We start from the raw sequence: 115343 nt of genomic DNA, 5'->3' as shown, positions 1-115343 counted from the left end.
GCGCGGGCGTGCTCGTCCAGGACGAAGGTGTTCCACGCGGCGAGCAACGGCCGGGGCAGGGCGGTCACCATGACCGTGTCGTCGATGTCGGAGATGATGCCGAAGCGCACCTCCGGGTCGAGGATGCGCACCGGCGCCTCGACCGGCTCGGCGTCGGGCATGCTCAGCCGCACCGAACCCCAACCGGGTGGCAGACCCGCCTCGACCACCGTGTCGACGAAGCCGCTCCGGTCGGCCCGCGCCTCGTGCACCACCCCGCCGGTCTCGATGGTCACGGTGACGTGCTTGGCCGGCAGGGTGGTGAAGCTGCGCCAGCCCCGGACCTTCTCCAGCCGGCCGCGCTGGCGGGTGTCCGGCCGCCCCAGCAACACCCGGCACATCACCCGTACCCAGCCGGGACCGCCGTAGCCCGTGTACGCGATGATGTTGGTCCGCCAGCCGGTTCGCCGCAGCCGGCGTTCCACCAGCGCATGCACGGCGTCCTCGATCCGCGCGGCCCGGTGCAGGTTCGGTATGGCCAGCTGGCCTGCGGGAGTCGGTGGCACGCCAGCAACCCTGCCACAGACCAGCCACCTCGGCCACGCGAGCTGAGCCGAACCGCCACGCCCGACGTCGCCGTCGTGACACACTCCGGTCGGGACGGCGACGGGGGCGAGGTCGTGCCACGAGCAGGGGCGGAACCAGGGCGACAGCGCGGGCGGTGGCGGCCACGGCTCGACCGGCCGGCGCTTGTCGCTCTGCTGCTCGGGATGCTCGGAGTCGGGTACCGGCTGGTGCTGGTGCTGACCACCGTGCCCGTCTCCAACAGCGACGAGGCGACCTTCGGGCTGGCCGCGCTGCACATCGCGCAGGGCCGCGAGCAGCCGATCTTCCTGTACGGCCAGCGGTACATGGGCACCCTGGAGTCGTACCTGGCCGCACCGCTGCTCGCGGTGACCGGGCCGAGCTGGCCGCTGCTGCGGTTGCCGGTGCTCGCGCTCTACGCGCTGTTCCTCTGGTTGATCCACCGGTTGACCCGGCGGATCTGCTCGCCGTGGTTCGCCACCGTCGTCGTCGGGTTGCTCGCGCTCGGCTCCGAGCGGGTCGTCCGGGACCAGGTGACCGCCGTCGGCGGGCGGCCGGAGGTCAAGGTGGCGGTGCTGGCGATGCTGCTGATCGTGGTGGCGCTGGCCCGAGGCACGGCACGGCACCGGGCGCTGGCCGTGGGCGGCTTCGGGCTGCTCGCCGGGGTGGCGCTCTGGTCGGACTGGCTGATCGTGCCGTACCTGGCGGTGGCCGGGCTGGCGTTGGCGTGGACGCTGCGCCGGGAACTGCTCGGCTGGTCGGGTCTGCTGTTGGTCGTCGGCTTCGCCGTCGGGCTCGCCCCGATGATCCGGGACAACCTGGTGGCCCCGCCCGGGCAGGACTCCCTGTCGGTGTTGCGTGGCGTCAGCGGCGAGAACGGGCCGGTGCCGCCGTGGTCGCAGCGGCTCGGCGGTGGGCTGTTGGAGGGGGTGCCGCTGGCCGCCGGGCTCTGCCCGGTCGACGGCTGCGCCCGGTGGCAGGCGTGGTTCGGCCTGCTCTACCCGCTGCTGCTGCTGGTGGCGGCGGCGCTCGCCGGGCTGGCGTACCGGCGGGCGAGCGGGCGCCACGACCGGGTCGGCCCGGTCGTGCACCTCGCGCTGCTCGCGGGCGCGGCGCTGACCCTGCTGGCGTACGTGCGCAGCCCGCTGGCGGCGACGGATCCGCTGGGCAACGCCCGCTACCTGTCGGTGCTGCAACTGTCGCTGCCGGCGGTGCTGTGGCCGTTGTGGGTGGCGGCGGTCGCCGCCCGACGGGGCACGGCCGGCGTGGCGGGCCGGGTGGCGGGTGCGGTGGCCACCGCCGTGCTGGCCGCGCTGGCCGCCGGTTCGCTTGTGGTGACCGTGCTCTTCGCCACCACCGGCGCGGCTCCCGGACGCACCGAGGAACGACAGGCCCGGGAGCTGGCCGACACGGTCCGCGCGGCCGGCCTGCGTGAGGTGTACGGCGAGTACTGGACCTGCAACCGGCTGATCTTCAACACCGACGAGGAGGTGGTCTGCGCGGTGGTCGACGGCAGTCTGCACCCCGGGCAGAACCGGTACCCGGCGTACTGGTGGCGGCTGGCGCGGGCGCAGCGGCCCGGGTACGTGCTGGCGGCCGACGCCCCGGCGGACCGGCGGCTGCGGGAACTGCTCGGCGACCGGGCCGGCGGGGCGCTGCTCGCCGAGATCGGTGGCTTCCGGGTGTACCACCCGCCGGAGCCGCTGCGACCGTGGCGTTAGAGTCACCCATGCTCATCCTGCTGCCGCCCTCGGAGGGCAAGGCCGAGGCCGGCTCGGGCCGCCGACTGGACCTGGACCGGCTCTCCCTGCCGGAGCTGAACCCACGGCGGGAGGAGGTGCTGTCCGCCCTGATCGCCCTCAGTGCCCGGCCTCCGGAGACGGCGCTGACCGCGCTCGGCCTCGGTGCCGGGCAGCACGGCGAGTTGCGACGCAATGCCCGGCTGCGGCAGGCCGCCACCGCACCCGCCGGCCGGATCTACACCGGCGTGCTCTACGAGGCCCTCGACCTGGCCAGCCTCCCTGCGACGGCGCAGCGGGCGGCCGGACGGCAGGTGCTGATCAGTTCCGGTCTGTGGGGCGCGGTACGGCTGACCGACCGGATCCCGCCGTACCGCTGCCCGATCGGTGCCCGGCTGCCGGGCGTCGGCGCCCTGCCGGCGCTGTGGCGGCAGGATCTGGGGGCCGCGCTGGCTGCGGCGGCCGGTCGCGGCCCGGTGCTGGATCTGCGTTCCGGGGCGTACGCGGCGGCCTGGACGCCGCGCGGCGAGCTGGCCGAGCGCACCCTCACCGTGCGGGTGCTGCATGAACGGGAGGTCGACGGCGTGCCGGTGCGCTCGGTGGTCAGCCACTTCAACAAGGCCACCAAGGGACGGTTGGTCCGGGACCTGTTGCTCGCCGGAGCCCGACCGCGTTCGGCGGCAGCGCTGGTGACGACGCTGCGGGACCTGAAGTACACGGTGTGCGAGCAGGCCACCGGGCCCGGCCGGCCACGTCAGGTCGACGTGATCGTTTCGGAGCTGTAACCAGACGCAAGATTTCCTCAAGGCTGGACCGGATCGGTACCACCGGTCGGTGTCGCGGGTCACCGTAAGAGAACCCCGACGCGACGAGGAGGCCCTCCGGTGGTTGCTGAACCGATCCTGCTCGACCGTTCCCGTCCGTCATCGGCCCTGCCGGCGTCCACCACACCGCCGTCGGCCCGGCCCCCGTCGGCACCGCCACCGCTGGACTGGACGACGCTTGCCGACGCCTTCGAGACGGCCTGCCTGCTGCGCTGCATGCCGCCGCCGGCGACCCCCGGGCACCGGCACGTCGGGCAGCAACCCGTCCGGCCGACGACCATCGAGTTCAACCGGGAGGAGGCGGCGCGGCGGACCCGGCAGCTGCTCGACCGTCTCGACATCCCGGTCCGGCACGAGGTGGCGGTCGGTGGGCTGCGCCGCCGGTACGAGCTGCACCGGCTGCAGGTCGGGCGGGAGCACCGGCCGACGTACGCGGCGATCGTGGAGAACGGCTGGCGGCGTGGCCGGCGGGAGCTGCTCGGTGGTCCGGTGCCGGGTGCCTCGACGGCGCGACGGCTGTGGCGCACCCGGTTGGCCGCCGCCGCCTGGCGGGCCGCGCTGCTGGCCGGTGGCCGGCATGTCCGGCGGCACATCCTCGGGGTGCGGATCACCGACCGGGAACTCGGCGCGGTGCTGGTACGCGGCGCCGCCCTGCTGGACGTGCCGGCGCTGCTGCGTCCGAGCACCGGCTGCTTCCTGGTCAGTGTGGCGCACGGTCGGGATCGGGACCGGATCCTGCGGTACGCGGCGGAGGAGGCGGTGCAGCGGCCGGTGGCCTGACCGGCGGCCGACCGACGGCCGCACCTGCTCCGCCCTCCCCGGGGTTGCGTCATCGGGGTCCGGCGGCGCACAGTGCTGCCCGTGACCCGTACCCGGTATCCCGCCCGAGCCCGGTGGCGCGGCGCCCGCGTGGCGGTGGCGTTGACCCTGCTGCTGGCTCTGCCCGGCCTCGGCGGCTGCCGCGACGACCCGGGTGAGCCGGTGGTCATCCGGATCGCCACCGGCAGCCCCACCGCCGTCTACCACGCCTTCGGCTCGTCGCTGGCGGCCATCCTCAACCGGGAACTGCCGCAGGTGCGGGCGGAGGTGCTGGTCACCGCGGCCTCCGCGGAGAACGTGGAACTGCTCAACGCCGGTGCGGCCGAACTCGGCTTCACCCAGGCCGACGTGTTGCAGGCCGACCCGGGTCCGGACCCGCCGGTGGTGGCGGTCGCCCGGGTCTACGACGACCTGCTGCACCTGGTCACCACCGCCGACAGCCCGGTGCGGACCCTGACCGACCTGCGCGGCCGGCGGGTCTCGGTGGGCGCGGCCGGCTCGGGGACCAAGATCACGGTGGATCGGCTGTTGACCGCCGCCGGCCTCGACGACGCACAGGTACGGCAGGAACGGCTCGGCCTGGACGATTCGGTGGCCGCGCTGCGCGCCGGCCGGATCGACGCCTTCTTTTTCTCCGGCGGGCTGCCGGTACGCGCGGTCGCCCAGTTCGCCCAGGACACCCCCACCCGCATCGTCGACCTCGGCGAGTGGACCGCACGGCTGCGCCGGGGCAACCCCGAGGTGTACGTGCCGCGGGACATTCCCCGCTCGGTGTACGGCGTCGATCCGGTCACCACCGTGGCCAACCCGAACTACCTGGTGGTGCGGGCCAACCTGCCGGAGTCGCTGGTACGCGACGTGACCCGGCTGCTGATGGAGCGCCGCTCCGAACTGGCCGCCGCGCACCCGGCGGCCGGCCGGATGAGTCCCCGCTCGGCCATCGCCACCTCACCGCTGCCCCTGCACCCCGGCGCCGTCGACTACTACCGGGCCAGCAAACCCTGACCGGGCGGATCAGGCGGAGCGCGCGGGGTCGCCGAGGCGGGGGAACGGTTCGGTGGAGAAGACCACCTCCACCGGCACCTCGAAGTGCCGGGCGATGCGCAGCGCCAGGTGCAGGCTCGGGCTGAACTCGCCGCGTTCCAGGTAGCCGATGGTCTGGTAGTGGACGCCCAACGCCTCGGCCAGCTGACGGCGGGAGATGCCCCGCTCGGCCCGGAGCATGGCGATGCGGTTGTGGACGTGCTCACTCATCTCGACGGCCCATCCTCAGGTCACCCGCTGCATGGCCTTCTCGCGGCGGGCCGCCACGCTGGACCCGGACTCCCGGCGGGCCATCCGACGCAGCACCACCGGTGCCAGCACCAGCCCGGCTACCGCCCAGCCGCCGAGCACCAGCAGGGTCTCCAGGTGTCGCCACGAATCGCCGAGCTCGACGGCGGCCATGGCCTCGGGCAGCAACGCCGACCGCATACCGAGACCGAGCCAGTAGATCGGGAAGACCTGCGCGACGGCCTGCAACCAGCCGGGCATCGCGGTGATCGGGTAGAAGATGCCCGATGTCGCGATGAGTCCCATCATCGGCAGCATGATCAGCCCCATGTTCCGGGGGTTGGACAGCAGCGAGCCGAAGACCGCGCCGACCGGCATGGTCGCCACCATGCCGACCAGCATCACCCAGGCCAGGGTCAGCCAGGCGCCGATGCTGTCCAGCGCGAGGACGTCGAAGAGGAAGAGGCCCGGTACGAGCAGCAGGGCGACGCTGACGAGCGTCATCCCCGAGACTAGGGTGATCTTGCTGATCAGGTAGCCGAACATGCCGTTCGGGGTGGCCTTGGCCCGCAGCAGGGTGCCGTCCTCACGTTCCACGGTGAGGATCGACGCCATGCTGACCAGCCCGCCGAACGCCACGGTCATGCCGAGCGTGCTGGGCAGCGTCTGCGCGCCGAGCGAAAACTCGGTGCCCGGCACCTTGGCGCCCCGCAGGAAGAACATCACCACCAGCAGGACGACCGTCGGGAAGAGGTATCCCCAGAGGGTCTCCGCGTTGGTGAAGCTCTGCCGCAGCTCGATCCGGCCCCGGGACAGACCGGCCCGGGCGGCCACGACCAGTGGACTCATCGAGCCACCTCCTCGAACGCACGGGTCGCGCCGTCGGCGCGGCCGGACTCGTGCTCGCGTACCAACGTCATGTAGGTGTCCTCCAGGCTGGCCCGGCGCACCTCAAGGTCGGCGATGTCCTCGCCGTGCTGGGCGAACAGCTCCCGGACGAAGCCGGTCGCGTCGGCGGTGGAGTGCACGAACCGTGCCCCGCCCTGGCTCCAGCGCACCTCGGCGTCGGCGGAGATGCGGCGGGACAACTCGTCGGCGGACCCGCTGGCGATGATGCGACCACCGGCCAGGATGAGGATCCGGTCGGCCAGCTTCTCCGCCTCGTCCAGATCGTGGGTGGTGAGCAGGATGGTGGTGTCGTCGATGTCGGTGAGCCGGTGCACCAGGTCGTGGAACTCGCGGCGGGCGGACGGGTCGAACCCGGCGGTCGGCTCGTCGAGGAAGAGCACCTCGGGCCGGCCGACGATGCCGATTGCCACGTCCACCCGGCGACGTTGGCCACCGGAGAGCTGACCGACCTTCTTGTGCGCGTGCTCGGCCAGCCCGACCACCTGGATCAGCTCGTCGATGTCCCACGGCCGGCTGATCCGCCCGGTCGAGTAGGGCGCGTAGTAGGAGCCGAGGTGCGTCAGCAACTCCCGCACCCGCCATCGGCCGTGGTCACGCCAGGACTGGAGCACCACGCCGAGTCGGGACCGCCACCGCTCGTCGCCGCGCGCCGGGTCGATCCCCAGCACCTCGACCCGGCCGCCGGAGCGCATCCGGAAGCCCTCCAGGATCTCGATCGTGGTCGTCTTGCCGGCGCCGTTCGGGCCCAGCAGGGCCAGCACCTCGCCGCGCCGCGCGCGGAACGACACACCGGTGAGCACGTCGGTCGAGCCGTACCGCATCCGCAGGTCGTGCACGTCCAGGGTGATGCCCCGGTCGGTCGGCGACCCGGTGCTGGTCGGGGTTTCCGCCCCGGCGCTGACAACCATGGACCACCACCTCCGTATAATCTGTGCGCTGAAAGATAGCACTCATACTACGGATCGGAGCAAACCTAGGCTGACCCGCCGGACAAGCCCCTGCTCAGGCCACTGCTGGTGCGGACGACGCCGGATCGGTGGGTGCCAGTGGACCGGCCGCGGAATCCGGGCCGGCGGGTTCGGCCGGCTCCGCCGGCTGCGGAAACCACAGCGCGGCGACCAGGCCACGCGGCGAGTTCGGGTGCATGGTGAGCCGGCCGTCGGAGGCGTCGACAAGCACGGCGGCGATGGTCAGGCCCAACCCGGCGCCGTCGACGTTCTGCACCTCCGGCGCCCGCCAGAACCGTTCGGTGGCCCGGCCGAGTTGGCTGCGGGTCATCCCCGGGCCGGTGTCGCGTACCTCAAGGGTCGTCCCACCGTCGCGGGCCGCGACGGTCACCGTCACCTCGCCGCCCGCGCCGCTGAACTTCACCGCGTTGTCGATAAGGGCATCGAGGGCCTGGTCGATGGCGGTCGGCACGGTACGGGCGTACACCGGGCCGGGACCGGCCGCCAGCCGCAGGGTGACCGACCGGTGGCGGGCCAGCGGCTCCCAGGCCGCGACCCGGGACTCGGCCGCAGCCGTCGCGTCGACGGTGACCCGCTGGTTCTCGCGGCGTTCCGCGCGGGCGAGGGTGAGCAACGCGTCCAGGAGCAGGGCGAGCAGGTCGGTCTCCTCCAACGCCAGTCGGTGCTCGGCGCGGCCCTGCTCGTCGGTGACGCTCGGCCCCAACTCCTCCACCCGCAGCCGCAGCGCGGTCAACGGATTGCGGAGCTGGTGGCTGGCGTGCGCGACGAACGCACGCTGCCGGTCCATCACGTCGGAGACGACGTCCGCCATGTGGTTGAAGCTCTTCGCCAGGCGGCGCAGTTCGGGCGGCCCCAGCCGGTGCTGCACGCGGGCGCCGCGGTCGCCCTCGGCGATCTCGTGGGTGACCGCGTCCAGCTCGGTGACCGGGCGCAGCACCCAGCCGGCCAGCCCGAACGCGGTGAGCACGCAGGCCAGCACGGCGAGCAGACCCAGCGCGGCGACGAGCGTCCACCAGGTGGCGACGGTACGCCGGACCCCGTCGGCCGGGGTGGCGGTGACCACCGCGCCGAGCACCTCGCCGCCGTCGTTGATCGGCACCGCCACCACGATCGGCCCGTCGACCCACGGCCAGACCGAGTCAGGCCCGCTCGCCTGCTGCCCGGACAGCGCGACGTCCAACGCCTCCCGGGTACCCGGGGCCGGTCGCCAGCTCGCCGAGGCCACCACCTCCCGACGGTCCCGGTCCACCACCGCCGCCCCGATGCCGTACAGCTCGTCGTAGCTGCCCAGCTCGTGGTCGAGTGGACCGGGCGCGCCGTCGCGCAACGCCGGCCCGGCCAGCGACGCGAAGCGGGTGGCGTCGGCGAGCCGGTCGGCGCGTACCCGGTCGGTCTCCCGGGTGGTGAGCGTCACCGCCAGCGGCGTACCCAGCGCCACCACCACCAGCACCATCAGCAGCAGATAGCTGATCACCAGCCGCCGTCGCACCCTGGGCTCCTCACTCGCCCCGGAGCCGGTAACCGACGCCTCGGACGGTCTCCACCAGACGCGGGTCGCCGAGCTTGCCGCGCAGCGAACCGACGTGCACCTCGACAGTGTGCCGATCGGTGAAGGTGGTGCCCCAGGCGTCGAGCAGGATCCGGTCGCGGGGCACCGCGACGCCGGGTTGCCGGGCCAGGGAGAGCAGGACGTCGAACTCCTTGCGGGTCAGCGACACCGGCCGCCCGGCCACCGCGACGGTGCGGGCCGCCACGTCGATGTAGACCGGCCCGACCTCGATCAGGTTGCGTTCCGGTGCCGCGTGCGAGGCCCGCCGCAGCACCGCCTCGATGCGAGCCTGGAGTTCCACCATCGAGAAGGGCTTGACCACGTAGTCGTCCGCGCCGAGCCGAAGGCCGAGCACCCGGTCGCGCTCCTCACCGCGCGCGGTCACCGCGATGATGCCGAGCTGGTTGCTGCGCCGTCGCAACTGCCGGCACAGGTCGGTCCCGTCGCCGTCGGGCAGGGTGAGATCGAGCAGCACCAGGTCACAGGGGGCGGCGGAGAGCGCGGCGGCGACGGTGGCGGCGTGCTCCACCTCGTACCCGCGTCGGGTCAGCGCCGACAACAGGGCGGCGGCCACCCGTCGGTCGTCCTCGACCAGCAGGATGCGCACCCGGCCTCCCCGTTCGGTCTGCTCAACTGCGCTAGATGGTGGCAGACGAGCGGCCGGGTGGACAGGCCCGGGTGCCTCGGGCGGCTCAGTCAGAGGCCGAAGGTCTCGTCGGAGGTGCCGTCGCGCACCCCGTCCACGAAGCCCTTGAATCCGGGGTCCTCGTGGCTGGCCGGCACGGTGGCGACGACCTCGCCGGTGGCCTCGGTGACCGCGTCGATCAACGGCGCGAAGTCGATCTCGGCGTCGGCGAGGGTGTCGTCGTCGGCCTCCGCCAGGTTGATCACGTGCTGCACGTCCTCCGACGGCGTGTCGGGATCGTCGGCCCAGTCGGCACCGGCGCGGTAGCACTCGTCGTAGAGCGCGCGCTGGCTGTCGGTCCAGTCCTCGTGGTAGCTCTCCATGCCCATCCCCTCGCCCGGCGGCCTGCCCTTCGAGCATGCCCGCCGGGGCGGCGGACCGGGCCGGTACCGGACAAAACCCGGGCTCAACGGCGCGGGGACCGGGGCACCCTTGCGGCGTCAGCGGCAGAGCCGGCCGACCTGCTCGGCGAACCGGTCCATCGGGTCGGCGTCGGTCGGGCCGAGCAGGTAGGTCTTCAGCTCCCGGCGGGCCGCGGTCATCGGGTCGTCGCCCGCCCGGGTGACCGCCACGATCTTCCCCAGTTCCCCGCAGTCGGCGGCCAGCAGGTACGCCGCCCGAGCGGTCGGGAAGGTGCGCCGGAACTCGTCCTCGGGCAGCCCGGCGGGGTTGGTCACCACGTACGGCCGTTGGCTCTGCACGAAGTCGGACACCACGCTGGACACGTCGCTGACCAGCAGGTCGGTCTGGTCGAAGCAGTCGAACAGCGCGGGCACCCGCCCGGTGACGACCCGGTGCGCCGGTCCGTCCAGGGTGCTCGCGTCGATCAGGCCACCGGCGGCCCGGATGCGCTGCACGATCCGCTCGTGCGCCGCCCGGACCCGCCCCGACCGGCTCCCGGTCAGCGGGTGCGGCTTGTAGATCAGTCGGACCTCCGGCCGGAGTGCCAGCAGTTCCGCGACGAGCTGCTCCCCCATCAGCAGCACCGAAGTGTGGAACGGGTCGTCGGCGAGCCAACCCTCCCAGGTGGGCGCGTAGAGCACGGTGAAGGGACGTTCGGCAGACCCGCCAGCGGTACGCAGGCCGGCCAGTTGCGGCCGACCGATCTCCACCACGTTCCCGTCGCGTACGCCGGTCCCGGCCCGGGCGAGGCGTTCCCGGCCGGCCGGCCCGGCGACCCAGACCTCGTCGTAGACCTTGCAGAACGGGTTGACGCTGGCGGCCTTGTCGCTGTCGCCGTGCCCGACGAAGACGTGCTTCATCCCGGGCTCCCGCAGCATGTGGATGTTCTCCCCGGCGTTGGCGGGATACAACGCCACCCGGACGCTTGTCTTGCCGAGATTCATGAAATCCGCACCGGGTGGGACGCAGACCACCGGCAGCCGGGTGTCGGCCAGCTCCGCCAGGGCCTCCCGGTTACGCAGGAAGACCACCGTCGGCCGGTCCAGCGCCTCGACCGGGGCGAGCCACATGTTCGCCTGGTAGACGTCCTTGCCCGGGCCGGCGAAGTAGAGCGCGACCTCCGGTCGGTGGCTGTCGAGCCACCGCTGCACCGCCGACAGGCGGGCGCCGTGCCCGGCGCCCCGGCCCCGCAGCCAGATCGACGCGACAGTTGCGCCCACCACCGCGGCCAGCCCGACGGCGATCACGCCGGCCAGGTGAACGGGTGTCACCGTGTCGGCCAGCGCCGCGGCCACCGCCGCTGGCACAAGCAACACGTTCACCCAGGGCAGCCGGTCCCCGCTGAGCACGGCGGCCCACCGGGGCAGCTGCGGCCCACCGAGCCGGCCCAGGTCGATGTTGCGCACCATCGAACCGCCGGGGCTGCGCCGGTCGATGATGCGCTCGAACGCTCCGGCGAAGACGGCGATCACCCACACCAGAGCGGGCAGCAGAAGCAGCAGGGTCAATGCGCCGCCGACCGGGGCCACCTGGGCGACGACCAGCAGCACGACCGACACGTCACGGGCCAGCTGCCGATAGCCCAGGCCGAGGCCGGCCTTCTCCATCAGGATCGCGGTGGCCGGCGACCACCGCTGCACGGCGACCTCGCCGAGCACCGCCGCCAGTGCGGCAACCACGAACCCGGCGACCTGGCCGAACGCGCCGCCGACGAGCAGGAGCAGGTACGCCCCCACCAGCAGGGCCCCACGCGCCGCCACACCGACGCGCCCAGTCAACATGCTCAACAAGGGACGGCTCTCCCTACCGCGATCGACGGCCGGCAGCCCCGGCGGCACCGAACGCCACGTCCCGGCGTCAGCGCAGCTGCGACCTTAACGCGAGACATCGACGCAGTGACGTCCGGGTGCCTACCCACGACGCAGGCAGGTGACGGCGTTCGGGTGAACGGGCGGATCGGCCTTCCGCCTGGCGAACGTGCTGTAGCCGAACCCTTCACCGGTCTGCCGGGCGTACCGGTTCTGGCTGTAGACGCAGATCGTGCCCACGTCCAACCGCTCCAGCGCGGCGCCCACCTCCTCGGCGGAGGGCCGCTGGGCGGCCGGGCCACCGTTGGCGAACCGGGTCAGCAACAAGCGGTCCTGGGAGAACTGCGAGTTGATGTCGTACTCGATCAGGAAGAAGTCACGCGGCAGGACCACCCGCGCCTCGGTGGTGAGCAACGGGATGGCCCGCATGATGCTCTCCGGGGCCAGCACCAGACCGTCCGGTCGGTCGAGGCCCACGACGAACCTCGCGATGGCCAGCTGCTTCGTGCGGATCTTCCAGGTCGGCCTGTCGTGCACCAGCACGCCGCTGCGCTCGTCCCACATCGGCACCGCGTAGCCGGCGAACGAGCCCACCATCGCGCCGGCCAGCACCACACCGGCCAGCGCCCGTACGGCAGGCAGCCGGGTCGGCAGCCAGACCGTGCACAGCAGACCGATCAGCGCCGGCAGGGCGAACAGCCACGACACCCGCCACAGCACCACGGAGATGCCGGTGAGCGCACTGAGCCACTCCAGTACGCCGGGCACCAGCAGCACGCTCAGGGTGACCGTACCGCCGGCCGCCAGCAGCGCCGGGCTGCGGCGGCGGGCCAGCAGCGGGCCGCACCACAGCGCGAGTCCGCCGATCACGCCGACGATGCCGATCTCGAACGTCCGGCGGTAGGTGTGCGCGGCGTCGTAGAAGTTGACGTCGGCGGCGGCCTCGTTGGCCGACCCGAGGATCAGCTGGCTGATCACCACCGCCCCGATCGGATAGGTAAGCGCGGCCGCGCCGACGGCGAGCGCCGACTTCCAGCGGCCCACCAGCAGCATCATCAGGGCCGCCCCGCCCACCAGCAGCGGCAGGACGATCGCCGCCGTGGTGGTGAGCCCGGTCGCGGTGATCGACAGCGCGGCGATCAGCAGCAGCACCTGCCGGGACCGGTCGTCGAACCAGCGGGTGAGATAGAGCCACATCAGCGGCACGACCGCCGAGACGAACATGCCCTTGCCCTGGTAGAGCCGGGGGAGGTGGAAGTTGCCCAAAGCGGCGTCCGGGCCGCAGACCAGGGCGAGGAAGGCGATGGCCACGGTGAAGGCGAGCACCGGACGTCGGGGCGCCCAGCGCTGCACCAGCCGCCAGAGCGCCAGCACGGCGAGCACCGCCAGGAGCGGCAGCAGCAGGTACCAGGTCGCCGACGCGGCGGAGATGCCGAGGAACCGGGCGAGCGCGCCGGCCAGCACCTCGATGCTGGCGATCGGAGGTTGGGAGGCCATCGCCGGCAGGACGTTCTCGCTGAACAGGAAGTCGTTGAGCGGAACGTTGTCGCGTTCCGCGACCCAGACCGATCGACCCACGTAGTAGATGTCGTCCGGGGTGTTGCGGGCCAGGAAGAGGGAGGCGGCAGCGGCCCCACCGGCGACCAGCAACGCGTACGCCGACTGCCAGGCGGTCGGCGCCGGCGGCCGGGTCGCCGGAGTGTCCCGCCAGGTCCGCCAGGTTCGCCGGGTAAGCAGCACCAGACCCGTGGCCGCCACGATCCCGGCCGAGGCCGGCACCCACCAGGACAGGTCTGCGCCGGCCGGCGTACCGGCCAGCCCGGCGGTGATCGCCGCGACGGTGCCGAAGACCAGGACCAGTGCCGTCCAGCTGCGCCGGACGACCGCTGCCCGGCCGGTGCGTCCCGCCGCCGGTTCGACGTCGGAGGCCGGACCCGCGCCTGCCACATCCGGCGCACCGCCCGCGGTGTCCGGCGCGCCGACGCGTCGGTGATGCCATCGGGTCAGCGCGATGAGCAGGAGCAACGCCAGGCTGGCCGCCAACCAGACCCGGAACGTCCACGACGGGGCGAGGCCGAGCGGGAGCGCGGCGTGGTACAGCAGCGTCCAGAGCGCGAACACCAGGACGGCGCCGTCGGTCAGTGCTGCGGGCAGCCCGGCGACGATCGTCCCGACCCGGCTCGCGGTGAGCCACGACCGGCCGGAAGCGGGAGCGGTCGGTTCGTCGATCGCCGCCGAGGGTGCGGCAGCCTGGTCGGTCATCGACACGGGGCGTCCTTGTCGTCGTACGGGCGGGTCCGGCTCGGCACGTTCGCGGCGCATGCTCGGCCGGTGCTGCGAGCGGATCGCAAAGCAGCGTAATCGGAGTCGGGCGCAGGCCCGGTCATCACACGGCCCGGTATGCTGCGCCGAGTTCCGCCAGACCGTGCACACCCGATGGGATCTGAAGGTTGACTGACAAGAACTCCCCCTCCGTCTTCGTCCATCCCACCGCCGACGTCGAGCAGGGGGCCAAGGTCGGCGACGGGACCAAGGTGTGGCATCTGGCCCACATCCGATCGTCGGCCCGGGTCGGTGCCGGCTGCGTCATCGGTCGTAACGTCTATGTCGACGCGGGCGTGACGATCGGCGACCTCGTGAAGATCCAGAACAATGTCTCCGTCTACCAGGGGGTGCTCCTGGAGGACGAGGTTTTCGTCGGCCCGTGCGCGGTCTTCACAAATGACTTCCGTCCCCGCGCCCAGAACCCGGACTGGAAGATCACTCCCACCGTGGTACGCAGGGGCGCCTCGATCGGCGCGAACGCCACCCTGGTCTGCGGCATCGAGGTCGGCGAGTACGCGATGATCGCCGCCGGTTCGGTGGTCACCCGGGACGTGGCGCCCTACCAACTGGTCGCGGGCAACCCGGCCCGGCCGAAGGGCTGGGTCGACGAGCGGGGCGAGGTCGTCTCGCGGGACCTGGACAACCCGCCCCGACGGGATCACTGACCCGGTTACGACCGGGGCCCGAGCGGTAGCCGCCGGGCCCCGGGATACGGCTCGTTCAGCCCCCGATGACCACCCGGCGGACGCCCGTCCACCGGGCCGCTTCGGTGACCCGTCGCCCGTCGACAAGCACCGTCACACCGGGCAGATCGGCGGGGCTGAGCGTCCGGTACTCGACGTGGTCGGCCTGGATGACGGCGGCGCTGACCGGCTCACCGTGGTAGCCCGGCAGGCCGTGCGCCACCAGTTCCTCGTTCGTGTACATCGGGTCGCTGACGTACGGCTTCGCGCCCCGCCGACGCAGCGCCTCCACCGTCGGGAAGACACCGGAGAAGGCGGTCTCCTTCACGCCGCCCCGGTAGGCGGCACCGAGCACCAGCACACCGACGTCGGTCAGGTCGCCGTACGCGGCGGCCAGCAGATCGACGGCGTACTCCGGCATGGCGACGTTGGCCTCCCGGGCCGAGCGCACCACGGTGGCCGCCGGGTCGTTCCACAGGTACATCCGCGGATAGACCGGGATGCAGTGTCCGCCGACCGCGATGCCCGGGGAGTGGATGTGGCTGTACGGCTGGGTGTTGCACGCCTCGATCACCTTGATGACGTCGACGCCCACCGTGTCGGCGAACCTGGCGAACTGGTTCGCCAGGCCGATGTTGACGTCCCGGTACGTCGTCTCGGCCAGCTTGGCCAGCTCGGACGCCTCGGCCGAGCCCAGGTCCCAGACGCCGTTCGGGCGGTTCAGGTCGGGCCGCTCGTCGAAGTCCAGCACCGCTTCGTAGAAGCGCACACCGTGCTCGCCGGACGCCTCGTCGATGCCGCCGACCAGCTTCGGGTACCGGCGCAGGTCGGCGAAGACCCGGCCGGTGAGCACCCGCTCCGGGCTGAAGACCAGGTGGAAGTCCGTACCGGCGGTGAGCCCGGAACCCGCCTCCAGCATGGGTGCCCACCGGCCCCGGGTGGTGCCAACCGGCAGGGTGGTCTCGTAGCTGACGAGGGTGCCCGGCCTGAGACCGGCGGCGATCGCCCGGGTGGCGTCGTCCATCCAGCCGAAGTCCGGCACGCCGTCGGCGTCGACGAAGAGCGGCACGACCACCACGACCGCCTCGGAGGCGGCCACCGCGGCGGTGGTGTCGGTGGTCGCCGACAGCAGGCCGGCGGCCACCACCTCCTTCAGCTTGACGTCCAGGTCCGTCTCGCCCGGAAACGGCACGGCCCCGTCGTTGACCAGCTCGACGACCCGCTCGGAGACGTCGGCGCCGACCACCCGGTGTCCCTTCGAGGCGAACTGCACGGCCAGCGGCAGGCCGATCTTCCCGAGGGCGACGACGCAGATGTTCATGGGACTACTTTCCTCTCGAGGGCCGCAGACGGGCCAGACGGGTGGCGGCGACCTGGCGGTACCGGACGCGCTTGAGCGTCAGGAGCACCTGATGTTTGCGGTCCGTGTTGGCGGTGACGCGGTGCAACCGGAGCCCGCGCCATATCGCCTGGCGCGGTGCGGTGAGCTGAGCCTTCGCCCGCAGCGGCACCGTGCTGAGCCCGCCGAACACGCTGAGCTTGGCGGCGGACTTCCACCGTTGGGCGCCCGCTGCGAGCAGCTGCTTGACCGGGAATTCCGCACGTAGCAGCGTACCGGCCCCGTCCGGGCGCAGCGAGACGGCGGCCGGCTGGTCACCGATGGTGACCCGCACCGCGTCGCCGGTGAGGTCGGCCAGGCGCGCCCAGGCGTTGTGCGCCGTGATCACGAGGGTCAGCCCACCTGCGGCGTCGCGGCCCCAGGCAAGGTCGGTCACGGTGGTCTTGACCGCCGACTTGGCGGCCCGGTCGGTGACGTCGTACCACTCGTCCGGGAAGCCCAGTTCCGGGTCGCGGAAGCCGACGTAGCCGGCGAAGCAGCGGTCGCCGTCGACAGTCAACGCGGGCAGCAGCTTCTCGCTCTGCTGACGGATCAACCCGCGTAGCTGCTCCAGGCTTCCGTGCCGGGCGACCATCAGGCGCAGGCGTACGTCGGGGGCGAGTTGGTCCCGGATGGCGTCGGTCAGGAAGCTCTCGGCCAGCCAGCGGATCCGCTGGTGGCTACGCTCCTGAACCGATGAGTCGAGGTCGAGGAAGTCGGCCCGCAGCAGCTTGGCCACCTCCCAGCTGAAGTGCCGCACCAGGACGGCGTCGCGCCGGGAACCGGGCTCGATCAGCCCGGCCACGAAATTGATCAGTTCCTCGGCGCAGCGCAGCCGCTCCTCGAACCGACTCGCGTAGGTGATGTTCTGCGCGTTGTCCCGTTTGACCGCGTAGTAGTAGACGTAGTCGGCGAGGACCGAGATCCGCCCGGCCCGTACGCACGCCTCCAGGGTGAAGGGCTGGTCGCTGCCCATCCGCATGTCCTCGCGGAACCGCAGCCCGTGCCGCTCGATCAGATCCCGCCGGAACAGCTTGGTGTTCGACATCGACCAGGGCAGCGCGCTGTCGAACAGGTCGACCTGTTCCTCTGTGCTGGCGTAAATGGCCTGGTGCACGTAGCGGTTGTTGGTGCCGACCATCCGGCCGAGCACCACGTCCGAACCCCACCGGTCGGCGGCGTCCACCAGCCGTTCCAGCGCCTCCGGGCCGAGGTAGTCGTCCGAGCCGATGAAGAAGACGTACCGCCCCTGCGCCACGTCCAAAGCCCGGTTGCTCGGCCCCGCCGGGCCACCCGAGTTGGGCTGGTGCAGCACGGTGACGGTGCCGGGGTAGCGCTTGGCGAAGCGGTCCAGTTCCTCACCGCTGCCGTCGGTCGAACCGTCGTCCACCGCGACCACTTCCAGCCGCTCCAGACCGATGCTCTGCCCGACCAGCGATTCGAGGCAGGTGGTCAGGTACGGCATGGTGTTGTAGACGGCGACAACGACTGTCACGTCCGGTGCGTTCACCAGGCCACTCCCACCGAGGTCGTCAGTTCCCATCGTTGCCCGTTTCCGTCGTCGCCGGTACCGCCCGCCCGTGGACCCGAGCGAGTGTACGGCAGGGTTCCGGCCCGGAACGCCGTGGCGGTCGGGGGTCCGTGACCTACCGCGCCGATTGCTAACCTCCATGCTGTTTGACGACCGATGGCAGTTTTCGCTCGGGTGTCAGGCCGCCCGGCCACCCGGCGAAGGAGCTGTCGGATCATCCCCTTTCGGCACGGACGGGATCATCCATTGCACCTCTCCCTACCGCACCCTGCGGCCCGGCTGAACCCTGCGGCACGGCTGATCAAAGGGTCGGACGCGGCGAGCGAGCGCCACCCGGCCCGGATCGGGGTTGATCGGGGGTGGTGACGGCGGAGCGCCAGCAGCAACCGGCGGCCGTGGCCGCACCGACGCGGCCGGGTCGGGTCCGGCGACTACGGGACGCCGCCCGGTACGCCCTGCCCGGGCTCGCCGCCTACGCGCTGATCCGCCTGGTCGGCGTGGTGGTCCTCGCCGTCTGGGCCGATCGCGTCGGCGTCTCACCGGGCCAGTCCCTGGCGAAGGCGGACGGGGTCTGGTATCTCGCGATCGCCCAGCACGGCTACGACGGGTACGAGAAGACGCAGTCCAACATGGCCTTCTTCCCGCTCTACCCCGGGCTGACCGCCGCGCTGGATCGGATCTCCCCGCTCAGCACCCGTGACGCGGGGCTGATCGTGGCCTGGCTGGCCGGCCTGGCCGCCGCCTGGGGGCTGTTCGCGATCGGCGCGTACCTGCACGACCGGCGCAGCGGCGTACTGCTCGCCGCACTCTGGGCGGCCGTGCCACACGCCGTCGTCGAGTCGATGGCGTACAGCGAAACCCTGTTCACCGCCCTCGCCGCCTGGACGCTCTACGCCCTGCTGCGCGGCCACTGGATCACCGCCGGCCTGCTCTGCCTCTTCGCCGGCCTGACCCGCCCGACCGCGTCCTCGTTGATACCGGTGGTGGGGCTGGCCGCGCTGGTGGCGATCATCCGACGTCGGGACGGCTGGCGTCCCTGGGTCGCCGCGCTGCTCGCCCCCGCCGGCTGGCTCGGCTACCTGGCCTGGGTGGGCAGCGAGGTCGGGCGCCCGGACGGCTGGTTCCACATCCAGTCCGCCGGCTGGGGCAGCACCTTCGACTTCGGCGTCTACACGGTGAGCCGGGGCCGCGAAGCGCTGGCGCAGACGGCCCCGCCGCAACTGTTCGTGGTGAGCCTGGTGGCCCTGCTGGCACTGATGTTCTTCGTACTGAGCGTGCTCGACCGGCAGCCGTGGCAACTGCTGATCTACAGCGGGCTGCTACTGGTCACCACGCTGGGCACGGCCGGCTACTACCAGTCCAAGGCCCGGTTCCTGCTGCCGGCCTTCCCGTTGCTGCTGCCGGCGGCCGTGGCGCTGGCCCGGGCCGGCTGGGCGCGGGCGACCACCGTGCTGGTGGCGGTGGTCGCCTTCTCCACCTACTTCGGTGGCTACCTGCTGCTGATCTGGCCGTGGTCGCCCTGACCCGGTGGCCGGGGCGCGGCGCTCATCGGGTGAACGGCCGCACGTCCCACAGCCAGACGTCGTCGATCCGCTGTCCCGGGCCGTAAAGAGCGTCGAGCACGGTCTTCAGCGCATCGTGCCGGCGAGCGCCCCGGTCGGGCAGCACCACCGCGTCAGCCCTCCAGTAGCGCGCGTCGGCGCGTGCCTGGGTGATCTCCGTAGGGCCGACCGTGGTGTCCCGCTTGCCCGTCGACACGGCGGTGAGCAGGGCCGCGGTGGGCTGTGGCACCACTCCCCAGCGGCCGGTGGTGTCGGTCGCGGAGACCGGTCCGAGAAAGTAGCCTTCCGGGACGGCGAAGCCGGTCAGCGCAGCCGAGCCCCAGTACACCGAGGTCATCCGGGTGACCGGCACCGGCACCAGAGTGCGGCCGGCCGCCACATGGTCGCGCCACGCCCCGCTAGTGACGAAGTCCGGCACCGGAGGCCGGCCACGGGCCGGCAGCGGCGTCGGCAGGATCGGCAGCAGCGCGACGGCCACCGCCACCGCACCGGCTACGCGGGCGAACCGGCCGAACGGCCGGCCCGGGCGGGTGGCGAGCCGGTCGGCGGCCATCGCCAGCAGTACCCCGAGCGCCACCGTGGTGATCAGCGCGAACCGGGCCACCACCACCGAGTCGAACGCCGGTAGGTGTTGCACGAGCGCGAACGGGGCCGGCACGTCGGTACGGCGGGTGCCGACGGTCCAGGTGGTGCCGATCGACAGCAGCGCCGACACCAGTCCGACGGCCCCGAGCACCAGCGCTACGGCCTCACGCCGCAGCCAGCACAACGCGCCGAGAGCGAGCAACAGCATCGGCCAGCCGTAGAAACTCGCCTGTTCCGTGGTGTTCGGCGCCCAGCCCACGGCGCTGGTCGGGCCTCCGGCGATGGACTCGGTGGCGAACCGGGCGAACGAGCCGAGCTTGAGGGCGTACACGTCGGGGGCACCGGGATGGCCGCTGCGGTGTTGCGGGCCGGCGAAGTACATCCAGAGCGGGTACACGGCCACGGCCGCCACCAGCATGGCGGTGATCGCCAGGCCCGGCAGCAGCGCCCGCCCGCGGCGCACCGCGTCCCGCGGCCGGACGGCGAGGTACGCCAAGACCAGCATCAGACAGCCGAGCGCGGTGAGGAAAAGGATCTCCAGGCTGACGAAGAACTGCGCGGTCACCAGCGCGCCCAGCACCAGACCGTCGCGGACCACGTGCTCGCCCCGGGAGAGCGCGACCAGCCGCCAGACGATGAACGGCACCAGCCACTGCGCCGTGATGTGCGGATGGCCGTTGCTGTGTGAGACAAGCGCCGGAGCGAATGCGCAGAACAGGCCGCCCAGGAAGGCCGCCGCCCGGGAGTTCACGACGTGTCGGGAGAGGACGTGGTACCAGGCGTAGCCGGTACCGGCCAGGTTCAGCGTGATGAACAGCAGGTAGGCGACCGGCGCACCGAAGAGCAGAGTGACCGGGCTGAGCACCAGCCCGGGCAGTTGCAGCCCGACGTTGGCCACCAGGTTGACCCCGTTCGGGGCGTTCTGCAACGTGGTGAAGAACGGATTCTCCAGGTGGCTGACCGCGTGTGCCGCGTACGCCAGCATCCACTCGTTGAAGCCCTGGTCGTCGGGGCGGCTGCCGAGCAGCCGGCCGTCGGGGTCGAGCCACCCTCGGCCGGTGACCCAGACTGCGCCGGCGAGAAACACCAGGGCGGCCAGCACGTCGACCGGCCAACGCCGGGCGGTGCTGCGTGCGACGCCGGCCGCCGGCCCGGCGAGCGGCGGCGGGGTGGCGGACGTGTCGCTTTCCGCCGGCTCGACGCGCGGCGTCAGAGCGGAAGCGTCGCTCTCCGCCGGCTCGGCGCTCCCGAGGGAGACGGGCTCGCGGTCGCGGGTGTCGGGAGTGGTCATGTTGAGGCGCAACCTTCCACGGCGACCGGGCCGGCCACCGGACGGATCGGACGGCGGCCGAGACGACGGACGCTCGGGCCGGCGTTATTGTAGGGTCAGCACCCTGTCCGCGACGGCCCTGCCCGGCGCCAGCAGAAACCGCGTCCCGCCGACCGACGAGGTACGGCGTGCCTCTGACGAAAGGTCCCTCCCGGCATGGTCCCGCTCCGCAGACGTCCTGCGGCTGCCGCCATCCGACCGGGTAGCGAGGAGGGGCCCTCCGGGTACCCGCGCGGAATCTTCCCACCTCCCCAGGAACGGAACAAATGATCAAGCGGCGACCTCTCTGGGACTCGTGGAAACGTTCCCGGACGCGCCGGTCCGGATCCCGACCGCACATGATCTATCTCGCGATCGGTTTCCCGCCGGCGGCCAAGAGCTCCACCTACCGGATGCGGGCGACGGCCAACCAGTTCGCCGCCGCGGGTTGGGACGTCACCGTCGTCACCATCGCGGACGAGGCGTGGGAGCGCGATTACGGCCTCGACCACACGCTGGTCGCCGGGGTGGATCCCCGCGTCCGGGTGGTGAAGCTGCCGCTGTTCCGGGAGGACCTGGAGACGGACGTCCGGGCGTACACCGAACGACGTGCGCTGGACCACAACGACTATCTGACCGAGCTGCGCGAACAGCACCTGAAGGTCTTCCCCGAGCCGGTGTTCGGCGGCTGGCGGCCCGCGTTGGAGGAGGCAGTGCTCCGGCTCCACCGCGAGCGACCTGCGGAGCTGCTGGTGGCCACCTGCGTCCCGTACGTGAACCTGGCCGCCACCTGGAAGTTGTGGGAGACCCACCGGGTTCCCTACGTGGTGGACTTCCGGGACGGCTGGTCCGTTGATGTGATCAACGGCGGGGAGGCGTTCCCCCGGGATTCGGTCTCCGGCCGGTGGGAGACGAAGCTGCTCACTGACGCCGTGGCGATCTGGAACGTCAACGAGCCGATCTCCCGCTGGTACCGGGAGCGCTATCCGGAGCTGGCCCACAAGATGCGGATCGTGCGCAACGGCTACGACGCGGCCAGCATCCCGGCCGAGTCGATTCCCGCCCCCGCCGACCGGCCGCTGGCCTTCGGCTACCTCGGGGCGCTGAATCTGCCGGTGCCGCTGCTCGAAGCGGTGCTGGAGGGGTGGCGGAAGGCCCGCGCGGCGGACCCGGCGCTCACCGACGCCACGTTCGAGGTGCGGGGTCACATCGGCTCCGGCTGGGCGCGGGGCGACAACCGCCACGCCGAGTTGCTCAAGGCTGCCGCCGCCGACGGGGTGGTGGTCGGCGGATCGGTGCCCAAGGCCGAGGTGGTGGACTTCTACTCCCGCTGGGACGTCGTCGTGCTGATGGTGACCGGCGGCAAGTACATGACCTCCGGCAAGGTCTACGAGTACATGGCCACCGGGCTTCCCGTGGTCTCGGCCCACGAGGCGGAGCACGACGCGTCCACCCTGCTGTCCACGTACCCGCTCTGGACCGGGGCGGTCGGGCTTGAGCCGGACGCGCTGGCCGATGCCTTCCGGCGGGCCGCCGACCTGGCCCGCAACGTCGACGTGACCGAACGGGACAAGGCGCGGGTCGATGCGCGACAGTACGCCCGTGAGGAGCAGCTCATCCCTGCTGTCCGGGAGGTCACCGAGTTGGTGCTGGGCGTCGGCGGGCCGGCCGGCACCGCGCCCGGTGCCGCTGCCGACGCTCCCGCTCTTGCCCGGGAAGGTGGGTCATGATCGAGGTCCTGGTAGTGCTGGGCGCCGTACCCGCCCGGGTGGCGGTGCTCACCGATGCGCTGACGCAGTTCCGGGCCCTGGGCGTCACCGTACGCATCGCCACCACCTTCGACCCGGTGGAGAAGATCCCGGCGGTGACCGAGCTGGCCGAGGTGCACCAGCTACCCACGGCAGCGCAGTTGGGGCCGCGGTTCGGCCGGATGCTCAAGCGGGCCAACCCGGCCCGGCGTCCGTGGCTGCGCGCCCAGCGTGACCCGTGGATCCGTCGGCACGCGAAGCGGGCCGACGTGCTGGTCGCCCTGGACGTCAAGGCCCTGCACACGGTCTGGCAGCTGGCGCAGCGGCACCGGCGGGCCGATGCGGTCCACGGCATCGCTCCGGCGTTGCAGGCGGTGCAGAGGCGGTCGGCCGACCCGGCGCGGTACCGCCGGCACCGGCTGAGCACCATCGGTCCCTCGCCCACGGCGCTGACCAGCACCACCCGCAGTCAGACCATCGACCTGGCGAAACGGGTTTTCGACCTGAGTACCGGCAAGAGGGCCATGCAGCTCGCCCCGGTGCGTTGGTTCTGGCATCAGGCGGTGACCGCTCCCGGTGTGCCGGAACGCCTGCGGGGCGTGGCCGCCCGGCGGGTGAACCGCAGCATGCGCCGGGCCGGGCACCGGGACAGCGCGAACCGGCTGGTGCTCGCCGCCCAGCGCCGGATGCGCAGCGTCGCGGCGAAGGGTCAGGTGCTCAGCCCGATGGTCGAGGCGGAGCTCAAAGAGGGCCAGTTGCCCGAGCACCTGAAGACGGTGGTCAAGGGACAGCTCCAGATGGCCGAAGGCCACCTGAAGAAGCGCCGGACGGGCCAGGCCGCGGAGCACGTGGTACGCGCCTTCGACCTGATGTTCCACCGGAACCTGCACTTCGACGGGCTCACCTCGCCGCTGGCCGCGGATCCGGCGGGTTTCCTCGCTCCGCTGCTGAAGAGCGAGGTCGGCAAGGCCCTGGCCACTCCGCAGGGCCGCCGTACGCCGGCGGAGTTCCCACCCGCCGACCGTCCACACCGGATGCTCTTCTTCACCGGGATCAACGACAACTTCATCGGGCCGATCCTCGATCGCTACGAGGCGACGCCCGGCGTGGAGGTCCGCCGGTTGAACCTGGTGGAGGAGTCGATCCGCCCGGTGCTCGGCAACGGGAGGATGCGTCTGACCCGGCACCGGCTCGCCGGCAGCTCCGAGCACGCCCGCAGGGTCCAGGAGGCCTGGGGCGCCGACGTCGCCTGGGCGGACACCATCTTCGTCGACTGGTGCAACCTGGCCGCGGCGATGCTCACCATGATCGATCCGGGGTCGGCCCGGGTGATCATCCGGTTGCACAGCTTCGAGGCGTTCACCTGGTGGCCGCACCTGACCGACTGGTCCCGGGTGGACGACCTCGTTTTCGTCTCCGAGCACCTGCGCGATCTGGCGCTGGCGGCGGTGCCCCGGCTTCGCGGGCCGCAGGGTCCGCGGACCCATGTGATCGCCAACGCCATGGACCTGCACCGGTACGTCCTGCCGAAGCCGTCGGCGGAGGCCCGCTTCATGCTCGGCCTGGTCGGGCTCAGTGCGGTGGCGAAGGACCCGCGCTGGGCGTTGGAGGTGCTCCGCGAGTTGCGCCGCCGCGACGACCGGTACCGGTTGAAGCTGATCGGTGACGAGTTGCGCACCTCGCTCGGCCCAGGGGTGGCGAGGTACGCGGAGGAGTTGGCCGCGGACCTGGCCGAGCTGGAGCCCACCGGTGCCGTGGTACGCACCGGCCGGACGGAGGACGTGCCGGGGGCCCTGACCGATGTCGGGGTCATCCTCAGCACCTCGGTACGGGAGAGCTTCCACTGCGGACTGGTCGAGGGTGCCGCCAGTGGTGCCGTGCCGGTGGTACGGGACTGGCCGTTCTTCGCCGGCCGGGCGCACGGTGCCCGCACCCTCTTCCCCAGTGACTGGGTGGTCTCCACTCCGGCGGAGGCGGCGCAGCGGATCCTGGACGTCACCGCGTCCGAGGAGACCTGGCGCGAGGCGGGCCGGGCGGCGGCCTCGCACGTGCTCGGCGAGTGGGACTGGTCCGTCACGCACAAGGACTTCGACCGGTTGGTGCTGGAGCCACCGGCGGCCACGCGCTGACGTACCGGCCAACCGTTTCCGGGGCCGTTCCGCGTCAGCGGAACGGCCCCGGTGTCGTCGGTCGGACCGGCTAGCGGGCGGCGGCGGTCTCCTCGTGGTGGCCCGGCGCCACCGCGACCACCGTGCCGTCGGTGGCCGACGCCAGCAGCCCCGCGGCGACCCGCACCGTACGCAACCCTTGCCGGAGGGTGACGATGTCGCTCTCCTTGCCCTCGACCGCGTCCCGGAAGCGCTCGTGTTCGACAAGCAGCGGCTCGCGCTTCGGAATGGCGTAGCGGACCATGTCGCCCTCGGCCACGCCGCGGAAGGCCCGCAGCGCCTCCCACTCGGTGCCGATCGCGCCGTTGGCGTAGAAGGTCAGGTCGGCGGTGAGCGTGTCGGCGACGAAGCATCCCCGGTCACCGGTGATGACTGTGGACCGCTCCTTGAGCGGGCTGAGCCAGTTGACCAGGTGGTTGACCATCGTGCCGTCGGAGAGCTGGCCGACGACCGCGACCATGTCCTCGTGCAGTCGGCCGCTGCGGGAGACCGTACGGGCCGACACCGAGACGTACTCCTGGCCGGTCACCCAGCTGGTCAGGTCGATGTCGTGGGTGGCCAGGTCCATCACCACGCCGACATCGGCGATCCGGTGCGGGAACGGGCCCTGCCGTCGGGTCACCACCTGGTAGACCTCGCCCAGCTCGCCCGCTTCCAGGCGGATGCGCAGGTTTTGCAGGGCGGGGTTGTACCGCTCGATGTGGCCGACCCCGGCCACCAGCCCACGGCTTTCGAACGCCTCGACGAGGCGGGTCGCGGCCTCGACGGACTGCGCGATCGGCTTTTCGATCAGCGCGGGCACCCCGTGTGCGGCGAGTTCGAGCCCGACCTGCTCGTGCAGCGCGGTCGGGCAGGCGACCACCGCGTAGTCGATGCCCAGGGCCAGCAGCTCGCCGAGATCGGGCAGCACCGGTGCCCGGAGCAGGCCGCTCTGGTCACCGGCCGGGTCGACGATCCCGACCAGCTCGACCCCGTCCAGACCGGAGAGTACGCGGGCGTGGTTGCGCCCCATCGCGCCGAGGCCGATCAGGCCGGCGCGCAGCTTGCCGCCCTGCCGCGCGCTCACCGGGCACCACCGGCGAGGTTGGCGGCTTCGACGATCCGCTCAAGGTCGTCGGGGCTCAGTGAGGGGTGCACCGGCAGCGAGATCACCTCGGCGGCGGCCCGCTCGGTCTCCGGCAGTTCCCAGGGGCCGGGCTGGCCGTCCTTGTCCAGGTACGGCTTGAGCCGGTGGATCGGGGTCGGGTAGTAGACGGCGTTGCCGATGCCCGACTCCTGCAGGCTCGCCTGGGCGGCGTCCCGGTCGCCCCGGACCCGGACGGTGTACTGGTGGTACACGTGCCGGGCGGCGTCCGCCACCGGCGGGGTGACCATGCCGGTGATGTTCGAGTCGAGGTACTTGGCGTTGGCCCGGCGTTGCTCGGTCCACTCGCCGAGCTGGGTCAACTGCACTCGGCCGATGGCCGCGGCCACGTCGGTCATCCGCATGTTGGCCCCGACGATCTCGTTCGCGTACCGCTGCTCCATGCCCTGGTTGCGCAGCAGCCGTAGGGTGCGGGCGAGCCCGGCGTCCGCGGTGCTGATCATGCCTCCCTCCAGGGAGTGCATGTTCTTGGTGGGGTAGAAGCTGAAGCAACCGGCGGTGCCGAACGCGCCGACCGGGGTGCCGTGCAGGCTGGCGCCGTGGGCCTGGGCGGCGTCCTCGACGACGGCCAGGCTGTGCCGCTGCGCGACCGCCATGATCCGGTCCATCGCGGCGGGGTGGCCGTACAGGTGGACCGGCATGATGGCGACGGTCCGCGTGGTGACCGCGGCGGCGACCGCCTCCGGGTCGAGACAGAAGCTACCCGGCTCGATGTCCACGAAGATCGGCTCGGCGCCGACCAGCCGCACCGCGTTGGCGCTGGCCGCGAAGGAGAACGATGGCACGATGACCTCGTCGCCCGGGCCGACGCCGAGCGCCAGCAGGGTCAACTGGAGGGCGGAGGTGCCGGAGTTGACGGCGACACAGTGTCGGTTGGCGACGAGTTCGCCGAACTCCTGCTCGAACGCGGCTACCTCAGGTCCCTGTACCACCATGCCGCTGCGCAACACCCTGACAGCCGCCTCGATCTCGGCTTCGCCGATGATCGGGCGGGCTGGCGGTATGAAGGCCGGGCGCTGCCCAGTCATGAAGAAGATCCCCTCCCGTTGCCGGACTGTTCGCAAGTTCGGGGTGCGATACTAGTCCGTTGGACACGGAAGATGAGAAAGCCGTTCACGGGGCGTCCGGCCGGCGTTCACGATTCGGTGGCGAACGCCACGCAGCTCAGGCCAGATCGTCCTCCGGCACGGCGCAGGCCACCCGCAGGGCAGCCACGGCAGCCCGCGCCATCCGGTCCAGTTCGGCTGGGTCCAGCGGCAACCGGGCGATGGCCATCCGCCAGTAGATCGGCCCGACGATCAGGTCGGCCGCGGTCCGCGGGTCGGCACCGCTGGGCAGCTCACCACGCTCCACCGCCCGCCCGATAACGATCTTGCCGATCCGGTCCTGGTAGTCCTTCAGCGCGCTCTGCAGGGTCCCGGCGATCTGCGGATTGCGCGCCGCCTCGGCGAGCAGGTCGGGGATGATCTGCGACGCCACCGGGTGACCCAGCGCACCGCTCACGACCAGCAGCAGCAGCCGGACGTCACCGTCGAGGGTTCCGGTGTCCAGCATCGGCAGCTTCCGGCTCGCGACGGCCGAGACCACGTCCAGCACCAGGTCGAGCTTCGAGTTCCAGCGGCGGTAGATCGCGGTCTTGCTGACCCCGGCCCGGCGGGCCACCGCCTCGATGGAGAGCCGGCCGTATCCGACCGCGGCGAGTTCCTGCATGAGGGCCCGACGGATGGCCGAGGTGATCTCACCCCGGAGCACCGCCGCACCGGCCGGCGCGCGCCTCTTCTCGGCCGTCACCTGGGACTCTTCTCGACTGTCACCGGCACAGCGTAGCGCAACGACGCTACGGTTGCGTCCCGACGTATTTCGGACTACTGTCCAGCCAGCGACCGCGGGCGGCGCTCCCGCACTGACCCACGCTAGATTCACTCATCGCGCGACATAACGCCGGCACGACAGATCGGAGCGCCCATCCCCATGGCCAACCTGCTGGCCGACCCCGACTCCGGCCTCACCCCAGCTCAGCTGGCCGCCCGACACGGGCTGCGGGTGGCCGGCGAGCGGCCCACGATCGGCGCCTACAGCGGCCAGCTGTGGCGCTACCGGCACTTCATCTCCGCGTACGCCCACGCCAAGCTGACCGCCTCGTTCAGCAACGCCCGGCTCGGGCAGCTGTGGCAGGTGCTCACCCCGCTGAGCAACGCCGCGGTCTACTTCCTGATCTTCGGTGTGGTGCTCGAACAGACCCGGGGCATGGACAACTTCATCGCCTACCTGACCACCGGGGTGTTCATCTTCAACTTCACCCAGGTCAGCCTGCAGCAGGGCACCCAGGCGATCAGCGGCAACCTCGGCCTGATCCGCGCTCTGCACTTCCCCCGGGCCTGCCTGCCGCTGGCCATCACCGCCACCCAGTTCCAGCAGCTGCTCGGCTCGATCGTGGTGCTGTTGGTCATCGTGGTCGCCACCGGTGAGCCGATCACCCTGTTGTGGCTGATGCTGGTGCCGGCGGTGCTGCTCCAGACGGTCTTCAACGCCGGGTTGACCATGGCGATGGCCCGGCTGGGCGCCAAGGCCACCGACCTGAAGCAGGTCATGCCGTTCATCCTGCGGGCCTGGATGTACGGCTCCGGCGTGCTCTACAGCGTCACCCTGTTCGCCGAGAACCTGCCCGGCTGGGCCACGGGCATCGTGCAGTTCAACCCGATGCTTGTCTACATCGAGCTGGCCCGCCTCTCCCTGCTGGAGAACACCCACCTGCTCAACGAATCGCTGCCGCTGACCTGGCTGATCGCGTTCGGTTGGGCGGCCGTCGCGGGGCTCGGCGGCTACTTCTACTTCTGGCGCGGCGAACAGGAGTACGGCCGTGGTTAACCTTGAAATGTCCAATGATGTGACGGTGACTCTTCCCCGAATCCAGGAGCGGATCCCCACCGTGGTGGTGGACGACGCGCACGTCGTCTACCGGGTGTACCGGGGTGCCGCCGGCAACACCAGCCCGGTGGCCGCCTTCAAGCGGCTGGTCACCCGCACCAACACGCCGAACGTCCGGGAGGTGCACGCGGTACGCGGGGTCTCGTTCACCGCGTACCGGGGCGAGGCCATCGGGCTGATCGGCACCAACGGCTCCGGCAAGTCGACCCTGTTGCGGGCCATCGCCGGACTGCTGCCGGTGGAGCGGGGGGCCGTCTACACCCAGGGGCAGCCTTCGCTGCTGGGCGTGAACGCCGCTCTGCTCAACGACCTGCCGGGCGAGCGCAACGTCACGATCGGCTGCCTGGCCATGGGCATGTCACCGGCCGACGTACGGCGCAAGCTCCCGGAGATCATCGAGTTCTCCGGGATCAACCAGCGGGGTGACTTCGCCTCACTGCCGATGCGCACCTACTCCTCCGGCATGTCGGCCCGGCTGCGCTTCTCCATCGCCGCCGCGAAGCAGCACGACGTGCTGCTGATCGACGAGGCCCTCGCCACCGGCGACAAAGCGTTCCGCAAGCGCAGCGAGCGGCGGGTGCGGGAGCTGCGGGAGAGCGCCGGCACGGTGTTCCTGGTCAGCCACCAGCTCTCTTCCGTACGGGACACCTGCGAACGCACCATCTGGCTGGAATCCGGCGAGATCCGGATGGACGGCCCGACTCGCGAGGTACTGGCGGCTTACGAGGCATTTACGAACGGCAAGTAGAGTCTGGGTGAACGAGCGGCGACGTCGCCGAGCGTGCCCAAGATCTTGGGCCGCGTTGTCCCGTTGGGACGACGCGGCCCGCGCGTTATGGTTCACTCCGTCGCCGCGTCGGCGGAACCTTCCGTTCACCTACCCACCACAGTCATGCACCCCCGAGAGCGAGGACCGGCAATGACGCAGGACCAGACCACCGATCCGGGTACCACGTCGGAGGACCGGACGCCGTGGCGACCCTCACGGACGGTGGCGGTGGTGCTGGCCGGCGGCACCGGCACCCGGCTGGGTCTGGGCATTCCCAAGCAGCTGCTCAAGATCGCCGGTAAGCCGATCATCGAGCACACGCTGGCCGTCTTCGAGGCCGCGCCCGAGATCGACGAGATCATCGTGCTGATGGCCACCGGGCACGTCGCCGAGGCGCAGAAGATCGTCGACAAGGCCGGCTTCCGCAAGGTCACCAAGGTCATCGAGGGCGGCGACACCCGCAACGACACCACCCGCGTCGCGCTGGACGCGGTCGGTGAGGGCGACTGCAACATCCTCTTCCACGACGCGGTGCGCCCGCTGCTCAGCGGCCGGATCGTCCGGGAGTGCGTGAACGCGCTGTGGACCTACTCGGCCGTGGACGTGGCCATCCCGTCGGCCGACACGATCATCCAGGTCGACGAGAACGAGTGCATCACCGACATCCCCGTGCGCGCCACGCTGCGCCGGGGCCAGACCCCACAGGCGTTCCGCTCCGGCACCATCCGGGAGGCGTACCGCCGGGCCGAGGGCGACCCCAACTTCGCCGCCACCGACGACTGCGGGGTGGTTCTGCGCTACCTGCCGGAGACCCCGATCAAGGTGATCGACGGCTCCGACGAGAACATCAAGGTCACCCACCCGGTCGACGTGCACCTGGCCGACAAGCTGTTCCAGCTGGCCGCCGCGAAGGTGCCGCGGCTGACCGACCACCGCGCGTACAGCGAGGAGGTCTCCGGCCGCACCATCGTCGTCTTCGGCGGCAGCTACGGCATCGGTCACGACCTGACCGAGCTGGCCCGCCGCTACGGTGCCCAGGTCTTCCCGTTCAGCCGTTCCAGCACCGGCACCCACGTGGAGCGCCCCGAGGACGTCGAGGCCGCGCTGCGGACCGCCTTCGAGGCCACCGGCCGGATCGACCACGTCGTGGTCACCGCCGGGATCCTGGAGAAGGGCGCGCTGGCCGAGATGGACCAGGACACCATCGACCGGGTGCTCCAGGTCAACTTCGTCGGCCCGGTCACCGTCGCCCGGCAGGCTCTGCCCTACCTCCAGCAGACCAAGGGCCAGCTGCTGCTCTACACCTCCAGCTCGTACACCCGGGGGCGGGCCGACTACGCGCTCTACTCGGCCACCAAGGCCGCTCTGGTCAACCTGACCCAGGCGCTCGCGGACGAGTGGGCGGAGTTCGGCGTACGGGTCAACGTCATCAACCCGGAGCGGACCGCCACCCCGATGCGGACGAAGGCGTTCGGCGCGGAACCGGAGCACACGCTGCTCGCCGCCGAGACCGTCGCCCAGTCGTCGCTGGACGTGCTGATCTCGGATCTCACCGGCCAGGTGATCGACGTCCGCCGGCCGCCGGGTGAGGCACCGGTCGCCGTCGCCGTACCCGCCCAGACCGACCGGGCGGCCAGCGCCGCCGCCGTCGGCTGACCCGTCCGACCACACGACCGCGAAAGCGACACCGAGATGCGTGGTGAGCTGGTCCGGAAGTTGACCGCACGGGGCCTGGCCACCGGTGGAGCGGTCCTGGCCTTCCTGGTGATCGCACTCACCGGAGCGACCGCCTGGGGGCTCTGCCTGGCCGTGGTGGCGCTCGCCGCCACGGTCTGGGAGCGCCGGGTGCGACCCGGTGCCGACAACGTCGCCGAGACGGCACTGATCGCGGCCGGGGTGCTGGTCGGCTACGCCCGCCAACTCGACGCCGGCTTCGACCCGGCCCTGGCCGCGACCGCCCTGGTCCTGCTGGGCCTGGTGCTGCTCACCGGTCCGCTGCGCCAGGCCGGAAACCTGGAGATCCGCGCCGCCAACCTTCCGGTACGCGCCTGGGTGCCACAGGTCGCGGCGGTGCTCGGCGACGCTGTGGCCGTACTGCTCGGTCTGCTGGCCCTGGCCGCGCTGGCGGGGCTGCCCGCGGCCTTGGCCCTGGCGGCGACGCTGCTGGTGGGCGGTGCCGCCGCGGCCGTCGCCCTCGACCTGGCCCGGCGCCGGTTCCGGCCGTCCCCGACCGGGTCGGCGGTGGCCCGGGCGCTGCGCCGGCACCAGCCCGAGTTCGTCCTGCACTTCTCCGCCCCGCCCGGCTCCGAGTACCAGGTCACCATGTGGCTGCCGTACCTGGAACGGATCGGCCGGCCCTTCGTGGTGATGGTGCGGGAGCCGGAGTTCCTGGCCACCATCGCGGCGGCCACCACCGCCCCGGTGGTCTACTGCCCCACCACCCGGAGCATGGACGAGGTGCTGGTGCCGAGCCTGCGGGCGGCGTTCTACGTCAACCACGGCGCGAAGAACAGTCACTGCATCAGGTTCACCCAGCTCACCCACGTGCAGTTGCATCACGGTGACAGCGACAAGGCGCCCAGCGCCAACCCGGTCTCGGCGATCTTCGACCGGATCTTCGTCGCCGGTGAGGCGGCCATCGACCGGTACGCACGGGCCGGGATCGACATCCCCGCCGAGAAGTTCGTGGTGGTCGGCCGTCCCCAGGTCGAGGCGATCGAGGTGCGTTCGCGGCCGACGCGGGGGCTGACGAATCCGACGGTGCTCTACACCCCCACCTGGACCGGGCACAACGCCGACGCCGACTACTGCTCGCTGCCGGTGGCGGAGCCCCTGCTCCGACGCCTGTTGGACCGGGGGGCCACGGTCATCCTGCGGGCCCACCCCTACACCGCGCAGAACCCGGCCTCGGCCCGGCAGTTGGCGCGGCTGCACGACCTGCTCGCCGCCGACCGGGCCCGCACCGGCCGGGCGCACCTCTACGGTGCCGCCGCGAGCAAGCTCACCCTGACCGACTGCGTCAACCGCGCGGACGTGCTGGTCTCCGACGTCTCCGGGGTGCTCTCCGACTGGCTCTACTCGGGCAAGCCGTACGCGGTGACCGACATGGGCACCGACGGCGACCGGTTCGTCGAACGCTTCCCGCTGGCCGCCGCCGGCTACGTGCTGCGCCGGGACATGGCCGACCTGGACGACGTGCTGACCGGGCTGCTCGACACCGACCCGCTCGCCGAGGCGCGCTGGGCCACCCGTACCCGCTACCTGGGCGACTTCCCCGCCGACTCGTACGCCGAGGTCTTCCTGGCCGCTGCCCGACGCGAACTGGACCCGGCCTGGACCGCACCGACGCAACGCACCGCGGTCGCCGCGCCCTCCCCCACCTGAGATCACGGGTGCGGCGCGGTCCGCCACCCGGTGCGGCGCGGTCCGCCAGCCCCCGGGCACCCGGTGAGGGTGGCCGGCGACGCCGACCACCCTCCTGAGGCGTAGGCCGCATCAGGTCACGGGCAGGGCTGCCAGGCGAGGTGGTACATCGTCTGGATGCTGCCGTCGGTCGAGTCCATCGTGAGGAAGTTCGTGTCCGTGGACCGGCCCCGGCTCAGGCGCAGCTCGGTGTTGATGTTGAGGTTGCGCAGCTCGCCGCAGGGGTGCCAGACCACGGAGGCGATCGGCACCTCGTCGGTCACCATCCAGTTGTCGTCGAGCGGGGCGGGGATCGGGTGGTTGCTGAAGGTGCTCTGCGTCATGCCCTGGAAGTAGTAGTTCGCCCGCGCCGAGGCGATGGCGCCCGGGTTGAGCAGCCCGTACCCGCGGTAGTCCACCTTGACGATCGCGAAGGTGTAACCGGCCGGAGCGTGGACCAGCACGTTGAGCTGGCAGTTCCGCCGCCCGTCGGTGACCGGGATGCCCGGCCCCGCCTGGACCAGGTAGTCGCTGTAGATGGTGGTGAAGGCGGTGTTGTCCGGGGAGACCGCGACATCGGCGGTGCCCGGCCGGCACCCCGAGCCCGCCATCGCGACAAGGTCGATGACGACCTTGTCGGTGGGCGGATCATCCATGACTCCCTTAGCGGACGCCGACGCCCCCACGGTCAACGATGAAGCGAGTAGCGCAAGCACCACGCCGCCCCGCGTCAGCAGTTTACGCATGAATCCTCCTCCGGTACAGGAAACGAACCCACATGCGGAACAAGCTACGTACAGACATAGATGACTGTCAACGTAATTTCAATTTGTCGACAACGGATGCCGAGCCGAATCTCATTCGGCTTAGTCCGGGGACTTTGCCGCGTCCCACAGGGTGGAGATCGCCCGAAACCTGGGCCCGCACCGCCAGTTGATCGGGCAGATACCCCTTACGCAGCAACAGTTATAGAGGTTGATCTCCGCGTCCGGCAATTCCGATCAAGCAAAGGATGGCATTGGATCACATAGACGTAGACTGATGCTTGCGACCCTCGCCCCCCATCGCTAGCATCCTCTCGCAGAACGCCAACCGAGTGCTACTCACCGCCACCCACAACGGGCCGGCACGCGAAGCGCCCCACGGCCGTTCGGCGAAGAAACACGCGTTGAATTCGGTGAACATCAACTGCATCCGAGAGGAACGGAATGACAAAGAACCTCGTCGGCGCGAGAAACGGGATCTTCGCCGTACTCGGCACGGTTCTCGCGTTGTCCCTGTCCGCACCGGCCCACGCCGCTCCATCCGCTGCCACCGCTGCACCGGACAGCGAGATCACCGTCGAGGTGGTGGCTGCCAACGGCTCCGGTTGCTCGCCCGGCACCGCGCGGGTGGTGGCCCATCCCGACAACACCGGCTTCCGGATCCGGTACTACGACTTCGTCGCGACCGCGGGCCGGGGCGTCGATGTCACCGACAGCCGGAAGAACTGCCAGCTCGGTGTGCTCGTCACCGTGCCGGCCGGCTGGACCATCGCCGTAGCGGCCGCCGACTACCGGGGCCGGGCCCGGATCCCCACCGGCGCGACCGGTCGCCAGCGTACGACCTACTACTGGCAGGGCTCGTCCGAGACCAGCCGCACCGACGCGACCTTCTCCGGCCCCTACAACGGCTTCTGGGGCACCTCGGACGTCGCCCCCGTGCTGGTCTACACGCCCTGCGGGCAACAGCGGGTACTCAACGTCAACACCGAGTTGAGAGTGGACCCGGGCACCGCCGGATCGAACGTCAGCATGTCCATGACGACGACCGAGGGCGACGTCGACACCCTCTTCAACCTCAAATGGGAACGGTGCTGACCCCCTGATCCGGCTTCGCCACGACGCCGAGCAGACCGGCGGCGGACGCAGGTGCGCGACGCGCCCCGCGCCCGCCGCCGGCTATGCCAGGGGAACCGCCTCGTCCACCCGGGCCGCACCCGCGACCTCGTGGACCTCGCGAATCGCTGCTGCCGGCAGTGCCGCGTAGACGTGCGGGAACGGCCCACCATTCGGGGCGTCCTCCCACCGCAGCGCACCACCGAGCAGGGACGCGTCGAGCGCGACGATGACAAGCTGCGGCTGGTCGCCGAAGACCCGTGCCGCCGTGGCGGCCAGTTGGGATCGCGACGAGCAGTGGATGTAGCCGCTGTCCCGGTCGAACGGTGAGCCGTCGAACCGGCCGGCGGCCCGGAACTCGGCCCATTCGCCCGGCAGCAGGATCTTGTAGATCAGCACGTCGCCATGCTGCCAGAGCGGCGGACGCGACAGGTCGGCCGTCAGTCGACGCGTACGGCGATCTGGAGGGTGTTCAGGTAGTGCTTGCGTACCGTCCCGGCCGGGCGCGCCGCGATCATCTCCCGGATCCCGTCGAACAGGGTCCGCCGCTGCCAGGGCGCGGCGGCAATATGACCGGAGTACGTGGAGAGCAGGGTCAGGTACTCCTCGGCGGTGTAGTCGCGGCTCCAGACGTAGCGGTGCACGGTCGGGTGGGCGAAGAAGCCGCTGCCCGCCATCGCCGCCACATCGGGGGCCGCGATCGCCTCGGGTGGTTTCGGGCCGCCCTGCCCGTCGCCCATGCCGACCTCGTCGTAGATCCGCTCGACCTGCCGGAAGAAGTCGTCGCCGTCCGGTGGTGACACGTGCTCGGTGGCGACGATCGCCAGGTGCCCGCCGGGACGCAGCAGTTCCGCGGCCCGACGGTAGGCGACAGCCGGGTCCAGCCAGTGCCACGAGGTCGCGGCGAAGACGAGATCGAACGGCACGCTTTCGTCAGCTTCCCACCGCTCGAAGGGCGACTCCACGACGCGCACGTCGCCGCGGCCGGCGAGTACGCGGCGCGCCACCGAGGCCAGTTCCCGTCCCGGTTCCAGGGTGACCACCTGCCAGCCGCGCGCCAGCAGACCACGGGTGGCCTGGCCGGTGCCCGTGCCGATCTCCAGCACCCTGGCCGGCCCGGTCACCAGGCCCGTCGTCGCGGCCAGGTCGTCGAACAACGGCTCCGGATAGCCCGGTCGGGCCTGCTCGTACAGCTCGGCGGCCGTGTCGAACGTGGTGGCCAGCCCCGCGTACGGCTCCTGCTCCCCCATGGTTCCCCCGCATCAGACGTCGAGGCCGATGTCACCCTGATCGTCGCATCGCCCCCACCCGCCGTTCCCACCCTCACCGCACCCACCATCAGGTCGCCGCCACGCCCACCGCCGCGTCACCCGCGCCGCCGCGCCAAGATCCGGGCAACTTCAGGGTTACTGCTGCCTCAGCCGGACTCGAAGCAGCAGCAACAGGGAAGTTGCCCGGATCTTGAACGCGACAGACCCTGCCGGAACGGCGCACTTGCTCTGCTTCACCTGGCGCGCAGGATCCGCGACGATCCGCAGGATCTCGTCCGGCGCGTACGCCACGCTCGCCGAGATCTTGGACAGGCCCTGTCCGCCGCTTGAACCCTGGCGATCGGGGTGGCAGCGGGGTTGCTAGGCGGGGCGGCAGCGGACCCAAGCTATGAAGCGGGTGAAGAGGGTGGCGGGGGCGGGGGCGTCGTGGGGGTTGAGGTGGTAGAGGTCGCGCATGGCGTCGTACATCAGGCCGGCGAGGTAGATGGACAGGCCGGGCAGGTTCCCGTCGTACTCGACGCGCAGCAGCAGCCGGGCCTGCCCGCAGGGCCAGGGTTGCCCGTCGGCGCGGCAGCACCACATCGGCCGTAACGGGGTGTGCGGCACCTCGCCGCCAGAGGCGTACGGACGCTGGGGCCGTGGACCCCGCTCGGGAGCGAACAGTCGGGTGGTGATCGCGCCCGAGCCGCCGGCGGTCACCACTGGCCTCCGTTGGCCCGCCACTGCTGCCCGGGGGTGAGCCAGCCGGGACGCCCCGGACGCGGCATCGGCAACGGCCGGGTCGGCTCCCGCATCCACTCCGGCAGGTGCGTGCCCCGCCGCCGCTGCGGCAGATCCGTCTCATGCCGACCGTGCGGTAGGTACGTCTCGTGCTGATCCTGCCGCCCTGGCGAGTGCTCCGGCAGCGACCGCCGCCCCGGCGAGTACACCGGCAGCAGCGTCGTCGGGCACAAATACCAGGCAACCCGGGTACGCACATCAACCTCCCAGTCAGCGATCGGAGGGGCCGCCCGGACGCGGGGGAAGGCGCACGGGCGGCCCCGGGACAGAACCGCCCCGTCCCCTGTGGATGGGAGCGGCCCCGTTGCGTGACAGTCTGGTGAGGACGGCACTACGGTCGGAAGGCATCGACGCTGGCCACGGTGGGGTCCGGGTGCCCCGATCCAGCGCTGGGCGGCCTCTTGGCGATCTTGACAGACCCGGTGGAGGGGACATGGAACGCGAGCAGCCTTCCGACCTGCATGAGTTGATCCGTACGCAGCTTCGCCGGCTGCGTACTGCCGCGGGCATGAACCAGGAGGAGTTCGGTAGGCGGACGAACTATTCGGCGTCCCTGGTGTCCGCTGTGGAGGTGGGCACCCGCCCGCTCGATCGGCCGTACGCCAAGCGGGCGGACGAGGTCCTGGAGACGGGGGGCATGTTCGAGGAGTTGCTGCGGACCGCCGAGGTGCTGCGCCAGCCCGCGTGGTTCCTGCCCTACCTGGAGGCGGAGCGGAACGCCCGGCAGCTCCGCTGTTACCAGCCGACGCTGGTGCCGGGCCTGCTCCAGACCGAGCGCTACGCCCGCGCGGTGATCCGGACCGACGCCGCGCTGACCGAGGCCGGGGTGGAGCGGCGGCTGGCCAACCGGATGGCCCGGCAGACGGTGCTGGAACAGGACGACCCGCCCCAGCTCATCGCGGTGATCGACGAGGTGGTGCTGCGGCGGGTCGACGAGGAGCTGAAGGAGGTGCTGGTCGAGCAGGTGCACCACCTCATGGCGCTGGCCACCCGGCCCAACATCAGCGTGCACCTGGTGCCCACCGGCGTCGGCATGCACATCGGACTGACCGGCCCCTTCATCCTGGCGAGGGGCGCGGACGGTGACTGGGTGGGTAATCTCGAAACTCAACTCGGCGGCGTCCTGGTCGACAAGGACGGCGACCTGAGTGACCTGCTGTCCCGGTGGGAGACGGTGCGCAACGAGGCACTGTCCGGCCGCCAGTCGATCGAGCGCATGAAGGATGTTGTGAAGCCATGGATCTGAACGGCGCGACCTGGCGCAAGTCCACCCGCAGCGGCGCCGGCGGTGGCGACTGCGTGGAGGTCGCCGACAACCTGCCCGGCATCGTGCTGGTCCGCGACACGAAGAACCGCGACGCCGCCACACTGGCCTTCACACCGGCCGCCTGGGCGAGCTTCGTCGGCCTGGCGAAGCAGCACCGCACGCACGCCTGACGAACCCCGAGCTACGTCGACCCGACAACCAGCATGACGTACCCGAAACGGAAGCCCTCGGCCAACGGGCCGAGGGCTTCCGGGTGCAGCGGGACGATGATCAGGCCGAGTAGCCCCGGGTGGCGGCCCAGTTGGCCAGGTCGATGGTGCTGAGCCAGTACGACGGGTACGACGCGTCCGCCGAGTCGGCGACCCTCACCAGCCGGCCGGAGTCCTTGTAGCCGACCACGGCGATGTAGTGGCCCCCGGGGAACGAGTGCCAGCGGCCGTCGGTGTCGGTGACGGAACCGGCGACGTTCACCACGACGCCCCGCCCGTCGGTGACGGCGGCGACGACGTCCGCCTGGAGCTGGTCCATCTGGGCCGGGGTGGCCGCACCGCCACGGATCATCGTGGTCTCGTACGGGTCGCCCTTGACGATGGCGTTGAGGACGCGGGTGGTGTCCTCGGCCGAGTTGGTGCCGGCGAACGTGGTGCCGAGCTGGCTGGCCAGGGCGTCCTGACTACGCGCGACACCGGCGGCGCTCAGCGCGTTACGCACTGCGGCGGGACCGCAGTAGTAGCCGTTGATCTGGGCCTGGTGGTCGTACTCCAGAACCTCTGAGGCCGGCGGCTTCGGTGCCGCCTTCTTGCTGGTTAGGTCCGGGTCCGCGGTGGCTTTCGGTGACGGCGAGGCGGCGGCGCTGGCCGGCGCGGCACTGGCCGGCGCGGCGCTGCTGGGTGCCGCGCTGCTCGGCGCGGCGGTCGTCGGCGCGGCCTCCGCCTGACTCGGCGCGACCACCGTGTCACTGCGCAGTTCGGCGGCGGCGGTCGTGGTCTGCGTGGGTGCCGGGGTGTTCCCGGTGCCGGCGAGGGCGGCTCCGGTGCCGGTGGCCAGTACGAGGGCCACGGCGGATCCGGCAACGAGCTGATAGGGGCGTTCACTGACCAGCCGGCGGAGCCGGCGGGAAAGGGTGTGCTTCACGGTTCCTCCACGGGCTGAGGGGAGAACGGCACACCGGCTCCGGCGGTCGGGTCGGCATCAGCGCGCCGACGACCGCCCGGGTGAGCGGGACGAGGCCGTTCGAGGGGTACGCCCGGAGAGACCCGGGCGGTGGCGATGACCGGGGTCAGCTCGCGGCGGTCGGGCCAGCGAGCACGGGCACCGCGGTGCCGTGGAGGCGGGGGAACAGGGGGATCACATCGGACTGCACGAGGGTTGGTACTCCTTCCGTCACCGCCGACCGGGTTAGCTGACGGATTCGGGCGGGAAGACGCCCTACCGCGGGCCGAGGCTCGCGGATTCACCCCAGTGGTGCAGTGGGTCCCCGGTTCGTGAGATCACGATTGAGCGGGTCGGTACGGCGTCGCTTCCTGCGATCGGTTACCGCACCGGACGCGCTGACACTACTGGCCGGTCACCTCGAAGCCAACCCACCCTGACCTGCTTAAACATGATCCGCTGCGGCAATTTTCGGGTATCGGAGAACTGGCGTCGCTCAATGGGACCGACGGCATTCCGGGCACCTTGAGGGAACAACCGGACGGCTGGTGGAAATCTCGACGGAGATTGCTGCGGTAATCGCCTCGCCTACGAACAGTGACCGAATTTCCGGCCCATGTGACCCAGCTCACGGAATTTCAGCCAAGCCGAGCCGGACGCCAGCGCGGGACAAGGTCGCGCCGGCCGGCGGTGACCCGACCGGAGACGGGCAGCCGGTTCGGTCGGAGTCGCTCAGCGGCCGCGTACGCCTCGGCGGAGAGGGCGCGGGCCGCCTCGGTGGCCAGTTCCGCCGCCCGCCACAGGTCCTGCTCCCGCTCGGCGGCCGATCGATAGGCGGCCAGGCGGTTGTCACGCACCACCCGAACGAGGACCACCTCCTGCTCGGCCGGATGCCGCCGGGGATCCCAGCCGGACCGGCCCGCCAGCACATCGCTGAGTTGACGGGCGGTCAGGTCGCCACGCCAGTGGGCGGCCATCGCGGCCCGGCGCAGCCAGCGCTCGCGGGCCGCGTACTCGGCCGGGGTCCGGGGGGTGCGCGGGGTCGGCAGTCCGACGACGCCGGCCAGCCGGCGGGCGGCGGCCTCCGCCTGGTCGTACGCGGCCCAGGCGCGGTCCAGTTCCGTCTGCGCCACCCGCCATGCCGTGCGGCGTCGCTCGGCGTTCTGCCCGGCACCGGCTGCCGCGACCGCCACCTCGCCCGCGTATCGGCGCAGGTCGACCTCTTCGGTCGCGGCGCGGAGCGCGTCCTCGTCGACGGGTTTCTCCACTGGCCCGGTCGGCTCCGGGCGGGCGACAAGCACGGTGAGTACGCCCAACGCCAGGACGAGCAGGACCGACCAGATGGCGGCGGCGCGTGGCACCTCGATCAGGAACTGGTAGAGAACTGTCTTCTCCATGTCGGCACCTCGGGAAATCGGTACGGCGACGGTGGCCGTGCCGGCAGCGGTTCGCGGATGGCGTTGCGGCGCGGTCGCGGCTCGTGCCGGTGCCCCTCGTGCTGGGGAGCACCGACGGCGCGGCTGGCGGCAACGGGTTGGCAGGGGCTCGGCGCGGGTGCGGCCCCGAGCGGTGCAGACGCGACGGAAGGTCGCCGGGGATCAGGCGGGCGGTGTCGCCGGGATCAGGCGTGTGGTGGGGCGCGGGCGGCCCGGACGCCCTCGACCGGGGCCGTAGGCCCCCGCGTGACGCCCGCAGCGACGCTGCCGAGCACCGTCAGCCCGGGCCGACCACAGGCCGGCGGCTGCGTCGCGGACACCCCGGTCGGGTCGGCGGCGGCCAGATCGAGAGTGGCGGACGGGTCGAGGGGTGCGGCCAAGTCCAAGGGCACGGCCAGGCCCGCGGACGCCGGTGCCACGGCGGGGTCGGCCAGCGGTGCCGGGGCGGCGGGCCGATCAGTGGGAGCCGGGTGGCCGGGCAGGGCCCAGGCGCCGAGGGTGAAGGCGGCGGCGACCGCGAGCCCGGTCAGCAGCCGCGTGGCCCAGCGCGCCAACCACCACAAGGGACGGGTGGGCGCGGCAGGAAGCACCCCGTCACGCTACCGCCACGACCGCCCCGGACGCACCAGCCACCGGGCGTGTCGAACCGCCCGGCGCGTCGCCGGGAACGTCGATACGCGCAGGTCAGGCTACCGTCAGCTCACTGTCCGTGATGGACGGTCGAGCCATGCTCGACGTCTCCGGCCGGGCCCGCACCGCCCCGGGACGCCCGCTGTCGGGGCAGCCCGTCCGCCGACGGGCCGGCCGATGCCTCGGAGCCCTCCGCGCCCGGCCGCCCGGATCGCACCGCGCCGCCCGGCGACTCGGTGCGCGCTGTGCCGCCCGGCGGGCCGGGTCGCGGCGGTCCGGACGGGGCCAGGCGACGCATCATCGGCTGTTCCACGTACCGGTGCAGCAGAGCGGCCAGCCCCAGGGTGAGCAGCAGGAATCCGATCACCGCGAGCGGACCCCACCAGCCGGGCAGGCCGGTGCCCCAGTCGCCGGTCAACCGCAGGATCGTCATGATCACGAAGACGTGCACCAGGTAGAACGCGAAAGAGACCTCGCCGAGCCAGACCATCGTGCGGGAGCGCAACGGCGAGCGCCGCCCGTGCACGTCCGCATCGGCCGCCGCGGCGATCACCAGGACGTACGCCGCCGCCAGCAGCGCCGCCCAGAACTCGGCCGGGATCCACTGGGAGGCCGCCACCCAGGTCAGGACGAAGATCAGGCTGGCCACGGGGAGCCCGGGCCCCCGCCAGCGGCCCCGCAGCATGAGTTCGGCCGCGGCCACGCCCATCCAGAACTCCAGCGAACGGACCAGCGGGAAGACCTGAGCGAACCACCAGCGATCCGACTCCGGCACCAGTGCCTGCCCGGGCCAGAGCGCCAGGATCAGCAGCGGCACCGCGATCACCACGGCCCACAGCAGCCACGGTCGGGCCCGCCGCACCGCCGGCAGCACCAGCGGCAGGCACAGGTAGAAGAACAGCTCGCAGGAGAGCGACCAGCTGACGTTGTTGACGCTGTAGAAGTGGCCGGGCCGGGGGTCCCAGGCCTGCACCAGCAGGAGGTTCTCCAGCGCCGCCACCGGGTTGATCGGATCGGCGAACCAGAGCATCGCCAGCATGGCCAGCGCCCACAGCACCAGATGGTTCGGATAGATCTTGGCGAACCGACGCCGCCAGAACCGGCGGCGGGAGGCACCGGGCCGCGCGGACCAGACCAGCACGAAGCCGCTGAGGATGAAGAAGAACTGCACCCCGGACAGACCCAGGGTGAAGATCTCGCCCACCACCGCCTGCGGGCCAGGCTCGGCGATGATGCGCATGGTGCCGGCATGGAAGCCGAAGACCAGCAGCGCGGCGATCCACCGCAGTCCGGTAAGCGACGGCAGGCGGTCGGCGTCCGTACGCTCGCTCGGGGCGGTCGCCGACGCCGCGAGGGTAGTGCTCGTCATGCCCACCTCCCGGTTCTCGACCACGTCACCCGCACGCCCATCTCCTCGTGGCCCGCCGGGCACCCTACCTCGGGTAGCTGGCAGACAACTGCCTGGCTCGGCCGTCTGCCGCACTCCGGAGCACCGCCCACCGCGGCATTCGTCCAGATCGATCACCGGCGACCCTTCAGACCACCAAGTGCCCCGCCGTTAACCTGACACTCATCGGCTGTTCGAAAACTTCACCGCGCCCGGCCACGTCAGGTTCCAGGTTCGTCAACCCGGGTGGCCGAAGGTTTCCGGGTGGTCACACCGCCGACGCCGACGCCGCTGCTGAGCATCGTCGTGCCGGTTTACGGCGTCGAGGCGTACCTGCGCCAGTGCCTGGACTCCATCCGCGCCGACGTCCCGGACGACGAGGCGGCGCAGGTCGAGGTGGTCGCCGTCGACGACGCCTCACCGGACCGCTGCGGTGAACTGCTGCGCGCGTACGCCGCCGAGCATCCCGGGGTGCGCGTCCTGCACCTGGACCGCAACGTCGGCCTCGGGCCGGCCCGCAACGCGGGCCTGGACGTGGCCACCGGCCGGTACGTCTGGTTCGTCGACAGCGACGACTGGCTGCCGGCCGGGACGATCCCGACCGTGTTGGACCGGCTCCGGGCGGACCGCCCCGACGTGATGATGGTCGACCACCTGCGGGTGCACGAGTGTGGGCGCGAGGAGGTGGACGCCAGCAGCCGGCTGCTGCGCGCGACCCCCGGCGTGGTGCGACTGGCCGACCGGCCGCATCTGCTGCGCGTGCAGCACACCGCCTGGAACAAGGTGGTACGCCGGGAGTTCATGGCCGAGTTGGGTCTGCGCTTCCACCCCGGCTGGTACGAGGACATCCCGTTCAGCCATCCGCTGCTGATCGGCGCGGAGCGGATCAGCGTGCTGGACCGGGTCTGCTATCTGTACCGTCAGGGTCGCCAGGGAGCGATCACCTCGACGCGCAGCGGCCGGCACTTCGACTCCTTCGAGCAGTACGACCGGCTCTTCGCCTGGCTGCGTGAACGGCATCCCGACGGGCGCTGGCACGCGGAACTGTTCGACCTGATGGTGAACCACTTCCTGGTGGTGGTGGGTAACGACGACCGGTTGCATCCGCACCTGCGCCGGGACTTCTTCCGCCGGGTCGCCGCGCACTACCGCACGTACCTGCCCCGCGGCGGCTACCCCCGGCCGGGCGGGGTGTCGGGGCTCAAGCACCGGCTGGTCGGCCGCGACAGCTACCTGGCGTACGCGGCGCTGCGGCGGGCCCATCGGCTCGCCGGCCGGCTACGCGGCAGCACCGGCGGGGATCCCGCGACGGGCGGGACGGACCCGGCACCGGGCAACCCGGCCCAGGACCGCACCTTGGTAAGCACGCACGGAAACGGATCGGAATGACGTTCAAGATCGGGTCGCATCTGGTCGGCACCGGAGAGCGCCCCTTCGTGGTGGCCGAGATGTCCGGCAACCACAACGGAGACCTGGACCGCGCGCTGTCCATCGTGGATGCCGTGGCGGCCAGCGGCGCGCACGCGCTGAAGCTCCAGACGTACCGACCGGACACCATCACCATCGACGTGGACACGCCGGACTTCCGCATCTCCGGCGGGCACGAGCTGTGGGGCGGGCAGAACCTCTACCGGCTCTACGAGAAGGCGCACACGCCGTACGAGTGGCACCGGCCGATCTTCGAGCGGGCCCGCTCCCTCGGGCTGACCGTCTTCTCCTCCCCGTTCGACTCCACCGCCGTGGAGTTGCTTGAGGAACTGGACGCTCCGGCGTACAAGATCGCTTCGTCGGAGCTGGTCGACCTGCCGCTGATCCGGCTGGTCGCGGCCACCGGCAAGCCGCTGGTCATCTCGACCGGGATGGCCACCCTGGCCGAGATCGACGCCGCCGTACGCACCGCCCGCGACGGTGGCGCGGGCGGGATCATCCTGCTGGCCTGCACCGCCTCCTACCCGGCGCCGCCGGCCGACAGCAACCTGCGCCGCATCCCGGTGCTGGCCGACGCGTTCGGCGTGCCGGTGGGCCTGTCCGACCACACCCCGGGCATCGGGGTGCCGGTCGCCTCGGTGGCGCTCGGCGCCTGCTTCATCGAGAAGCACGTCACCCTGGACCGGGCCGACGGCGGGGTGGACTCCGACTTCTCCCTGAACCCCACCGAGCTGGCCGCCCTGGTGGTCGAGTCGGAGCGAGCGTACGCGGCACTGGGCGGCACGGCGGTCGGGCCGACCCCGGCCGAGCAGGAGGGCCTGCGCTTCCGGCGCTCGCTGTACGTGGTGGCGGACGTGCGCGCCGGCGACGAGGTGACCGTGCACAACGTCCGCTCGATCCGACCGGCCGGTGGACTCCCCCCGGTGGAGATCGACCGGGTGCTGGGCCGCCGCTTCACCGCCGACGTGGCACGCGGCACCGCGCTCAGCTGGGACCTCATCTGAGGGTGCCGGTTTCCGCCGGAGGGGTATACCTCTGCGTATGACCTTGGTGGCGGTGGCGGCGGGCCTGGCGTTGATCGCCGTGGTGGTGGTCGACGTCTGGCTCACCGTGCTGCATCCGGACGCCGAGGGACCGATCGCCCGTACGGTCCGGCGGCTGGTCTGGCGAGCCTCGTCGCTGACCGCCGGCCGACGTCGTACGCCTCGCCGCACGCCGCTGGTCTGGGCGGGACCGATCCTGGTCACCGGCACGTTCCTCGCCTGGCTCGGGCCGCTGGCGCTCGGGGTCGCGCTCGTCGTCTGGCCGAGCCTGGACGGCTACCACCGGGTCGCCGGTTACGGGCCGGCCGGCTTCGTCGACGCCCTCTACTACGCCACCGGGCTGCTGACCGTACTCGGCTTCGGCGACATCACCCCGGACACCGGGGCGCAGAAGCTGTTCGCCGTGACCGCCGCCGCCCTCGGCTTCGGCTTCTTCGCCGCGTTGGCCACCTATCTCATCGAGCTGATCACCGGATTGGCGGTCCGCAACCGGTTCGCGCTTACCATCTACGACCAGGTGCGCGGCACCGACGGGGTGGGCCTGCTCGCCCGGAGCCTGACCGACGAGGGGGTCGACGCGGCCCGGGAGCGGTGCATGGCCTGGGCGGCGAGCCTGCGGGAGGTCGACGACACAGTTCGCCGGTATCCGCTGGTCGCCCTCACCTACCGGCCCCGCCGCCGGGACTACGACATCGAGCCCGCCCTGGAGCAGATGGCCGCCGTCACCCTCGCGGCGCTGCTGGCCGCCAGGTGCGAACCGTGGCGCGGCCTCCGACCCCGGGCGGAGGAACTGGCGTACGCCCTGCTCCGGCTCCAGGACACCATCACCAGTCGTTACCTGGGCCGTCACCTGCTTCCGGCGAGCAGCGAACCGGCAGCGGACGACGCGGATCCCGATGAGGTCCTACGGCGGCTGCACGCCCGGCTGGTCGACAAGCTGGGCCCGCAGTTCGATCAACCACCGGGTGGCGACGAGTTGGTCCACGAGTTGCTCGCCCAGTCGCTGCCATTCCTGGCGGCGCTGCGTGGCTGGTCGGTGCTCGGCGCCACCCGCGACGGCCAGCCGATCAAGGTCGACCGCCCGGACGAGGGGGCGCGGTCTTGACGCACGAAGCATGCTTCGTGAATAATGAAACGTAGTTCGAGGGGGAGTACCCGACGCAGTGCGCGCCACCGTCAGTACGGGCCCGGCCCATCCGGGCCCCGGTGACGCGGCCACCACACAGGTGGCCGGGGAGACCTTCGTCCGACAACGCCGGGCCCGGTGACGGGTCCGGCCGGACGAGAGGTCTCTCCGGTGTCTGTCTCCTGGTGGGTCTGGGCCCTGCTGATGCTGGCGATCGCCGCGATGCTGGCCATCGACCTGTTCCTGCACCGTGACAACCACGTCATCGGCTTCCGCGAGGCCGCGACCTGGTCCGGAATCTGGATCGCCGCTGGCCTGCTGTTCGGGGTGATCCTGTGGGCATGGCAGGGCGGCGACGTGGCCGGCACCTACTTCGCCGGCTATCTCATCGAGAAGGCGCTCTCCATCGACAACGTGTTCGTCTTCGCGATGATTTTCGCCTACTTCGGAGTTCCCGCCGCGTACCAGCACAAGGTCCTCTTCTGGGGAGTCATCGGTGCGCTGGTGTTCCGGTTCGTGTTCATCTTCGTCGGCGCGGAGCTGCTGGAGACGTTCTTCTGGACCGCGTACCTGTTCGGTGCGTTCCTCATCGTGACCGCCTACAAGATGGCGTTCCGGCACGACGAGCAGACCCCGCCGGACCGTAACCCCGTGGTCCGGCTGGTCCGCCGTCTCGTGCCGACCGATCCGGCCTACCACGGCGACAGGTTCTTCACCCGGGTCGACGGCCGGCGGGTCGCTACCCTGCTGTTCGTGGTCCTGATCGCGGTCGAGACCACCGACCTGATCTTCGCGATCGACTCGGTCGCGGCGATCCTGGCCATCACCACCAGCACGTTCATCGTGTGGACGGCGAACGCGTTCGCGATCCTCGGGCTGCGCAGCCTCTACTTCTGTCTCGCCGGCCTGCTGCGCCGCTTCGTGCACCTGCACTACGGCCTGGCGGTGCTGCTGGCCTTCGCCGGGGTCAAGCTCATCCTGTCCGAGACCCCGGTCGGCAAGCTCCCCATCCCGGTCACCCTGGGCGTCATCGTGGCGACGATCGCGGTGTCCATCGCCTGGAGCCTGCGCAGCACCAGCGCCCGCTCGGAAACGCCGGAGCCCGCACAACTTCCCTGATGGTGCGGTCTCAACCGGCGCCGGACACCGCAACATCCGGGAAGGTGCGCGAATCTGGGCCGACGCGGTCGACACGGTCGACGCGGTGGGTGGAGGTGGGGGTGAAGGCGACGGTGACGACCAGGTCGGTCAGCGGCAGGGTGCGCCACAGCCAGACGGTGCCGGACGGCACCTCCAGGCCGTGCCGATGCCACCAGGTGGCCACCGGTACGTCGGCGAGTTTCGCCAGACACTCGACGCGGGTCCACCGGCCCCAGAAGTCGGTGGACCCGAACCGACGGGCCAGCGCGGGAGGTAGCGCGGCGGCCCGCTCGGCGTCGATCGCGACCTGCCAGCCGGGCACCGGCGGGGCGTACCAGCCGACACAACGTCCGTCGCCGAGATGGCTGCGGGTGACGGCGGCACCCGAGTCGGCAGCCGATGCCACCCGCAGGTGTCGTGGTGCGGCGGCGAGCAGGGCGGAGACCCGTTGCCCCGCACCGTCGTGGGTGCGGGGCAACGGGTGCGGCGGATCAGATCGAGGCGGCACCGTCGACCACGATGACCTGGCCGTTGATGTTCGTCTGGTCGCGCAGCAGCAGCCGCACCACCGGCACCACCTCCGCCGGCTCGGTCAGCTGACCGGTCGGCGTACGGCGCACGATCTGATCAAGCTGGGTCTGGCCGAGTACCGCCGACATCTCCGAGGCGAAGAAGCCCGGCGCGACCGCGTTGACCAGCACCCGCCCGCCCAGTTCCCGGGCGAGCGAGCGGGTCGCCGCGTCCATCCCGCCCTTGGTGGCGGAGTACGCCACCAGGCCGGGAAAGCCGCGCTGCGCGCAGATCGAGGTGATGTTGACGATCCGCCCGCGTCGCCCTTGGGTGAGCATCCGCCGCACGGCCAGCCGGGTGAGCTGCAACGGCGCGGTCAGGTTGGTCTCGATGATCCGGGCGATGTCGGCATTGGCGGTGTGCACGTGCAGCGAGTCCTGCCCGACGGCCGCGTTGTTCACCACGCCGTCGATCGGGCCGAGCCGCTCCTCGGCCGCCCGGACGAACGCCTGCGCGGCGGCGAGGTCGGTCACGTCGACCGAGCCGACGTGCGCCCGCTCCGGATGGGCGTCGGCGAGCTTGGCCAGCTCGGGCGTGACGGTACGGGCGAAGGCGGCCACCTTCAGGCCCGATTCGAGCAGGTCGGTGACGATGGCGAGGCCGAGACCGCGGGAACCGCCGGAGACGAGCACCACGGAGCTGGGCGGTACGGGCTGGGCGGGGGTGGTGGGGTCAGACATCGCTCTTCAGGGTCTCCTTGACGGGAATCTCGGTAAGCACGCGGATCCGGCGCGGGACCGCGTACTCGGGCAGTTGGTCGGCGCACCAGCGCACCAGCGTCGCCTCATCCAGCCCGGCCTCGCCCAGCCCGGCCTCGGCCGGCGCGGTGGCGCTGCCGACCGGCACCACCTCGGCGACGACCATGTGGCCGAGCAGCGGGGCGCGTCTGCCGGTGACCCGGGCCCAGGCCACCTGCGGATGCGCGGTCAGCACGTCGCGGACCACGCCGGCGGAGACCTTGCTGCCACCGACGTTGATCTCGTCCGCGTCGAGTCGGCCGGTGATCAGCACCCGGTCACCGCTCACCTGCGCCCGGTCGCCGGTGCGGACGGGACCGTCCAGCCCGGCGCCGTGGTACGGCGAGGTGATCACCAGCTCTCCGTCGTGCACCCCGATGGTGGGGCGACCCGGCGCTGCCCGGTCCAGCCACTCCACCGGGAACCCGGCCCGCCCGTCGTGCACCACGATCGCCGCACCGACCTCGGAGGAGGCGTAGATCCAGGAGATCCGGGCGGCTGGGAACACCTCCCGGAGCCGGTCCAGGATGGTCTGGTCGACCGGTTCGCCGCCGAGGGTCAGCTGACGCAGCGGCACCCGGGCCAGCCCGGCCGGGTCGCGGTGCAGGGCCCGCCGCCAGAAGGTGGGGGTCCCGGAGGCGGCGTCCACACCGTGCTCGGCCGCCAGCGCCGGCCAGTCGTCGAGCTGATCGGGCTCCACCACCACCAGATGCTGGCCCGGCTGGGTCAGCGACAGCGTGACCACCTGCCACCAGGCGTACGTGCCGGGGGCGTACGGGCAGAGCCAGGTCCGCGCGGGCTGCTGCCCCCGGACGGTGGTCAGCGATTCGAGGGTGTGCCCCACCCGCTTGGGACGACCGGTGGAGCCGGAGGTCAGCAGCCACAGCCGGCCGGTCTCGGCAGCTCGCGAGCCCGTGTCCCCCGCCGGGTGGTCACCGCCCAGTTCCGTCACCGCGAACCCGGCGTCGCGCAGGTCGGCGCGCATCGCCGCGTCGACCCGGCTGGCCGTGCTGAGCAGCAGCTCGGTGCCGTGCACGGCGTGGTGCCGGGCGGCCGCGAGCGCGTGCCGGGCCGTGTGGGCCAGCGCGGCGGCTGGCCCCGGAAGGGTCAGCTCCGGCAGGTCACGCCAGGTGCGGGTGGCACCGTCGACGACGATCCGGTTGTCCATCCCCGCTGGGTGGGCGCGGGCCTGCGGGGCGGTCTCGACGCTCACTGCCGCTGCAACTCGACGAGGAAGTCCAGCACGTCGCCGACGGTGGCGATCCGGCGCAGCCCGGGCGCGTCGAAGTTCAGCTCCTCCCCCGTGGCGTCCTCGACGCGCAGCGCCAACTCGGAGAAGTCCAGCGATCGGAAGCCAACCTCGCGCAGATCGGCGGCGTCGTCGGCGGGCAGCGCTTTGCCCTGGTTCTTGAGAACCTCGCCCATGAGGTCGCGAATCTGCGCCCGACTCAATTCCTTCATGCGGCGGAGTGTACAGCCAGGTGAATCGTGATTAGGGTGCCCGGTGACCAGGTAAACGGAACGGAAAGCGAGCGGTACGTGTTGCGTGACGCCACCGAGGACGACGTTAACCTGATGTTGTCCTGGCGTAATCAGGAAGTCAACCGGCAGGTCAGCAAGACCAGTCACGTCATCACCGCCGAGGAGCACCGACGGTGGTGGTCGGCGGTCCGTCAGGACCCCTCCCGTCGGGTCCTGACCTACCTGCGCGACGGCGTGCCGAGCGGCGCGGTCACCTACTTCGACCTGCGGTTGTCCGGCCCGCGTACCGGCGGGTGGGGTTTCTACCTGGACGCCGAGGGGCTGGCCGAGCGGGGTGAGACGCTGCCCGCCTGGCTGGAGGTGATGCGGGAGGCGGTCGACCACGCCTTCGACGTGCTGGCGCTGGACCGCCTCGACGGTGAGGTGCTCGCCCACAACACGGTGGTACGCCAGATGAACCGTCGGCTCCGTTTTGTCGAGGGGCCCGGCCGCCAGGAAACCCACGACGGCCGGGAAATCACCGTGATACCCATTTCTCTGCAGCGCGCCAACCGTCGCGTTCGCTGATTTTTGGTTTTCCGTCCACGCATTGTTCACGTGGCCGACGAGTTACGTTGGCCGCCACTGCGGGAATCACCGACGCCGCCATCCGGCCCATTTCCGGTGCGGGTCGCCGCCCAGCCGGACAAAGCCGTACCGGGTGCCGTCCCAGTCGTCGGGTTCGCCGGGCGTCCAGCGGGCGAAGACCACCTCCGCGTCGGCCGGCGGCCGGTCGCGGAACCACGGCACCTCGGTCCAGGTGACCTGGTGGCTGAGGTTGAACCGGAGCTGGTATGGCACGCCGGTGGACGCGGCGACCCGCTCCGGCGGCCGGACTCCCAGGTCGGTCACGCCGGGCACGGGGGTGCCGGCCGCCGCCAGTGGGCGGATCAGTCGCTGCGTGATCACCTGCATGGTCGCCACGTTGACCACGACCAGCGTCGTGAGCACCACCCCCAGCAGGCGGGTACGCGCGGTCCGGTGGCGGGTCGCCAGCACGAGCACGAGCAGCAGGCAACCGGCGACCCCGATCGCGGAGCCGACAAGCGGGCGCAGCTGTCGCCACCCGCCGGTCAGGGCCATCAGGTCCGGCGCGCTGAACCCGCCCCAGCGCAGCGGTGCACCCTGGGCCGCGGCGTGGGCCAGTCGGAGATGGATCAGCGCGCCGCCCGCCGCCAGCAGCAGCACGGCGGCCCCGGCCCGGCGCAGCAGCGGTCGGTACGCGACACCGAACAGCAGCCCGATGCCGACAAGCATCCAGAACGGGGCGAACATCTGCACGTACCGGGCGTAGATGGCGTCCGGCACCCGGTCCGGAATACCGGCCAGCACCGCCTCCGCGCCGACGGCTACGCCGACGGTGGTCAACAGGGCCACCCCGAACGTCCATCGGGTGGCGGCACCGCCCCGGCGACACAGCCGGGTCACCGCCTCGGCGCCGGCCAGCCCGGCCAGCCCGAAGGTGACGACCGTCAGGTACCACACCTGCGTACCGACGGACGCCAGCACCTGCGACAGTCCTCGGACCGAGGTGACCGCGCGCCCGACGTTGCCACTGGCCGGGTTGCCGAGCAGCTGCACCGTCTCGCCGAGCAGCCGTACGCCCGCCTCATTGACCAGCACGGCGGCCACCACCGGCAGCACCGCCGCCAGCAGCGCGGCCGGGTCCAGCCGACGGCGGACGACCAGCGCCAGAGCCAGCAGCGCGAACCCGGCCACGATCACCACCCCGCGCGAGTGCACCAGATGTGCCGCCCCCACCAGGGTGCCGCACACCGCCGCGGCGACCGGTCCGGGCCGCTCGACCAGCCGGTGCACGGCGAGCAGCCAGGCCAGCAGCAGCGGACCGAGCACCGCGTCGGTCATCGCCACCGTGGCGTGGAAGGCCACCGCCGGCAACGTGGCCGCGCCGGCTGCCGCCGCCAGAGCCGGACCGGGTCGCAGTCCCATCAGCCGACGGCCGAGCAGGTACGCCAGCGGCAGGACCGTCGCGTTCAGCGCCGCGTTGATCACCCGTACCAGCAGGTAGGTGTCGACGAAGTCCCGGTCGAGGAGAAAGGCCGGCGCGATCAGCAGCGGGTAGCCGATCCGGCGCAGGGTCTCGTTCTCGCTGCTGAACCCGCCGGGACCGCCGGCCAGGGCGCGTGCGGTGTTGAGGTAGCTGTCCTCGTCGGTGTGCGCGAACGGCATGCTGGCGTGGCGGGCCAACCAGATCCGCCAGGCGGTGCCGAGCAGCCAGCCGCCGACCAGCAGCAGGGGCACCATCCAGCGTCGGCGGTTGGGCCACGCCGACCCACGCCGGTCCACCGGCCCGCCCGTGTCCCCGGCCCGGGTCGCCTCGGCCTCGACAGTCATCGTTTCCTCCCACGACGCGGCCGGGGCAGGCAGCCGCCAGCCGGACGCGCCACGGTTCCCGGTCGGTCGGGACGCTAACGGGCCGGTCGACGCCTGTCGGCGGGCACGCCGCGACGGCGGCAGGTGTTCGCCAACTGGGTGCTCGCCATTCATCGCCGCACGGCGCGCGGTTAACCGCAGGGCTCGGGCCCGTTAACCCACCGCGTCTAGCGTTCCCACCCGGCCGGCCGAGGCCGACCGCGAATCCGACACACACGGGAGCACCAGTTGAGCGAGCTGAACGGATCGTCCATCCTCGTCACCGGGGGAACGGGTTCCTTCGGCAGGACCTTCCTGCGGCACCTACTCGCCGAGACCGATCCGGCCCGGGTGGTGGTCTTCTCCCGTGATGAACTCAAGCAGTACGAGCTGCGCCAGCAGCTCGGCGACGACCCCCGGCTGCGCTGGTTCATCGGTGACATCCGGGACCGGCACCGGCTGACCCGGGCCATGCACGGCGTCGACCACGTCGTACACGCCGCCGCCCTCAAGCAGGTCGACACCGCGGAGTACAACCCGTCGGAGTTCATCGCCACCAACATCACCGGTTCGCAGCACGTCGTCGACGCCGCGATCGAGGCCGGTGTGAAGAAGGTGGTGGCCCTCTCCACCGACAAGGCGTCCAGCCCGATCAACCTGTACGGCGCGACCAAACTGGTCGGCGACAAGCTGTTCATCTCCGCCAACCACTACGCGGCACAGCACCCGACCCGCTTCGCGGTGGTGCGCTACGGCAACGTGGTCGGCAGCCGGGGCTCGGTGGTTCCGCTGTTCCGCCGGCTCGCCGCCGAAGGCAAGAGCCTGCCGATCACGGACAAGCGGATGACCCGCTTCTGGATCACCCTGGACCAGGCCGTGCAGTTCGTCATCGACTCGTTCGACCAGATGCAGGGCGGCGAGCTGTTCGTCCCCCGCATCCCCAGCATGCGCATCCTCGACCTGGTCGAGGCGGTCGCCCCGGAGGCCACCACCCACGAGATCGGCATCCGGCCGGGCGAGAAGCTGCACGAGGAGATGATCGCTCCGGACGACAGCCGGCGGACGCTCATCGCCAAGGACCGGTTCATCGTGCAGCCGACCATCGCCACCTGGGGTTACCAGCCGCCCGTCGGCTGTGAGCCGGTGGCGGACGGGTTCGCGTACCAGTCGGACTCCAACGACGAGTGGCTCACCGTGCCCCAGCTGCGTGAGATGCTCGGCATCGCGGCATGAGCGAGCACCGCGAGCGAATCATCAGGCTCAGCGCCGCCGTGCCTCATGGCGGCACGCAGCGCAGCGGAGTGCCGTCATGAGTACCTCCTTTCTGCCGTACGGACGCCAGTCGGTGACCGACGACGACGTGGCCGCCGTGGTCGCCGCCCTGCGCAGCGACTGGCTCACCACCGGCCCGGAGGTCGCCGCCTTCGAAGCGGACATCTCCGCGTGGGCCGGTGGTGCCGGGGTGGCCACGGTCTCCAACGGCACCGCCGCGCTGCACGTGGCGTACGCGGCGGCCGGCGTCGGCCCCGGCGACGAGGTGATCGTGCCGCCGATGACGTTCGTGGCCACCGCCAGCAGCGCGGTCGCGCTCGGCGCGCGGGTCGTCTTCGCCGATGTGGAGGAGGAGACGTTCACCCTCGATCCGGCAGCGGTGGCCGCGGCGACCACCGAACGGACGAAGGTCGTCGCGGCGGTGGACTACGCCGGTCACCCGGCCGACTACGACGCGCTGCGCACCGCGCTCGACGGCAGCGACGCGCTGCTGCTCGCCGACGCGGCCCACTCGATAGGCGCCGCCTACCGGGGCCGGCCGGTCGGATCACTCGCCGACCTGACCACGTTCTCGTTCTTCCCCACCAAGAACCTGACCACCGCCGAGGGCGGCGCGGTCGCCGCCACCGATCCGCGGCTACTGAAGCGGGCCCGCCGGTTCCGCAACATCGGGCTGGTCCGGGAGGCCGACGAGCTGCGGTGGCCGGACGAGGGCGGCTGGCACCAGGAGGTGCACGAGTTCGGCCTGAACTACCGGTTGCCGGACGTGTTGTGCGCGCTCGGCCGCAGCCAGTTGCGCCGGCTCGGTGACTTCCTCGCCCGCCGCGCCGAACTGGTGGCCCGCTACGACGCGGCTCTCGCCGAGCTGCCCGGCGTGCTCGTCCCCGGCCGGCGGGAGTGGGCGGCACCGGCCTGGCACCTGTACCCGATCCGGGTGCTCGACGGCCGCCGCCGCGAAATCTACGAGCGGATGCGTGCCGCCGGCATCGGCGTCCAGGTCAACTACATCCCCGCGCACTGGCACCCGGCCTTCGCCGACCTCGGCTACCGGCGCGGCAGTTGCCCCGTGTCGGAGGCCTTCTACGCCCAGCAGTTGTCGCTGCCGCTCTACCCTGGACTGCGCGACGCCGACCAGGACCGCGTCATCGACGCGTTGGCCGCGGCCCTGCGCGGTGCCTCGCTCCGGCCCGCCGCCTGAGGGAACGCCCGATGCACCACGCGAACCACTTCTACGGTCACGCCCACGTGCTGGCCCGCTACGCGGGGCTGGGTGACGGCCACCCGCCCCGGATCAACGGGTACGTCCAGCACGGCTGGAACATCGGCGACGGCCTGGCTCCCGGCCACCCGTACGCCGAGCGCACGCCGAGTCTGCTCTGGTCGGAGCAGACCCGGCGGCGGGCCTGGTCGGTCGGGCGGCGCAACGTCACGGTGATCGGGGCACCCTTCGTCTACCTGCTGGCCATGCGACCGGAGGAGGAATCACCGGCACCCCGGGAGGGCACCATCTGGTACCCGTTCCACGGCTGGGAGGGCCAGCACGTCAAGGGTGACCACAAGGAACTGATCGCCCGCATCCGGGACACCGAACCCGGCCCGGTCACGGTCTGCCTCTACTGGCACGAGCACCGGATGCGTCGGGTGCGCCGGCTCTACGAGAATGCCGGCTTCCGGGTCATCTGCCACGGCTACCGAGGACACTGGTGGAAGGACACCGACCCGCTGTTCCTGGACCGCCAGCTCGCCGAGCTGCGCCGGCACCGCCGGGTCGCGTCCAACCGGTTGACCAGCGCCATCTTCTACGGCATCGCGGCCGGTTGCGAACCGGCGGTGTACGGCGATCCGATGGTGCTTGCCGACGAGGACCCGACCTTCGGCGGCACCGCCCGCATCCGCCGGCAGTGGCCGCAGTTGCACGGCGAACAGGTGCACCTGCCGACCGCCGTCGCGATCGCCCACGCCGAGCTGGGCACCGACCACCGCCACCCGCCAGCCGCGCTGCGGGAGCTGCTGGGGTGGGCGTACCCGCAGGAGGAGACGACGTGACAACCGAGACGGCGTCAGCGGTGGCGCTGCCCGGCGGCGAGATGCTCGCCTGGTCCGACCGGACGGACGAGACCGGCGACGGCGCCCTCGCGGCGCTGGCCGCCCGCCTGGTGCCGGCCGGGGCCCGGGTGCTGCTGGCCGGGCCGCACGGTCCGGCGCTGCTCGACGCGCTGCCCCACGCCCGGATCACCTGCCTGCTGCGCGGCTACCCGGACGCGGCGGTGCTCGCCGACCGGGTGGACCGGGTGCTGGTGGCCGGCCCGCACGGCCTGCCCGCCGGCGAGGAGTACGACGTGGTGATCGCCGGTGCCGGGCTGGACGCGGTCGAGTCGGTCGAGGGTGAGCGGCTCGGCTGGGACGGGCTGCTGGCCCGCCTGGTGGCGGCGGTTCGCCCCGGTGGTGACCTGCTGCTGCGGCTGGACAACCCGCTCGGTGTGCACCGGCTGGTCGCCGCGCAGAGCTGGTACGCCGGCCGGGACGATGCCGAGTGGACCGTCGGTGGGGTGCTCGACGCCGCCCGTCCGGCCAATCTGGCGCAGGCACGCGAACGGTTGGCCGCCGCCGGGATGCGCACCGGCACCTGTTACGCCGGGTATCCGCGTCCCGACCTGACCACCGCGCTGCTGGCCGTCGACGAGCTGGCTCGGCGCACCACAAGTGGGTTGTTCGACGCGGTGCTGCACGCCGCCTGCACCGACGGGTACACCGGCCGGTTCGTCCTCGCCGATCCGGCCCGGCTGGCCGCCGACGCCCTGCACGCCGGGCGCGCCGCCGACCTGGCCCCGTCCTGGCTGGTCCTGGCCCGCCGACCGGCCGCCGAGCCGACCGACCCCGACGAGGAGCCGGTCGGCACCGCCCCCGACCCGGTCGACACCGGCGACGCGGCTCACCGGCTGCCCCGCCTCGACCGGTCGACGCACCCGTCAGCCGAGGTCGGCGGATCCGACCGGCTGCCGGTGGCGTTTGTCGCCGACGCGGCGGCGGGCGGCACCGTCGTGGAGGTGCGGGACGGGCCGCAGGGCTGGCACTGGCACCGCACCGGCATCGCCGTGGCCAACGCCTCGGCCGACGCCGGCCCGGATGCGGTCCACCGCGACCCGGATGGCCCCGAGGGGCCGGTGCCCGACGGGCGTCTGCTGCGCAGCCTGCTGCTCGACGGATGCCTGCGCCGCGACACCGCGCTGCTGCGCCGGCTGCTGCGTGGGTACGCCGGCTGGCTTGACGGCCAGGCCGAGCAGGGACAGCTCGCCGGGGCGGCGGCCCTGGCCGGGGTGGACAACGTGGTCGTCGATGGTGACCGCTGGGCGGTGCTCGACCGGGGCTGGCGGGCCGAGGCACCGTCACCGGTCGACGTGGTGCTGGCCCGGACGTTGTGGCGCTTCGCCGCCGACCTGCTCACCGGCGGGTACGCCCACCCGTGGACGTCCACGCTGGACGTTGCGGGGCTGACCGTGGTGCTCGGTGGGGTCGCCGGACGCGACTTCGACCGGGCCGTCGTCGAGGCCGCGACGCAACCGGCGGCGGCCACGGTCGCACCGGCCGACCCGCCGCCGGGCCCGCGCAGCTACCAGCAACTCCGCGAGGCGTGGTTACGCCAGCGGGAGGAGAACACCCGGCTGACGGCGCTGCTCAAGTGGACCGAGGACCTGCTCACCTCGCGGGAACGTGCGCTGCGTCGGGCCGAGGCGAAGATCAATCTGTTGAGCGGTTCGCTGAGCTACAAGGTCGGGCGCCTGGCCATCACGCCGGCCCGGATGGCCCGGCGCGGCGCCCGCGCCGCCAAGCGCCGGGCCCGCGCCGCCATCTCCTCGAAGCAGGGAGGACAGCAGTGACGGACCGGATCGTCGGCATCGTGCAGGCGCGGATGGGCTCGTCCCGGCTGCCCGGCAAGGTGCTCCGCCCGCTGGCCGGGCGCAGCGTACTCGGCCGGGTGGTCCGGGCCGCCCAGGACAGCGGCGTGCTGGCCGACCTGGTGGTGGCGACCAGCAGCGACAGCAGTGACGACGCGGTCGTCGCCGAGTGTGACCGGCTCGGCGTCGGCTGGCACCGGGGCCCCGTCGATGACGTGCTGACCCGCTTCGTCGGTGCCCTGGACGCCCACCCCGCCGACGCGGTCATGCGGTTCACCGCCGACTGTCCGCTGCTGGACCCGGAGATCGTCAGCCTGGTCGCCTCGGTGTACCGCGCCGTGCCGGGGCTGGACTACGCCAGCACGTCGATCGCCCGTACCCTCCCCCGAGGTCTGGACGTCGAGATCATCCGGGCGGACGCGCTGCGTACCGTCGACCGGCTCGCCACCGACCATCACCGGGTGCACGTGACCTCGTACGCGTACGCGCATCCGGAGCTGTTCCGGGTGCTCGGCGTGACCCTCACCCCGGACCGTTCGCAGCTGCGCCTCACCCTCGACACGGCCCGCGACTGGGATCTGGTCCGCGCGGTGGTCGAGCACTTCGGTGACGTCAGCGTGCCGCTGGCCAAGCTCGCCGACTGGCTCGACGGGCAACCGGCGCTGCGCGCGCTCAACGCCGACGTCCGGCAGAAGCGGTTGGAGGAGCGCTGAGCACGTTACGTGTCGGACTGCGTTGCGACGCCGGGCCGCTGCGCGGTGTCGGGCACCTGGTCCGTTGTCTCGCTCTCGGTGAGGAGTTCCAGGCCCGGGGCGCCACCGTCGAGGTCTTCGGCACCGTCGACGGCGTCGGTTGGGCGGCCGACCAGCTCACCGCCCGGGGTATCGCGTTGCGCCCCGGCCCGGACACCCCGGACGACCTGGTCGCCATGGCCCGCCGACACGACCTGGACGTGCTGGTTCTCGACTCGTACGAGCTGGATCCCGCCGGTGCGGGCGCGCTGCGGGCCGCCGGGGTGCTGACCCTGGCCATCGTCGACGGGGACACCCGGGGCCAGGACGCCGACCTCTATCTCGACCAGAACTTCGCCACCGACCTGGCGGTGCCGGCGGGCAGGCTGCTCGCCGGCAGCGGGTACGCCCTGCTGCGCGAGGGTGTCCTGGCCGCCCGGCCGGCGGCCCCGCGCCCGGCGGTGACGGTGGATCCCCCCTCGGTGCTGGCCTTCTTCGGCGGCACCGACGCGGCCGGCGCGGCGCCGGTGCTCACCGAGGTGCTGCTGTCGACCGGCCGGCCGATGGAACTCACAGTCGTCGTCGGTCGGCCCGAACTGGGCGAGCGGATAGCTGGGCTGACGCCGGGGCCCGGGCAGTCGCTGCTGCCGGTGCCACCCACCGGTACGCTGCCCGCGCTGATCGCCGCGGCGGATCTGGTGGTCAGCGCGGCCGGCACCTCCACCTGGGAACTGTGCTGCCTCGGTGCCCCGTCGGCGCTGGTCTGCGTGGTGGACAACCAGCGCGAGTCGTACCACCGGGTGGTGGCGGCGGGCCTGGCCGCCGGGCTCGGTGAGCTGCCCGTGCTGGCCGGCGACGCTCCGGCGACCCGGGCCGCCACGCGCACCCTGGCAGGGCTGCTCGACGACGGGGCCCGCCGGGCGGAGTTGTCCGCCCGCGCCTGGGCCGCCGTGGACGGGCGCGGACGGGAACGGGTGGTGGACGCGGTACTGGAGGCGCTACGACACGTCGCGGCTGGCGCCCCAGTGCAGTGACAGACCCCGCGCGGCACGGTCGGTGTTGATCTCCATCATGCTGCCGAGGATCGTCGCCCGGTCGGCGACGATGGCGAGGCCGTCCGACGTGTAGGTGGTCCGGTCGCTGATCAGCACGGCAGCGCCGGGAGCGTCGTCCAGGTGTGCCGCCGGCGCCCCGTCGAGGATGCCGGGCCGGATCGTCTCGGTGGCCCGGGCAACCGGGACACCCCGGGTGGCGAGCGCCTCGTACAGCGAGGTGGCGGTGAAGTCCACCTCGCGCAGACCGTCCGCGTGCGAGGCGCGTACCCAGGAGACCTGGTGCACGGCGCGACGGCCGGCGAACGCGCGGACCCGCTCCAGCCGCAGCCCCGAATCGGTCGCGTTGGCCCGCAGCGTGCCGGCGATCCGCGCGGGCAGGCGACGCACCGCGCGGCCGACGACGGCGGTACGCACCTCGTGGCCCTGCTCCCGCAGGTCGTCGGCGAAGCTGCGCAGCGAGCCGAGCCGGTACGCCAGGTGTGGCGGCGTGACGAAGGTGCCCCGGCCGGGTTGCTGCTCGATCAGCCCTTCGTCGCTGAGCTGCCGTAACGCCTGCCGGAGCGTCATCAGCGTGACGCCGTAGGCGGCGCTGAGGTCACGCTGGGAGGGCAGCGCCCCGCCGGGCGGATAGTCGCCGGATCGGATCTTGGCGGCGAGGTCCGCGGCGATGGTGCGGTACCGCGCCGCAGGCGCGTCCTGCCCGGTAGCCATGCCGCCGCCCCGCCTCCTATCCTCCGGCGTCCGCCGCCGTCCGTGCCGGCACGCCGTCCAGCGCCGCGCGCAGCGACCGGACGAATCCGGCGGTCGACGCCGGGTCCGCGCCGTCGAGCAGGCGTCGCATCAGCGCCGCGCCGACGATCACGCCGTCGGCGTCCCGCGCCGCGGCAGCCGCCTGCGCCGGTGTCGAGATACCGAATCCCAAGAATACGGGCCGGTCCGTGACGCCCCGCAGGCGCCGCGCCAGCCCGGCGGCCGAGGCGGCGAGCTGGTCGCGCTCGCCGGTGGTTCCCATCAGGGAGACGGCGTAGACGAAGCCGCGACTGCGTTCGGCGATGTCCCGCAGCCGCCGTGCCGGGGTGGCGGGCGAGGCCAGCAACGCGAGGTCGACGTTCGCGGCCCGCGCGGCCGCACCCGTCGATCCGGCCTCCTCCAGCGGCAGGTCGGGCACGATCAGGCCCTGGACGCCCGCATCGGCGAGGGCCCGGCAGAACCGGTCCGCGCCACGACGCAGGGCGAGGTTGGCGTACGTGCTGACGACGACCGGGACGTCGATCCGACTCCTCGACAGGTCGGCGAGGATGCCGGCGGTGGTGGCACCCCGGCAGAGCGCGACGTCGGACGCCTCCTGAATGGTGACGCCGTCGAGAGTGGGGTCGGAGAAGGGGATGCCGACCTCGATCGCGTCGGCCCCGGCGTCGGCGAGGGCGCGCAGGTGGTCGGTCCAGTCCGGAGTCACTCCCCCGGTGAGGTAGGGCATGAGCAGCTTGCGCCCGCGGTCCCGGCGCAGCCGCAGCCGGGTCTCCAGACTTGTCATTCCGCCTCCCCGTCACCCAGGTACGTCATCAGCGTCGCGATGTCCTTGTCGCCGCGCCCGGAGAGCGTGACGAGCACGCTGCTGCCGGTGGGGAGTTCGGTGGTGCCGGCGGCGCGGATGACCCAGGCGAGCGCGTGCGCCGACTCGATCGCCGGGACGATGCCCTCGGCGCGGGCCAGCCGGACCGCCGCCGCCAGCGCCTCCTCGTCGGTGGCGGTGACGTATTCGGCCCGACCGAGATCGCGCAGGTGGGCGTGCTCCGGCCCGACTCCGGGATAGTCCAGGCCCGCCGCCACGGAGCGCGCCTCGCGGATCTGACCCTGCTCGTCCTGAAGGAACAGCGACTGGAATCCGTGCAGCACGCCGATCTCACCCCGCGCCGCGCCGGCACCGCCCGCCGCCTCGACCCCCACCAGACGTGCCGAGGTGTCGACGAAGCCGGCGAAGGTGCCGGCGGCGTTGGAACCACCACCGACGCAGGCGACGACATGCTCCGGCGTGCCGGCCGGCAACTGCTCGGCGCACTGGTGTCGTGCCTCCTGGCCGATGACCGCCTGTAGCTGGCGAACCATCCACGGGTACGGGTGCGGACCGATCACCGAGCCGACGCAGTAGTAGGCCTCCTCGGTAACGCTCACCCAGTGGCGCATCGCCTCGCTGGTGGCGTCCTTGAGGGTCCGGCTGCCCGACCGCACCGGTACGACCTGTGCGCCGAGCAGCCGCATCCGGAACACGTTGTGTGCCTGCCGCTCGACGTCCCGCTCGCCCATGAAGACCGTCACCGGCAGGCCCAGCAGGGCACCGGCGGTGGCGGTGGCGACGCCGTGCATTCCCGCGCCGGTCTCGGCGAGCAGCCGCCGCTTGCCCATCCGGCGCGCCAGCAATGCCTGCCCCAACACGTTATTGATCTTGTGGGAGCCGGTGTGCGCCAGATCCTCCCGCTTGAGCAGCACCGTCACACCGAGTTCGGTCGACAGCCGCAGGGCCGGGGTCAGCGGCGTCGGTCGGCCCGCGTACCTCGACAGCAGCCACGCCAGATCGGCCCGGAAGCCCGCATCCGCCCACGCCTCGGCGAAGGCCACCTCGACCTCTTCGCAGGCGGGTATCAGCGGCTCGGGTACGAACCGGCCACCGTGGCGCCCGAATCGGCCGGCCTCGGGCGCGGCGGTCGGGTCGCGCAGTGCCAGAGCCTCCATGACCACTCCCAACTGTTCTATAACTCTCTCGTGGAGTTATAGAACAGTTGCCGGCCACACGCAACCCCCGGCTCACCGACTCGGTAGCACTGGTGTACTAAATCCCTGCTAGGCTGCGGGGCATGTCGCAGACCGCGTACCAGCCGTCGATGCTGGAGGTCACCGACGCCGCGCCCGCCCTCGGCCCGCTGGCCGGGCGACCGCGCCGGCACCCGCTGAGCCGGGGCGCCTGGGTCGACCACCTGCCCGGCTGGGTGCGCGGCTCCGACCAGGTGCTCGACGTGCTGCTGCGCGAGGTGCCGTGGCGGGCCGAACGACGCACCATGTACGACACCGAGGTCGACGTGCCCCGGCTGCTCAGCTGGTACGGCGCTGGCCGACCGCTGCCGCACCCGGTGCTGACCGCCGCCCGCGCGGCGCTGACCCGCCACTACGCCGACGAGTTGGGCGAGCCGTTCGTCACCGCCGGCATGTGCCTCTACCGCGACGGCCGGGACAGCGTCGCCTGGCACGGCGACACCCAGGGCCGCTCCGCCCACACCGACACCATGGTCGCCATCGTCTCCTTCGGCTCGCCGCGTCAGCTTCTGCTGCGCCCCCGCGGCGGCGGCACCAGCCTGCGCTTTCCGCTCGGCCACGGCGACCTGGTGGTGATGGGCGGTTCCTGCCAGCGCACCTGGGAACACGCGATACCGAAGACCGCCCGCCCGGTCGGCCCCCGGGTCAGCGTCCAGTTCCGCCCGGCCGGCGTCGCCTGACCCACGCCGAGCAGGCACCATCCGTGGCCGGTCCGCCAGCCGGTGGCCGGCGCGTCGGAGTCCCCGGGGCTCGACCGGGGACTCCGACCATCGGCTTAGAACTGCGCGAAGAACCGCCACACCTCGCCCTTGGTCCAGGTCCTGGCGCCGCTGTCGCCGCCGCCGTCGACCGGGCCGGGGGTGTGACCACCGTCGAACGCGCCCCACTGCACCGGATAGCCGGCGCGGCATCCCGAGTAGACGGTGGTGATGTGCGTCCGGCTGCCCGCCGCCGGCTCCGGCGGGTTCTGCGCGGTGCAGCCGTTGTTACGGACGAACCTGTCCCGCAACGACCGCCCGCTGGTGATGTTGTCGGAGATGCCGTGGATGCCGAAGTACGCGATCGGCTGGGTACCGCCGCTGCACCCGCTCAGCTCCCGGGGAGCGCCGTAGACCGCGACGGCCCGGAAGACGTTCGCGCGGGCACAGGCGAGGGCGTAGCTCATCGCCCCGCCGTAGCTGAACCCGAGGGCGAAGCGCTGCGTCGTGTTGACGCACAGGTCGCTCTCGATCCGGCGGATCATGTCGTCGACGAAGGTGACGTCCTCACCGCCGGAGTTGGCCCAGCCGTTGCCGATGCCCTGGGGCGCGACCAGAATTGCGCTGTTGTTCGACTGTTCCTGCTGCCCGTAGTAGGCCCAGGCAGCCCCGTCGGCTCCGCCGTAGGCGACGTCGCCCGCAGTGCCGCCCCACCAGTGGAACGCGAACATCAACCGGTAGCGGGTGTTGCTGTTGTAGTTGGCCGGCAGGCGCAGGATGAAGCTACGACTCTGGCCGCCGCTCTGGATGGTGTGCGTGCCGTTGCCCAGCGTCGGCGTCCGGCCGCACCCCGCGCCCGGCTCACCGGTCGGTGGTGGCGACGTGGGGCCGCCCCCGTCGACCCGGGCCAGTTGCCACTGCTGGTTGCTGCCGTTCCAGTCGGCGTACTGCACGATGTTCGCGCCGTCCGCCGTGGAGGCACCCTGCACCTCGACGACCTTGTTGCTGTGCCGACTGACCAACCGGACAAGACCACCATCGGAGTCGGCCAACCGGAACTGCTGATTGGTGCCGTTGTGATCCGACCACTGCACGATCGCCGCACCGTCGGCGGTCGACGCATTCGACACGTCCAGAACCTTGCCCGAGTGCCGGGACTTCAACCGATAGAAGCCACCGCCGGAGTCCACGAACTGCCACTGCTGGTTCGCGCCGTCGTTACGGGTCCACTGGCTGATCCGCGCACCGTCATTGGTCGCCAAACCATACACGTCCAACGCCTTGCCACTGTTGCGATTGACCAGCACATACCAGGCGTTCGGGTCGACCGTCGCCGCCGCCGCGGGCGCCGCGTTGACCGCGACGAGGCCGCCGGCCACCAGGACCGCCGCACCGACCGCCGCCACGACCGACCGTCGTCGACGCCTGGGAGGAGAGGCGGGACGAACCTCACCAATCATTGATCCACTCCTTCGACTAGGACCACGCGCAGTCGGGAAGGGACGCGCGTTGTCGCAGGCACCGACGTTGTGGATGGTGGTGTCGACACGTCGGGCCGCCAGCGAGCAAGCCCAACGTATCGTCGTAATACGTCATACGTCAATGACAGGCGTCGATGGATGCGCGCGTGCCGGACGGTGGTCTCCGGCACGCGCCGTCGAGGAGCAGGCAGCTACTCGCGGTCGATCTGGTGACCCACCACGGCTGGACCGAGCATGACGGCGAAGCCGGACCCGTCGCGGCGCGGGTCGGCCGCCGGCAGCTCCACCGCCTCACCGTTGGCCGTCGAGCCCACCGGTCGGGGACCGACCCAACCGACCACCACGTCGGTCTCACCCTTGAGGAAACGATGGGCACGCACCCCGGCGGTCGCCCGCCCCTTCGCCGGGTACGCCGACAACGGCGTCACCTTGACCGTCGCACCGGTCGAGGTGACCACCATCGGCTCACCGTGCTCCGGATCGTCGGTGCGGACCGCGCCGAAGAACACCACCCGCGCCCCGGACGACAGGGCGATCCCGGCCATCCCGCCGCCCTTGAGCCCCTGCGGGCGGATAGTCCCGGCGGGGAACCGCAGCAGCGAGGCCGCACTGGTCAGGAAGGCGAGCGTCTCGGCGCCGTCGACCAGCCAGGTCGCCCCGACCACCTCGTCGCCGTCCCGCAGCCCGATCACCTCGAACTCGTCGGATCGCACCGGCCAGTCCGGGGCGCAGACCTTCACCACGCCCTGCCGGGTACCGAGTGCCAGGCCCGGCGACCCCTCCGCGGCAGCGCCGAGCGGTGCCAGGCCGACCACTGTCTCCCCCGGCTCCAGCGGCACCAGCTCGGCGGCCGACATTCCGCCCCGCAGCGACACCGTGCCGGCCTGCTCCGGCAACACCGGCAGCGGCAGCACGTCCACCTTGAACGCCCGGCCGGCACTGGTCACCAGCAACACCCGCCCCCGGGCGGTGGAGTGCACCACGGCGCGTACCGCGTCGTGCTTGACCCGGCCGTGCCGGCGACGCCCCTCGGCGGCCTCCTCCGACTCGGCCGCGGTGCGGGCCACCAACCCGGTCGCCGACAGGATGACCTGGCACGGGTCGTCGGCCACCTCCAACGGCCCGGCCGGCGCGGACGCGGCCAGCACCTCCTTGAGGTCACCGTCGACGAGCGTCGTGCGCCGGGGCGCGGCGAACTGCTTGACCACGGCGGCCAACTCGTCGGAGACGACCTTCTTCAGCACGTTCTCGTCGTCGAGGATGGTGGACAGCTCGGCGATCTCGGCCCGCAGCTTCTGCTGCTCGGCCTCCAGCTCCAGCCGGTCGTACTTCGTCAACCGGCGCAGCGGAGTGTCCAGGATGTAGTTGGCCTGGATCTCCGAGAGCTTGAACTGGCGCATCAGGCCGCTCCGGGCCGCCTGGGCGTCCTCGCTGCCCCGGATCAGCTTCACCACCTTGTCGATGTCGAGCAGCGCGATCAGCAGGCCGTCGACCAGATGCAGCCGCTCCTCCCGCCTGCGCTTGCGGTACGCGCTGCGCCGGGTCACCACCTCGTAGCGGTGGGCCAGGAACACCTCAAGCAGTTCCTTGAGCCCCAAGGTGCGCGGCTGCCCGTCGACGAGCACCAGGTTGTTGACGCCGAAGGACTGCTCCAGCGGGGTCAACCGGTAGAGGTCGGCGAGCAGCGCCTGCGGGTTCACGCCGACCTTGCACTCGATGACCAACCGGGTGCCGCTCTCGCGGTCGGTGAGGTCCTTGACGTCGGCGATCCCGGTCAGCCGCTTGGTCTTGGTCACCTCGTTGGTGATGGCGGCGATGACCTTCTCCGCGCCGACGCCGTACGGCAACTCGACCACGGTGATGGCCTGCCGCCCCCGGCTGCCCTCCAGCGGCCCGATCTCCACCTTGCCGCGCATCCGCACCACGCCACGGCCGGTCTCGTACGCCCGGCGCACCTCGTCCAGGCCGAGCAGCATGCCGCCGGTGGGCAGGTCGGGACCGGGAACGAACTCCATCAGCTTGTCGAGGGTGGCGTTCGGGTGCCGGATCAGCCAGCGGGCCGCCGCGACGACCTCGCCCAGATTGTGCGGGATCATGTTGGTCGCCATCCCGACCGCGATCCCGGCAGCGCCGTTGACCAGCAGGTTCGGAAAGGCGGCCGGCAGCACGGTGGGCTGGGTCAGTGAGCCGTCGTAGTTGGGCTCGACGTCGACGGTGTCCTCGCCCAACTCACCGACGAGCAGCATCGCCTCCCGCGACATCCGGGCCTCGGTGTAACGCGCCGCTGCCGGACCATCGTCCGGGGATCCAAAATTTCCATGCCCGTCGATGAGTGGCGCGTTGAGTGAGAAGTCCTGCGCCAGCCGGACCATCGCGTCGTAGATCGCGGTGTCGCCGTGCGGATGGTACTTACCCATTGCGTCGCCGACGATCCGGGCGGACTTGACGTGCGCCCGGTCCGGGCGGTGGCCCTGCTCGTACATCGACCAGAGGATGCGCCGGTGCACCGGCTTGAGGCCGTCGCGCGCGTCGGGCAGGGCCCGGGAGTGGATGACCGAGAAGGCGTACTCCAGGTAGGAGTCGGACACCTCCGTGGTCAGCGGGTTGTCGATGATCCGCGCGCCGGCCTGGTCGAACGCGGAATGGTCGACCTTCGTCTCCTTGCGGCGTGCCATGGCTCAGCTTTCCTTCCGAGAGACGCGGTGGTCAGGCGTCGATGGCGTCACGGTCGACCCGGTCGGCGGAGTCGATCAGCCAGTTGCGGCGCGGCTCGACCTTCTCCCCCATCAGCAGTTCGAGGATCCGCTCGGCGGCCTCGACATCGTCCAGGGTGATCCGGCGTACCGCGCGGGTGGCCGGGTTCATCGTGGTCTCCCACAACTCGTCGGCGTCCATCTCGCCGAGACCCTTGAACCGGGGCACCGGGGTGACGATCTGCTTGCCGGCCTTCTCGAACCGGCGCACCGTCGACTCCATCTCCGCCTGGGTGTAGGTGTAGACGGTCTCCGGGTTGCGCCCCCTGGTCGTGATCTTGTGCAGGGGCGGCATGGCGGCGTAGAGCCGGCCCGCCTCGATCAGCGGTCGCATGTACCGGGCGAAGAGGGTGATCAGCAGTGTCCGGATGTGCGCGCCGTCGACATCGGCGTCGGCCATGATGAGGACCCGGCCGTAGCGCAGCGCGGACAGGTCGAAGGTGCGCCCCGAGCCGGCGCCGAGCACCTGCACGATCGCCGCGCACTCGGCGTTGTCGAGCACCTGCTGAAGGCTGGCCTTCTGCACGTTGAGGATCTTGCCCCGGATCGGAAGAAGCGCCTGATACTCCGCGGAACGGGCAAGCCGCCCTGTCCCGAGGGCGGAGTCCCCTTCCACGATGAACAGCTCACTCCTGTCGATGCCCGAGGCGCGGCAGTCGACGAGTTTGGCGGGCATGGCCGCGCCTTCGAGGGCGGTCTTGCGGCGGGCCGCGTCCTTCTGCTGCTTCTGGGTGAGGCGTACCCGGGACGCGTCGACGATCTTCTGAAGGACCGTACGCGCCTCGGTGCGCGTCTTGCGGTCGTCCAGCCAGGACTTGATGTGCTGCTCCACCAGGCCCTGCACGACCTTGGTGATGCCGGCGGTGGAGAGCTCGTCCTTGGTCTGCGAGGTGAACTGCGGCTCGGGCACCCGGACGTGCACCACAGCCGTCATGCCCTCCAGGACGTCGTCCAGCGTGGGCGCGTCCTCCTTGGCCTTGAGCAGGCCCCGGGTGTTGCGCACGGCGTCGGCGAGCGTACGCGCCAATGCCCGCTCGAAGCCCTTGCGGTGGGTGCCGCCGTGGGCGTTGCGAATGGTGTTGGTGAAGCACTCGACAGTGCGTTCGTAGCCGGTGCCCCAGCGGAAGGCGATCTCGACCTCGGCCCGGCGCTGCACGTTGGACTGCATGACGCCGTTGGCGTCGGCGGCGTTCTCCCGGTACGTCCCCTCGCCGGTGACCAGCAGGGTGCCGGAGACCGGCCGGTCGCCGGCCGGTGCCAGGAACTCCACCATGTCGGTGAGGCCGTTGGGGTAGTGGAAGCGCTCCTCGGTGGGCTCCTCCGTGGTGTGGTCGCGCAGCGTGTAGCCGACACCGGGGACCAGGAAGGCGGTGTGCCGCAGTTTGGCCCGCACCGCGTCGTGGTCGAGCGTGGCACCGGTCTCGAAGTAGCGGGGGTCGTGCCAGTAACGGATCGAGGTGCCGGTGCGCTGGCCACGCTTGACGGCGCCGACGACCTGGAGTCCGGGGCCGGGGGTGAACGGCGCGTCGGGGCCGTCGCCGTCGAAGATGCCGGGCACGCCGTGTCGGAACGACATGGTGTGCACCTTGCCGCCCCGGCGGACGGTGACGTCGAAGCGGCGGGACAGGGCGTTGACCGCCGAGGCGCCCACGCCGTGCAGGCCGCCGGAGGTCTTGTAGCCGGAGCCGCCGAACTTGCCGCCGGCGTGCAGGCGGGTGAGCACCAGCTCGACACCGGAGATGCCGGAGCGGGCGTGCACGTCGGTGGGGATGCCTCGGCCGTTGTCGTCGACCTGGACCGAGCCGTCGGCGTGCAGGACGACCTCGACGGCGGTGGCGTGGCCGGCGACGCCCTCGTCGGTCGAGTTGTCGAGGATCTCGTTGACGAGGTGACCCACGCCACGGCTGTCGGTGGAGCCGATGTACATGCCGGGCCGCTTACGGACGGCGTCCAGCCCCTCAAGGTGCGTGAGGTCGTCGGCCCCATACAGGGTGTCAGGCTCTGCGGTCAACTGGTCGTACTCCCCGGTCTCGGCGATGTGTTCCCCCGCGCCGTCGGCGGTCGGCCCGGCGCGGGCACGCCGCAGCGAGCGTAGCCGTACGCCCCGACAACCTGTGCGGACACCCGCCCGGCACGCCGTGGGCCGCTGCTGGCGGACCTGCTGCGGTCAACGTCCCGGCTGCCGGTCTTATGCCCGGCGGCGGTGCTCGACGTCAGCCACGGGAGCCTCCCTGACCCCGCTGGACCCGCTCGTCACAGATGTTTCCCGCTGTTGACGTTCGTCACACCTGCGTGATCTCATCACCGCACCAGAGGATCTTTCATATTTCTATGAACGGATGGGGATGCCGATGTCCGCGTTGCGTCGTACCGCCGCCGCGATGGCCCTGGCCGTCACCGCAGCGACCCTCTCCACCGCCGTCGCGGCCCCCGCCGCCTCGGCCGCACCACCCACCGCGGCGGTGGCTCTCGGCGACAGCTTCATCAGCGGCGAGGGCGCCGGCTCCTACCAGCCGGTGGTCGACGCGACCGGCGTGGCGCGGAGTTTCCCCGGGTGGACAGCACCCAACAGCGACGCCTTCTTCTGTCACCGGTCGGCCAACGCCTCACTGCACAAGGCGACGCTGCCCGGCATCCAGAACCGGTTCAATCTCGCCTGCTCCGGCGGCCAGCCGCACGACATCGCCGCCGCCTCGTCGGCCCGGACGAACGGCCGCCAGGTCGCCGCCCAACTCGACCAGCTCCGCGCGGTCGCCCAGACCCACGACATCGACCTGGTCCTGATCGGGCTCGGCTCGAACAACAGCTCGTTCACCTTCGGCGGGGTCGCCGAGAAGTGTGCCAACCGGTTCATCGCCGACGCCTGGACCGGCTGGTGGGAGTTCTGGGCGTACCTCAACGGGCCGGTCGAGCAGAAGCCGTGTACGGACGCCGACCTGGCCACCGCCGCCCAGATCACCGCCGCGACGGCGGAGACCACCGCGGCCGTACGCCAGATCCTGACCACCCTGCGCGAGGTGGACGCCGACGGCCAGCACCGGGTGGTGTTGCAGGACTACACCAACCCGTTGCCGCTGGACCTGGCCCCCACGTACCACTCCGAGGACAACCGGGACGACACCCGGGACAAGTTCCGCGCGCTGGGCGCCGAGCGGTACGCGGCCGGTTGCCCGATCCACCGGGCCAGCCTCGCTCCCGGCCACCGGTTCTCACAGGGTCTCGGCACCATCGTGCGCTCCGCCCGGGACACCCTGGCCGCCGAGTTCGCCAGCGCCGACCTGGTCTACCTCAACGTGCAGCGGGCCTTCGACGGCGCCCGGCTCTGCGAGAACACGAACAGCCCGGCCGGCACCCTGGCCACCCCGATCCGGCTGATGGACAGCCCGCCCAACGGCACCTTCGTGACCAGCCTCTCCGGCAAGGACAAGATCGCCATCCAGCGGATCGCCAACACCTGTGTGAGCTACTTCCAGACCTGTCAGGAGTCGTGGCACCCGAATGCGGCCGGGCACCAGGTGCTGGGCCAGTGCCTCTCCGGCGCGGCCACCACCGCCGCCCGCTCGGTCGCCTGCGTACGCGGCTCGAACGGCACGATAAGCGTTTCCTGACCGGCTCGGTACCGCCCGGACCCGCGAGGTCCGGGCGGTACCCGTTGCTCACGATGCCGGGGGTGTCGGGCCGAGGGCGAGCAGCACCGACCCGGTCGGCCCGTCGACCAGATCGCCGAGGCTGACCCCGTCGAGAACGGTGAGGAACGCCTCCTGCGCCCGACGCAGTTCGGCCCGCAGCCGGCAGGCCGACCGCAGTGGACAGGCCGGTGCCTCGCAGTCGACCACCTCGCCGTCGCCCTCGAACGCCCGAACCACCTGCCCGACGGTGTAGGCCGCACCTTCGGCGGCGAAGGCCACCCCGCCGAAGCGACCCCGGATGGTCACCAGCACGCCGAGGCGCTGCAGTCGCTGCACCACCTTGGCCACGTGGTTGCGGGGCAGCGCCAGCCGCTCGGCCAACTCGTCCACCGTCGTCCGGCGGCCGGTAGCCGCAGCGTGCATGGCGATCCGTAGTGCCATGTCGGTGGATCTGTTGAGCTTCACGTACCGACCCTAGGCTGTGGCGGCTCGATGCCACGGTCGGCTGACTCCCCGGTGTGACCTGTACGACCGTCGATCCGGGACCTTCGACCCTAAAACAGGTATCTGCAAATCCTGTTTTGTGTGGGGGTCCGAACGGTCGAACCAGAAGGAGAACATCGTGCTCACGCAGTCCTCAGCAGCGGTGGTGTCGGCGACCCTGCCCGCGGTACGCGCGCACGGCGAGGCCATCACGCGGCGGTTCTACCAGCGGATGTTCGAGGCTCATCCGGAGTTGCTCGACCTGTTCAACCGGGGCAATCAGGCAAGCGGGGCGCAGCAGGCCGCCCTGGCCGCCGCGGTGGTCGCCTACGCCGAGCACCTGACCGGTGCGAGCACCGTGCCCTGGGGACCGATTCTGGACCGGATCGCCCACAAGCACGCGTCGCTGGGCATCACCCCCTCCCAGTACACGCTGGTGGGTCGCAACCTGCTCGCTGCCGTCGGTGAGGTGCTCGGCGATGCGGTGACGCCGCCGGTCGCCGCCGCCTGGGACGAGGTCTACTGGCTGTTGGCCTGCGAGCTGGTCGCCCGGGAGGCCCGGCTCTACGCGGCCGCCGGGCTGGCCGAGGGCGAGTCGGTGTGGCGGCCGTGGCGCGTGACCGCCCGCCGGCAGGAGACCGGCGACGTGGTGTCGTTCACCCTGGCACCCGCGGACGGCAGGGCCGCGCCCACGTTCATCCCCGGCCAGTACACCTCGGTCGCGGTCGACCTCGACGGCGGTCGTGGTCAGCAGATCCGGCAGTACAGCCTCACCGGCCGCCCAGGGGCCACCGACTGGCGGATCGCCGTCAAGCGGCTACGCGGGCTCGACGGCGCACCAGACGGCCTGGTCTCGACCTTCCTGCACGAGCACGTGGGCGTCGGTGACACGCTGCGACTCAGCCCGCCCTTCGGCGAGGTCAGCGCGGTGGCCGGAGACGGGCCGCTGCTGCTGGTGAGCGCCGGTATCGGGCTGACCCCGGCAATGGCCGCGCTGGAGCATCTGGCGGTCACCGCACCACGACGACCGGTGGTGCTGGTGCACGCCGATCGAGCCGGCGCGACGCACGCCCTACGCGGTGACCTGCCGCGCCTGCATGCCGCGCTGCCCAACCTGCACACCACGCTATGGTACGAGGACACCAGCGACGCGACGCCGCGCGATCTCACCGCCACGGTGAGCGGTGGCCGGGTCGATCCGGAGCTGATCCCGCTCACGCCCGACGCCCACGTGCACCTGTGCGGCCCGCTGCCGTTCATGAACCTGGTCCGGAGCGGTCTGCTGCGTCGCGGCGTACCGGTGGAGCGGATCGCCTACGAGGTCTTCGGCCCGGGCATGCTGCGCGGCGAGCCACGGTGACGCCGCCGGTCGCCTCCCGGCGCGGGCGCAGTCCCGCCGGGGGCGACCCCCAGCCGCCACCTACCCGCCGGTAACCTGTGGTCGTGAACGTGGTGGAGTACCAGCAGGAGTTCGTCCAGGTCGACGGTGCCCGGCTCGGCATCCAGGTCTACCCGGAGCCCGTCGGCGTGGCCGACGCCCCGGTGGTGCTGATCGCGCCGGCGATGGGAGTCCGGGCCCGGTACTACCGACCGTTCGCCGCCGCGCTGCGCGCCGCCGGGCTCGCCGTGGTCGTGGCGGACCTGCGCGGCACCGGCGAGAGCACGCCGCGGCCGAGCCGCACCTGCCGGTACGGCTACACCGAACTGGCCGCCGACATCGGAGCGGTACGGGCGGCGCTCAAGCCCCGGCTGGACGGCCGGCGGACCCTGCTGCTGGGGCACTCCCTCGGCGGTCAGGCCGCCGTGCTGCACCTGGCCCTGCACGGCGAGCACGAGGTGGACGGGCTGGCCCTGATCGCGGTCGGCATCCCCTACTGGCGTGACTTCACCGGCCCCCGACGGTACGGGATACTGCCGTACACCCAGGGCGTCGCGGCCACCGCCAGGTTGCTCGGCGTCTGGCCCGGATGGGGTTTCGGTGGCCGGCAGGCACGCGGGGTGATCCGCGACTGGGCGCACACGGCCCGCACCGGACGTTTTCCCGAGCTGGAGGGGGTGGACACGGAGGCGGCGGTACGCCGGATCCGCACCCCGGTGCTGGCGATCAGCGTCGACGGCGACCAGTACACCCCGCATCCCACGCTGGACCGGCTCTGCGCCAAGCTCACCGCAGCTCCCGTCGAGCGTGAGCGCTACGGCGCGCCGGGTACCGACCTGGACCACTTCACCTGGGTACGTGCCGGCGGGCCGCTGGCCGCGCGGGTGGCCGACTTCGTCACCACCCTGCCCGCCCGCTGACCCGCCCAGCGGCGGGCCGGGACGCCGGACAGCCGGTCAAGCCGACGGGCTGGCCGAACCGCGTCGGCGAAGCCGGAACAGCAGCCGGGCCACGGCCATCGGCAGCAGGTGCAGCACCACCACCAGCGTGGCCGTCAGCGTCGCGTACTGACCCACGGAGAGCCCGGCCAGGGCCAGCACCAGCCCGGCGCAGGCCACGGTGACCAGCGCGTGGCCTGCGATCCGTAGCGCGATCCGTCCGGGCGACGGGTCCAGCTCGGGCTCGGCGGATCGTCGCAGCGCCGCGCCGACCACCGCCGCGACCGCGGTCAGGCCGGCGAACTGCAAGGCCCAGAGGGCGACCCGGCCGACACCGGCCTCGTCGGTCACCGACGGCGCGACGAGGGTGGCCAGCGCGAACACGACGAAGGTCGGTGGCCAGCTGAGAACGAACGCGCCCGACGCCGCCAGCGCGATCCGGCGGGGCAGGCTCGGCTGCGGGCGTACCTCCTGCTCGATGCGGGTCATCACCTCGCCGGGGGCCCACACGAGTTGGTGTTCCGAGCCCGCTTCGGGTGCCGGAGTTGCCATGCGGCGAGCCTAATCGGACCGGTCAATGCGATCTGTTGGGGCGGAGCCGCGAGGCGACCGCCGCGCCGGCGACCCAGCCGGCACGATATGACCTGCGTCACTCGACGGCACAGCGGCCAGGGCCGCGGTGTCCTGAGAGCGGACCCTGACGCGAAGGAGACCCCGTGACCTGCCGAGGAGGTACCGGAACCCGCACGGAGGAAAGGTCGAGACAGTGAGTGATCGCGCCACCGACCCGGCGACCGCGACCTTTGTCGCCCACCGCAACCTGCTGTTCACCGTCGCGTACGAGCTGCTCGGGTCGGCCGCCGACGCCGAGGACGTCCTCCAGGAGACCTGGCTGCGGTGGGTCGACGTCGACCTGGGACGGGTCCGCGACCAGCGTGCCTACCTGGTCCGGATCACCACCCGGCAGGCCCTCAACCGGCTGCGCACGATGCGCCGCCGCAAGGAGGCGTATGTGGGGTCGTGGCTGCCCGAGCCGCTGCTCACCGCGCCGGACGTGGCTGACGACGTCGAACTCGCCGAGAGCGTCTCGATGGCGCTGATGCTCGTCCTTGAGACGCTGTCGCCGACCGAACGGGCCGTGTTCGTGCTGCGCGACGCGTTCGACGTCAGCTACGACGAGATCGCCGCCGCGGTCGGCCGCAGCCCCGCCGCGGTGCGGCAGATCGCGCACCGGGCCCGCCAGCACGTCAACGCCCGCCGTCCCCGCGACGTGGTCTCCCCCCGCGAGACCCGGGCGGCGTTGGAGTCGTTCCAGCGCGCGGTCGAGACCGGCGATCTCCAGGCGCTGCTCGACGTGCTCGCCCCCGAGGTCGTCCTGGTCGCCGACGGCGGCGGCGTGCGGCAGGCCGTGCCGAACCCGATCGTCGGCGCGGACAAGGTGGCCCGCATGATCGTCGGTGGTCTCCGCAAGGTGCCGGGCCGGCTGACCGCAGCCGCCACGTCGCTCAACGGCAGCCCCGCCCTCGTCGTGCAGCTGGACGGTGAGCTCGACGGCGTGATGGCGGTCCGGGTCGGGAAGACGGGCATCGCCGGCCTGTACTACGTGCGCAACCCGGAGAAGCTGACCCGGGTCGCAGCCGAGACCCGACTCGCCCGACGCTGAACGCCGACCGACGCAGGCACGTCGCCCGAGGTCACAGCGATTAGCCCCACCGAAGGTGGGTAAGCCGCTGCGCCCGATACGGCGGAAGGGGACCAGATGTCTGACAGCCACACCGCACTTCGTTCGATGCACGACCTGGGCCTGGCGGCCTGGTTCGGCGGCTCCCTGATGGGTGCCTTCGGCGTCAACGGTGCCGCGGCCCGGATGGGCGACTCGACCCAACGACTCTCGGTGGCGTCGACCGGTTGGAACCGGTGGACGCCGGTCAACGCGGCGGCCATCGGTGCCCACCTCGCCGGGGCGGTCGGCGAGCTGGTGACCGAGAGCCCACGCATGGTCGCCCAGGCCGGCGTCGGCCGGGCCAGCACCGTGAAGACCGCGCTGACCGTGAGCGCCCTGGCGGTGACCGGGTACAGCCGACTGCTCGGCATGCGGCTGGCCAAGGCCGGACAGCCGTCGGTCGAGGGGGTCACCGAGCCGAACCAGCAGACCCCGGCGAACGTGGCGTCCTGCCAGCGCCAGTTGAAGATGCTGCAATGGGCGATTCCGGCACTGACCGGTGCCCTGATCGTGGTCACCGCCTACATGGGTGAGCAGCAGAAGCCGGGCCAGGTCCTACGCGGCATGCTCGGCCGCGTGGGTGGCATGGGGCACACGTCGAAGATGATGGGCAAGGGTGCCGGCGGGATGGCGGCGGCCAAGGCGATCCGACAGATGACGATGTCCGGCCGCTGACGGCTGAACCACACGAACGCCAGCGCACCCATGTGCCGGGTGCCGGTGTCACGTAGACCGGCGACCGGGCACCGATCAGCGAGGTGGCGATGACGGACAGGGACAGGCACGACCGGGCACCCGAGGGTGTCGCACCCTGGGGGACCACCGACGGCTTCGACGCGGATCCGCCGTGGGGTGCCGGTGCGGACTCCCCGATGGACGAGGGCAGCGAGGAGACCGCCGTGCCCGAGGGACGACGCGGTGAACGACGCGCGGCCGGCCCCCTCACCGGTGATACGACGGAACGGCCCGCCGGGCGGCACGGGTTCGGCTCGGTGGAGCCGACCCGTACGCCGGTGGCCGGGCCCGGGGCACCGCCGGACCCCGCGCCGTCGCGGCGCAGCTTCCCGGACGACGCCGCCGACGGGGATCTGCCGGACAACGCGCTGGAGGAGGCGACCGGGATGCACCCGGAGGGGACCTGGCGCGGGTGAGTGCCGCCGCACTGTCCGGTCAGGACCGTACGGCCCGCCGGTCGGCCCCGTCGAGCAGGCCGGCGAGCCGTTCCGCGTCGCGCTGGGCCTGACCGGCGCAGCAGTTGTTGAACAGCACGTGCAGTTCGTCGGCCTGCCCGGCGAGGTCGACCAGTAGCTCGGACCAGCGGCGCAGTTCCTCGTCGCCGTACGCGTACCGGAACCGGTCCTCCTTGTCACCGCTGGTCCAGGCGCTGCTGTGGCCGTGGAACCGGATCATCGCCAGGTCGGCGGTGGCGACCGGGATCGGCGGCACCGAGTCCGGATGCCCCTGCGGCATGTCCACGCAGCAGAAGGTCAGCTCCTGGTCACGTAGGAAGGCCAACGTCTCCAGCGCCGCCGTCCCGTCGAACCAGGAGGCGTGCCGCAACTCGACGGCCACCCGCCACGGCCGGCAGCGTGACGCCAGCTCCGTGATCCGTCGCCGGGCCGCCTCGCCACGGGCCAGCCACGGCGGAAACTGCAACAGCACCGCGCCGAGCCGGCCGGCCGCCGCGATCGGCGTCAGCGCCGCCCGGAACCGGCTCCACAACTCGTCGTACGCGGCCGTCGGCAGGTCGCGCCGGCGGATCCGGGTCGGTCCGCCGGTCGGTCGCAGATCGGCGGGCAGGGTGGCGATCGGGGTCGGGTGACCGGTGAAGAGGCTGAACGCCTTGACGTTGAAGGTGAACCCCTCGGGTGTGGCGTCGACCCAGCCCTGCGCGGTCTCCGGCGCGGGCACCGCGTAGTACGACGTGTCCACCTCGACCAGCCCGAACCGCTCGGCGTAGTGGCCCAGCCGACCGGCCGGGGTGTTCGCCTGGCGCGGGTACCAGCCGGAACGCACAAGCGTCCGGTCCGCCCACGAGGACGTGCCCACCTTGATGACACCCATGTAGTTCAGTGGACCGCCGAACGGGCCGATCGGCAACCGCTGGGCGGTGACCGCCCGAGGAGAGGGCGCGCGGTCGCCGAGGTGGTTTGAGTCGACGTCCGTCGGGGAGCCTCGGTTCGGGCGTCACGACGACGGGAGACAGGGATGCGTGCTCTGCGGCTGCCCGCCTGGAAGACGGAGCCGGAACTGGTCGAGGTCGACGAACCGACACCCGGCCCGGGCCAGGTGGTGGTGCGGATCGGGGCCGCCGGCGCCTGCCACTCCGACCTGCACCTGATGCACGACTTCGAGGCCGGCGGCCTGCCCTGGAATCCGCCGTTCACGCTCGGCCACGAGAACGCGGGCTGGGTGCACCGGCTCGGCTCCGGGGTGACCGGGCTGGAGGTGGGCCAGCCGGTCGCGGTCTACGGGCCGTGGGGTTGCGGTCGCTGCGCCCGGTGCCGGGTCGGTGTCGACAACTACTGCGAGAACCCGGCCGCCGCGCCGGTGCCGGGCGGAGGTGGTGGCCTCGGTCTGGACGGTGGCATGGCCGAGTACGAGTTGGTGCCGGATGCCCGGCACGTGCTGCCGCTGCCCGAGGGGCTCGACCCGGTCGACGCCGCACCCCTGACCGACGCGGGGCTCACCCCGTACCACGCGATTCGCCGGTCCTGGCCGAAGCTGCCTCCGGGCAGCACCGCGCTGGTGATCGGCGTCGGTGGGCTGGGGCACGTCGGCGTGCAGGTCCTCAAGGCGACCACCGCCGCCCGGGTCGTCGCGGTGGACACCCGGGAGGAGGCGCTGCGGCTCGCCGAGGAGTGCGGTGCCGACGTGACGATGCAATCGGCCGAAGGCACCGCCGAGGAGATCCGCAGGGTCACCGGCGGTCGGGGTGCCGACGTGGTGCTCGACTTCGTCGGCGCCGATGCCACGCTGAAGCTGGGCGTCGCCGCCGCCCGGACCGTGGGTGACCTGAGCATCGTGGGGCTCGGCGGCGGCTCGCTGTCGGTCGGCTTCTTCTCCGTGCCGTACGAGGTCAGTATCCAGACCACCTACTGGGGCAGCCGCCCGGAGCTGCTGGAGGTGCTCGATCTGGGTGCGCGCGGGCTGGTGCGGCCGAAAACCACCACGTTCAGCCTGGACGAGGCGATGAGCGCGTACCGGATGATGCAGGACGGCACGCTTGAAGGTCGAGCCGTCATCGTGCCGTGAGCCGCCCGGACGGCGCGTTCCTCGGACTCCACCCTAGAGTGATCATGTGGTCGCCGCGTTGGAGCTGTACCTGGACACCGTCGCCACCCGGCGGATCCGGGTGCTGTGGGACGCCCTCGAGGCCGAGGGGGTGCAGAGCATGCGCTCCTTGCTGGAGCAGCGGCACCGGCCCCACGTCTCGCTCGCGGTCGCGCCGCGCTTCGATCCGGAGCAGGTCACCGCAGCGCTGGCCGGCACCACGGTGGCGGCACCACTGCGGTTGTCGTTCCAGCACGCCGGTCAGTTCGTCGGCCGGGTGCTGTGGTTGGGTCCGGTACCCACCTCGGAGCTGCTGGCGCACCACCGGCGGGTGCACGACCTGCTCGTCGCGGGCGGGGTGACGATTGTGGAGCACTACCGGCCGGGCCGGTGGGTGCCGCACTGCACGCTGTCCATGCGGGTGCCGAACGCGCTGATGGCCACCGCCGTACGCCGCTGCCTCGAAATGCTCCCCCTGGAGGCCACCGTCGTCGCCGCCGCCCTCACCGACCACGCCCGCAACATCTCCCACCCCCTCCCCTGACCACCCCACCCTGCCCCCCGCATCGTTGATCATCAGTTTGGCGGCAGAGTCGATCTCGAAGCCGCCGCTGACCCATGATCAGCAGGTAAAGCTGTCAGGAGGGGTCGGGGCGGCCGTGGCGCCAGTAGCCCATGAAGGCCACCGCGCGGCGGTCCAGGCCGCGCTCGCTGACCAGGTGTCGGCGGAGGGTACGGATGACGCCGGCCTCCCCGGCCAGCCAGGCGTAGAGCGGGGCCGTCGGGGGCGCCTCGGGCACCTCCCAGAGGATCTCGTGGTCCACGTTCACCTCGTCGACCAGCTGCGGCCCGCGCTCATCGGGCGAGGCGCCGGCGAGCAGGTCTCCGGCGACCGCGGCGACGGCGGCGACGAGGCGGCTGCCGTATCCACCGGAACCCCGGGGCAGCCAGGTCACCTCGACACCGGGCGGCGTGATCAGCGGCAGTGCGTCACCGGCTTCAGGGACTTCCAGCAGCACCCGGCCGCGCGCGTCCAGCGGTAGCCGTTCGCAGATGCCGCTGATCGCCGGCACCGCCGTCTCGTCCCCGGCCAGCAGCAGGCGCCCGGTCGACGGGGGCCGGAACTCGACCCCGCCGTGGTCGCCGCCGTACGCCGAGTCGGGGCCCACGATCGCGATCGAGTCGCCGGGGCGGACCCGGCGGGCCCACCGGGTGGCCGGTCCACCGTCGCCGTGCAGCACCAGGTCGACGTCGACCTCGCTCAGGTACGGCCGGACCGCGCGCACCGTGTACGTCCGGATCGGGTTGCGCTCGTGATCCGGCAGGGTCCGCCACCGCGCGTACCAGTCCGGCCCCTGTGGAAGGTGGACGCCGGCCTGGCCGGGCAGCGGCAACGCCAGCTTGATCCGCTGGTCGTACCCGTTGTCGGCGAAGCGGTCCAGGTCGGGACCGGTGAAGGTGACCCGGACGAAGGACGGGCTGAGCCGACGTACCGCGCGGACCTCGACGGCGAACAGCCGCCAGGGCGCGATGGGCAGAGTGTGGGTCATGGTGCCTCTCCGGGTCGGGTCGGTGCGCTTACCGGGGTGGGGCGGCGGCGCGGGAACGCCACAGCAGCCAGACGAAGTAGGGGGTGCCGATCATGGCGGTGACCAGCCCGGCGGGAATCTGGGCCGGAGCGATCACGGTGCGGCCGAGGGTGTCGGCGAGGCTGACCAGGGCCGCGCCGAGGAGGGCGGCGACCGGGAGTACCCGGGTGTGCCGGCCGCCGACGAGAGCCCGGGCCGCGTGCGGTGCGACCAGGCCGACGAAGCCGATCACGCCGACGGCGGAGACCGCCGTCGAGGTGAGCAGGGCCGCCGCACCGAGCGCAACCAGTCGGGTGCGTTCCAGCCGGACGCCGAGCACCCGTGGGGTGTCGTCGTCGAGCGTCATCAGGTCCAGCTCGCGGCGGGCGGCCACCACGGCCGGGGTGAGCACCAGCAGGGCTATCGCCACCGGCAGCACCTGGGTCGCGGTGCGGCCGTAGGTGGAGCCGGAGAGCCAGGTGAGGGCCTTGCCGGTGTTCCACGGGTCGAACGCCACGATCATGAAGGTGATCATGGCCATGCCGCCCTGCCAGGCACCGAAGCCGATCAGGACCAGCCGGTCGGAGCTGAGGCCGCCCCGCCAGGCCGCGCCGTACACCAGGGCGAAGGCCAGCATGGCGCCGAGCCCGGCAACCCCGGAGACGGCCCAGACGCCGGCCAGCGGCACGAAGGTGAGCAGCGAGACCGCGCCCAGTCCGGCACCGGCGGTGATGCCGAGGATGCCGGGCTCGGCCAGCGGGTTGCGGCAGACCGCCTGCACGGTGGTGCCGGCGACCGCCAGGGCCGCGCCGGCCAGCATCGCGGCGGCGACGCGCGGCCACCGCTGGTCCAGCACGAAGGTGTACGCCGGCCCGGTGCTGCCGTTGACCCAGTTGACGATGTCGCCGAGCAGCAGCCAGGTGTCCCCGGCGAGCATGCCGAGCAGCACCGCCCCGGCGGTGACGGTGGCGGCGACCGCCACCACGGTGCGGTGGAAGGCCGCGGAGCGTACGGCGGCGTGACCGCCGGCTGGGCGACGGGTGGGGCCGGCGTCGCGGTGCCGGCGGGCCAGCCAGATCAGGATTCCCGCGCCGAACAGGGTGGTCACCACGCCGGTGGGAATGTCGACGCCGGCCTGACCACCCATCAGCGCCCGCAGCAGCACGTCGGAGCCGAGGACGATGATGACGCCGGCCATACCGGACAGCGGCAGCAGGATCCGGTGCCGGTGGACGCCGGGCACCAGCGGGCCGAGCAGCCGGACGATCACCGGTGCGCAGAGGCCGACGAAACCGACCGGGCCGGTGAGGGTGACCGCTGCGGCGGACAGCAGCACCGCCAGCACGGTGACGATCAGCCGGGTCCGGCGTACGTCGATGCCGAGCACGGTGGCGGTGTCATCGCCGAGGGCGAGGATGTCGAGGCGGTGGCCGAACAGCATCAACGCCGCCACGGCGGCCACGATCACGGGAGCGAGTTGGGTGAGGGTGTCCAGGTCGCTCTGCACCAGGGAGCCGTTGCCCCAGGCGAACAGGCCGATGGTGGCCTGCTCGAACAGCAGGAGCAGCAGCATGGTCACCGAGCTGAGCGCCAGCGCGGTGGCCGAGCCGGCGAGGATCAGCCGGGTGGTGCCGGCCTGACCGCCGGACGACATCGCCATCACCAGGCCGGCGGCGGCGAGGCCACCGCAGAAGGCCAGGCCACCGGCGGGCAGCGCGGGCAGTGCGATGCCGAACGCGGCGACCGAGACGATGGCCAGGTGTGCCCCGGCGTTGACGGCGAGGGTGTCCGGGGACGCGAGGGGGTTGCGGGCGATCGACTGGAGCGCCGCACCGGCGAAGCCGAGGGCGACGCCGATGGTCAGCCCGGCGAGCAGCCGGGGCACCCGGGACGCGACGAGCACCCGGGCGGTCTCGTCGTCCCCGCCGGTCAGCAGGCGGAGCAGGTCGAGCGCACCCACGGCGGAGGTGCCCTGGGTCAGGTGCACCGCCACGACCGCCAGCAGCAGCGCGGTGGCGGCGACGAAGATCCCGACGACGCGGGGAGTGGAGGGGCGCTCGGCCGGAGCCGGCTGGACAGCCGGCTCCGGACGCGGGGGCGCGGACAGCGTGGTCACACCGCGTAGGTGCTGACGAGCTGGTCGATGTACTGCTTGCCGGAGAGCGGCCCGCCGAAGGTCCAGATGCCGTCGGGCATCCGGTGCAGGTTGCCCTGCTCGACGAAGGGCAGCGACTTCCAGATGGCGTTGCTGTTCAGCCCGTCGGCGAAGACGTCGACGCCGTCCGAGGCGTTGTAGAAGAAGTGCAGGTCCGGGCTCTTGAGCACGGTCAGGCCCTCGACGTCGGTCTGGCCCAGGCCCCAGGCCGGGTCGGTCTCGCCGGTCCAGGCGTTCGTCAGGCCGAGCTGGATGCCGATCTGGGAGACCAGGGCGCCCTCGCCGAACATCCGGATGCTGACCGTGCTGCCTTCCTTCCAGCCGTCGGCGATGGCGAACGGCTTGCCGGCCGCACCGGCGTCGGCGATCTTCTTCTTGCCGTCGGCGATGGCGGCGTCGAAGTCGGCGAGCAGCTTCTCCGCCTCGGCGGTCTTGCCGACCGCGGTGGCGATCATGTTCAGGTCGGCCCGCATCCGGCCGAGGTTGTCCGAGGCGTCGCTGCCCTTGGTCACGATGACCGGGACGTACTTCTCCAGCTGCGTGATCACGTTGGCGCCGCGGTCGTCCTCCATGACCACGAGGTCTGGTTGCAGCGCCACGATGGAGTCGATGCTCGGCTCACCGCGCGTGCCCACGTCCTTGACGCCCGCGTCGAGCTTGGCGGCGCTGACCCAGGTCGCGTACCCCTTGGGGTCGGCGACGCCGACCGGCATGACGCCGAGGCTGACAAGCATCTCGACCTCGCCCCATTCGAGACCGACCACCTTGGTCGCGGGGGCGTCGAGCTTGACCTCCTTGCCCCGGCTGTCGGTGACGGTGACCGGGCCGCTGGCGGCGGGAGTGGTGGCGGCGGGCTCGGTGGTGTTCTCGGTGGTGCCGCAGGCGGCCAGCAGCACTGCGGTGGCGGCGGCCACCAGGGCGGTTACACGGGTACGGGACATGATGTTCTTTCTCGGGTGGGTGTCGTGAACGGTCTGTGCTCAGACCGGGATTCGGGCCAGGTGTCGGCCCACGGGACGGGTCGTCACCAGCCCGCTGAGCGGGTCGGTGCTGACCTCGATCCGGATGCCGTAGGTCTCGGTCAGGTCGTGTTCGGTGAAGACCTCGGCCGGGGTGCCGGTGGCGCGGACCCGGCCACCGTGCAGCAGGACCACCTCGTCGGCCACCGCGGCGGCCTGGTTGAGGTCGTGCAGCACGACGCCGACCGCGACGCCGTGATCGTCGGCGAGGTCACGCATCAGATCGAGAATCCCGACCTGGTAGCGCAGGTCGAGGAAGGTGGTGGGCTCGTCGAGCAGCAGCACCGGGGTGTCCTGGGCCAGGCAGGTGGCCAGCCAGACCCGCTGGAGTTCGCCGCCGGAGAGTTCGTCCACGGGCCGGCCGGCCATGGCGTTGACGCCGGTGACCTCCATCGCGCGGGCGATGGCGGCCGGGCCGTCCGGGTCGTCCGCGCGCCACCGGCCCCGGTAGGGGTGGCGGCCGTAGCCGACGACATCGCGGACGGTGACGCCGTTGGGGATCGGCCGGCTCTGGGCGAGCAGGGTGACCCGGCGGGCGTACTCCTTGGCGGGCAGACCCGCCGCGGCGATGCCGTCGGCGAAGAGCACCGTGCCGCTGTCGAGCGGATGCAGCCGGGCCAACGCCCGCAGCAGGGTGGACTTGCCGCTGCCGTTGGGGCCGACGAGCGCGGTCACGGTGCCGGGACGCAGGGTGATCGCAGCGCCGTGCACCACCGTGGTGCCGTGGTAGCCCAGGCGCAGGTCGACACCGCGTAGGCTCTGCTCGGCGTCGTTCGTCATCAGTCCGCTCGACATGCGGTTAGGCTAACCTAACCTAAGTACGTGTCAAGACGCGGGTCTGTTTCACTTTCATCGCCCCACCAGCCCCTCTCGACGCCGGTGAGCAGGGTCGATACGTCACGCCGCGTCGCCGGCCGGTCCCCTGGCGTGTAACCGGGACAAGCAGCCACGTGCGATCGGCGGGACGCCGATGCCGGACCACCCGTCAGACGGCGCGAAATCCGTACCGGGGTGGGAGGACAGAGCAGCCGGAGCAGCGGTAACGTTGCGCGTCATCCGCCGCCGGCCCGCCGGCGTGGCGCTCTTCGATCCTCTGGAGGATGGGGCATGTCCATCGGCGAGGAGCCGTTCGCAGTCCGCGACGACCTGGCCTCGCGGCCGAATTTCGAGGTCGCCCTGCGCGGGTTCGACAAACGGCAGGTCGAGCGCTACGTCGAGCAGATGGACGGCCGGCTCGCCGCCATCTCGGCGGAACGGGACCGGGCCACCGCACACGTACGGGAGCTGAGCGGAAAGCTCCAGGCGGTGCAGAGCGAGATGGCCGAGCTGCGGCAGCGACCGGCGCAAGTGGACAAGGCCACCTTCCAGGACGTGGGTCCGATGGTCGGCCAGATCCTGGACCTGGCCGAGAAGCAGGCCGCGGCGATCATCGACACGCACACCCAGCGGGCCACCAAACTCCAGGCGGAGGCGGAGAAGACGCTCGCCAACGCGCGGGAACGCACCGTCAAGGCGCTGGCCGACCTGGAAGAGGAACTGGCGGCCCGGCGGGCCGAGCACGAGAAGACGTACGAGGAGTTGCGGGCGACGGCCGACGCGGAACTGGCCGAGACCCGTGAGCGGGCCGACAAGCTGCGCGCCGACGGGGAGGCCGCACACGAGCGTGCCCAGCAGGAGGCGCAGCGGATCGGCGAGCAGTGCCGACAGCAGGTCGAGCAGGCCCGCTCGGCGGCGGAGGCGCTGACCACCTCGGCGCGTACCCAGATCCACCAGGAGATCCAGGCGGCCCGGTCGAAGAGCCAGCAGGAGCTGGCGCAGTGGCGGGCCACGGTCGAGGAGGAGCTGGCCGAGCGACGGGCCACGGCCGAGGAGGACCTGACCGAGCAGCGGGCCGCTGTCGAGCGTGAGCTGGCCGCGCAACGCACCGCCGCCGAGCAGCGGGTCAGCTCGATGATCGCCGACGCCCAGCAGTACTCGGCGGAGATCCGCAAGCGCGCCGACGAGCAGGCGGCCGAGGTGCGCAAGCTCAGCGACGAGCAGGCCGCGGCGGCCGAGGAACAGTTGCACGCGGTCCAGCTTGAGGTCGGGGAGCAGCGTCAGGCACTGGCCCAGCTGCACGAGCAGCTGGACGACGCCGAGCAGCAGCTCGACGAGGCTCGCCGCGCCAAGGACGCCACCGAGGCCGAGCTGAACCGGCTGCGGCAGCTGCTGGAGGAGACCAGCCACGAGCTCGTGGCGGAGCGTCAGCGACTGGACGAGGTGCGCCGGGCGGCCGAGGCCGCCGAGCGGCACGCCAAGGAGACCCGGGCCCGGGTGCAGCGGGAGGCCAAGCGGGTCGCCGATCTGGCGGCCGCGGCGGTGATGGCGGCTGCGGCCGGTGGCGGCGAGACCGCCGAGTACCCGATGGTGGCCGCCCGACTGGGGGTTTCCCGGACCGGTGGCGACGCGGCCACGGCGGGCGGTGGCGAGGTGACCCCGGCGGCCGATGCTCAGGCCGAGGGGGCGACCGCCGCTGCCGAGGAGGACGCCGAGCAGGCCGGGTTGGGCTCGGAGCGGACGGCGGCCGACCCCGCCGCCCCGGCAGGCCAGGAGCGCAACGGAGCCGCGACCGGCCGGCCGGGCAACCCGCAGCCAGGCTCGGGCAAAGTAGGTGGCGGACCTGAGCACGGCACCCGCCCGCTGGTGGATCCGGTGGCTCGCGCGGCGGCTGCGGTGGCGGCAGGCGGGCCGGGCGGCATCGACTGGTTCGCCGGCCAGCCGGCGAACCAGCAGTCCGACCAGGCCGAGCCGGCGGCACCCGCCGCGAACGACACCGACCGGGCACCCGAGCCGGCGGCGAACTGATCGGGCCACCCGAGCGGTGCCGCGTGCCGACCGGCCTGTCCGCACAAGCCCGCCGGAGGCGACCTGAGCCCGTCCGCCGGTCGACGACCGGCGGACGGTTCCTCATCACGGCCGGCGGGGCAGCCAGCCGAGGAAGCGGTTACGCGCCCGGGCCAGCGGTAGCCCGGGTAGATCCCGGGCGGCAGCCAGCAGACAGGAGCCCAGGTAGACCGCGAGCGCGGCGCGGGCACCGCCGAACTCCGCGAGCAGTTGGCTCTGCTTGACCGCGCACGGCCACTCCTGCCCGCAACCGGTGCAGGTCCAGCTCGGCGGCGAGGGCAGATGCTCCGGCGGCTTGGCCGAGCGGTAACGGACGGAGGCGCTGTTTCCTCGGCCGACCCGGCTGGCGGGCCGGGGTGGATCGCCAGGCACAGAATGTCGATGAGTGAACAGTTCCCGTCGCGCCAGTCCGAGCGCCCCGCCCACCCGGACCAGCGCGTCCGGACCCGGACGGTAGCCGACCAGGGCACCCAGCAGGTGGTGACCCAGCAGGTCGAAGGCGTCCGGCCCGAGGGCGAGGTCGCGGCAGAGCGCGATCAGCCGCGTCGGCGCCACCACCCGCTGCGCCACCAGGGCGCAGCGCAACACGTCCCGCAGGGCACCGCCCAGATCGGACGTGCGGGATCCCACGATGCCGGTCAGGTCTGTCTCGCCGGCGATCCGCCGGCGTGCCTCAGCCGTCGCCAGTCGGACGATGTCAGTCGGATCCTTGGTCTCCAACACCCCACCCCTTCACCCGTTGGTCGATCAGCTACCCCTCGTTCGACACCCTTCGCATGATCATGGCCACGGAGGGTTGTCGGCTAGCCCGGTGCGCGCACGCCGGACCGTGCCGATTAGCCCAAAAACGAAAACTCCCCTGACATCGACAACGAGCGAGATCTACCGGGCGCGACGGATGCGCCACGAAAACTTCATGGGAGTCCTTCCTTTGTGGATACCATCGATGGGAATCCTGGCTCTGCATGTCCTATCGCTCTCCGGATCCACCACGTCTCGCCGGGGCATCGTCCCGGCGTGCCGAAGCGCCCTCCGTCCAGGTCGATGGAGACGTATTGAAGACGAAGGTTCCGATTGCCCACCGGTTCGACAGCCGCGACCCGGAGACGATCCGCGACTTCCTGGCGTACGCCTACCGCTCCAAGGTCGCCCTCCGCGCGGCCCCCGGCGTCCACTACCGGTTCCGCCACCACCGGGTCGACGCGGGCTCGTTCTGGTTGGAGTCGTTGGCACAGTCCACCCAGCTCGATATCGATGTCGAACCGCCCGCCGCGCTGGTGATCTGCGAGGTCCTCAACGGACGCGTCGACCGCTCAAGCGCCGGTGCGTACGGCCGGTACAGCCCGGGCGACGTCTTCCTGGCCACCCTCCCCGACCTTCCCTGCTCGCTGCGCTGGCTGCCGGGCCGGGTCAGCGTCTGCCTGCTCGACCTCGCCGTGCTGGACCGGGTGACCGGCACCGCGTCCGCCGGGCGGGTGAGGGCGGTCCAGTTCGGCGGTCTGTCCCCCGCCTCCCCGGCCCTGGCCGGACTGTGGCGGCACACCACGAGCTACCTCAACCACGTCGTCCTGGGCAACCCGTACGCGTACCGCGAGCCGCTGGTCATCGCCAACGCGGCCCGGATGCTGGCCGCCTCGGCCCTGGCGGTCTTCCCCAACTCCACCGCACGCTGGCCACAGGCCATCGACCGGCGGGCCGCTACCACCGCCACGCTGCGCCGCGCCACGGCCTTCATCGAGGAGTACGCCGACCGCGACATCGGCGCAGCCGACATCGCCGCCGCCGCCCAGGTCTCGCTGCGGACCCTGCAACTGGCGTTCCGCCGGCACCTCGACACCACCCCGATGGCGCACCTGCGCCGGGTCCGGCTCGACCGCGCCCACCGTGACCTTGTGCAGGCCGACCCCCGCCAGGAGACCGTCTCCGCGATCGCCTCCCGGTGGGGGTTCCTCAGCCACAGCCGGTTCACCGCGCGTTACCACGCCACCTACGGAATTCCACCCAGCCGCACCCTGCACGCCTGACGCCTACCCTGGCCGACCGCCCGCGGTGGGCCACCGTCCGCACGATGGCCACTCCACCTCATCGGTGCCAGAATCGCACCATGCGGGGTACGCTCGTCGGCCGCGACGGGGTGTTCGACCAGGCCTGGCGCGCACTACGCGAGCCGGGGTCGGTGCTGTTGGAAGGCCCGGCCGGCATCGGCAAGACCACGTTGCTCCGGGAACTGGTCACCGAGGCGACGCGGGCCGGCTGGTCGGTGCTGACCTGTGCGCCGACCGAGTGCGAGACCGAGCTGCCCTTCGCCGCCCTCGCCGACCTGCTCCGTCCGCTGGCGGACCTGGTGGTGGAGTTGCCGCGCCCACAGCGCGTCGCGGCCGAGATGGTGCTGCTCACCCGGGACAGCGACGAGACCGTCGACGAGCGGGTGGTCGGTGCCGCCACCCGCTCGCTGCTGGAGGCCGTGCTTGCCGCCGGCCGGCCGGTGCTGGTCGCCGTGGACGACTCACCATGGCTGGACAGGCCGAGCGAACGAGCACTGCGGTTCGCGCTGCGCCGGGTCGCTCCCGGGCTGTCCACCCTGGTCAGTTGCCGCACCGACAACACGCCGACGATGCGGATCGCGCCGCTCGGGCTCGACTCCGGTCCCGGCAGGCTGACCCGGCTGCCACTGGCTCCGCTGGGCGTGGGGGCCCTGCACCACCTCCTGCGCGAGCGGGTCGGTGCCACCCTGAGTCGTTCGCTGCTCGCCCGAATCGCCCGGGAGGCTGCCGGCAACCCACTGGTCGCCATCGAGGTGACCCGCGCGGTGCAGCGCCTGCCGCAGCCACCGGAGCCGGCACAGGATCTACCGGTGGCCTCGTCCATGCATCAACTCCTCGGAGAGGTGCTCGCCCGGCTCCCGGCCCGCTGCCGGGACGCCGTACGGCTGGCCGCCCTGCTCGGCGTACCGCTGCTTCGGGACCTGGCCGCGACGGGGATCTCCCCCGCCGCGTTCGACGCCGCGGAGGAGGCCGGTCTGCTGGTGGTCGGGGCGGTGCGGGTGGAGTTCGCCCATCCGGTCTACGCGGCCGCGGTCCGCGCCGGCATCCCACCCGGCGTCCGGCGCGGCCTGCACCGCCGGCTCGCCGAGGTGGTGACCGATCCGGACGAACGCGTCCGGCACCTGGCCCTGTGCACCACCACGGCGGACCCGGTGGTCGCCGACGCCCTCGCCGCGGCTGCCGCCCGGCAACACGCGCGGGGCGCGCCGGAGGCCGCCGCGAACCTGTACGAGTCGGCGGCGCGGCTCACGCCCGCCGACGATGTGGCCAGCCGAGGCCAGCGGCTGCTGGCGGCGGCCCGTTGCCGCTTCGGGTGCGGCGACCACCCCGGCGCACGCGTCGCCGCCGAGGCGGTGGCCGCCGAGTTCGGCGGCGACGTCCGCGCGGAAGCGCTGCTGCTGCGCGCGGTGGTCGCCTGGAGCGCCGACGAGTCCGGCGGCACGGCGGTCGAGGCAGCCGGCCGGGCACTGGCGGCAACCCGTCCGGATTCCCCGCTGGCCGGCCGGATCCACGCCCACCTGGCGCTCTTCGTCGACCTGCCGGATCCGGCGCGGGCCCATGCCGAGGCAGCCATCGCCCTGCTCACCGGTCCCGGCGGAGACCGCACGCTGCTCGCCGCGGCGCTGCTGCACCTGTTCTTCAACGAGGTACGGGCCGGCGAACCACCCCGCATCGAACTGCTCGACCGGGCGCTGGAGATGGAGGGACCGGAGCCGTCGTGGCTCGCCGGCACGATCCCGGCGATCTGGTGGAAGTCGATCGACGATCCGGCCCAGGCCCGACGACGGCTGGGCAGCCTGCTGGACCTGGCGGCCGCTCGGGGAGATGAACCCTCGCAGTACGACCTGCTCAAACACCTCGGCGAGACCGAGCTGCTCGCGGGGCGGTGGTCGACTGCCGAACGGCACATCGCGGCGGCCCGCGAGCTCGGTGAGCTGCTGGGCACCGAGGCGACCGCGGAAATCTGGCTGGCCGGGCTGCTCGACGCCCTCCGCGGCCGACTCGACGTGGCGCAGCGGGTGGCCGAGGCGGGGCTCCGACTGGCCGAGCAGCTCGACGACGACTGGTGCCGGCGGATCCACCTGCAACTGGCAGCGTTCGTGGCGCTCTGCGCCGGCCGGACGGCCGACGCCGCAGCCGGGTACGGCCGACTCGCCGCGACGGTCGACCGGATGGGTCTGGCCGAGCCGCTCGCACAGCGCTTCGAGACCGACTGGATCGAGGCCTGCGTGGGTGCCGGCGACCTGGTCACGGCGCGCGACGCCCTGGCCCGGCTGGCGGAACGTCACCGGCGGTTGCCCCGCCCCTGGACGCTGCTGGGGCTGGCGCGCAGCCGCGCCCTGCTGGACAGTGCCAGTGGCGTCGACCCCTCGGCTGCCCTGGATGACCTCGCCGCCGCGCGTGCCGCCGTGCCGCCGGAGGTCCTGCCGCTGGATCGGGCCAGGTGTCTGCTGGTCGAGGGCATGGTGCACCGCCGGTCCCGCCGCAAGCGGCCGGCCCGGGAGGCACTGGCCGCCGCGGCGGTCGAGTTCGACGCCCTGGGCGCGACGGTGTTCGCCGAGCGAGCCCGGGCCGAGGCCGCCCGGCTCGGTGGGCGCCCGCCCGCTCCGTCGGACCTCACCGCCACGGAGGAGCGGGTCGCCCGGCTCGCCGCGCAGGGACGGACCAGCCGGGCCATCGCCGACGAGCTGTTCGTCAGCCCGAAGACCGTCGAGACGAACCTGTCGCGGGTCTACCGCAAGCTGGGCATCTCCCGCCGGGCGGAACTGGGTGCCGCGCTGGCGCGGGTGGGCGGACCCGACGAACGGCTACACCGGCCGGCGGCGACCGTCGGCGCGCCGACCGGCGCCGCCAAAGGCTAGGGAAACGCCGGATTCCTCGACGGTCGTGTGGTCGTAGCGTCGAGACGTCACTACCGGCGGACCGGCTTCGGGTGGACCGGTGCCGGCTGCCGGCACCGGTCCAGCCGTGCCGTGCGAGCGGCGGTCGTCCGTTCCGGGTGTGGTCGAACAGCCCGGCCCGGGGCGGCCGGGCGTCAGAAGGGAACCGAACCTGTGCGTCGACTGATCCTGCCCGCAGTGCTCGCGGCCGCGCTCGCGCTGACCGGCTGCGACAGCGCCGAACCTGCGCCGCCAGCGGCTGGCCCCGGCGCGGATGTGGAGACCGACCTGGACGTGCCCGCCGACGGCGCGGGCACCGAGGCCCAGATCTCCGAGTTGATCGGCCAGTCCATGGTCGACGACGGCAACTGCAGCTTCGGCGACGGCAAGGGGGTGGCAGCGTTGTCCGTGACGACCGCCTCCCAGTTGGCCGGCGAGACGACCTACGACTATCAGCGCCAGCAGGCCGAGCAGACCTACCAGACGGTGACGGATCTCGACGGGGACGGCAAGGGCTACCTGGCGGTCAAGGACATCGGCGCCGAGGCGGTGCTCGTCGGCGGCGCTGGCAGCTTCACCGTGACGTTGAGCAGCTTCGAGCGCCTCGGCGCGCAGCCCGACGGCTACGAGCAGGCGCTGCGCCGGCTGCTCGACGCCCTCCCCCGGTGACACCACGCCCCCCGAGGAGACGACCGTGAGGTACCTCAAGCTCGCCGCGACGGCCGTCGCCGTCGCCGCACTCACCGCCTGCGGCGGCAACGCCGAACCCGCCGCCGCGCCACCGCCACCGACCGAGGTGGCTGAGCCGGCACCGGCCGTCGAGTCGACCGAGCCGACGGCCGAGGCGCCGCCTGTCGACGCCTGCGCCCTGGTACCCAAGGAGGACGCCGAGAAACTGGCGGGCACCCGCCTGGAGGATCCGGTGCCGGTCCGTGAGACCTGCACGTACAGCGGGCCGGTCTCGGGTCCGTTGGCGCAGGTGGAGGTCTACGTGGGCGACGGAGCCAAGAAGATCCTCGACGTCGACCGCGATCTCGACCACGAGTTCGAGACGCTGTCCGGGATCGGGGACGAGGCGTACCTGGAGGACGGCGCGGTCTTCGTGCACGCCGCCGGGGTGTGGGTGGCCATCCGACTGGTCCGGCTGGACGACCCGGCCAAGTACCACAAGCCGCTTACCGAGTTGGCCCGGACGGTCGCCGGGCGGCTCTGAGAGGACGTCTGAGCCCGGCCGGGGCCGGTCACGCCGCCTTCCGCTCGACGGGCGACTTCTCGCTCGCCCGACGCTGCGCTTCGAAGCGACGCCGGATCACGGCGACCGCCTCCTCCTCGTGGCAGCCGAGGCTGCGCAACAGGTCGGTGGCGACGGTACGGATCTGGGCCACCACCACACTGCCGGAGAAGCCGACCCCCTCGTCGTACGCCTCGGCGGCCCGGTCGACCGCCTTGAGGATCAACTGCTCGGACCGGTTCGTGTGGTGCCCGCTCTCCGCCTCGACCTGCAACAGCGCCAGGGCGTCGCCGAAGTAGTGCACAGCGGCCGCCAGCCCGGCCGGGATCGGTTCCTCGTCCCGGACCGCGGTGGCCGCCCGGCGCAGCATCTCCTGACCACCCCCGACGGCCAGGTCGAGGTAGCGCGTACCACGTTCGTAGTGCTCGAACTCGCCCCGTCGGTGCCAGCGGGCCGGCGACACCGCCACCGCCTCCCGTGCGCCGGAAACAGCGTCGTTGAGCAGGGCCAGTTGGGGGCTCAGGCCGTACAAGCCGTCCCGGGCGGCGGCCACCACCGCGGCGTCGCCCTGGGACATCCCGTCCGCGGCGTTGTGCAGGTGTTCGATCAGGTCGGAGAAGAGGGGGCGGGCGGCCCGTTGGATGATGCGCACCGGGTTGACCGGCAGCACGGCCACCACCACCACGGCCGAGATCGCGCCGATGACCGCGTCGATGACCCGCGGCACCTCCAGTCCCCGCTGGATCGGCGAGAGGGTGGCGATCAGCACCGCCGTACCGCCGGCCTGGGTGACGACCGCGCCGCCCCGGCTCATGGTCAGCGCGAGCAGGATGGCCAGGGTGACCACGGTGCCGATCTGCCAGGGACCGGTGCCGATCACCATGATCAGGGCGTCACCCACCAGCAGGCCGGCCAGCACGCCGACCAGTAGCTCGACGGTACGACGGGTCCGTCGGCCGATCGCAGCGGCGACGGTGCCGACGGCGGCACTGGGGGCGAACACCGGCGACGGGTGGTTCAGCAGCTCGTGCGCCAGCGTCCAGGCGATCGCGGCGGCCACGCCCGCCTGAACGGCGAGGATCGCGTACAACTCCAGGCTCCGGCGTCGCTCCCGCCAGCCGATGCGTTGGCTGAGGCTCCCGACCGTGCTGGCGACCCCGGCCTGGACCCGGCCGCCGGCACGATGCGCCCAGCCGCTGTCGTCCTCCCCCGCCGCCACGCCGCCGACTACCCCACCGGGCCCCGCTCATTCTCCGCTTGGCGACGCTTCCTTCCCGCGGGCATCCGCCGAACCGTTCGAGGCGGTATCCCCACCGTCTCGGTACGCCGGACCGGAATACGCCATCCCTGGTGCACCTTTCTCACCTGGGCAGAGAGCCTTCATATCGCGCTGCATCGATTGACAAAGTTGATGATCCCAACTTATGGTGCGAGCCGGCCGGATGTTTCCGGTGGCCCGGCGACGCCCGGCCAGCCACCCCGTTGACACCATCACCACGCGAGGAGCGTCATGGCTGGGCTGAAGGGCACACTACGCAGGACACGTTGGCGATTCGGCCTCGTCGCCAGCGGCGTCGCCGCACTACTGGCCGGGGCCGGCCTGATCACCGCCGGCACCGCGCACGCGGCGGCCGGATGCCGGGTGGCGTACTCCGCCCCCAGCCAGTGGCCGGGCGGGTTCACCGCCAACGTCGCCGTGACGAACCTCGGCGACCCGCTCAACGGCTGGCGGCTGACCTGGACCTTCCCCTCGGGGCAGCGGGTCACGCAGGCATGGAACGCCACGGTCACCTCGTCCGGCAACGATGTCACCGCCAGCAACGTCAGCTACAACGCCGCGCTGGGCACCAACCAGACCGCGTCGTTCGGCTTCAACGGCTCGTGGTCCGGCAGCAACACGGCGCCGACCACGTTCGCCCTCAACGGCGTCACCTGCACCGGTAGCGTCGGCACCACCCCGCCACCGACCACCACCCCGCCGCCGAGCACGCCACCGCCGAGCACCCCGCCGCCGACCAGCCCGCCGCCGGCCGGCGACCCGATGGCCTACGTGGCGGCGATGCAGCCCGGCTGGAACCTCGGCAACACCTTCGACGCGGTCGGCGCCGACGAGACCGCGTGGGGCAACCCGCGCGTCACCGAGGCGCAGCTCGACGCCATCCGGGCCCAGGGCTTCAACAGCATCCGGATCCCGGTGACCTGGAGCAACCACCACGGCCCCGCGCCCTCGTACACCATCGACGCGGCCTGGCTGAACCGAATCAAGGAGGTCGTCGGCTGGGCCCTGGACGACGGCTTCTACGTGATGATCAACCTGCACCACGACTCGTGGCAGTGGATCCACGAGATGCCGACGAACCGGACCACGGTGCTCAACCGCTACAACGCGCTGTGGACCCAGATCGCCGCCGCGTTCCGGGACCACTCGCCGAGGCTGCACTTCGAGAGCGTCAACGAGCCGCAGTTCGCCAACAGCTCCGGCGACGCCCAGAACGCGGAGCTGCTGCACGAGCTGAACGTGAACTTCCACCGGATCGTGCGCGCCTCGGGCGGCACCAACGCCACCCGGATGCTGGTCCTGCCGACCCTGCACACCTCGTCCGAACAGGCTCGGATCAACGAGTTGACCACGACGATCAACCAGCTCGACGACCGCAACCTGATCGCCACCGTGCACTTCTACGGCTACTGGCCGTTCAGCGTCAACGTCGCCGGTGGCACCCGCTTCGACGCCACGACGCAGCAGGATCTGACCGACTCGTTCGACCGGGTGCACAACGCCTTCGTGACCCGCAACATCCCGGTCGTCATCGGCGAGTACGGGCTGCTCGGCTTCGACCGGCACACCGGCACCATCCAGCAGGGCGAGAAGCTCAAGTTCTTCGAGTTCCTCGGGCACTACGCGCGATCCAAGCGGCTCACCACCCAGCTCTGGGACAACGGTCAGCACTTCGACCGGGTCGCCTTCCAGTGGAAGGACCCGGAGCTGTGGGCCCAGATCAGGTCGAGCTGGACGACCCGTTCCGGCACCGCGTCGTCCGACCAGGTGTACGTGCCGCGTACCGGCTCGATCACCGCGAAGTCGCTGACCCTCAACCTGAACGGCACCACCTTCTCCGGGTTGCGCCACGGCAGCACGAACCTGACGCAGGGCACCGACTACACGGTCTCCGGCAACCAGCTCACCATCACCGCGAGCGCGCTGACCCGGTTGGTAGGCAACCGGGCGTACGGGGTCAACGCCAGCCTCCAGGCCCGCTTCTCGGCCGGTGTGCCCTGGCGGATAGACGTGATCACCTACGACACCCCCGTCCTGTCCAGCGCCACCGGAACGACAGCCGCCTTCGCCATTCCGACCCAGTTCCGCGGCGACCAGCTCGCCACCATGGAGGCGAGGTACGCCGACGGCAGCAACGCCGGCCCGCACGACTGGACGTCGTTCAAGGAGTTCGACGTGGCCTTCAGCCCTGACTACCCGGGCAACCGGATCACGTTGACCGACACCTTCTTCGGCGAGGTCCGCGACGGGGCAGCGGTCACCCTCACCTTCCACTTCTGGAGCGGTGCCCAGGTGACCTACCGCGTCACCCGGTCCGGCAGCACCGTCACCGGCGTCACCGGCTGAACCAGCCGCGCCACCGGCCGCCCACCGGGTGGCCGGTGGCGCGCAGCGGTCATCATGGGTTCATGATCCGATTCCTGCTGAACGTGCTCTGGCTCATCTTCGGTGGTGGCCTCGTGCTGGCAATCGGCTACGGTATCGCCGCCCTTATCTGCTTCGTGCTCGTCGTCACCATCCCGTTCGGGGTGGCGTCGTTGCGGCTGGCGTCGTACTCGCTGTGGCCCTTCGGCCGGACCCTCGCACCGAAGCCCGGTGTCGGGGTGGCTTCGGGTCTCGCCAACATCATCTGGGTGTTGCTGGCCGGTTGGTGGCTGGCGCTCTCGCACATCGTCGCCGGCGTCGGCCTCTGCCTGACCATCATCGGGATCCCGTTCGGCGTGGCCAACTTCAAGCTCGTCCCGGCGGCGATCTGGCCGTTGGGGCAGGAGGTCGTACCCGCCCCATGAGAGCCGAAGGCGTGTTTCCGACGAATGACCTGACTGGTCGGGTGGCTGTCGTCACCGGGGCCAACCACGGCATCGGCGCGGCCACCGCCGTCACGCTGGCCCGGTTGGGCGCAGCGGTGCTGGTCAGCTACCTACGGTTGGACGACCCACCGGACCCGGGCATCCCCGACGCGTACCGACGCAAGCGGGCGGGCGACGCGACCGAGGTGGTCGAGCGCGTCCGCGCCGTCGGCGGCCGGGTGCTGCCGGTCGAGGCGGACCTGGCGGACCCGGCCGTCCCGGCCCGGCTGTTCGACATCGCCGAGCGCGAGCTGGGCACCGTCGACATCCTGGTGAACAATGCCAGCGGCTGGCTGGCCGACACGTTCAAGCCCACCGCCGTCGACCGGCACGGCCGGTCGTTGCGGCCGGTGAGCGCCGAATCCTTCGACACGCAGTTCGCTGTGGACGCACGCGCGGGCGCCCTGCTGATCGCCGAGTTCGCCCGCCGCAACGTCGCCGCGCGACGCGGCTGGGGGCGCGTCATCAGCCTCACTTCCGGCGGCAGTGACGGGTTCCCCGAGGAGGTCTCCTACGGCGCCGCCAAGGCGGCACTTGTCAACTACACCATGGCCGCGGCGCACGAACTCGCGCCGTTCGGCATCACCGCCAACGCCGTGCACCCGCCGGTCACCGACACCGGCTGGGTCAGCGAGGAGGTACGCGCCGCCGTCGCCGACGACCCGCACCTGCTGCGGGTGGCCGAGCCCGAGGAGGTCGCCGAGGTGATCGCCTTCCTCGCCGGGGAGAGCGGGCGGCTGGTCACCGGTAACGTGATCCAACTGCGCTGACCGGCTCACCAGTGGGCGCCGCCGCAGACGCCTTCGGCATCCCGCGGCTCGACCTGCAAGGTGGCGTGCTCGATGCGGAAGCGGTCGTGCAACATCTGGCGGGCGGCGGCCAGCACCGGGGCCAGGTCCGCACCGGTGTCCAGGGTGAGGTGTGCCGAAGCCACCTCCATCCCCGAGGTCAGGGTCCACACGTGCAGATCGTGCACGTCGGCGACACCGTCGAGCCCACGCAGGCCGTCGCGCACCTCGGCGACGTCCACGTGCGGCGGCGCGGCCTGCACCAGCACCCGCAGCGCAGCCCGGGCGAGCCGGTAGGTGCGGGGCAGGATGAACAGGCCCACCCCGACGGCGACGATCGGGTCCGCGTACCACCAGCCGGTCAGCGCGATCACCCCGGCCGCGACCAGCACGCCCACCGAGGCGAGCAGGTCACCGAGAACCTCCAGGTAGGCGCCGCGCACGTTGAGGCTCTCCGTCGACCCGGCGCGCAGCAGCAGGAAGGCGACCACGTTGGCGACCAGCCCGCCGACGGCCACCGCCAGCATCGGGCCGACCAGCACCTCCGGCGGGTCGTCGAACCGCCGGAGCGCCTCCACCAGCACGTAGAGGGCCACCCCGGAGAGCAGCACCGCGTTGGCCAGCGCCGCCAGGACCTCCATCCGGTACAGGCCGAAGGTGCGCTGACCGTCCCGGGAGGCCCGGCTCGCGGCGGTGATCGCCGCGAGCGCCATGCCGATGCCCAGCACGTCGGTGAACATGTGCCCGGCGTCCGACAGCAGGGCCAGGGAGCCGGTCACCCAGGCGCCGACCGCCTCCACCAGCATGAAGATCGCCAACAGGGCGAAGGCCGCCCACAGTCGCCCGCGGTGCTTCTCCCCCGCCCGGGCAACCTGCTGCCCGTGATCGTGCCCGGCACCCACCCCGCGCCCCCTCTCGCCGCCGCCAACATATGCGTATATCGCAATGGGCGCAACTATCTCCGCCAACCCTGCCCCGCGATCTTGCACTTCCGGTCGCCGAGATGCACCTTTTCACCACTTCTGAGGAGGCAAGAAGTGCAAGATCGCGGGGCGGGAGCCGGGCTGGAGGAGGAGCGGCGGTTCAGCCGGGATGTGCGGTCAGTCAGCGAGCGCGTCGGTTGGCGCGCAGGGCGCCGAGGATCACCCTCGGTGTGACGAGCGAACTCGGGTGCTTGCGCATCGAGACGACGTCGTTGAACCGCCGGGCGGTGGTCACGTCGGTGACGGTCGCCGCGACGATCTGCCGGCTCACCCAGCTGGAGAGCCGGTAGCCGCGTGGGTAGGGGCCGTCGACGTGCGGCAGCGCCAGGTCGGCCGAGGTCGAGATCGACCAGGCGGCGTCGACCACGATCTTCTGAAGCGCGAAGAAGTGGCGGGCCGGCAGGCCCAGGTCCGGACCGGGCCGCAGGTAGTGCGCCAGGCAGGCCGCGTGCAGCGCGGCGGCGGTGATGCCCTGCCCGTACACCGGGTTGAACGAGGCGACCGCGTCACCGACGCTGACCAGCCCGCCCGGCAGCCGGGTCACCGCGTGGAAGTCCCGACGCCGGCTGTCGGCGTGCCGGTAGGTCTGCACGTCGCCGAGGATCTCGCTGTCGGCGACCGTCGCGAACTCCGGCGGGAACTGCTCGCGCAGCCGTCGGACGAAATCCTCGGCGGTACGGCCGGGACGGTGCTCCCCGTAACCGGCCATCATCGCCATCCACCGACCGTCCTCGATCGCGAAGAAGGCGGCACCGGCGACGTCGACAGACATCGTCGGGCTGTGCAGCGCCAGCACCACCGTGTGCTCGGGGTCCGCCTCATCGCGTCGGAACAGGGCGGTCGCGTAGTTGAGGTGCACAGTCATCCGCCGCAGCGCCGGCCGCTCCCACCCGGCCTCTGCCAGCCAGTCGGAGAGCCGGCTGGACCGCCCCATGGCGTCCACCACCAGATCGGCGTGCTCGACACCCGGCGAACCGCCGACGTCGCACCGGACGCCGCTGGCCACTGGGCCGTCGAACACCAGCCCGGTGGCGCGGGCGGTGACCGTCTTGACGTTGGGCAGTCGCAGCACCTGCTGCCGGATCAACGACTCCAGCAGCGGCCGGCTCCCGGCCAGGCTGTCGGCGTCGTCCGGTACGACGACCTTCAGCCGGCCGTCCAGGTAGTTCCGCCGGGCTGCCGGCGGAGCCTCGATCGCCCCCTGTGCCAGGGCCTGTTCCCGGAACCCGGGGAACAGCTGCTCCAACTGGAGGAAGCCACCGGGCAGCAGGGCGTGCAGTTGAGTCCCCTGTGGTACGCCCGGTCGTCCTCCGGTCGCCTGTAGGTCGTCGCGGTCGATGACCACCACGCTCTCGGCGTAGTCGGAGAGCACCCGCGCGGCAAGCATGCCGGCGATGCTGCCGCCGATCACCACCGCCTTGCCCATGACAGGGGATGCCTGGTCGGGCGGTCGCACCGCGTTCAGCGCGGCGAGGACCCGAGCCGGAGAGAGGGACATCGTGCTCTCCAAAGGGGTACGAGGTGTGGCGCCTTTCCGCCTGCCTGCCAGTGACCGATGCTGGGGCAGACCGACGGAGCCGGGCGGTCGGCATGACGCCCAACGATCGTTGCACAGGGAGGGAACGCCAACGACGATTCGTCTCGGCCCCCGGCCACCTTTGTCTCCGGCCGGCTCAGCTCCGGACGGCACCGTCCGGCGCCGGCTCCCGGCCGGCACCAACCCGGTTGACCAGGTAACCGAAGGCGGCGGCCGTGAAGAACATGACGATGCCGTAGACGGCGCCGGGAATCGCCATCTGCGCGTTGTCGAGCAGCGCCGGACTGAGCGCGATGGTGATGGCCAGCGTGCTGTTGTGGATGCCGATCTCGAACCCGGCCGCCTTGGCGGCGCTCCGCTCGACCCCGGCCAGCCTCGGCACGCCGTACCCGATGCCGAGGCTGAGCAGGTTGAACGCCAGTACGGCCAGCCCGACGGAGACGAAGTAGTCGGCGAGGTTGTCCCGCTCACCGAGTACGGCACCGGCGATCACCGCGATCAGCACCACCACGGACAGCACCCGTACCGGGCGGTCCAACCGCTGCGCGACAGCGGCCGACCGTGCCCGGATCAGCATTCCGAGGGCGACCGGGATCAGCACGATCGCGAACACCTGGAGCACCTTGTCGAACTGGAGCCCGATGCTCCTCGCGTCGCCGAGGAGGTACGCCGCCGACAGGTTGACCACGATCGGCAGGGTGAAGACCGCCAGCACCGAGTTGATGGCGGTCAGCGTGATATTCAGGGCCACGTGCCCGCCGAAGAGGTGGCTGTAGAGGTTCGCCGTGGTGCCGCCCGGCGAGGCCGCCAGCAGCATCATCCCGACGCCCAGTTCGGGCGGCAGGTCGAAGGCCAGCACCAGGCCGAAGCAGAGCGCCGGCAGCAGCAGCACCTGGCAGACCAGGGCGATGACGGCGGCCTTCGGGTGCCGGGCCACCCGGCGGAAGTCGCCGGTGGTCAGGCCGAGACCCAGACCGAGCATGATGATGCCGAGGGCGACGGGTAGTCCGATCAAGGTCAGGGCGGAGTCCATGACACGACATCGTTACCACCGGGTAACGCACTGGCAATCCTCCATGTGGCCGGGGTAGCCGTCAGAACTGGACCACACGCCCCACCCGTGGCGGGGTTACGCCCGCGAGCACGTCGAGCCAGGCCCGCTCCAGCGCGCCCGGGCCGGTGCCGAGCTGGACGTCGACCCATTCGCCGGCCACGTCCGCGAAGCGCCGCCAGGCGTCGGCGAAGCGCTGGTCGAGCCCGTCGCGACCCCAGTCCAGGCGGCGTTTGCGCATCTGCACCGGGGCGAAGAAGACCTCTCCGGCGGCATCGGCGTTCGGGATCTGGTTGGTCAGGCCGACAGCGATGTCGCGGACCAGCCGGTCACCGAGGTGCCGCCGCAGGGCGGCCCGGGTCGCGGGCGCACCGGACAGGTCGAGGTAGGCGGTCGGCACCGGGTCGAGGGCGGCGATCCCGTCGTACGGCAGCACCTCGTCGTAGCAGCCGAGCGACCGGGTGAACGCGAGGTTGCCGGGCGAGGTGAGCCCGACCAGGCGCGCGCCGCGCCCACGCAGCTCCACAGCGGCGGCGTACGCGGTCTTGCTGGATGCCGACGAGAAGACCAGCGACGTCGCGCCGTAGCAGTCGTTGTCGACGATCTGGTCGGCCAGCATGAACGAGGTGAAGAAGAGCGGCCGGAACAGGATCAGCAGATCCTCCTGGTCGGCCCGGTACGCCGGGTCACCGACGGTCGAGCGGTACCCGTTGTACGGCGAGGGCAGCTCGGCCCGGTGCACGCTGGCGTCCCGGAACCCGGAGGCGTCCACCCGGGACGGCCGCACCACCAGGTGCCCGGCCGGCGGAAGGTAGCCGTACACCCGCTGCCCCACCTCGACCTCGGCGACGGTCGAGGCGGCCACCTCGGCGAAGCCCCACAACGGCGGCAGCCCCCACTGCCCGCCCAGCCCGTGCCGGCCGGGCGGGAAGAACTCCCAGTACCGCATCGACTCGCCGAGCACCGCGTAGGTGACGTTGTTGGCGGTCAGTCCGACGCGGTCCACGCGCAGCAGCGTCTCGCCGTCGGACAGCTCCGGCACGGCACTCTCCACCAGGGTGGTGCGGCTCAGCTCGGCACGGGCCACGGCGAACGTCCAGGAGGCAGCCATGCTCAGACGCTAGGCAGTCAGAGCCGTCGAGACAAGATGCACTGCTAGTGCAAAATCCCACTCCGTGTGGCTATCTGGTCGCCATCCGGCGGGTCAGTTCGGCCGCCCGGTACGCCGCCACCTGACGGGCCTGACCGGCCACGAAGCGCCGCAGCGGCGCCGGTGCGTGTGCGGTGACCCGTTCGTCGACCCGGGTGCCCTCCGGTACCGGGGTCAGCTCCACCACCGCGCGCAGGGACACCCAGCCCGGGCTGCGCACCTCGCTGACCAACGGACCGTGCGGCGGCGTCGAGACCATGCGTACCCGGATGCGGTTGTCCCACCGCAACGGACCGACCAGCCGGAACCGCTCGACGGCGACGTACTCGGCCATCGCGCGGCCCTCGGCGTCGTGACCGTGCCGCACGTCGTCGACCGCCACGATCAGCGGCGACAGTCCGATGTAGCTACGCGGATCGGCCAGGTGCGCGTACACCACGTCGGGCGGGGCCGCGACGGTGCTGGTGGTCTCGAACGCGATCGGCGGCTTCCGGTCCTCGGGCACGCCCCATGGTGGCACGCCGGCGACGCGACCGTGTCCCGCCGCCGGCGTGCCCGAGAGGTCAGGACGGCCGGGCCGCCTTCGCCAGGCCGCGCTCGACGGCGGCGATGAGCTGCGGACGCAACTCCTCGGGCCGGATGATGGCGTCCACCGAGCCGACCTCGACCGCACGCTGGATGCTGTGCACACCGTCGAACTCGGCGGCCACCTCGGCCAGCTTCTCCGCCCGCACCGACGCGCGCACGTCCATCAGCTGCGTCACCAGCGCCGCCCGCTGTCCGCCGGTCGCCGCCGCCACGCGTGCCTCCAGGTCGGCCACCCGCGGATCCTTCGCCGTACGCGCGTTGACGTCACCGGCGAACACCACCGCCGCGGCCGGCGCGCCGCCGATGACGGAGGCGAACGAACCCGCCACGGCGAGGACCGTCATGTTCGGGTTGAGCGCCTTGGAGAAGACCACGAACGCGCCACCGTGGTACCGCGAGATCACGCAGAAGACGATCGGCCCGTCGAAGTTGACGATCGCCCGGCCGATCTCCGCGCCGTACTCCAGCTGCAACTGTCGCATCGACTCCGGCGAGCCGTCGAAGCCGGAGAGGTTCGCCAGCACCACAAGCGGCCGGTTTCCGCTTGCCGCGTTTATCGCTCTGGCCGCCTTCTTCGACGAGCGCGGGAAGAGCGTGCCGGCGGTGTAGGTGTCCGGCCCGTCGGTGGGCGGGAAGCCGCGCCGGGGCACCGAGCGGGATTCGATGCCGAGCAGGCACACCGGGATGCCGCCGAGATGCACGTCCTGCACGACTGCCGTCTCGGCGTCGGCCATGCCCGCCCAGCGTTCCAGGACCGCGTGGTCCTGGTCGGCCAGAGCCCGCATCAGCGTACGGATGTCGAACGCCTTCTTGCGGTCGGGGTTGCGCTCCCGGGAGAAGATCTCCCCGACGGTGGTGAAGTCGCTGTCCGGCACGCTGTGCGGGTAGTCGGAGATGTCGCGGTCGACCGGGTCGGTGGTGACCGCCCGACGTGGCCGGCTCTCGCCCGGCGCCACGTAGGCGTGGTCGTGGTACGCCATCAGGACCTGGTGGGCACCGCGCAGGTTCGGCGCCCAGTACTGGGCCTGACCGTTGGGGCCCATCACCCGGTCGTAGCCGCCGATGCCGAAGTTGTCCTCGGCGGACACTCCACCGGAGAAGTCCAGCGACTGCTTGCCGGTCAGCACCATCGCCGAATCCGGCGTCATCACCAGGATGCCCCGGGTGTGCATGAGCATCGTCGCCTCGGCGTTCCAGTACGGCTGGGCGCCCACGGTGATTCCCGCGACGACGATGTTGATCTCACCACCGGCCTGGGTGAACTCGACGATCCGCTTGAGCGCGGCGGCCACCCAGTCCATGTTCTCGGTGCCCGAACTCATCGAGATCCGCGCGCCGGCCGACAGCGCGAACCAGTCGACCGGCACGCGCATCCGCTCGGCCAGGTCGAGCGCGGCGATCACCCGGGCACACTCCGGCTCGGCCAGCGCGCCCAGCGCCCTGGTCGGGTCGCCGAGCAGCACCACCCGGGTGACGCCCTCCGGATAACGCTCGGTGGGCGTGCTCGCCACCCCGACGACGATGCCTGCCCGGTTGTGCCCCTTCGGCCGCTGTACCGGGACCAGTTCGCCGGACTCGGTCAGGTCGTACTCGACGAAACTGCCGTTGCGGCCGGCCAGCATCTCGGTCAGCTCGTACGGGTAGGTGGTGCCGCGCCGCCGAGCCGACAGCACCTTCTGCCGGTAGTCGTCGAGCGGCTGGATCAGCTCCGCCGTCGGCTCGGTGACGGAGATCCGCATGCCCTCGTCGTAGGAGATCTGCACCGCGATGTCGGTCAGCTCGCCGGTGTCCTCATCCCGCTGGCGGCCGAGGAACAGCACCTCCTCCAGCCCGGCGTCCGCCGTGATCGGCAGCACCCGCTGGGCGACGGTGTTCAGCTCCTCGATGCTCAGGTCGTTGGGCGGCCAGACGAAGAGGGTGATCCGGTTGGTGTCGAACCGCTTTTTCGCCGGGCGCTGCGCCTGTACCTTGCGGATCGCGTCGAGGCAGGCGTCGAGCGCGCCCTCGACCGCGGGCAACGCCAGGATCCGGCCGTCGGTGTCGCGCAGCGGAGTGAGGTCGCGTACCTGGGCCATCGCGGCCAGCCGCTCGTCGGCCGGATTGTCCGGCGCGACGCAGTGGAAGAGGTACACCTCCTCGTCGGCCGAGGGCAGCCGGGTGAGGTCGAAGTGGCGTAGCCGGGGCAGTTGCAGACGCTGGGCGATCAGCGGGTGCAGGCCCCGGATCACCCGGTCCTCACCGACATCGGGCCGGAAGGTGAAGTGGTGGTGCATCTCGGCGCCGTTGCGCCCGGCCACGGATACCGTCACCCGCTGGAGCACGTTCAGCAGGCCGGCCTGGTCGAGCACCTCCCGCAGGGTCGTGGCCATCGCCTCCACGTCGGGCTGCTCGGCCCAGGTCAGGTACACGTCGGCCACCGACGACGCGGTATCCGGGCCGGGCACCGGCGACGCCGAGCCGGCATCGTCGCCACCCCCTCCGACCAGCGCGGCGACCTTGGCCAGGGTCGCCGACAGGCCGGCGAAGTCCGTGGCCGCGGCAACCAGGCGGAAGCGCTCGCCGTCCCGGTCGTACCCGGCGGTGAAGAACGACTGCCCGGTCACCTCGACGGCTCGGGCGTTGCTCGCGCCACGGCTGCCGTAGTAGCGGCGGCTGAGCACCTCGAGCATCGGGCCGTGGTCGACGCCCGGCCGGCCGATGCGCTGGGCGAGCAGCCGGACCAGTGGCTCGGGCGAGGCGACCATCGTCGCGATCCGCTCGGCCCGGTCCGCCGCGTCGGGGTTGCGGTCGAGATAACGCAGGTTGCCGCGAACGTCGGCGTACACCTCGGCCCGCTTGCGTCGCAGCATCGGCTGCGCCGCCCAACGGAAGACCACGCTGCGGGCGAGGTCGCCGACCACCGGGAAACGGCGCTGGGTGGCGAAGATCAGGTGTTCCAACGCCTGACCGACCAGCTCGCGCAGGCTCTCGGCCGGCGGCGGCTCGGTGAGCCACCGTTGCAGGAAGGTGACGATCACCTTCACGTCGGCCGCCGCCCGCTGCTGGGCCAGGAAGATCCGGAAGACGGCCTCCTCCAACTCCGGCGTGCGTTCGAAGTCCTGGACGCCGTAGTGGGCCAGCACCCGGGCGAGACGCTGGCGGAACGTCTCCGGCAGGGCCGCCCGCTCGACGTCGAGGCACTGGAGGTAGCTGTGGAAGTACTCGCGCGGGCTGTGCACCCGGGTGTCGGCCCGGGTCTCCTCGCCGGCCGGACGGTTGCGGCTCAGCTCGGACAGGTCGGCGAAGACCTGGAGCAGCTCGACCTCCTCCTCCAGCGGCCGGTGCGGCAGCTCGGCCCGGGCTGCCAGGTACGCGGCGAGGGCCCGGCGTTCGTCACGCGGGTCCAGGTCGTAGCCGAGCAGCAGGCTGCGCAGCTCGGCGATGCCACGTGCCACGCGGTCCCCGGCGGACAGCCCGGTCGGCTCGGGCGGCAGTTCCAGGTCGACGGCCGTGGACTCGGTGGCCTCGCTCGCGGCACCGTCACCGAGCGGTTCCAGGCGCAGCAGCGGCGCGCCGGTCTCCACCTGACTGCCGACGGAGACCAGGCACTCGCGCACCTTCGCCGCGAACGGGGCGCGCAGCACGGTCTCCATCTTCATGCTCTCCAGGACCAGCACCGGCGCGCCGGCCTCGACCTCGTCGCCCACCGCGAGCGGGGTCGCGACGACAAGCGCGGGTGACAGGGAGCGCAGCACGCCGCCCTCGTCCCGGCTGACCCGGTGCGTGATGCCGTCCACCTCGACCAGGTGGATGGGTCCGTGCGTGTCGGTGACCAACCGGAATCGCCGGCCGTTGACCAGGATCCGGCCACTGTGCTCGTCGAAGCGCTCCAGCTCGACGTCCACCGTCGAGGTGTCGCCGACGCCGACCCGGAACCGGTGCGGGCCGGTCTGCGCGACGGAGACCCGGTAGGTCGCGCCGCGCAGCTTCAGGTCGATCGGCCGGCCGCTGACGTGCTGGACCTGGGGACGGCCGCCGTGGGCGGTGGAGAGCAACCGCTGCCGCTCGACGTGCGCCTCGTCCTCGTACGCCTCGATGGCGGCGGCGGCCAGCGCGACGCCGGAGTGCCGGGTGGAGACCAGGCGGCCCTGCGCCCGGACCCGGTCGATCCAGCCGGTGTCGGCGCTGGCGTCGATGACCTCGGGCTGGTCCAGCAGGTCGAGCAGGAAGCTCTTGTTGCTCGCACCGCCCTCGATGATCACCGTGGTCTCGGCCACCGCACGACGCAGCCGGCCCAGCGCCTCATCGCGGTTGCGGCCGTACGCGATGATCTTCGCGATCATCGAGTCGAAGTCGGCGGGGATCACGTCACCCTCGCTGACCCCGGTGTCCACCCGCACGCCGGGCCCGCTGGGCAGCACCAGTCGCACGATCCGGCCGGGCGACGGCGCGAAGTCCCGGTCGGGGTCCTCGGCGTTGAGTCGGGCCTCGACGGCGTGCCCCGCCTCGGCCGGGATCCGGTCGCCGAGCCGGCCACCGGCGGCCACCTGGATCTGCGCCTTGACCAGGTCGAAGTCGGTGGTGGCCTCGGTGATCGGGTGCTCCACCTGCAACCGGGTGTTGACCTCCAGGAAGGCGAACATCCGGTCACCCGGGTGGTAGAGGAACTCCACAGTGCCCGCGCCGCGGTAGTCCACCGCCAGCGCGAGCCGTTCCGCCGCCTCCTTCAGCTCGCGAGCCTGCTCGGCGGCGAGCACCGGCGACGCGGACTCCTCGATCACCTTCTGGTTGCGCCGCTGCACCGAGCAGTCCCGGACGCCAAGCGCCCACGCAGTGCCCTGGCCGTCGGCGATCACCTGCACCTCGACGTGCCGCGCACCGGTGACCAGCCGTTCCAGGAAGACCACACCGCTGCCGAAGGCGCGCTGGGCCTCCAGGCTCGTGCGCTCGTACGCCTCGGCAAGTTCGGTGTCGCTGCGTACCACCCGGATGCCCCGGCCGCCCCCGCCCGCGGTGGCCTTCAGCATCAGCGGGTAGCCGATCTCGGCCGCGGCCCGCTGGGCCGCGTCGAGGCTCTCCACCGCGCCACGACTCCACGGCGCCACCGGGACGCCGACCTCCTCGGCGATCAGCTTCGCGCCGATCTTGTCGCCAAGCTTGCGCATCGCCTCGGGGCTCGGGCCGATGAAGGTGACGCCGTTCTTCTCACACAGCTCGGCGAAGGCCGGATCCTCGGCCACGAAGCCCCAGCCCACCCAGGCCGCGTCGGCGCCGGTGTCGTGCAGCGCCCGTTCGAGGACCCGGTGGTCCAGGTAGGGTCGCGCCGACGCGGGTCCGAGGCAGTAGCTGTGGTCGGCCTCGCGTACGAAGGTGGCCGAGCGCTCCGCCTCGGTGTAGAGCGCGACGGTCTCGATCGGCGGGGCGTCGGTCTCGGCGTTGAGCTCGCGAACAGCGTGGATCAGCCGCATGGCGGCTTCTCCCCGGTTGACGATGGCGATGCGGCTGAACACCGAGCAGGCCTCCGGAAGATCGTCCCTGACAGGAGGGGACGCCCCCTCGGACAGGGGGTCCCGTTGAACCAACCTTCGTGGCTACCGGCGGGTAAGGAAGACGTGGGAACTGCCACCTCCGGACAACGGATTTTGTGGAGAACCACCAACGCCACCCTCCGACGCCGGATTCGGGTGGCCCGGGTCACCCCGAACGGGCCTCGAACGACCACGTCGCGTCGAGGCGACAAACACCCTGCGTGGCGGTGACATCTCCCAAGATCATCAACGTTTCCCTCGCGGACCTGGTGCTATACGGTCAGCGGGTGAGAGTTGAGCGTCACTGGTGGAACGGCGACCACACCCCGCGCGGACGTCGCGACGTCTACATCCGTACCGACGGCGAGTCGTGGGAGGTCGAGGCCCGGGCCGGCGGCGGCACCGGCCGCTCGAAGATCTACCCCTGCCCCGGCCGCAAGTCGGCGGAGATCCTGGCCGGGGCGTGGATGGGCGGCCAGAGCCGCTGGCGGGTCGTGGCACCCTCCTGAACCTCACCGGCAGCCCGCCCGCCACCGGTCGGGTAGGCTGATCGTGCGACCCGCCTGACCGCGGGTCCGATTCGATGTCCCGAGCCCCGCGCCTTCGACGCGCCAGGCCACGGCCGGCACCACTGCGCCGGGGCGGGACGTCCCCTTCTACGTTCGGAGCCTTCATGGCGGCACGCCGCCCGCAGCAACAGACCACCCCGTCCACCGTCCCGACCTTCGCCGAGCTGGGCGTGCCCGCCGCACTTACCCGCGTGCTGGCCGCGACCGGGGTGGACCGACCGTTCCCGATCCAGGCCGCAACTCTGCCCGACGCCCTCGCCGGTCGCGACGTGCTCGGTCGGGGCCGCACCGGTTCGGGCAAGACGTACGCCTTCGTCCTGGCCGTGCTCACCCGGCTCGCCGCAACCGGCGCGCCGCGCCGGCCCGGACGCCCCCGGGCGCTGATCCTCGCGCCGACCCGGGAGCTGGCCACCCAGATCGACAGTGTGATGGCGCCGCTGGCCCAGGCACTGTCGCTGCGCACGATGACCGTATTCGGCGGTGTCGCCGCCCGGCCGCAGGTCACCGGGTTGCGCGCCGGGGTCGACGTCCTGGTGGCCTGCCCGGGCCGGCTCGCCGACCACGTACAGGCCGGGCACGCCCACCTGGACGCCGTCGAGATCAGCGTGCTCGACGAGGCCGACCACATGGCCGACCTGGGCTTCCTGCCGACGGTACGCCGACTGCTGGAGCTGACCCCGCGCAGCGGGCAACGGCTGCTCTTCTCCGCCACCCTGGACTCCGGTGTCGATGTGCTCGTCCGGCGTTTTCTCACCGATCCGGTGGTGCACAGCGTCGACTCGACCAAGTCTCCGGTCGCCGCGATGACGCACCACGTGCTGCACGTGCACGCCGAGGACCGGTTCGCCGTGCTTGTCGACCTGACCGCCGCGCCGGGACGGACGGTGGTGTTCACCCGCACCAAGCGAGGCGCCAAGACCCTCACCCGCCGGCTGGTCGCGGCCGGGGTGGCCGCGGTGGAGCTGCACGGCAATCTGGCTCAGGGCGCCCGCACCAGGAATCTCCAGGCGTTCTCCGACGGTACGGTGCGGACACTGGTGGCCACCGACATCGCGGCCCGGGGCATTCACGTCGACGACGTGGCCCTCGTGGTGCACGCCGATCCACCCGTGGAGCACAAGGCGTACCTGCACCGCTCGGGGCGTACCGCCCGGGCCGGCGCGGCCGGGACCGTGGTGACCCTGATGACCGACACGCAGGCCCCGGAGGTACGAGAGCTGACCCGCAAGGCGGGCATCGCGGCGACCACCACTCGACTGCGCCCAGGGGACGCGCTGCTGCGCGAACTCGCGCCAGGGGAACGGACACTTGCGGTCGCGCCGGCCGCGCCGGTCGCCCGGCCAACGGCCGCCCGCCGGGAGGCGTCACCCGCCTCCGGCGGCCGCAACCGGCGCGGCGGCAAGTCCGCCCAGGGCAGCTCGACCCGGTCCGCTTCAGCCAGCTCGGGGCGGCCCGTTCCGGCCGGTTCAGGGCGGTCCTCGGCTGCCTCGGCGCGCTCCGGTGCCGCCCGGTCGGGTGCGGCAGCCTTCTCCGCCCGGGCCCGGCCCGGCGGGCGTGGCGGCGGTCGCTGAGCGACGCGGCCACCCGCCAACAGTCCTGATCAGCGCTTCCGAAAGCCCGCCGGCACCGCCGGCGGGCTTTCCTTGCGCCACCTGAATACCTAGAACTACTATGCCTCATAGTTCTAGGTATTGGTGGTGGGAGAATCTCATGAAGGTCACCAAGGATCTCGTCGCCGCCTCGGCGACGCCGATGGTGCTCGGCATCCTGGCCGACGGGGAGAGCTACGGGTACGCGATCCTCAGACGCATCAACGAGCTGTCCGACGGCGAGTTGGACTGGACCGAAGGGCTGCTCTATCCCCTGCTGCACCGGCTCGAACGGCTCGGTCACGTGGAGTCGAGCTGGCAGTCGGTCCCCGGGGAGCGGCGACGCAAGTACTACCGCATCACCGACAGCGGCCTCGCCGAGCTGGCCGAGCAACGTCGCCAGTGGGACACCGTGGTGAGCGCCCTCAAGGCGATCTGGGCCGACCCCGGCGACGTACGGCGCTCGACGACGATTCCCCTCGGAGGTCTGGCATGACCGCGCCCGGCAGCCCCGACGCTGGCACGCCATCCCCCGGCCCGGACGCGTTGGAGGACCAGTTCGCCCAGTGGCGTCACTACGTACGACGCCGCCCGGAGTTGCAGCGCGCCGACGTCGAGGAACTGGAGGACCACCTTCGCGGCTCGGTCGACGAGCTCATCGCCGCCGGCCTGCGCCCCGACGAGGCGTTCCTGGTCGCGGTCAAACGGCTCGGCGGCCTGGACGAACTGTCCCGCGAGTTCGCCCGGGAACACTCGGAGCGGCTGTGGAAGCAACTGGTGCTGACCGGCGGCGCCGACGACCCGGAGACGGGCAACCGGTCCCGGCGCGACCTGACCGCGATGATCGTCTGCGCGGTCGGTGCGGCCGTGTCGATCAAGCTGCCGGAGCTGTTCGGCCTGGGTTTCCAACAGGACGGCGCCTTCTACGCACCCAACTTCGCGCTGTTCACGCTGCCCTGGCTGGCCGCGTACCTGGCCTGGCGCCGCCGGGCCGGCAGGGCGCTGATCGGGGTGATGGTCGCCCTGTTCGCGCTCGGTGCGGTGGCCGCCAACGCCTACTCCCTCGCGGAGGACTCCCAGTCGCTGGTGCTGACCACCATCCACCTGCCGATAGCCCTGTGGTTCGTGGTCGGCCTGGCCTATGTCTCCGACGATCTGCGCTCGTCGCGACGGCGCATGGACTTCATCAGATTCACCGGCGAATGCTTCGTCTACTTCGTCCTCATCGCCCTCGGCGGCGGCGTGCTGACCGCCTTCACGGTCGGCACCTTCCAGGCCATCGGGATCGACCCCGAGGGCTTCGTCTCGGAATGGTTGCTGCCGTGCGGCGTGGTGGCCGCGGTGGTCGTGGCGGGCTGGCTCGTCGAGGCCAAGCAGAGTGTGGTCGAGAACATCGCCCCGGTGCTCACCCGCCTGTTCACGCCGCTGTTCACCGCCGCGTTGCTGGCCTTCCTGGTCGCCATCGTCTGGACCACCGCCGGCATCAACGTCGAGCGGGAGGCACTGATCCTGTTCGACCTGCTGCTGGTCGTGGTGCTGGGGCTGCTGCTGTACTCGATCTCGGCCCGCGACCCGCTGGCCCCGCCCGGCCTGTTCGACCGACTGCAACTCGCCCTCGTGGTCAGCGCGCTCATCATCGACGTGCTGGTGCTGTGGGCGATCACCGAGCGGATCACCGAGTACGGCACCACCCCGAACAAGGCCGCGGCCCTCGGCGAGAACGTCATCCTGCTGGCCAACCTCGCCTGGTCGGCGTGGTTGATGCTGGACTTCATCCGTCGGCGCACCCCGTTCGCGGCCCTGGAACGCTGGCAGACCGGCTACCTACCGGTGTACGCCGGTTGGGCCTGGGTCGTGGTGCTGCTCTTCCCGCCGCTGTTCAGCTACCTCTGATCCGCCGCGCAACCCGAGCGGCCACCGGCTAGCACTGACGGCAATCGTCCGCGCCCGGTGGCCGCCTGCGCGCCGATCTTCCAGCTCCTGGCACCGGCAACCGCTTGAAGCGCCTTCATGCCGATCGACTATGCAGTGAGTGCCGGCGTCTCAGCTGGTCGCGCCGCGCCAGGGATCGACGACATCGATCCCTGTGTCAGTGAAGTCCTTAGTGTTCCGGGTGGCGAGGGTGGCGGCCTGGACGCGGCAGATGGCGGCGATCTGGGCGTCGAACCCATCGATCGGGTGGCCGAGTTTTTCCCGCACCGCGACTACGTCGGCGTAGGCACCGGCTGCGGCGAGGTCGAAGGGCAGCACCTGGCGAGGAAAGGCGGCGAAGATCTCGCTGGCAGCCTGGTGCAGTGATTCCCGGCGCTGGCCTTCCGGCAGCCGCGCAATGCCGTAGCGGATCTCGGCGACGGTAACGGCTGTGGTGTACAGGCCGGTGCTCGAACTCTGCTGGAGCCACGCGAGCACCACTGGAGCGGGCTCGGCCCGCATGAGCTCGGAGACAACGTTGGTGTCGAGAACGATCATCATTCGGGCAGATCCGCCGCACGGGGGGCCGTGGAACGTGCCGGTACATCCAGCTCAACCCCACCGAGTCTGGTGAATCGATCGGTGAGTGCGCTGAACAGATCGTTTGCCGGCGCGTCCTCGGCAACTGCCGCAGTGAGTATGTCGCGGATCTCGGCCTCCATGGATCGGCCGTGTTGCGCAGCGCGGCGGCGCAGCTTGTCGCGCACGCTGTCGTCGAGATCTCTGATGCTGAGGGCTGCCATGCTGTTCCTCCCACCCACCCAATGAGAGCAATGCTAGCATGGGCTACCGCACGCTGGTCGGCGGGCCGAAGGCGACCGGCACCCCCGGTGAGTAGAGCACGCTTGTCGGTGGCCCCTGCGGCGGCGGCAGCCCGGCGGCGGTCACCAGTTTGTCGTCCAGGGCGAGCAGTTCCGCGTGGTGCAGCGGCCAACGTGGGTGCCAGTTCGGTAGGTGCCGGGTACGTCCGTACGCCCGGGTGTGCAGGCCCCAGCGCGCGGTGACGAAGTGGTCCAGCGGCGTCGGCTCGGCGATCGGCCCGCCGACCCGGACCTCGATCCGGCTGGTCGTGCCGGTCGGGCCCGGCCAGCGACGCCGGCACCGGTAGCTGAGCCGGTCGCCGTCTCGCTCCAGCTTCATGGCCGACCACAGGTACGGCAGCCGCAGGGTCGCCCGGGCGACCAGCACCGGCACCAGCCGGGAGGCGTCGAGCGAGCGGAAGACCACGGCCCGTCGGCCGGAGCTGTCCACGGAGTACAACCGGACGTTGGTCTCCCAGAAGCTGCCGAAGTACGGTACGCCGGGTCCGAATCCCAGCCCCAGACCGACCATCCGGAAGCCGATCAGCCCGACGTAGGTCAGCCCGTCGAGCGTGTCGGGGCGGGTGCCGGCCGGCAGCAGCGGTGCAACCCGCTCCGGCTCGACCGGCCAGTGCAGGAAGATCAGATCATCCCAGCGTTGCCGAAGGATCGCGCGGCGGAACCCCCGGATGGGCGCGACGTCGACCGGCTCGATGTCCACGTACCGATCCTGCCGGACCGGCCGACGCCGCGGCACCCGGCGGTCAGGTACCGGGGTGACGGCTGCCCATCCGGTTTCCGCCGGCCCGCTTCGCCGCGTACATCGCACCGTCCGCGTGCGCCAGGGTCTCTCCGAGGGTGTACGCGGAACCGCCCGCCACCCCGACGCTCACCGTCACCTGCCACACCGCCATCGCGGCCACGGCGTCGACGGCCCGCTGGGCGACCTGCTCAGCGGCGCCGAGATCCGCTCCCGGCAGGATCGCGACGAATTCGTCACCGCCCAGCCGGGCGACGAAGTCGTCCCGGCGGACACTTGCCGCGACCACCTGCGCAACGGCCCGCAGCACGTCGTCGCCGGTGGCGTGCCCCAACGAGTCGTTTATGTCCTTGAACCGGTCCACGTCCACGATCAGCACCGCCACCGGATCGGTCCCGGCCGCCGTGGGAGTGGCCAGGCGCTCCAGGAAGCTGTCCAGGCCCCGCCGGTTGGCCACCCCGGTGAGCGGGTCGATCCGCGCGGCCCGTTCGGCCCGCTCGTGCTGCCACCGCAGCACGTCGTACGACTGCATGGTCACCGCCGCGTGCAGCCAGCGATGTCGCTGACGCCACAGCAGTTCCGCGAGCGCGTCGCCGTAGGTGAGGCCCGGCAGTGCGTCGCGTGCCCCGGTCTTCGCCAGCAGCACCGCGTGCGTACGGTGCAGCGCCGCCGTGATCAACCAGTCGTTGTCGGGAGAGAGGCCGGTCACCGCCTCCTCGATGACCCGCAGCGCCTCAGCCGGCCGCCCGGACCGGCTGAGCGCGACGGCGTGGAACGGCCGGCACAGCAGTTGCTCCTGGTGTCGCTGTTCGACGCCGTGCTCCTGCAACGACGCCAGTACCCGGGGAATGTCCTCCGCCGCACCGGCCGGGTCCTGACGGTCGGCGCGGGCGCACGCCGCGAAGAGCGACGCCGAGAGCCGCCACACCTCCGCCTTGGGGCCGGAGGCTTCCGTCATCGCCCGCGCCGCGTGCTCCTCGGCCACCGTGGTGTGCTTCTCCGCCTCGGCGACCTGGCCGACCTGATACAACTCCAGGGCCCACATGAGGTTGAGCTCCGCGAGGTTGCACAGCCACATCGCCCGGTTGCCGTTGTCCGGGTACCCGGGTCGGCAGGTCGTCTCGTATGCCGCCTGGAACTGTGGCGCCGCCAGCTCGTAGAGGCGCAGCTTCGCGTACCCGATCGCCAGCCCGGTGCGGGCGTTGCCCTCGATCA

The 115343-nt window shown here is 71.8% G+C and carries 101 protein-coding genes and 1 riboswitch (2 of these 102 only partly in view); of the genes, 47 read left to right on the top strand and 54 right to left on the bottom strand.

Annotated elements, in window-relative coordinates; translation table 11 throughout:
• On the bottom strand, nucleotides 1-545 hold the 5' portion of the coding sequence (locus tag ACN26Z_RS11255) for an App1 family protein (RefSeq protein WP_282239278.1). 496 nt of this gene lie to the left of the window's left edge; 545 of the gene's 1041 nt are visible here — the first part of the coding sequence; its start codon is at nucleotides 543-545; the stop codon falls past the left edge of the window.
• Nucleotides 546-659: 114 nt separating this feature from the next.
• Here ACN26Z_RS11255 and ACN26Z_RS11250 point away from each other — a divergent pair, with 114 nt between their 5' ends.
• The 4 genes from ACN26Z_RS11250 (at nucleotide 660) to ACN26Z_RS11235 (ending at nucleotide 4951) form a co-directional block, all read left to right on the top strand.
• Nucleotides 660-2285 (top strand): ArnT family glycosyltransferase, encoded by a 1626-nt coding sequence (locus tag ACN26Z_RS11250; protein ID WP_421461069.1) that lies wholly within the window; start codon nucleotides 660-662, stop codon nucleotides 2283-2285.
• A gap of 8 nt (nucleotides 2286-2293) precedes the next feature.
• Nucleotides 2294-3088, top strand: coding sequence for a peroxide stress protein YaaA (gene yaaA, locus ACN26Z_RS11245; RefSeq protein ID WP_421461067.1), 795 nt, complete (start codon nucleotides 2294-2296; stop codon nucleotides 3086-3088).
• Between the two features lie 99 nt (nucleotides 3089-3187).
• Nucleotides 3188-3907 (top strand): hypothetical protein, encoded by a 720-nt coding sequence (locus ACN26Z_RS11240; RefSeq protein WP_421461065.1) that lies wholly within the window; start codon nucleotides 3188-3190, stop codon nucleotides 3905-3907.
• Nucleotides 3908-3979: 72 nt separating this feature from the next.
• A complete protein-coding gene (locus ACN26Z_RS11235) occupies nucleotides 3980-4951 on the top strand; it encodes a TAXI family TRAP transporter solute-binding subunit (RefSeq protein ID WP_421461062.1) in 972 nt (323 codons plus the stop codon).
• 9 nt (nucleotides 4952-4960) lie between these two features.
• Here the strand turns inward: ACN26Z_RS11235 and ACN26Z_RS11230 are convergent, their stop codons facing one another.
• From ACN26Z_RS11230 to ACN26Z_RS11195, 8 genes are all read right to left on the bottom strand, one after another.
• A complete protein-coding gene (locus tag ACN26Z_RS11230; RefSeq protein WP_093403164.1) occupies nucleotides 4961-5200 on the bottom strand; it encodes a helix-turn-helix transcriptional regulator in 240 nt (79 codons plus the stop codon).
• 15 nt (nucleotides 5201-5215) lie between these two features.
• A complete protein-coding gene (locus ACN26Z_RS11225) occupies nucleotides 5216-6067 on the bottom strand; it encodes an ABC transporter permease (protein WP_282239282.1) in 852 nt (283 codons plus the stop codon).
• On the bottom strand, nucleotides 6064-7035 hold the full coding sequence (locus ACN26Z_RS11220; RefSeq protein ID WP_421461058.1) for an ABC transporter ATP-binding protein: 972 nt from the start codon (nucleotides 7033-7035) through the stop codon (nucleotides 6064-6066). Before ACN26Z_RS11220 ends, ACN26Z_RS11225 begins: the two co-directional genes overlap by 4 nt.
• Nucleotides 7036-7129: 94 nt before the next feature.
• On the bottom strand, nucleotides 7130-8584 hold the full coding sequence (locus ACN26Z_RS11215; protein ID WP_421461056.1) for a sensor histidine kinase: 1455 nt from the start codon (nucleotides 8582-8584) through the stop codon (nucleotides 7130-7132).
• A 10-nt stretch (nucleotides 8585-8594) separates the two neighbouring features.
• On the bottom strand, nucleotides 8595-9251 hold the full coding sequence (locus tag ACN26Z_RS11210; protein ID WP_093403157.1) for a response regulator transcription factor: 657 nt from the start codon (nucleotides 9249-9251) through the stop codon (nucleotides 8595-8597).
• Nucleotides 9252-9340: 89 nt separating this feature from the next.
• On the bottom strand, nucleotides 9341-9652 hold the full coding sequence (locus ACN26Z_RS11205) for a hypothetical protein (RefSeq protein ID WP_093403251.1): 312 nt from the start codon (nucleotides 9650-9652) through the stop codon (nucleotides 9341-9343).
• A 117-nt stretch (nucleotides 9653-9769) separates the two neighbouring features.
• Nucleotides 9770-11521: a CDP-glycerol glycerophosphotransferase family protein gene (locus ACN26Z_RS11200; protein WP_421461053.1), complete on the bottom strand. Its 1752-nt coding sequence runs from the start codon at nucleotides 11519-11521 to the stop codon at nucleotides 9770-9772.
• A gap of 120 nt (nucleotides 11522-11641) precedes the next feature.
• A complete protein-coding gene (locus ACN26Z_RS11195) occupies nucleotides 11642-13801 on the bottom strand; it encodes a DUF6077 domain-containing protein (RefSeq protein WP_421461051.1) in 2160 nt (719 codons plus the stop codon).
• A gap of 188 nt (nucleotides 13802-13989) precedes the next feature.
• Here ACN26Z_RS11195 and ACN26Z_RS11190 point away from each other — a divergent pair, with 188 nt between their 5' ends.
• Complete coding sequence (locus tag ACN26Z_RS11190) at nucleotides 13990-14529, top strand: acyltransferase (protein WP_421461049.1); 540 nt, start codon at nucleotides 13990-13992, stop codon at nucleotides 14527-14529.
• 55 nt (nucleotides 14530-14584) lie between these two features.
• Here ACN26Z_RS11190 and ACN26Z_RS11185 read toward each other — a convergent pair whose 3' ends face one another.
• Together ACN26Z_RS11185 and ACN26Z_RS11180 are read right to left on the bottom strand one after the other, a co-directional pair.
• Nucleotides 14585-15868, bottom strand: a complete 1284-nt coding sequence (locus tag ACN26Z_RS11185) for a nucleotide sugar dehydrogenase (protein WP_421461048.1) — start codon at nucleotides 15866-15868, stop codon at nucleotides 14585-14587.
• Nucleotides 15869-15872: 4 nt separating this feature from the next.
• Entirely contained in the window at nucleotides 15873-17435 is a 1563-nt protein-coding gene (locus tag ACN26Z_RS11180; RefSeq protein WP_421464616.1) for a glycosyltransferase family 2 protein, read from the bottom strand.
• A 383-nt stretch (nucleotides 17436-17818) separates the two neighbouring features.
• On the opposite strand from ACN26Z_RS11180, the gene ACN26Z_RS11175 reads away from it, so the two are divergent.
• Nucleotides 17819-18979 (top strand): hypothetical protein, encoded by a 1161-nt coding sequence (locus ACN26Z_RS11175; protein ID WP_421461047.1) that lies wholly within the window; start codon nucleotides 17819-17821, stop codon nucleotides 18977-18979.
• Nucleotides 18980-19001: 22 nt separating this feature from the next.
• Here ACN26Z_RS11175 and ACN26Z_RS11170 read toward each other — a convergent pair whose 3' ends face one another.
• Nucleotides 19002-20894 carry a hypothetical protein gene (locus tag ACN26Z_RS11170; RefSeq protein WP_421461045.1) on the bottom strand — a complete coding sequence of 631 codons (1893 nt, stop codon included), beginning with the start codon at nucleotides 20892-20894 and terminating at the stop codon, nucleotides 19002-19004.
• Nucleotides 20895-21271: 377 nt separating this feature from the next.
• Here ACN26Z_RS11170 and ACN26Z_RS11165 point away from each other — a divergent pair, with 377 nt between their 5' ends.
• On the top strand, nucleotides 21272-22642 hold the full coding sequence (locus tag ACN26Z_RS11165) for a glycosyltransferase (RefSeq protein WP_421461043.1): 1371 nt from the start codon (nucleotides 21272-21274) through the stop codon (nucleotides 22640-22642).
• Nucleotides 22639-24789: a glycosyltransferase family protein gene (locus tag ACN26Z_RS11160; protein WP_396886557.1), complete on the top strand. Its 2151-nt coding sequence runs from the start codon at nucleotides 22639-22641 to the stop codon at nucleotides 24787-24789. The genes ACN26Z_RS11165 and ACN26Z_RS11160 overlap by 4 nt, the downstream gene beginning before the upstream one ends.
• A gap of 70 nt (nucleotides 24790-24859) precedes the next feature.
• Here the strand turns inward: ACN26Z_RS11160 and ACN26Z_RS11155 are convergent, their stop codons facing one another.
• The 3 genes from ACN26Z_RS11155 to ACN26Z_RS11145 form a co-directional block, all read right to left on the bottom strand.
• On the bottom strand, nucleotides 24860-25894 hold the full coding sequence (locus tag ACN26Z_RS11155) for a Gfo/Idh/MocA family protein (RefSeq protein WP_282239291.1): 1035 nt from the start codon (nucleotides 25892-25894) through the stop codon (nucleotides 24860-24862).
• Nucleotides 25891-27000, bottom strand: a complete 1110-nt coding sequence (locus ACN26Z_RS11150) for a DegT/DnrJ/EryC1/StrS family aminotransferase (protein ID WP_282239292.1) — start codon at nucleotides 26998-27000, stop codon at nucleotides 25891-25893. Before ACN26Z_RS11150 ends, ACN26Z_RS11155 begins: the two co-directional genes overlap by 4 nt.
• Before the next feature lie 136 nt (nucleotides 27001-27136).
• Nucleotides 27137-27763, bottom strand: coding sequence for a TetR/AcrR family transcriptional regulator (locus ACN26Z_RS11145; RefSeq protein WP_282239293.1), 627 nt, complete (start codon nucleotides 27761-27763; stop codon nucleotides 27137-27139).
• 180 nt (nucleotides 27764-27943) lie between these two features.
• Between ACN26Z_RS11145 and ACN26Z_RS11140 the strand changes: the two genes are divergently transcribed.
• From ACN26Z_RS11140 to ACN26Z_RS11125, 4 genes are all read left to right on the top strand, one after another.
• Nucleotides 27944-28840, top strand: a complete 897-nt coding sequence (locus ACN26Z_RS11140) for an ABC transporter permease (protein WP_421461038.1) — start codon at nucleotides 27944-27946, stop codon at nucleotides 28838-28840.
• Nucleotides 28841-28847: 7 nt separating this feature from the next.
• Nucleotides 28848-29648, top strand: a complete 801-nt coding sequence (locus ACN26Z_RS11135) for an ABC transporter ATP-binding protein (RefSeq protein WP_421461036.1) — start codon at nucleotides 28848-28850, stop codon at nucleotides 29646-29648.
• 171 nt (nucleotides 29649-29819) lie between these two features.
• Nucleotides 29820-31325: a bifunctional cytidylyltransferase/SDR family oxidoreductase gene (locus ACN26Z_RS11130; protein ID WP_093403139.1), complete on the top strand. Its 1506-nt coding sequence runs from the start codon at nucleotides 29820-29822 to the stop codon at nucleotides 31323-31325.
• 36 nt (nucleotides 31326-31361) lie between these two features.
• Nucleotides 31362-33053 carry a CDP-glycerol glycerophosphotransferase family protein gene (locus ACN26Z_RS11125; RefSeq protein ID WP_421461033.1) on the top strand — a complete coding sequence of 564 codons (1692 nt, stop codon included), beginning with the start codon at nucleotides 31362-31364 and terminating at the stop codon, nucleotides 33051-33053.
• A gap of 116 nt (nucleotides 33054-33169) precedes the next feature.
• Here the strand turns inward: ACN26Z_RS11125 and ACN26Z_RS11120 are convergent, their stop codons facing one another.
• Nucleotides 33170-33817 carry a DUF4360 domain-containing protein gene (locus ACN26Z_RS11120; RefSeq protein ID WP_093403136.1) on the bottom strand — a complete coding sequence of 216 codons (648 nt, stop codon included), beginning with the start codon at nucleotides 33815-33817 and terminating at the stop codon, nucleotides 33170-33172.
• Between the two features lie 462 nt (nucleotides 33818-34279).
• Here ACN26Z_RS11120 and ACN26Z_RS11115 point away from each other — a divergent pair, with 462 nt between their 5' ends.
• Entirely contained in the window at nucleotides 34280-34930 is a 651-nt protein-coding gene (locus tag ACN26Z_RS11115) for a DUF4360 domain-containing protein (RefSeq protein ID WP_421461030.1), read from the top strand.
• 81 nt (nucleotides 34931-35011) lie between these two features.
• Here ACN26Z_RS11115 and ACN26Z_RS11110 read toward each other — a convergent pair whose 3' ends face one another.
• The 4 genes from ACN26Z_RS11110 to ACN26Z_RS11095 form a co-directional block, all read right to left on the bottom strand.
• Nucleotides 35012-35347 (bottom strand): DUF952 domain-containing protein, encoded by a 336-nt coding sequence (locus tag ACN26Z_RS11110; RefSeq protein WP_421461028.1) that lies wholly within the window; start codon nucleotides 35345-35347, stop codon nucleotides 35012-35014.
• Between the two features lie 41 nt (nucleotides 35348-35388).
• A complete protein-coding gene (locus ACN26Z_RS11105; RefSeq protein ID WP_421461025.1) occupies nucleotides 35389-36198 on the bottom strand; it encodes a class I SAM-dependent methyltransferase in 810 nt (269 codons plus the stop codon).
• A gap of 381 nt (nucleotides 36199-36579) precedes the next feature.
• Nucleotides 36580-36918 carry a hypothetical protein gene (locus ACN26Z_RS11100; RefSeq protein ID WP_421461023.1) on the bottom strand — a complete coding sequence of 113 codons (339 nt, stop codon included), beginning with the start codon at nucleotides 36916-36918 and terminating at the stop codon, nucleotides 36580-36582.
• On the bottom strand, nucleotides 36915-37196 hold the full coding sequence (locus ACN26Z_RS11095; RefSeq protein WP_421461021.1) for a hypothetical protein: 282 nt from the start codon (nucleotides 37194-37196) through the stop codon (nucleotides 36915-36917). Before ACN26Z_RS11095 ends, ACN26Z_RS11100 begins: the two co-directional genes overlap by 4 nt.
• 236 nt (nucleotides 37197-37432) lie before the next feature.
• Here ACN26Z_RS11095 and ACN26Z_RS11090 point away from each other — a divergent pair, with 236 nt between their 5' ends.
• On the top strand, nucleotides 37433-38245 hold the full coding sequence (locus tag ACN26Z_RS11090; RefSeq protein ID WP_421461018.1) for a helix-turn-helix domain-containing protein: 813 nt from the start codon (nucleotides 37433-37435) through the stop codon (nucleotides 38243-38245).
• A complete protein-coding gene (locus tag ACN26Z_RS11085) occupies nucleotides 38236-38436 on the top strand; it encodes a DUF397 domain-containing protein (protein WP_093403127.1) in 201 nt (66 codons plus the stop codon). Before ACN26Z_RS11090 ends, ACN26Z_RS11085 begins: the two co-directional genes overlap by 10 nt.
• 100 nt (nucleotides 38437-38536) lie before the next feature.
• Here the strand turns inward: ACN26Z_RS11085 and ACN26Z_RS11080 are convergent, their stop codons facing one another.
• From ACN26Z_RS11080 to ACN26Z_RS11065, 4 genes are all read right to left on the bottom strand, one after another.
• Entirely contained in the window at nucleotides 38537-39400 is an 864-nt protein-coding gene (locus tag ACN26Z_RS11080) for a C39 family peptidase (protein ID WP_421461015.1), read from the bottom strand.
• Between the two features lie 238 nt (nucleotides 39401-39638).
• Nucleotides 39639-39779: riboswitch (cyclic di-AMP (ydaO/yuaA leader) on the bottom strand.
• A gap of 277 nt (nucleotides 39780-40056) precedes the next feature.
• Nucleotides 40057-40815: a hypothetical protein gene (locus ACN26Z_RS11075; RefSeq protein WP_421461012.1), complete on the bottom strand. Its 759-nt coding sequence runs from the start codon at nucleotides 40813-40815 to the stop codon at nucleotides 40057-40059.
• A gap of 224 nt (nucleotides 40816-41039) precedes the next feature.
• Nucleotides 41040-41444 carry a hypothetical protein gene (locus ACN26Z_RS11070; protein WP_421461010.1) on the bottom strand — a complete coding sequence of 135 codons (405 nt, stop codon included), beginning with the start codon at nucleotides 41442-41444 and terminating at the stop codon, nucleotides 41040-41042.
• Between the two features lie 110 nt (nucleotides 41445-41554).
• On the bottom strand, nucleotides 41555-42853 hold the full coding sequence (locus ACN26Z_RS11065; RefSeq protein ID WP_421461009.1) for an acyltransferase family protein: 1299 nt from the start codon (nucleotides 42851-42853) through the stop codon (nucleotides 41555-41557).
• A gap of 282 nt (nucleotides 42854-43135) precedes the next feature.
• Here ACN26Z_RS11065 and ACN26Z_RS11060 point away from each other — a divergent pair, with 282 nt between their 5' ends.
• The 4 genes from ACN26Z_RS11060 to ACN26Z_RS11045 all read left to right on the top strand — a co-directional run bounded on the left by ACN26Z_RS11060 (nucleotide 43136) and on the right by ACN26Z_RS11045 (nucleotide 47587).
• Nucleotides 43136-44260, top strand: coding sequence for a glycosyltransferase family 2 protein (locus tag ACN26Z_RS11060; RefSeq protein ID WP_421461007.1), 1125 nt, complete (start codon nucleotides 43136-43138; stop codon nucleotides 44258-44260).
• Complete coding sequence (gene pseI / locus ACN26Z_RS11055; RefSeq protein ID WP_421464614.1) at nucleotides 44251-45303, top strand: pseudaminic acid synthase; 1053 nt, start codon at nucleotides 44251-44253, stop codon at nucleotides 45301-45303. Before ACN26Z_RS11060 ends, pseI begins: the two co-directional genes overlap by 10 nt.
• A 37-nt stretch (nucleotides 45304-45340) precedes the next feature.
• Nucleotides 45341-46447, top strand: coding sequence for a potassium channel family protein (locus ACN26Z_RS11050; RefSeq protein WP_421461005.1), 1107 nt, complete (start codon nucleotides 45341-45343; stop codon nucleotides 46445-46447).
• Nucleotides 46448-46639: 192 nt separating this feature from the next.
• On the top strand, nucleotides 46640-47587 hold the full coding sequence (locus ACN26Z_RS11045) for a TerC family protein (RefSeq protein ID WP_421461004.1): 948 nt from the start codon (nucleotides 46640-46642) through the stop codon (nucleotides 47585-47587).
• A gap of 10 nt (nucleotides 47588-47597) precedes the next feature.
• On the opposite strand, the gene ACN26Z_RS11040 is transcribed toward ACN26Z_RS11045, so the two are convergent.
• From ACN26Z_RS11040 to ACN26Z_RS11025, 4 genes are read right to left on the bottom strand one after another with little or no spacing between them, the layout of a single operon-like run.
• The gene (locus ACN26Z_RS11040; RefSeq protein WP_421461003.1) at nucleotides 47598-48116 is read right to left on the bottom strand and encodes a hypothetical protein; all 519 of its coding nucleotides are present in this window, start codon (nucleotides 48114-48116) and stop codon (nucleotides 47598-47600) included.
• Nucleotides 48100-48858 (bottom strand): SDR family NAD(P)-dependent oxidoreductase, encoded by a 759-nt coding sequence (locus ACN26Z_RS11035; protein WP_421461001.1) that lies wholly within the window; start codon nucleotides 48856-48858, stop codon nucleotides 48100-48102. Before ACN26Z_RS11035 ends, ACN26Z_RS11040 begins: the two co-directional genes overlap by 17 nt.
• Complete coding sequence (locus ACN26Z_RS11030) at nucleotides 48851-50128, bottom strand: AMP-binding protein (protein WP_421461000.1); 1278 nt, start codon at nucleotides 50126-50128, stop codon at nucleotides 48851-48853. The genes ACN26Z_RS11035 and ACN26Z_RS11030 overlap by 8 nt, the downstream gene beginning before the upstream one ends.
• Nucleotides 50125-50376, bottom strand: coding sequence for an acyl carrier protein (locus ACN26Z_RS11025; RefSeq protein WP_093403117.1), 252 nt, complete (start codon nucleotides 50374-50376; stop codon nucleotides 50125-50127). The genes ACN26Z_RS11030 and ACN26Z_RS11025 overlap by 4 nt, the downstream gene beginning before the upstream one ends.
• A gap of 27 nt (nucleotides 50377-50403) precedes the next feature.
• Between ACN26Z_RS11025 and ACN26Z_RS11020 the strand changes: the two genes are divergently transcribed.
• The gene (locus ACN26Z_RS11020; RefSeq protein WP_282239315.1) at nucleotides 50404-50964 is read left to right on the top strand and encodes a GNAT family N-acetyltransferase; all 561 of its coding nucleotides are present in this window, start codon (nucleotides 50404-50406) and stop codon (nucleotides 50962-50964) included.
• 66 nt (nucleotides 50965-51030) lie between these two features.
• On the opposite strand, the gene ACN26Z_RS11015 is transcribed toward ACN26Z_RS11020, so the two are convergent.
• Nucleotides 51031-52791 carry a glycosyltransferase family 39 protein gene (locus ACN26Z_RS11015; RefSeq protein ID WP_421460996.1) on the bottom strand — a complete coding sequence of 587 codons (1761 nt, stop codon included), beginning with the start codon at nucleotides 52789-52791 and terminating at the stop codon, nucleotides 51031-51033.
• A gap of 267 nt (nucleotides 52792-53058) precedes the next feature.
• Between ACN26Z_RS11015 and pseB the strand changes: the two genes are divergently transcribed.
• The 6 genes from pseB (at nucleotide 53059) to ACN26Z_RS10985 (ending at nucleotide 59742) form a co-directional block, all read left to right on the top strand.
• Nucleotides 53059-54042, top strand: coding sequence for a UDP-N-acetylglucosamine 4,6-dehydratase (inverting) (gene pseB / locus ACN26Z_RS11010; RefSeq protein ID WP_093403112.1), 984 nt, complete (start codon nucleotides 53059-53061; stop codon nucleotides 54040-54042).
• A gap of 76 nt (nucleotides 54043-54118) precedes the next feature.
• Nucleotides 54119-55279 (top strand): DegT/DnrJ/EryC1/StrS family aminotransferase, encoded by a 1161-nt coding sequence (locus ACN26Z_RS11005; RefSeq protein ID WP_421460994.1) that lies wholly within the window; start codon nucleotides 54119-54121, stop codon nucleotides 55277-55279.
• 11 nt (nucleotides 55280-55290) lie between these two features.
• Nucleotides 55291-56127, top strand: coding sequence for a hypothetical protein (locus tag ACN26Z_RS11000; RefSeq protein ID WP_421460992.1), 837 nt, complete (start codon nucleotides 55291-55293; stop codon nucleotides 56125-56127).
• Nucleotides 56124-57959, top strand: coding sequence for a class I SAM-dependent methyltransferase (locus ACN26Z_RS10995; RefSeq protein ID WP_421460989.1), 1836 nt, complete (start codon nucleotides 56124-56126; stop codon nucleotides 57957-57959). The genes ACN26Z_RS11000 and ACN26Z_RS10995 overlap by 4 nt, the downstream gene beginning before the upstream one ends.
• Nucleotides 57956-58690, top strand: a complete 735-nt coding sequence (locus ACN26Z_RS10990; protein WP_282239319.1) for a glycosyltransferase family protein — start codon at nucleotides 57956-57958, stop codon at nucleotides 58688-58690. The genes ACN26Z_RS10995 and ACN26Z_RS10990 overlap by 4 nt, the downstream gene beginning before the upstream one ends.
• The gene (locus ACN26Z_RS10985; protein WP_421464612.1) at nucleotides 58687-59742 is read left to right on the top strand and encodes a PseG/SpsG family protein; all 1056 of its coding nucleotides are present in this window, start codon (nucleotides 58687-58689) and stop codon (nucleotides 59740-59742) included. Before ACN26Z_RS10990 ends, ACN26Z_RS10985 begins: the two co-directional genes overlap by 4 nt.
• On the opposite strand, the gene ACN26Z_RS10980 is transcribed toward ACN26Z_RS10985, so the two are convergent.
• From ACN26Z_RS10980 to trpB, 3 genes are read right to left on the bottom strand one after another with little or no spacing between them, the layout of a single operon-like run.
• A complete protein-coding gene (locus tag ACN26Z_RS10980; protein WP_421460988.1) occupies nucleotides 59707-60474 on the bottom strand; it encodes a GntR family transcriptional regulator in 768 nt (255 codons plus the stop codon). The genes ACN26Z_RS10985 and ACN26Z_RS10980 overlap by 36 nt on opposite strands.
• A gap of 16 nt (nucleotides 60475-60490) precedes the next feature.
• Nucleotides 60491-61297, bottom strand: a complete 807-nt coding sequence (trpA, locus tag ACN26Z_RS10975; RefSeq protein ID WP_421460985.1) for a tryptophan synthase subunit alpha — start codon at nucleotides 61295-61297, stop codon at nucleotides 60491-60493.
• Complete coding sequence (trpB, locus tag ACN26Z_RS10970; RefSeq protein WP_282239322.1) at nucleotides 61294-62493, bottom strand: tryptophan synthase subunit beta; 1200 nt, start codon at nucleotides 62491-62493, stop codon at nucleotides 61294-61296. The genes trpA and trpB overlap by 4 nt, the downstream gene beginning before the upstream one ends.
• A 122-nt stretch (nucleotides 62494-62615) precedes the next feature.
• On the opposite strand from trpB, the gene ACN26Z_RS10965 reads away from it, so the two are divergent.
• On the top strand, nucleotides 62616-63251 hold the full coding sequence (locus ACN26Z_RS10965; protein WP_421460983.1) for an alpha-ketoglutarate-dependent dioxygenase AlkB: 636 nt from the start codon (nucleotides 62616-62618) through the stop codon (nucleotides 63249-63251).
• A 95-nt stretch (nucleotides 63252-63346) separates the two neighbouring features.
• On the opposite strand, the gene ACN26Z_RS10960 is transcribed toward ACN26Z_RS10965, so the two are convergent.
• The 3 genes from ACN26Z_RS10960 to ACN26Z_RS10950 form a co-directional block, all read right to left on the bottom strand.
• The gene (locus ACN26Z_RS10960; RefSeq protein ID WP_282239324.1) at nucleotides 63347-64729 is read right to left on the bottom strand and encodes an RICIN domain-containing protein; all 1383 of its coding nucleotides are present in this window, start codon (nucleotides 64727-64729) and stop codon (nucleotides 63347-63349) included.
• 212 nt (nucleotides 64730-64941) lie between these two features.
• Nucleotides 64942-67425 (bottom strand): DNA gyrase/topoisomerase IV subunit A, encoded by a 2484-nt coding sequence (locus ACN26Z_RS10955; protein WP_421460981.1) that lies wholly within the window; start codon nucleotides 67423-67425, stop codon nucleotides 64942-64944.
• Between the two features lie 31 nt (nucleotides 67426-67456).
• Nucleotides 67457-69514 (bottom strand): DNA gyrase/topoisomerase IV subunit B, encoded by a 2058-nt coding sequence (locus tag ACN26Z_RS10950; protein WP_421460980.1) that lies wholly within the window; start codon nucleotides 69512-69514, stop codon nucleotides 67457-67459.
• Nucleotides 69515-69854: 340 nt separating this feature from the next.
• On the opposite strand from ACN26Z_RS10950, the gene ACN26Z_RS10945 reads away from it, so the two are divergent.
• Entirely contained in the window at nucleotides 69855-71111 is a 1257-nt protein-coding gene (locus ACN26Z_RS10945) for a hypothetical protein (RefSeq protein ID WP_282240566.1), read from the top strand.
• Between the two features lie 48 nt (nucleotides 71112-71159).
• Here the strand turns inward: ACN26Z_RS10945 and ACN26Z_RS10940 are convergent, their stop codons facing one another.
• Nucleotides 71160-71597: an RrF2 family transcriptional regulator gene (locus ACN26Z_RS10940; RefSeq protein ID WP_421460978.1), complete on the bottom strand. Its 438-nt coding sequence runs from the start codon at nucleotides 71595-71597 to the stop codon at nucleotides 71160-71162.
• Nucleotides 71598-71715: 118 nt separating this feature from the next.
• On the opposite strand from ACN26Z_RS10940, the gene ACN26Z_RS10935 reads away from it, so the two are divergent.
• Together ACN26Z_RS10935 and ACN26Z_RS10930 are read left to right on the top strand one after the other, a co-directional pair.
• On the top strand, nucleotides 71716-72975 hold the full coding sequence (locus ACN26Z_RS10935) for a globin domain-containing protein (RefSeq protein ID WP_421460977.1): 1260 nt from the start codon (nucleotides 71716-71718) through the stop codon (nucleotides 72973-72975).
• A gap of 92 nt (nucleotides 72976-73067) precedes the next feature.
• The gene (locus ACN26Z_RS10930) at nucleotides 73068-73913 is read left to right on the top strand and encodes an alpha/beta fold hydrolase (protein ID WP_421464610.1); all 846 of its coding nucleotides are present in this window, start codon (nucleotides 73068-73070) and stop codon (nucleotides 73911-73913) included.
• Nucleotides 73914-73949: 36 nt separating this feature from the next.
• Here ACN26Z_RS10930 and ACN26Z_RS10925 read toward each other — a convergent pair whose 3' ends face one another.
• Nucleotides 73950-74483, bottom strand: a complete 534-nt coding sequence (locus ACN26Z_RS10925) for a hypothetical protein (protein ID WP_421460975.1) — start codon at nucleotides 74481-74483, stop codon at nucleotides 73950-73952.
• 214 nt (nucleotides 74484-74697) lie between these two features.
• Here ACN26Z_RS10925 and ACN26Z_RS10920 point away from each other — a divergent pair, with 214 nt between their 5' ends.
• From ACN26Z_RS10920 to ACN26Z_RS10910, 3 genes are all read left to right on the top strand, one after another.
• Nucleotides 74698-75594: an RNA polymerase sigma-70 factor gene (locus tag ACN26Z_RS10920; protein WP_282239331.1), complete on the top strand. Its 897-nt coding sequence runs from the start codon at nucleotides 74698-74700 to the stop codon at nucleotides 75592-75594.
• Between the two features lie 96 nt (nucleotides 75595-75690).
• Nucleotides 75691-76329 (top strand): hypothetical protein, encoded by a 639-nt coding sequence (locus ACN26Z_RS10915; protein ID WP_282239332.1) that lies wholly within the window; start codon nucleotides 75691-75693, stop codon nucleotides 76327-76329.
• Nucleotides 76330-76418: 89 nt separating this feature from the next.
• Complete coding sequence (locus ACN26Z_RS10910; protein ID WP_421460971.1) at nucleotides 76419-76805, top strand: hypothetical protein; 387 nt, start codon at nucleotides 76419-76421, stop codon at nucleotides 76803-76805.
• 19 nt (nucleotides 76806-76824) lie between these two features.
• On the opposite strand, the gene ACN26Z_RS10905 is transcribed toward ACN26Z_RS10910, so the two are convergent.
• Entirely contained in the window at nucleotides 76825-77718 is an 894-nt protein-coding gene (locus ACN26Z_RS10905) for a DUF72 domain-containing protein (protein ID WP_421460969.1), read from the bottom strand.
• 144 nt (nucleotides 77719-77862) lie between these two features.
• On the opposite strand from ACN26Z_RS10905, the gene ACN26Z_RS10900 reads away from it, so the two are divergent.
• Nucleotides 77863-78909, top strand: coding sequence for an NAD(P)-dependent alcohol dehydrogenase (locus ACN26Z_RS10900; RefSeq protein ID WP_093403085.1), 1047 nt, complete (start codon nucleotides 77863-77865; stop codon nucleotides 78907-78909).
• A gap of 46 nt (nucleotides 78910-78955) precedes the next feature.
• Nucleotides 78956-79471, top strand: coding sequence for a 2'-5' RNA ligase family protein (locus tag ACN26Z_RS10895; RefSeq protein WP_421460965.1), 516 nt, complete (start codon nucleotides 78956-78958; stop codon nucleotides 79469-79471).
• A 94-nt stretch (nucleotides 79472-79565) separates the two neighbouring features.
• On the opposite strand, the gene ACN26Z_RS10890 is transcribed toward ACN26Z_RS10895, so the two are convergent.
• From ACN26Z_RS10890 to ACN26Z_RS10875, 4 genes are read right to left on the bottom strand one after another with little or no spacing between them, the layout of a single operon-like run.
• Nucleotides 79566-80477 carry a siderophore-interacting protein gene (locus ACN26Z_RS10890; protein ID WP_421460963.1) on the bottom strand — a complete coding sequence of 304 codons (912 nt, stop codon included), beginning with the start codon at nucleotides 80475-80477 and terminating at the stop codon, nucleotides 79566-79568.
• A gap of 28 nt (nucleotides 80478-80505) precedes the next feature.
• Complete coding sequence (locus ACN26Z_RS10885) at nucleotides 80506-82602, bottom strand: iron ABC transporter permease (RefSeq protein WP_421464608.1); 2097 nt, start codon at nucleotides 82600-82602, stop codon at nucleotides 80506-80508.
• Between the two features lie 5 nt (nucleotides 82603-82607).
• Nucleotides 82608-83591, bottom strand: coding sequence for an ABC transporter substrate-binding protein (locus tag ACN26Z_RS10880; RefSeq protein ID WP_093403081.1), 984 nt, complete (start codon nucleotides 83589-83591; stop codon nucleotides 82608-82610).
• 39 nt (nucleotides 83592-83630) lie between these two features.
• Nucleotides 83631-84464 carry an ABC transporter ATP-binding protein gene (locus tag ACN26Z_RS10875; protein ID WP_421460961.1) on the bottom strand — a complete coding sequence of 278 codons (834 nt, stop codon included), beginning with the start codon at nucleotides 84462-84464 and terminating at the stop codon, nucleotides 83631-83633.
• A 312-nt stretch (nucleotides 84465-84776) separates the two neighbouring features.
• On the opposite strand from ACN26Z_RS10875, the gene ACN26Z_RS10870 reads away from it, so the two are divergent.
• On the top strand, nucleotides 84777-86513 hold the full coding sequence (locus tag ACN26Z_RS10870; RefSeq protein ID WP_421460959.1) for a hypothetical protein: 1737 nt from the start codon (nucleotides 84777-84779) through the stop codon (nucleotides 86511-86513).
• 105 nt (nucleotides 86514-86618) lie between these two features.
• On the opposite strand, the gene ACN26Z_RS10865 is transcribed toward ACN26Z_RS10870, so the two are convergent.
• A complete protein-coding gene (locus tag ACN26Z_RS10865; RefSeq protein WP_282239339.1) occupies nucleotides 86619-87275 on the bottom strand; it encodes a hypothetical protein in 657 nt (218 codons plus the stop codon).
• Nucleotides 87276-87607: 332 nt separating this feature from the next.
• Here ACN26Z_RS10865 and ACN26Z_RS10860 point away from each other — a divergent pair, with 332 nt between their 5' ends.
• The 4 genes from ACN26Z_RS10860 (at nucleotide 87608) to ACN26Z_RS10845 (ending at nucleotide 92689) form a co-directional block, all read left to right on the top strand.
• A complete protein-coding gene (locus tag ACN26Z_RS10860; protein WP_421460957.1) occupies nucleotides 87608-88576 on the top strand; it encodes an AraC family transcriptional regulator in 969 nt (322 codons plus the stop codon).
• Nucleotides 88577-88656: 80 nt separating this feature from the next.
• Nucleotides 88657-91458 (top strand): AAA family ATPase, encoded by a 2802-nt coding sequence (locus ACN26Z_RS10855; protein WP_421460956.1) that lies wholly within the window; start codon nucleotides 88657-88659, stop codon nucleotides 91456-91458.
• A 192-nt stretch (nucleotides 91459-91650) separates the two neighbouring features.
• Nucleotides 91651-92145: a hypothetical protein gene (locus ACN26Z_RS10850; RefSeq protein WP_421460955.1), complete on the top strand. Its 495-nt coding sequence runs from the start codon at nucleotides 91651-91653 to the stop codon at nucleotides 92143-92145.
• A gap of 25 nt (nucleotides 92146-92170) precedes the next feature.
• The gene (locus ACN26Z_RS10845; RefSeq protein WP_421460953.1) at nucleotides 92171-92689 is read left to right on the top strand and encodes a hypothetical protein; all 519 of its coding nucleotides are present in this window, start codon (nucleotides 92171-92173) and stop codon (nucleotides 92687-92689) included.
• A 28-nt stretch (nucleotides 92690-92717) separates the two neighbouring features.
• On the opposite strand, the gene ACN26Z_RS10840 is transcribed toward ACN26Z_RS10845, so the two are convergent.
• Nucleotides 92718-93926, bottom strand: a complete 1209-nt coding sequence (locus tag ACN26Z_RS10840) for an FUSC family protein (RefSeq protein WP_421460951.1) — start codon at nucleotides 93924-93926, stop codon at nucleotides 92718-92720.
• Between the two features lie 291 nt (nucleotides 93927-94217).
• Between ACN26Z_RS10840 and ACN26Z_RS10835 the strand changes: the two genes are divergently transcribed.
• The 3 genes from ACN26Z_RS10835 (at nucleotide 94218) to ACN26Z_RS10825 (ending at nucleotide 97605) form a co-directional block, all read left to right on the top strand.
• Nucleotides 94218-96332, top strand: a complete 2115-nt coding sequence (locus ACN26Z_RS10835; protein WP_421460949.1) for a cellulase family glycosylhydrolase — start codon at nucleotides 94218-94220, stop codon at nucleotides 96330-96332.
• 62 nt (nucleotides 96333-96394) lie between these two features.
• The gene (locus ACN26Z_RS10830; protein WP_093403068.1) at nucleotides 96395-96775 is read left to right on the top strand and encodes a YccF domain-containing protein; all 381 of its coding nucleotides are present in this window, start codon (nucleotides 96395-96397) and stop codon (nucleotides 96773-96775) included.
• 41 nt (nucleotides 96776-96816) lie between these two features.
• Nucleotides 96817-97605, top strand: a complete 789-nt coding sequence (locus tag ACN26Z_RS10825; protein WP_421460948.1) for an SDR family NAD(P)-dependent oxidoreductase — start codon at nucleotides 96817-96819, stop codon at nucleotides 97603-97605.
• 5 nt (nucleotides 97606-97610) lie between these two features.
• Here ACN26Z_RS10825 and ACN26Z_RS10820 read toward each other — a convergent pair whose 3' ends face one another.
• The 6 genes from ACN26Z_RS10820 to ACN26Z_RS10795 form a co-directional block, all read right to left on the bottom strand.
• A complete protein-coding gene (locus tag ACN26Z_RS10820; RefSeq protein WP_421460946.1) occupies nucleotides 97611-98525 on the bottom strand; it encodes a cation diffusion facilitator family transporter in 915 nt (304 codons plus the stop codon).
• Between the two features lie 202 nt (nucleotides 98526-98727).
• Complete coding sequence (locus tag ACN26Z_RS10815) at nucleotides 98728-100104, bottom strand: FAD-dependent oxidoreductase (RefSeq protein WP_421460944.1); 1377 nt, start codon at nucleotides 100102-100104, stop codon at nucleotides 98728-98730.
• Between the two features lie 175 nt (nucleotides 100105-100279).
• Complete coding sequence (locus tag ACN26Z_RS10810; RefSeq protein ID WP_421460942.1) at nucleotides 100280-101176, bottom strand: bile acid:sodium symporter family protein; 897 nt, start codon at nucleotides 101174-101176, stop codon at nucleotides 100280-100282.
• Nucleotides 101177-101237: 61 nt separating this feature from the next.
• Nucleotides 101238-102305: a DUF2855 family protein gene (locus tag ACN26Z_RS10805; protein ID WP_421460941.1), complete on the bottom strand. Its 1068-nt coding sequence runs from the start codon at nucleotides 102303-102305 to the stop codon at nucleotides 101238-101240.
• Between the two features lie 70 nt (nucleotides 102306-102375).
• A complete protein-coding gene (locus ACN26Z_RS10800) occupies nucleotides 102376-102849 on the bottom strand; it encodes an SRPBCC family protein (protein ID WP_421460939.1) in 474 nt (157 codons plus the stop codon).
• A 58-nt stretch (nucleotides 102850-102907) separates the two neighbouring features.
• Nucleotides 102908-108421 (bottom strand): biotin carboxylase N-terminal domain-containing protein, encoded by a 5514-nt coding sequence (locus tag ACN26Z_RS10795; protein ID WP_421460937.1) that lies wholly within the window; start codon nucleotides 108419-108421, stop codon nucleotides 102908-102910.
• A gap of 305 nt (nucleotides 108422-108726) precedes the next feature.
• Between ACN26Z_RS10795 and ACN26Z_RS10790 the strand changes: the two genes are divergently transcribed.
• The 4 genes from ACN26Z_RS10790 (at nucleotide 108727) to ACN26Z_RS10775 (ending at nucleotide 112490) form a co-directional block, all read left to right on the top strand.
• Entirely contained in the window at nucleotides 108727-108948 is a 222-nt protein-coding gene (locus ACN26Z_RS10790; protein WP_099851929.1) for a hypothetical protein, read from the top strand.
• A 164-nt stretch (nucleotides 108949-109112) separates the two neighbouring features.
• Nucleotides 109113-110579 (top strand): DEAD/DEAH box helicase, encoded by a 1467-nt coding sequence (locus ACN26Z_RS10785; protein ID WP_421460935.1) that lies wholly within the window; start codon nucleotides 109113-109115, stop codon nucleotides 110577-110579.
• A gap of 139 nt (nucleotides 110580-110718) precedes the next feature.
• Nucleotides 110719-111093, top strand: a complete 375-nt coding sequence (locus ACN26Z_RS10780) for a PadR family transcriptional regulator (RefSeq protein ID WP_282239354.1) — start codon at nucleotides 110719-110721, stop codon at nucleotides 111091-111093.
• Nucleotides 111090-112490: a permease prefix domain 1-containing protein gene (locus tag ACN26Z_RS10775; protein WP_282239355.1), complete on the top strand. Its 1401-nt coding sequence runs from the start codon at nucleotides 111090-111092 to the stop codon at nucleotides 112488-112490. The genes ACN26Z_RS10780 and ACN26Z_RS10775 overlap by 4 nt, the downstream gene beginning before the upstream one ends.
• A gap of 150 nt (nucleotides 112491-112640) precedes the next feature.
• Here ACN26Z_RS10775 and ACN26Z_RS10770 read toward each other — a convergent pair whose 3' ends face one another.
• The 4 genes in view from ACN26Z_RS10770 to ACN26Z_RS10755 are tightly spaced (at most 43 nt apart) and all read right to left on the bottom strand, a layout consistent with a single transcriptional unit that may run on beyond the window.
• The gene (locus tag ACN26Z_RS10770) at nucleotides 112641-113069 is read right to left on the bottom strand and encodes a type II toxin-antitoxin system VapC family toxin (protein WP_421460933.1); all 429 of its coding nucleotides are present in this window, start codon (nucleotides 113067-113069) and stop codon (nucleotides 112641-112643) included.
• The gene (locus ACN26Z_RS10765; protein WP_164445404.1) at nucleotides 113066-113311 is read right to left on the bottom strand and encodes a FitA-like ribbon-helix-helix domain-containing protein; all 246 of its coding nucleotides are present in this window, start codon (nucleotides 113309-113311) and stop codon (nucleotides 113066-113068) included. The genes ACN26Z_RS10770 and ACN26Z_RS10765 overlap by 4 nt, the downstream gene beginning before the upstream one ends.
• Nucleotides 113312-113354: 43 nt before the next feature.
• Nucleotides 113355-114089 (bottom strand): YqjF family protein, encoded by a 735-nt coding sequence (locus ACN26Z_RS10760; RefSeq protein ID WP_421460930.1) that lies wholly within the window; start codon nucleotides 114087-114089, stop codon nucleotides 113355-113357.
• 43 nt (nucleotides 114090-114132) lie between these two features.
• Nucleotides 114133-115343, bottom strand: partial view of a GGDEF domain-containing protein gene (locus ACN26Z_RS10755; protein WP_282239357.1) — the 3' portion only. It continues 382 nt past the right edge of the window; 1211 of the gene's 1593 nt are visible here — the last part of the coding sequence; the start codon falls outside the window, past its right edge — the gene reads right to left on this strand; its stop codon occupies nucleotides 114133-114135.

The sequence above is a fragment of the Verrucosispora sp. WMMD703 genome, assembly GCF_049178935.1.
GTDB classification, from domain to species: domain Bacteria; phylum Actinomycetota; class Actinomycetes; order Mycobacteriales; family Micromonosporaceae; genus Micromonospora; species Micromonospora sediminimaris.
This window is presented reverse-complemented; position numbering and strand designations above follow the sequence as displayed.

Coding starts and splice junctions, on each gene's coding strand:
- yaaA (WP_421461067.1), top strand. CDS start 2,294: ATGCTCATCCTGCTGCCGCCCTCGGAGGGCAAGGCCGAGGCCGGCTCG.
- ACN26Z_RS11230 (WP_093403164.1), bottom strand. CDS start 5,200: ATGAGTGAGCACGTCCACAACCGCATCGCCATGCTCCGGGCCGAGCGG.
- ACN26Z_RS11225 (WP_282239282.1), bottom strand. CDS start 6,067: ATGAGTCCACTGGTCGTGGCCGCCCGGGCCGGTCTGTCCCGGGGCCGG.
- ACN26Z_RS11220 (WP_421461058.1), bottom strand. CDS start 7,035: ATGGTTGTCAGCGCCGGGGCGGAAACCCCGACCAGCACCGGGTCGCCG.
- ACN26Z_RS11205 (WP_093403251.1), bottom strand. CDS start 9,652: ATGGAGAGCTACCACGAGGACTGGACCGACAGCCAGCGCGCGCTCTAC.
- ACN26Z_RS11195 (WP_421461051.1), bottom strand. CDS start 13,801: ATGACCGACCAGGCTGCCGCACCCTCGGCGGCGATCGACGAACCGACC.
- ACN26Z_RS11185 (WP_421461048.1), bottom strand. CDS start 15,868: ATGAACATCTGCGTCGTCGCCCTCGGGAAGATCGGCCTGCCGCTGGCC.
- ACN26Z_RS11170 (WP_421461045.1), bottom strand. CDS start 20,894: ATGACCACTCCCGACACCCGCGACCGCGAGCCCGTCTCCCTCGGGAGC.
- ACN26Z_RS11165 (WP_421461043.1), top strand. CDS start 21,272: ATGATCTATCTCGCGATCGGTTTCCCGCCGGCGGCCAAGAGCTCCACC.
- ACN26Z_RS11160 (WP_396886557.1), top strand. CDS start 22,639: ATGATCGAGGTCCTGGTAGTGCTGGGCGCCGTACCCGCCCGGGTGGCG.
- ACN26Z_RS11150 (WP_282239292.1), bottom strand. CDS start 27,000: ATGACTGGGCAGCGCCCGGCCTTCATACCGCCAGCCCGCCCGATCATC.
- ACN26Z_RS11140 (WP_421461038.1), top strand. CDS start 27,944: ATGGCCAACCTGCTGGCCGACCCCGACTCCGGCCTCACCCCAGCTCAG.
- ACN26Z_RS11135 (WP_421461036.1), top strand. CDS start 28,848: ATGTCCAATGATGTGACGGTGACTCTTCCCCGAATCCAGGAGCGGATC.
- ACN26Z_RS11130 (WP_093403139.1), top strand. CDS start 29,820: ATGACGCAGGACCAGACCACCGATCCGGGTACCACGTCGGAGGACCGG.
- ACN26Z_RS11125 (WP_421461033.1), top strand. CDS start 31,362: ATGCGTGGTGAGCTGGTCCGGAAGTTGACCGCACGGGGCCTGGCCACC.
- ACN26Z_RS11120 (WP_093403136.1), bottom strand. CDS start 33,817: ATGCGTAAACTGCTGACGCGGGGCGGCGTGGTGCTTGCGCTACTCGCT.
- ACN26Z_RS11115 (WP_421461030.1), top strand. CDS start 34,280: ATGACAAAGAACCTCGTCGGCGCGAGAAACGGGATCTTCGCCGTACTC.
- ACN26Z_RS11105 (WP_421461025.1), bottom strand. CDS start 36,198: ATGGGGGAGCAGGAGCCGTACGCGGGGCTGGCCACCACGTTCGACACG.
- ACN26Z_RS11090 (WP_421461018.1), top strand. CDS start 37,433: ATGGAACGCGAGCAGCCTTCCGACCTGCATGAGTTGATCCGTACGCAG.
- ACN26Z_RS11085 (WP_093403127.1), top strand. CDS start 38,236: ATGGATCTGAACGGCGCGACCTGGCGCAAGTCCACCCGCAGCGGCGCC.
- ACN26Z_RS11075 (WP_421461012.1), bottom strand. CDS start 40,815: ATGGAGAAGACAGTTCTCTACCAGTTCCTGATCGAGGTGCCACGCGCC.
- ACN26Z_RS11065 (WP_421461009.1), bottom strand. CDS start 42,853: ATGACGAGCACTACCCTCGCGGCGTCGGCGACCGCCCCGAGCGAGCGT.
- ACN26Z_RS11050 (WP_421461005.1), top strand. CDS start 45,341: ATGACCTTGGTGGCGGTGGCGGCGGGCCTGGCGTTGATCGCCGTGGTG.
- ACN26Z_RS11035 (WP_421461001.1), bottom strand. CDS start 48,858: ATGTCTGACCCCACCACCCCCGCCCAGCCCGTACCGCCCAGCTCCGTG.
- ACN26Z_RS11025 (WP_093403117.1), bottom strand. CDS start 50,376: ATGAAGGAATTGAGTCGGGCGCAGATTCGCGACCTCATGGGCGAGGTT.
- ACN26Z_RS11015 (WP_421460996.1), bottom strand. CDS start 52,791: ATGACTGTCGAGGCCGAGGCGACCCGGGCCGGGGACACGGGCGGGCCG.
- ACN26Z_RS11005 (WP_421460994.1), top strand. CDS start 54,119: ATGAGTACCTCCTTTCTGCCGTACGGACGCCAGTCGGTGACCGACGAC.
- ACN26Z_RS11000 (WP_421460992.1), top strand. CDS start 55,291: ATGCACCACGCGAACCACTTCTACGGTCACGCCCACGTGCTGGCCCGC.
- ACN26Z_RS10980 (WP_421460988.1), bottom strand. CDS start 60,474: ATGGCTACCGGGCAGGACGCGCCTGCGGCGCGGTACCGCACCATCGCC.
- trpA (WP_421460985.1), bottom strand. CDS start 61,297: ATGACAAGTCTGGAGACCCGGCTGCGGCTGCGCCGGGACCGCGGGCGC.
- trpB (WP_282239322.1), bottom strand. CDS start 62,493: ATGGAGGCTCTGGCACTGCGCGACCCGACCGCCGCGCCCGAGGCCGGC.
- ACN26Z_RS10965 (WP_421460983.1), top strand. CDS start 62,616: ATGTCGCAGACCGCGTACCAGCCGTCGATGCTGGAGGTCACCGACGCC.
- ACN26Z_RS10960 (WP_282239324.1), bottom strand. CDS start 64,729: ATGATTGGTGAGGTTCGTCCCGCCTCTCCTCCCAGGCGTCGACGACGG.
- ACN26Z_RS10955 (WP_421460981.1), bottom strand. CDS start 67,425: ATGGCACGCCGCAAGGAGACGAAGGTCGACCATTCCGCGTTCGACCAG.
- ACN26Z_RS10945 (WP_282240566.1), top strand. CDS start 69,855: ATGTCCGCGTTGCGTCGTACCGCCGCCGCGATGGCCCTGGCCGTCACC.
- ACN26Z_RS10925 (WP_421460975.1), bottom strand. CDS start 74,483: ATGGCAACTCCGGCACCCGAAGCGGGCTCGGAACACCAACTCGTGTGG.
- ACN26Z_RS10915 (WP_282239332.1), top strand. CDS start 75,691: ATGTCTGACAGCCACACCGCACTTCGTTCGATGCACGACCTGGGCCTG.
- ACN26Z_RS10910 (WP_421460971.1), top strand. CDS start 76,419: ATGACGGACAGGGACAGGCACGACCGGGCACCCGAGGGTGTCGCACCC.
- ACN26Z_RS10905 (WP_421460969.1), bottom strand. CDS start 77,718: ATGGGTGTCATCAAGGTGGGCACGTCCTCGTGGGCGGACCGGACGCTT.
- ACN26Z_RS10900 (WP_093403085.1), top strand. CDS start 77,863: ATGCGTGCTCTGCGGCTGCCCGCCTGGAAGACGGAGCCGGAACTGGTC.
- ACN26Z_RS10890 (WP_421460963.1), bottom strand. CDS start 80,477: ATGACCCACACTCTGCCCATCGCGCCCTGGCGGCTGTTCGCCGTCGAG.
- ACN26Z_RS10880 (WP_093403081.1), bottom strand. CDS start 83,591: ATGTCCCGTACCCGTGTAACCGCCCTGGTGGCCGCCGCCACCGCAGTG.
- ACN26Z_RS10875 (WP_421460961.1), bottom strand. CDS start 84,464: ATGTCGAGCGGACTGATGACGAACGACGCCGAGCAGAGCCTACGCGGT.
- ACN26Z_RS10870 (WP_421460959.1), top strand. CDS start 84,777: ATGTCCATCGGCGAGGAGCCGTTCGCAGTCCGCGACGACCTGGCCTCG.
- ACN26Z_RS10855 (WP_421460956.1), top strand. CDS start 88,657: ATGCGGGGTACGCTCGTCGGCCGCGACGGGGTGTTCGACCAGGCCTGG.
- ACN26Z_RS10835 (WP_421460949.1), top strand. CDS start 94,218: ATGGCTGGGCTGAAGGGCACACTACGCAGGACACGTTGGCGATTCGGC.
- ACN26Z_RS10830 (WP_093403068.1), top strand. CDS start 96,395: ATGATCCGATTCCTGCTGAACGTGCTCTGGCTCATCTTCGGTGGTGGC.
- ACN26Z_RS10815 (WP_421460944.1), bottom strand. CDS start 100,104: ATGTCCCTCTCTCCGGCTCGGGTCCTCGCCGCGCTGAACGCGGTGCGA.
- ACN26Z_RS10810 (WP_421460942.1), bottom strand. CDS start 101,176: ATGGACTCCGCCCTGACCTTGATCGGACTACCCGTCGCCCTCGGCATC.
- ACN26Z_RS10805 (WP_421460941.1), bottom strand. CDS start 102,305: ATGGCTGCCTCCTGGACGTTCGCCGTGGCCCGTGCCGAGCTGAGCCGC.
- ACN26Z_RS10785 (WP_421460935.1), top strand. CDS start 109,113: ATGGCGGCACGCCGCCCGCAGCAACAGACCACCCCGTCCACCGTCCCG.
- ACN26Z_RS10780 (WP_282239354.1), top strand. CDS start 110,719: ATGAAGGTCACCAAGGATCTCGTCGCCGCCTCGGCGACGCCGATGGTG.
- ACN26Z_RS10775 (WP_282239355.1), top strand. CDS start 111,090: ATGACCGCGCCCGGCAGCCCCGACGCTGGCACGCCATCCCCCGGCCCG.
- ACN26Z_RS10770 (WP_421460933.1), bottom strand. CDS start 113,069: ATGATGATCGTTCTCGACACCAACGTTGTCTCCGAGCTCATGCGGGCC.
- ACN26Z_RS10765 (WP_164445404.1), bottom strand. CDS start 113,311: ATGGCAGCCCTCAGCATCAGAGATCTCGACGACAGCGTGCGCGACAAG.